Annotated in this window: 80 protein-coding genes, 1 tRNA gene and 1 pseudogene; 63 read left to right on the top strand and 19 right to left on the bottom strand. The window is 68.0% G+C overall.

Annotation, left to right across the window (positions count from 1 at the left end; all coding sequences use genetic code 11):
* Nucleotides 1–113: 113 nt before the first annotated feature.
* The 4 genes and pseudogenes from B4E96_RS03810 to B4E96_RS03795 form a co-directional block, all read right to left on the bottom strand.
* Nucleotides 114–434 (bottom strand): annotated as a pseudogene (locus B4E96_RS03810) (integrase core domain-containing protein); the annotation flags it as partial.
* 40 nt (nt 435–474) lie between these two features.
* A protein-coding gene (locus tag B4E96_RS03805; RefSeq protein WP_243743463.1) for an IS3 family transposase occupies nt 475–1,670 on the bottom strand; the annotation gives its coding sequence in 2 pieces (ribosomal slippage) (nt 475–1,383 and nt 1,386–1,670; 1,194 coding nt in all).
* A gap of 38 nt (nt 1,671–1,708) precedes the next feature.
* Nucleotides 1,709–2,320: an IS3 family transposase gene (locus tag B4E96_RS03800; protein ID WP_286956430.1), complete on the bottom strand. Its 612-nt coding sequence runs from the start codon at nt 2,318–2,320 to the stop codon at nt 1,709–1,711.
* A gap of 14 nt (nt 2,321–2,334) precedes the next feature.
* Nucleotides 2,335–2,652, bottom strand: coding sequence for a transposase (locus tag B4E96_RS03795; RefSeq protein ID WP_102163255.1), 318 nt, complete (start codon nt 2,650–2,652; stop codon nt 2,335–2,337).
* Between the two features lie 132 nt (nt 2,653–2,784).
* On the opposite strand from B4E96_RS03795, the gene B4E96_RS03790 reads away from it, so the two are divergent.
* Nucleotides 2,785–3,504, top strand: a complete 720-nt coding sequence (locus B4E96_RS03790; protein WP_259846832.1) for an SIR2 family NAD-dependent protein deacylase — start codon at nt 2,785–2,787, stop codon at nt 3,502–3,504.
* Nucleotides 3,505–3,513: 9 nt separating this feature from the next.
* Here the strand turns inward: B4E96_RS03790 and B4E96_RS03785 are convergent, their stop codons facing one another.
* The 3 genes from B4E96_RS03785 to B4E96_RS03775 all read right to left on the bottom strand — a co-directional run bounded on the left by B4E96_RS03785 (nt 3,514) and on the right by B4E96_RS03775 (nt 7,270).
* Nucleotides 3,514–4,203, bottom strand: coding sequence for a GNAT family N-acetyltransferase (locus B4E96_RS03785; protein WP_254220830.1), 690 nt, complete (start codon nt 4,201–4,203; stop codon nt 3,514–3,516).
* Nucleotides 4,204–4,279: 76 nt separating this feature from the next.
* On the bottom strand, nt 4,280–6,376 hold the full coding sequence (locus tag B4E96_RS03780) for a choice-of-anchor I family protein (protein ID WP_286956428.1): 2,097 nt from the start codon (nt 6,374–6,376) through the stop codon (nt 4,280–4,282).
* A 180-nt stretch (nt 6,377–6,556) separates the two neighbouring features.
* A complete protein-coding gene (locus B4E96_RS03775) occupies nt 6,557–7,270 on the bottom strand; it encodes a hypothetical protein (protein ID WP_102160662.1) in 714 nt (237 codons plus the stop codon).
* On the opposite strand from B4E96_RS03775, the gene B4E96_RS03770 reads away from it, so the two are divergent.
* The 25 genes from B4E96_RS03770 (at nt 7,259) to B4E96_RS03650 (ending at nt 32,405) form a co-directional block, all read left to right on the top strand.
* Complete coding sequence (locus B4E96_RS03770) at nt 7,259–8,140, top strand: hypothetical protein (protein WP_286956427.1); 882 nt, start codon at nt 7,259–7,261, stop codon at nt 8,138–8,140. The two genes, B4E96_RS03775 and B4E96_RS03770, sit on opposite strands and share 12 nt — an antisense overlap.
* A gap of 42 nt (nt 8,141–8,182) precedes the next feature.
* Nucleotides 8,183–9,046, top strand: a complete 864-nt coding sequence (locus tag B4E96_RS03765; RefSeq protein WP_286956426.1) for an HAD-IIA family hydrolase — start codon at nt 8,183–8,185, stop codon at nt 9,044–9,046.
* Nucleotides 9,043–9,219, top strand: a complete 177-nt coding sequence (locus tag B4E96_RS03760) for a hypothetical protein (RefSeq protein WP_180964684.1) — start codon at nt 9,043–9,045, stop codon at nt 9,217–9,219. Before B4E96_RS03765 ends, B4E96_RS03760 begins: the two co-directional genes overlap by 4 nt.
* On the top strand, nt 9,216–10,001 hold the full coding sequence (locus B4E96_RS03755) for a TlyA family RNA methyltransferase (RefSeq protein ID WP_102160655.1): 786 nt from the start codon (nt 9,216–9,218) through the stop codon (nt 9,999–10,001). The genes B4E96_RS03760 and B4E96_RS03755 overlap by 4 nt, the downstream gene beginning before the upstream one ends.
* Before the next feature lie 79 nt (nt 10,002–10,080).
* Nucleotides 10,081–11,058 (top strand): NAD kinase, encoded by a 978-nt coding sequence (locus B4E96_RS03750; RefSeq protein ID WP_180964683.1) that lies wholly within the window; start codon nt 10,081–10,083, stop codon nt 11,056–11,058.
* Nucleotides 11,055–12,764 carry a DNA repair protein RecN gene (gene recN / locus B4E96_RS03745; protein WP_286956424.1) on the top strand — a complete coding sequence of 570 codons (1,710 nt, stop codon included), beginning with the start codon at nt 11,055–11,057 and terminating at the stop codon, nt 12,762–12,764. The genes B4E96_RS03750 and recN overlap by 4 nt, the downstream gene beginning before the upstream one ends.
* 27 nt (nt 12,765–12,791) lie before the next feature.
* Nucleotides 12,792–14,063 (top strand): putative cytokinetic ring protein SteA, encoded by a 1,272-nt coding sequence (gene steA / locus B4E96_RS03740; RefSeq protein WP_286956423.1) that lies wholly within the window; start codon nt 12,792–12,794, stop codon nt 14,061–14,063.
* Nucleotides 14,060–15,067 carry a copper transporter gene (locus tag B4E96_RS03735; RefSeq protein ID WP_286956422.1) on the top strand — a complete coding sequence of 336 codons (1,008 nt, stop codon included), beginning with the start codon at nt 14,060–14,062 and terminating at the stop codon, nt 15,065–15,067. Before steA ends, B4E96_RS03735 begins: the two co-directional genes overlap by 4 nt.
* A complete protein-coding gene (locus B4E96_RS03730) occupies nt 15,064–15,909 on the top strand; it encodes a hypothetical protein (protein WP_259855261.1) in 846 nt (281 codons plus the stop codon). The genes B4E96_RS03735 and B4E96_RS03730 overlap by 4 nt, the downstream gene beginning before the upstream one ends.
* Nucleotides 15,909–17,537 (top strand): murein biosynthesis integral membrane protein MurJ, encoded by a 1,629-nt coding sequence (gene murJ / locus B4E96_RS03725; RefSeq protein WP_286956420.1) that lies wholly within the window; start codon nt 15,909–15,911, stop codon nt 17,535–17,537. Before B4E96_RS03730 ends, murJ begins: the two co-directional genes overlap by 1 nt.
* A gap of 140 nt (nt 17,538–17,677) precedes the next feature.
* Nucleotides 17,678–18,766 carry a glycosyltransferase family 4 protein gene (locus tag B4E96_RS03720; RefSeq protein ID WP_414632661.1) on the top strand — a complete coding sequence of 363 codons (1,089 nt, stop codon included), beginning with the start codon at nt 17,678–17,680 and terminating at the stop codon, nt 18,764–18,766.
* 60 nt (nt 18,767–18,826) lie between these two features.
* Nucleotides 18,827–20,008 (top strand): group 1 glycosyl transferase, encoded by a 1,182-nt coding sequence (locus B4E96_RS03715; protein ID WP_286956418.1) that lies wholly within the window; start codon nt 18,827–18,829, stop codon nt 20,006–20,008.
* Nucleotides 20,009–20,068: 60 nt separating this feature from the next.
* Complete coding sequence (locus tag B4E96_RS03710) at nt 20,069–21,733, top strand: CTP synthase (protein WP_375545098.1); 1,665 nt, start codon at nt 20,069–20,071, stop codon at nt 21,731–21,733.
* On the top strand, nt 21,733–22,470 hold the full coding sequence (locus B4E96_RS03705; protein ID WP_286956416.1) for an NUDIX domain-containing protein: 738 nt from the start codon (nt 21,733–21,735) through the stop codon (nt 22,468–22,470). Before B4E96_RS03710 ends, B4E96_RS03705 begins: the two co-directional genes overlap by 1 nt.
* The gene (gene xerD, locus B4E96_RS03700; protein ID WP_286956415.1) at nt 22,470–23,432 is read left to right on the top strand and encodes a site-specific tyrosine recombinase XerD; all 963 of its coding nucleotides are present in this window, start codon (nt 22,470–22,472) and stop codon (nt 23,430–23,432) included. Before B4E96_RS03705 ends, xerD begins: the two co-directional genes overlap by 1 nt.
* A gap of 147 nt (nt 23,433–23,579) precedes the next feature.
* Entirely contained in the window at nt 23,580–24,416 is an 837-nt protein-coding gene (locus B4E96_RS03695; protein WP_175295077.1) for a ParA family protein, read from the top strand.
* 8 nt (nt 24,417–24,424) lie between these two features.
* On the top strand, nt 24,425–25,318 hold the full coding sequence (locus tag B4E96_RS03690) for a segregation and condensation protein A (RefSeq protein WP_286956413.1): 894 nt from the start codon (nt 24,425–24,427) through the stop codon (nt 25,316–25,318).
* Nucleotides 25,315–26,025, top strand: a complete 711-nt coding sequence (scpB, locus tag B4E96_RS03685; protein ID WP_286956412.1) for an SMC-Scp complex subunit ScpB — start codon at nt 25,315–25,317, stop codon at nt 26,023–26,025. Before B4E96_RS03690 ends, scpB begins: the two co-directional genes overlap by 4 nt.
* A gap of 73 nt (nt 26,026–26,098) precedes the next feature.
* On the top strand, nt 26,099–26,944 hold the full coding sequence (locus B4E96_RS03680) for a pseudouridine synthase (protein ID WP_286956411.1): 846 nt from the start codon (nt 26,099–26,101) through the stop codon (nt 26,942–26,944).
* Between the two features lie 8 nt (nt 26,945–26,952).
* Nucleotides 26,953–28,041, top strand: a complete 1,089-nt coding sequence (locus tag B4E96_RS03675; RefSeq protein WP_286956444.1) for a prephenate dehydrogenase — start codon at nt 26,953–26,955, stop codon at nt 28,039–28,041.
* The gene (gene cmk / locus B4E96_RS03670) at nt 28,038–28,703 is read left to right on the top strand and encodes a (d)CMP kinase (protein WP_286956410.1); all 666 of its coding nucleotides are present in this window, start codon (nt 28,038–28,040) and stop codon (nt 28,701–28,703) included. The genes B4E96_RS03675 and cmk overlap by 4 nt, the downstream gene beginning before the upstream one ends.
* 5 nt (nt 28,704–28,708) lie before the next feature.
* Nucleotides 28,709–30,250: a ribosome biogenesis GTPase Der gene (gene der / locus B4E96_RS03665; RefSeq protein ID WP_286956409.1), complete on the top strand. Its 1,542-nt coding sequence runs from the start codon at nt 28,709–28,711 to the stop codon at nt 30,248–30,250.
* A complete protein-coding gene (locus B4E96_RS03660) occupies nt 30,247–31,482 on the top strand; it encodes an AI-2E family transporter (protein WP_286956407.1) in 1,236 nt (411 codons plus the stop codon). Before der ends, B4E96_RS03660 begins: the two co-directional genes overlap by 4 nt.
* 24 nt (nt 31,483–31,506) lie before the next feature.
* Complete coding sequence (locus tag B4E96_RS03655) at nt 31,507–31,728, top strand: hypothetical protein (protein ID WP_259795284.1); 222 nt, start codon at nt 31,507–31,509, stop codon at nt 31,726–31,728.
* A gap of 41 nt (nt 31,729–31,769) precedes the next feature.
* Nucleotides 31,770–32,405: an L-threonylcarbamoyladenylate synthase gene (locus tag B4E96_RS03650; protein WP_259855271.1), complete on the top strand. Its 636-nt coding sequence runs from the start codon at nt 31,770–31,772 to the stop codon at nt 32,403–32,405.
* Nucleotides 32,406–32,468: 63 nt separating this feature from the next.
* On the opposite strand, the gene B4E96_RS03645 is transcribed toward B4E96_RS03650, so the two are convergent.
* Both B4E96_RS03645 and B4E96_RS03640 read right to left on the bottom strand, forming a co-directional pair.
* On the bottom strand, nt 32,469–33,149 hold the full coding sequence (locus tag B4E96_RS03645) for a TetR/AcrR family transcriptional regulator (RefSeq protein ID WP_286956406.1): 681 nt from the start codon (nt 33,147–33,149) through the stop codon (nt 32,469–32,471).
* Between the two features lie 11 nt (nt 33,150–33,160).
* Complete coding sequence (locus B4E96_RS03640) at nt 33,161–34,663, bottom strand: class I adenylate-forming enzyme family protein (protein WP_286956405.1); 1,503 nt, start codon at nt 34,661–34,663, stop codon at nt 33,161–33,163.
* A gap of 126 nt (nt 34,664–34,789) precedes the next feature.
* Between B4E96_RS03640 and B4E96_RS03635 the strand changes: the two genes are divergently transcribed.
* The 9 genes from B4E96_RS03635 (at nt 34,790) to B4E96_RS03595 (ending at nt 44,988) form a co-directional block, all read left to right on the top strand.
* Entirely contained in the window at nt 34,790–35,605 is an 816-nt protein-coding gene (locus B4E96_RS03635) for an SDR family oxidoreductase (protein ID WP_286956404.1), read from the top strand.
* Between the two features lie 15 nt (nt 35,606–35,620).
* Nucleotides 35,621–36,826, top strand: coding sequence for an acyl-CoA dehydrogenase family protein (locus B4E96_RS03630; RefSeq protein WP_165882674.1), 1,206 nt, complete (start codon nt 35,621–35,623; stop codon nt 36,824–36,826).
* A 48-nt stretch (nt 36,827–36,874) separates the two neighbouring features.
* Nucleotides 36,875–37,627 (top strand): 3-oxoacyl-ACP reductase FabG, encoded by a 753-nt coding sequence (gene fabG / locus B4E96_RS03625; RefSeq protein ID WP_102160609.1) that lies wholly within the window; start codon nt 36,875–36,877, stop codon nt 37,625–37,627.
* Nucleotides 37,628–37,631: 4 nt separating this feature from the next.
* Nucleotides 37,632–38,819, top strand: a complete 1,188-nt coding sequence (locus B4E96_RS03620; protein WP_102160608.1) for an acyl-CoA dehydrogenase family protein — start codon at nt 37,632–37,634, stop codon at nt 38,817–38,819.
* Nucleotides 38,816–39,952, top strand: a complete 1,137-nt coding sequence (locus B4E96_RS03615) for an acyl-CoA dehydrogenase family protein (protein WP_286956403.1) — start codon at nt 38,816–38,818, stop codon at nt 39,950–39,952. The genes B4E96_RS03620 and B4E96_RS03615 overlap by 4 nt, the downstream gene beginning before the upstream one ends.
* A 58-nt stretch (nt 39,953–40,010) precedes the next feature.
* On the top strand, nt 40,011–41,210 hold the full coding sequence (locus B4E96_RS03610; RefSeq protein WP_102160604.1) for an acetyl-CoA C-acyltransferase: 1,200 nt from the start codon (nt 40,011–40,013) through the stop codon (nt 41,208–41,210).
* An 83-nt stretch (nt 41,211–41,293) separates the two neighbouring features.
* Nucleotides 41,294–42,967, top strand: coding sequence for a class I adenylate-forming enzyme family protein (locus B4E96_RS03605; protein WP_286956402.1), 1,674 nt, complete (start codon nt 41,294–41,296; stop codon nt 42,965–42,967).
* Between the two features lie 76 nt (nt 42,968–43,043).
* A complete protein-coding gene (locus B4E96_RS03600; protein WP_414632660.1) occupies nt 43,044–44,417 on the top strand; it encodes an MATE family efflux transporter in 1,374 nt (457 codons plus the stop codon).
* Nucleotides 44,418–44,493: 76 nt separating this feature from the next.
* On the top strand, nt 44,494–44,988 hold the full coding sequence (locus B4E96_RS03595; protein ID WP_165882679.1) for a GNAT family N-acetyltransferase: 495 nt from the start codon (nt 44,494–44,496) through the stop codon (nt 44,986–44,988).
* Nucleotides 44,989–45,020: 32 nt separating this feature from the next.
* Here the strand turns inward: B4E96_RS03595 and B4E96_RS03590 are convergent, their stop codons facing one another.
* Nucleotides 45,021–46,328, bottom strand: coding sequence for a M1 family metallopeptidase (locus B4E96_RS03590; RefSeq protein ID WP_286956400.1), 1,308 nt, complete (start codon nt 46,326–46,328; stop codon nt 45,021–45,023).
* A complete protein-coding gene (locus tag B4E96_RS03585) occupies nt 46,325–50,323 on the bottom strand; it encodes a Pls/PosA family non-ribosomal peptide synthetase (RefSeq protein WP_286956442.1) in 3,999 nt (1,332 codons plus the stop codon). The genes B4E96_RS03590 and B4E96_RS03585 overlap by 4 nt, the downstream gene beginning before the upstream one ends.
* A gap of 157 nt (nt 50,324–50,480) precedes the next feature.
* Here B4E96_RS03585 and B4E96_RS03580 point away from each other — a divergent pair, with 157 nt between their 5' ends.
* Complete coding sequence (locus B4E96_RS03580; protein WP_286956399.1) at nt 50,481–50,975, top strand: DedA family protein; 495 nt, start codon at nt 50,481–50,483, stop codon at nt 50,973–50,975.
* Nucleotides 50,976–51,057: 82 nt separating this feature from the next.
* Here the strand turns inward: B4E96_RS03580 and B4E96_RS03575 are convergent.
* A tRNA-Pro gene (locus B4E96_RS03575) sits at nt 51,058–51,134 on the bottom strand.
* A 238-nt stretch (nt 51,135–51,372) separates the two neighbouring features.
* On the opposite strand from B4E96_RS03575, the gene B4E96_RS03570 reads away from it, so the two are divergent.
* The 8 genes from B4E96_RS03570 to B4E96_RS03535 all read left to right on the top strand — a co-directional run bounded on the left by B4E96_RS03570 (nt 51,373) and on the right by B4E96_RS03535 (nt 58,184).
* On the top strand, nt 51,373–52,278 hold the full coding sequence (locus B4E96_RS03570) for a DUF881 domain-containing protein (protein ID WP_102160590.1): 906 nt from the start codon (nt 51,373–51,375) through the stop codon (nt 52,276–52,278).
* Complete coding sequence (locus B4E96_RS03565) at nt 52,275–52,607, top strand: small basic family protein (protein WP_102160588.1); 333 nt, start codon at nt 52,275–52,277, stop codon at nt 52,605–52,607. Before B4E96_RS03570 ends, B4E96_RS03565 begins: the two co-directional genes overlap by 4 nt.
* A 3-nt stretch (nt 52,608–52,610) precedes the next feature.
* Nucleotides 52,611–53,501, top strand: coding sequence for a DUF881 domain-containing protein (locus B4E96_RS03560; RefSeq protein ID WP_102160586.1), 891 nt, complete (start codon nt 52,611–52,613; stop codon nt 53,499–53,501).
* Between the two features lie 108 nt (nt 53,502–53,609).
* Entirely contained in the window at nt 53,610–54,014 is a 405-nt protein-coding gene (gene gcvH, locus B4E96_RS03555) for a glycine cleavage system protein GcvH (protein ID WP_102160585.1), read from the top strand.
* Nucleotides 54,014–55,111, top strand: a complete 1,098-nt coding sequence (locus B4E96_RS13355) for an FHA domain-containing protein (RefSeq protein ID WP_414632659.1) — start codon at nt 54,014–54,016, stop codon at nt 55,109–55,111. The genes gcvH and B4E96_RS13355 overlap by 1 nt, the downstream gene beginning before the upstream one ends.
* 5 nt (nt 55,112–55,116) lie before the next feature.
* The gene (locus tag B4E96_RS03545) at nt 55,117–55,593 is read left to right on the top strand and encodes a bifunctional nuclease family protein (protein ID WP_102160583.1); all 477 of its coding nucleotides are present in this window, start codon (nt 55,117–55,119) and stop codon (nt 55,591–55,593) included.
* A 106-nt stretch (nt 55,594–55,699) separates the two neighbouring features.
* A complete protein-coding gene (locus B4E96_RS03540; protein WP_257995004.1) occupies nt 55,700–57,100 on the top strand; it encodes a class II 3-deoxy-7-phosphoheptulonate synthase in 1,401 nt (466 codons plus the stop codon).
* Nucleotides 57,101–57,158: 58 nt separating this feature from the next.
* Nucleotides 57,159–58,184 carry a threonine aldolase family protein gene (locus tag B4E96_RS03535; RefSeq protein ID WP_286956396.1) on the top strand — a complete coding sequence of 342 codons (1,026 nt, stop codon included), beginning with the start codon at nt 57,159–57,161 and terminating at the stop codon, nt 58,182–58,184.
* Between the two features lie 30 nt (nt 58,185–58,214).
* On the opposite strand, the gene pknB is transcribed toward B4E96_RS03535, so the two are convergent.
* Nucleotides 58,215–60,098, bottom strand: coding sequence for a Stk1 family PASTA domain-containing Ser/Thr kinase (gene pknB / locus B4E96_RS03530; protein ID WP_286956395.1), 1,884 nt, complete (start codon nt 60,096–60,098; stop codon nt 58,215–58,217).
* Nucleotides 60,095–61,168, bottom strand: coding sequence for a LysM peptidoglycan-binding domain-containing protein (locus tag B4E96_RS03525; RefSeq protein WP_286956394.1), 1,074 nt, complete (start codon nt 61,166–61,168; stop codon nt 60,095–60,097). The genes pknB and B4E96_RS03525 overlap by 4 nt, the downstream gene beginning before the upstream one ends.
* A 273-nt stretch (nt 61,169–61,441) precedes the next feature.
* On the opposite strand from B4E96_RS03525, the gene B4E96_RS03520 reads away from it, so the two are divergent.
* Nucleotides 61,442–61,783, top strand: a complete 342-nt coding sequence (locus B4E96_RS03520; protein ID WP_259795375.1) for an Rv2175c family DNA-binding protein — start codon at nt 61,442–61,444, stop codon at nt 61,781–61,783.
* A 4-nt stretch (nt 61,784–61,787) separates the two neighbouring features.
* Here B4E96_RS03520 and B4E96_RS03515 read toward each other — a convergent pair whose 3' ends face one another.
* Both B4E96_RS03515 and B4E96_RS03510 read right to left on the bottom strand, forming a co-directional pair.
* Nucleotides 61,788–62,915, bottom strand: a complete 1,128-nt coding sequence (locus B4E96_RS03515) for a polyprenyl synthetase family protein (protein ID WP_286956393.1) — start codon at nt 62,913–62,915, stop codon at nt 61,788–61,790.
* Nucleotides 62,912–63,508 carry a hypothetical protein gene (locus B4E96_RS03510; RefSeq protein ID WP_102160570.1) on the bottom strand — a complete coding sequence of 199 codons (597 nt, stop codon included), beginning with the start codon at nt 63,506–63,508 and terminating at the stop codon, nt 62,912–62,914. The genes B4E96_RS03515 and B4E96_RS03510 overlap by 4 nt, the downstream gene beginning before the upstream one ends.
* A 27-nt stretch (nt 63,509–63,535) precedes the next feature.
* On the opposite strand from B4E96_RS03510, the gene dinB reads away from it, so the two are divergent.
* Nucleotides 63,536–64,786, top strand: a complete 1,251-nt coding sequence (gene dinB, locus B4E96_RS03505) for a DNA polymerase IV (protein ID WP_286956392.1) — start codon at nt 63,536–63,538, stop codon at nt 64,784–64,786.
* Between the two features lie 136 nt (nt 64,787–64,922).
* Nucleotides 64,923–65,333 (top strand): DUF3040 domain-containing protein, encoded by a 411-nt coding sequence (locus B4E96_RS03500; protein ID WP_259795306.1) that lies wholly within the window; start codon nt 64,923–64,925, stop codon nt 65,331–65,333.
* A 264-nt stretch (nt 65,334–65,597) separates the two neighbouring features.
* Here B4E96_RS03500 and B4E96_RS03495 read toward each other — a convergent pair whose 3' ends face one another.
* The 3 genes from B4E96_RS03495 to B4E96_RS03485 are packed head-to-tail and all read right to left on the bottom strand — an operon-like array spanning nt 65,598 to nt 70,074.
* Entirely contained in the window at nt 65,598–67,811 is a 2,214-nt protein-coding gene (locus B4E96_RS03495) for a DUF3488 and transglutaminase-like domain-containing protein (protein WP_286956390.1), read from the bottom strand.
* Nucleotides 67,808–68,956: a DUF58 domain-containing protein gene (locus B4E96_RS03490; RefSeq protein WP_102160564.1), complete on the bottom strand. Its 1,149-nt coding sequence runs from the start codon at nt 68,954–68,956 to the stop codon at nt 67,808–67,810. Before B4E96_RS03490 ends, B4E96_RS03495 begins: the two co-directional genes overlap by 4 nt.
* Nucleotides 68,953–70,074 carry an AAA family ATPase gene (locus B4E96_RS03485; protein ID WP_286956389.1) on the bottom strand — a complete coding sequence of 374 codons (1,122 nt, stop codon included), beginning with the start codon at nt 70,072–70,074 and terminating at the stop codon, nt 68,953–68,955. The genes B4E96_RS03490 and B4E96_RS03485 overlap by 4 nt, the downstream gene beginning before the upstream one ends.
* A gap of 347 nt (nt 70,075–70,421) precedes the next feature.
* Here B4E96_RS03485 and mraZ point away from each other — a divergent pair, with 347 nt between their 5' ends.
* The 16 genes from mraZ to B4E96_RS03405 all read left to right on the top strand — a co-directional run bounded on the left by mraZ (nt 70,422) and on the right by B4E96_RS03405 (nt 88,348).
* A complete protein-coding gene (gene mraZ / locus B4E96_RS03480; protein WP_102160769.1) occupies nt 70,422–70,853 on the top strand; it encodes a division/cell wall cluster transcriptional repressor MraZ in 432 nt (143 codons plus the stop codon).
* Between the two features lie 180 nt (nt 70,854–71,033).
* Nucleotides 71,034–72,068 (top strand): 16S rRNA (cytosine(1402)-N(4))-methyltransferase RsmH, encoded by a 1,035-nt coding sequence (gene rsmH / locus B4E96_RS03475; RefSeq protein WP_286956387.1) that lies wholly within the window; start codon nt 71,034–71,036, stop codon nt 72,066–72,068.
* Entirely contained in the window at nt 72,065–72,634 is a 570-nt protein-coding gene (locus B4E96_RS03470; RefSeq protein ID WP_225210598.1) for a cell division protein FtsL, read from the top strand. The genes rsmH and B4E96_RS03470 overlap by 4 nt, the downstream gene beginning before the upstream one ends.
* A gap of 79 nt (nt 72,635–72,713) precedes the next feature.
* A complete protein-coding gene (locus tag B4E96_RS03465) occupies nt 72,714–74,720 on the top strand; it encodes a peptidoglycan D,D-transpeptidase FtsI family protein (protein ID WP_286956385.1) in 2,007 nt (668 codons plus the stop codon).
* Nucleotides 74,720–76,255 (top strand): UDP-N-acetylmuramoyl-L-alanyl-D-glutamate--2,6-diaminopimelate ligase, encoded by a 1,536-nt coding sequence (locus B4E96_RS03460; RefSeq protein ID WP_286956384.1) that lies wholly within the window; start codon nt 74,720–74,722, stop codon nt 76,253–76,255. Before B4E96_RS03465 ends, B4E96_RS03460 begins: the two co-directional genes overlap by 1 nt.
* A gap of 1 nt (nt 76,256) precedes the next feature.
* Nucleotides 76,257–77,708 (top strand): UDP-N-acetylmuramoyl-tripeptide--D-alanyl-D-alanine ligase, encoded by a 1,452-nt coding sequence (locus B4E96_RS03455; protein WP_259855718.1) that lies wholly within the window; start codon nt 76,257–76,259, stop codon nt 77,706–77,708.
* Complete coding sequence (gene mraY / locus B4E96_RS03450) at nt 77,705–78,796, top strand: phospho-N-acetylmuramoyl-pentapeptide-transferase (RefSeq protein ID WP_102160556.1); 1,092 nt, start codon at nt 77,705–77,707, stop codon at nt 78,794–78,796. The genes B4E96_RS03455 and mraY overlap by 4 nt, the downstream gene beginning before the upstream one ends.
* Nucleotides 78,797–78,830: 34 nt before the next feature.
* Nucleotides 78,831–80,438, top strand: coding sequence for a UDP-N-acetylmuramoyl-L-alanine--D-glutamate ligase (gene murD, locus B4E96_RS03445; protein WP_259795325.1), 1,608 nt, complete (start codon nt 78,831–78,833; stop codon nt 80,436–80,438).
* Nucleotide 80,439: 1 nt separating this feature from the next.
* Nucleotides 80,440–81,738 carry a putative lipid II flippase FtsW gene (gene ftsW / locus B4E96_RS03440; RefSeq protein WP_102160551.1) on the top strand — a complete coding sequence of 433 codons (1,299 nt, stop codon included), beginning with the start codon at nt 80,440–80,442 and terminating at the stop codon, nt 81,736–81,738.
* On the top strand, nt 81,735–82,904 hold the full coding sequence (locus B4E96_RS03435) for a UDP-N-acetylglucosamine--N-acetylmuramyl-(pentapeptide) pyrophosphoryl-undecaprenol N-acetylglucosamine transferase (protein WP_286956382.1): 1,170 nt from the start codon (nt 81,735–81,737) through the stop codon (nt 82,902–82,904). Before ftsW ends, B4E96_RS03435 begins: the two co-directional genes overlap by 4 nt.
* Before the next feature lie 3 nt (nt 82,905–82,907).
* A complete protein-coding gene (gene murC / locus B4E96_RS03430) occupies nt 82,908–84,320 on the top strand; it encodes a UDP-N-acetylmuramate--L-alanine ligase (protein ID WP_286956381.1) in 1,413 nt (470 codons plus the stop codon).
* Between the two features lie 10 nt (nt 84,321–84,330).
* Nucleotides 84,331–85,086, top strand: a complete 756-nt coding sequence (locus B4E96_RS03425; RefSeq protein WP_286956380.1) for a cell division protein FtsQ/DivIB — start codon at nt 84,331–84,333, stop codon at nt 85,084–85,086.
* 159 nt (nt 85,087–85,245) lie between these two features.
* On the top strand, nt 85,246–86,532 hold the full coding sequence (gene ftsZ / locus B4E96_RS03420; RefSeq protein ID WP_286956379.1) for a cell division protein FtsZ: 1,287 nt from the start codon (nt 85,246–85,248) through the stop codon (nt 86,530–86,532).
* Between the two features lie 15 nt (nt 86,533–86,547).
* The gene (pgeF, locus tag B4E96_RS03415; protein WP_286956378.1) at nt 86,548–87,312 is read left to right on the top strand and encodes a peptidoglycan editing factor PgeF; all 765 of its coding nucleotides are present in this window, start codon (nt 86,548–86,550) and stop codon (nt 87,310–87,312) included.
* Nucleotides 87,313–87,440: 128 nt separating this feature from the next.
* The gene (locus B4E96_RS03410; protein WP_165882731.1) at nt 87,441–87,947 is read left to right on the top strand and encodes a cell division protein SepF; all 507 of its coding nucleotides are present in this window, start codon (nt 87,441–87,443) and stop codon (nt 87,945–87,947) included.
* A 101-nt stretch (nt 87,948–88,048) separates the two neighbouring features.
* Nucleotides 88,049–88,348 carry a YggT family protein gene (locus B4E96_RS03405; RefSeq protein WP_165882732.1) on the top strand — a complete coding sequence of 100 codons (300 nt, stop codon included), beginning with the start codon at nt 88,049–88,051 and terminating at the stop codon, nt 88,346–88,348.
* Nucleotides 88,349–88,415 lie beyond the last annotated feature (67 nt).

The raw sequence follows: 88,415 nt of genomic DNA, 5'->3' as shown, positions 1-88,415 counted from the left end.
AGGGTGTGGGAGAGTAAGTCACCGCCGCAATTATCTTTAACCGAAGAGCCCTGACCACGGCGGTCAGGGCTCTTCGTCATTCACAGCATGGTGAACCGTCCTGGGTTTCGTTCCTAGATGGTTGGTAAAGACAGTTCATCGTTGGTGAGGCTTTCGGCGTATTGGGCTTCGACTTCTGCTGGTGTCTTGTAGCCCAGTGCTTCGTGCAGCCGGGTGGTGTTCCACCAGTGGACCCAGTTCATGGTCGCGAACTCGACATCGGTCAGGCTGTTCCAGGCCGGCTGGGAGTAGATCAGCTCGGCCTTGTACAGGCCGTTGACGGTTTCGGCGAGGGCATTGTCGTAGCTATCCCCGACTGTTCCGACTGATGGGGTGATGCCTGCGGTGATGAGGCGTTCAGTGTAGGCAATGGCAACGTATTGCGATCCACGATCGGGGCTGATGCAGGAACGGGTGACAGATGCAGTTTCCTGTTCAGGCCGTTAGCGTCAGCGCCTGCGTGAGTAGTTTCTCCTCGTAGGCGACCGGGGTCAATTTCTCCAGCCCCTTCTGCTTCCTCCTTCGGTGATAGGTCCTCTCGATCCAGGAGACGATCCGCATCCGCAGCTCTTCCCTGGTCCGCCACGGCTGCGCGTCGAGCACGTTGTTCTGCAACAGGCTGTAGAAGGATTCCATGGCTGCGTTATCCCCGGCGGCACCGACTCGACCCATGGATCCGACTAGGCCGTGGTATTCCAATGCGCGGAGGAATTTCTTCGCTCGAAATTGCGATCCTCGATCGCTGTGGACGATGCATCCGGCCACCTCAGCCCCGGTGCGGGCCCGGTTGGCAATGGCGTTGTTCAGTGCCCGTACCGCCAGCGAGGCCTTCATCCTGCTATCGATGCTGTAGCCGATGATCCGCCGTGAGCAGGCGTCCTTGACCGCACAGAGATAGAGCTTTCCCTCACCGGTGTGGTGCTCGGTGATATCGGTCAGCCACACCTCGTTCAGAGCCTTCACGGCGCTGAACTGCCGGGCCACTAGATCATCGTGAACCGGTGGCCCGGGGCGAGTGCCCTTACCCTTGCGCCGACGGCTGATCACCGAGAACACCCCCTGAGAGCGGCAGAGCCGCCAGGCGGTGCGGTGGGCCATCGGGTAGCCGGCTGCTTCTGCTTCATCGGCTAGGTATCGATACCCGAACTCAGGATCCTCTCGGTGAGCATCGATCAGGGCATTGAGCCGGTGGGCCTCTTCCCACTCGGTATCGCTGATGGGGTTGGCCAGCCACCGGTAGTAGGGCTGGCGGGCGATCTTCAGCACCCGGCACGTCACCGCCACAGGGATTCCCGCAGCGGCGAGATCGCGTACGAGCGGGTACTTCATTTTGACCGAATCTGAGCTTGACCGAAGTAGGCCGCAGCCCGGCGCATCACCTCCAGCTCCTGCTCCAGGCGTCGGATCTTGCGGTTGGCAGCAGCCAGCTGGGACTTCTCATCGGTAGTCGGTCCAGGCTTACGGCGCTCAGTGTTGCCGGAGTCTAGATCGGCTTGGCGCATCCACTTGGTCAACGTGCCTTCATGGATGCCGAAGTCCTTAGCGACCTCAGCGATCGTGACATCATGATCGCGTTGCTGAGCAACACGCACCACATCGTCTTTGAACTCCTTCGGGTAAGGCTTGGGCATGATGACAATCCTTCCAGGCACGGGGTGACCGAGCCAGATCAGTTGTCACCTATCCCTGCATCAGCCCCATCGGAGTGATGGACTAGTTCAGCAATGCCTGTGGTCGCGGTGTTCAGCGCGTGCTCTAGCGCTTCTAAGGACAGCGCGTGCGTCGTCATCGATGATCTGGTCGCCCAGCCGGCGATGCGGCGGGAGTACGCATCGATGACGAACGCGGTGTACACGAAGCCATACGATGTGCGCACATACGTGATGTCAGCGACCCACAGCCGGTTCGGGGCCGGTGCTTTGAAGTCTCGCATCACCAGATCCGGGCGCTCATCCGGTGTGCGCCCGGGTACCGTGGTGCGCGGTTTCCGGCCGCGAACCACGCCGCTGATTCCGGCCTGACGCATCAGCCGTGCGACCTGGTCACGGCCGATCTTCCAGCCGCTTCGGCGCATCGCGTGCCACATTTTGCGAACGCCGTAGACCCCGTAGTTGCGGGCATGCAGGTCCTTGATCACCACGGTCAGTTCCCGATCCCGGATCTGACGTTCGCAGGCCGGTCTGGTCTTCGCGGCCCGATAGCCACGCGACGTCATGAATCCACCCTCGCGTGCTGCAAGTGTGCGGCAGATGAGCTCGACTCCGAACTGATCACGGTACATATCGATGTAAGCAATCATTTCGGCGAGGGGCGGTCGAGCTCGGCTGCAAAAAACGCTGAAGCAGTCTTCAGTATCTCGTTCGCCCGTCGCAGCTCACGATTCTCACGCCGCAACCGGCGCAGCTCTTCAAGCTCATCCGTTGTCGCGCCCGGCTCAGTGCCGGCATCACGTCTGGCCTGCTTCAGCCACCCGCGCATCGTATGCGGTGAGATCCCAAGTTTCGTTCCCACCGCCTGCGCGGCCGACCACTGCGAGCACTGCGTGTCCTGAAGATGATCCTCCATCAAACGCAACGCCCGCTGCTTGAACTCCTGGGTATAGACAGTTGGCATGATCCAATTCTCCTTCAATCAGTAGAACGGAACGAAACCCAGGACGGTTCATGGTCTGCTGACCATGCAACACATCGACTCGTCGACCGGAGCCCGGTTCTATCGATCACCGGGTGCGCATACTCTTAGGGCATGGATCGAATTACGTTTCTCACCGGCGCCGGGATCTCGACTGGCGCCGGCATCCCGGACTTCCGCGGACCGGAGGGGATCTGGACGAAGGATCCGGAAGCCGAGCTCACCTCGACCCTATCGCACTACCTCGGCAGCGCCTCCATCCGGCAGAAGGCATGGCAGTACCGTTCGCAATCGCGCTTCTGGGAAGCCGCACCGACGAAGGCCCACACCGCGATCGCCGACTTCGAAAAGCGCACCGGCCGAGTGCGCGGCATCATCACCCAGAACGTCGACGGACTGCACCAGATGGCCGGCAGCTCTCCTGAGCTCGTCCACGAAGTCCACGGCAATGTTCGCACCTGGCGGTGTGAGGACTGCCAGGTAACCGGGCCGATGCAGGAGATGATCGACCGGGTGCGTGCCGGAGAGATCGAACCGCGCTGCCCCGACTGCAGTGGGATCATCCGAGCCACGACGATCCTGTTCGGCGAAATGCTCGATGGAGACGTCCTCGATGCAGCCATCGACGCCGCCGAGGACTGCGAGGTCATCATCGCCGTCGGCACCAGCCTCAACGTCACCCCAGTGGCATCACTGTTCCCACTGGCCATCGAGAACGGCGCTGTCGGCTACATCGTCAATGCCGAGCCGACACCCTTCGACGCCTGGGCCGATGACGTCCTCGACGGAGACATCGAAGACGTCCTCCCGCCCCTGTTGTCCAAGCTCAGCTGAACCGACAGCTCAGTGCTCAGAAACTCCTGGAGCGGTGGGCAGCTGCAGGAATTCAGCGACCACCTCGGCGCCGGTCACTGTGACCTCCTCGTCGGGGCGGACGAGTCGATCCGGGGTCAGCAGCATGTTGTACTCACGCCCGACATGGGAGCCGCTGGCCGAGACGTCGATGACTGAGCCGTTATCGACATAGCCGACCTTTTCCGAGACCCGCCGGCTCGAGTTGTTCCCTTCGAAGTAGGACGTCGCAAGTTCGCAGGCGCCGAAATGATCGAAGCAGGTGACAGCAAGCGCCTGACGCATCCGGGTGCCGATGCCACGACCCTGATGCGTCTTACTCAGCCAGGATCCTGTGCCCACGGTGCGGCGCTTGGCGAAGGCACGAGCGCCAGCGCTTTGCACGCCGACAGCTTCGCCGTCGACGCGCACTGTGAGCTCAAGTGTCCATTCGTCGGGGTTCGTCGCAGCGCGGGTGCGCCAGTGGTAGGTCGCCAGGTTCCGGGCGACCTCGGCTGCAGTTCCCTGATCCCAATCAACAATGAATGCGCCGGGATGTGTCTGCACGCCTCCGGTGGCAAGGGCTGCCAATTCGGGCAGATCGGAATCGCGTACGGGGGAGAGGGTCATGTTCCCGCACGCGATCGTCAGTGCGTACGGCGGCCAGATCTCTTCAAGGGACATCACATCGGTGTGCTGCATGAGGTGAAGCCTAGCAACGGGACAGACGAATCGGGTCCGCATCGACGTGATGCGGACCCGATATCGGTGCCAGAGATCAGCTGCTGCGGCGGCGCGCCATCCACACAGCGGCACCACCGGCTGCTGCCAGCAGGGCTCCGAGGCCAGCCAGCGCGCCGATCTGGGCACCGGTGCGCGGCAGTCTGCCCTTGTCGTCATCACCGGGCTCATCGCTGGGCTTCGGCGAGGGTTCGGCCGACGGGCTGTCGGTCGGCTGCTGGGTCGACTCACCGGTCGGTTCCGTGGTGGGCTCGCCGGTCGGGTCGGTGGTCGGCGTGTCCGTCGGTTCACCCGTTGGATCATCCGTGGGCTCACCAGTCGGGTCGTCTGTCGGATCGGCCGTCGGCTCCTCGGTCGGGTCGTCTCCGACGAGGCTGGAGTCGACGGCGTAGAACGTCGTTGACCCGGTCACCTCATTGCCGACGATGAGCATGCCGGCATTGCCGGCCTCACCGGCGGTTGCAGCGCCATCGGCCTTGAGATCTGCCGAGGGGACGAAGACGATGCTCTCCGGACCGGAGTCCCCTGCCTCGGCGACTTTGTCCTCAGGCTGGACGGCGAAGTTGCGGTTGTTGACGTAGGTGACGTACTCGGACTTCGCCGGATCGGTGATGTCGTAGACGAAGATCCCGCCGATGCGCTCCATGCCGATGAACGCATAGGTCTTCTCACCGATTTGGCCGACCTCGATCGCCTCGGGCTCAGGGCCCTTGTCATCGGAGCGGTTGTCGAAGTTCGACTCGGAGTTGTTCGAGTTGAAGTTCTTCGGCAGCACCTCTGCGGTGATGCGCTCGAAATCATCAGCAGAGTCGAAGACCTGCTTGCCGTCGGTGTCGAAGATCGAGAACGAGCGACCGCCGACTCCGTAGATCGTCTCGTAGCAGCTGCCGTCTTCATTCAGCCCATCGGCCTTGGTGATCGTCAGGCGGCCGAGGTTCTCCTCCTTCTGCAGGTCCTCGATCGTCATCGGAGAGCCATCCGGGTTCGTCACGCCCTCGACGACCGATTCGCAGATCGGAGCCAGGCCCTTCTTCTCACTGCCGAGATCCTTGACCCGGATCTCCTCGGAGTAACCGTCCCAGTCGCGGGTGTCGCCCTCATTGGCCGTCAGCAGGTAGTCGCGTCCGCCGATCTCGATCGAGCGGATCGTATCCGGCTGCAAGAACGACTGCACCGGCCAGTTCGCCCGGTTGATCTTGTCATCCTTGTTCGACACATCGAAGGGCACCTCGGACACATCCTGGGTGCCCAGCGGCATGAGTTTCTCCGTCGTCGCCGAGGCGAGGTCGACCACTGCGATCGCATTGGCCTCCTGCAGGGTGACATACGCCTTGCCACCGATGACGGTGCTGTACTCGGGTTCGAGGTTCTCCGACACCGGGTGCTTCGGGGTGCCGGTGCCGGCATCCTCACGGCCGCCGAAGACGCGCACGCCCTCAGGCAGGGCGTCACCTTCGAAGGCCCGGAAGTCTGCAGTCTTGACATCCTCCTGGCCTGGAGCCTGGACCGCTTCGGGCAGGGCCACGACGCTGACGGTGCCCTCCGGATCGACCGAATAGTCCTCAGCCGGCTCACCCTCATTGGCGATGACCGCGTGCGTGCCCTCGTCATCGAAGACAACCGAATCCGGCAGTGCACCAGCGCGCACCGCACCCAGCGGCTTCGGCTCATCACCGGACAGATCGAAGAACCCGACCCAGCCGTCGTCGGTCTTCGTCGGCGCCTCGAGCGCAACGGCAGCCAGGCCGTCAGCACGCACCGCCACCGAGTTCGCCACCGCACCGGCTGGCACCGAGGCCCCGTCAGCAGAGCTCATGCCCGCTGTCTTCAGCTCGGTGACTGCGGTCGGCTTCTCCGGGTCGGAGGAGTCGAGGACCTGCACGGTGCCGGCTTCGGCGTTGACGACGAGCGTCTGCTGCTTGGCCGCGTAGTGGGCGACGATCTCCGCGGCCCCGGCGTCGAAGATGTCAGCGCGGTGCGATCCGAGCACCGAGAGCTCCACCTCGGCTCCGGGAGCCGAATGCGAGGTGAAGTAGTCGGGGTTGGCGGCCGTGGCAGGCATGAGGCCGACGGGAGCCAGGGCGGTGAGGCTGACGACGCTGAGCGCGGTCAGCCCCGAGATGAAGCGAGGCATGCAGGTTCTCCAGTTGAGAGCAGATGGGCAGATACCGACACTAGAAGCCCACGTGGGCGCTGAATTGAGAGGAAGATGACGCGGGCGTGAATTCTTTCCCGGCCGCACCGGGGCGATAGACTGGGCGGGCATCTCACCGACAGCCACATAGGGAGCACAGTGCCGAAGTCTGACGACGAATCACAGGACCGCCCGCGCCGCGACGACGGCGGGCATCAGCGTCCCCGCGGCGGCGGCAAGCACCATCAGAAGCCCCGCTCGCAACGTGATGATCGTGGCTTCGGCAACCGCGGCCGAGGTGGCAAGGACTTCCGGCGCGACGAGCGGCGTGATGATCGTCCTCGCGATGACCGCAGGCGCGATGGCCGCCGTGGTGGTGACGGCTTCCGCCGCGATGACCGGGGCCGAGGTGGCGAAGGGTTCCGCCGGGACGATCGGCGCCGCGATGATCGTCGTGGTGGCGAAGGGTTCCGCCGTGACGATCGCCGCCGTGACGATCGCCGCGGAGGCAACGACTTCCGGCGCGGTGATCGCCGTGGTGGCAAAGACTTCCGCAGGGACGACCGGCGTGGCGGCAAGGACTTCCGCAGGGATGACAAGCGCCGCGACGACCGCAAGCGCGATGATCGGGAGCGGGGCGGCACCCGCCGCGAACGCCGGCACGAGCCGGCCATCCCCGAGGGCATCACCGGCAAGGAGCTGCACTCCGAGGCCCGCCGGCAGCTGCGCCCGCTGGAGAAGACCAACGCCGAGGTCGTCGCCAAGCACCTCGTTGCCGCAGGCCAGCTCGTCGACGTCGCACCCGAGCTCGCCTACGAACACGCACAGGCTGCCCTCGGCCGTGCCGCCCGCATCGGCGCCGTCCGCGAAGCCGTCGGGATCGTGGCCTACCAAATGGAGAACTACGGTGAGGCGCTGCGCGAACTGCGCACCCACCGCCGCATCACCGGCTCGAACGACAACGCCGCACTCATGGCCGACTGCGAACGCGGCCGCGGCAACCCGGCGAAGGCCATCGAAGTCGCCGAGGAGTTCGAGGCAGCCGATCTCGACCCGTCGGTGCGCATCGAGCTGCTCATCGTCAAGGCCGGGGCCCACAGCGACCTCGGCGACAATGAGAAAGCCAAGACTGTGCTCAGCAGCGCCGGCTTCACCGGCCACCCGGCTGGAGCGACCGTGAGGCTGCTGTCGGCATACGCGGATCTGCTGCGCATCGACGGTGAGATCGAACTGGCTGACAAGTACGAGCAGCTGGCCCGCCGGACAGCGAAGATGAAGAACGTCATGTACGGCGACGAGGAGCCCGACCCCAACGCCGACGTCGAGATCATGACGATCGACGAGCTGCCCGACGAGGAAACCGACAGCGAAGACTCCGGCGACAGCGCAGACGAAACCGCTGCCGAGCCCGCAGCAGACGCTGAGACGGCAGACGACTCCGCTGGTGAAGAACCGGCCGCGGCGCCTGCCGCTGACGAAGCAGCCGACACGCCACCGGAAGAGCCCGCTGACACCGAGCAGCCGGACGAGCCGGCGGCTGACGATGCACGTGAGACATCTGCAGAGCCAGCCGACGCCTCGGGCGCGGACTCCGCTGCCGAGAAGGCCGACGAACCGGCCCCCGAGCCGGCTGCGCCGATGTCGTTCGAAGACGAGATCGAAGCCGAACTCGAGGAGATCCTCGTCGAGGCCGGCATCGAACCCGACGCCGGCACCCAGGCATCCGATGAAGAGGAGCCGCCGCAGGAGGAGACCCTTTTCTGAGGCCGTGAGCACCAGCCGTCTGCAACACCAGGAGGCACCCGAATGAACCCAGGCGCACCCACGACCACCGGTGAGCCGCTGCTGGCAGCCGCCGCCCACCTCGGCGACGTCGATGGCGTCCTGTTCGATCTCGACGGGGTCATCTACGCCGGTCCCGAGGTGGTGCCCGGGGCGCATGAGACGCTCACCCGGCTGGCCGAAGCGGGGATTGCATACGGGTTCGTGACGAACAACGGCTCGCGCAGCGCAGCCGACATCGCCGCCCAGATCCGCTCCTACGGCCTGCCGGCCGAAGCCGACCAGGTGACGACCTCGGCGCAGGTCGCTGCCCGGGCGCTGGCCGCCGAGTTCCCGGCTGCGGCCCCGATCCTGGCGATCGGCTCACCGGCACTGGCCGACTGCCTGCGCGACAGCGGCCTGAACCCGATCGCCGCTGACTCGGCTGAGACCCCGGTGGCCGTTGTGCAGGGCTTCCACCGCGAACTCAACTGGTACGACCTCGCCGCCGCTTGCGAGGCGATCCGCGCCGGTGCCGCCTACTGGGCGACCAACCGCGACATCAGCATGCCCACCGACCGCGGCCCGATGCCGGGCAACGGCTCCTTCGTGCGCATCGTCGAGACCATCACCGAGGTCACCCCGACCGTGACCGGCAAGCCCTCAGCCCTCATGATCTCCTCGGCCGCTGCCGCGATCGGGGTTCGCCGGCCGCTCATGATCGGCGACCGGCTCGACACCGACATCGCTGGCGGCAAGGCAGCCGGCTACCCGACAGCACTCGTGCTCACCGGCATCCACCAGGTCGACGACGTCGAGGCAGCCGAGTCCGGCTCCCGGCCCGACCTCATCCTGACCCGCCTGCCCGAGCTCTTCCTCCCGGCCGCCGACTCCCAGGAGAACCCATGAGTCAGCCCACCGCCTCGGGCCCGGCCGCCAGCCCCGCCGCAGCCGCCGGTGCCTTAGAGACCGCCAGCTGGCAGGAAGCCGTCGACGCCATCGACCAGGCGGATGACGCCACCGCCCTCGACCAGGCCGGACGCCTGCTCGAGGAGATGGAACGCGGCCTGTCCTCCCTATGAGCCAGCCGCTGCAGCGCATCGACGCGGCCCTTGTCACCCGCGGGCTGGCTGCCAGCCGCAACCGGGCGGCCCGGCAGATCGCGGCCGGCCATGTGCTCGTCAACGGCCAGCCGGCGCAGAAGCCCTCCCAGAAGGTCAGTGCTGCCGACGTCATCGAGGTCTCCGTTGAGGACCCGTGGGTTGCCCGCAGCGCCAACAAACTGCTCGGTGCACTGAGCGACTTCGGCCTCGAAGACTTGCCTGATGGTGCCGTGTGCCTCGATGCCGGTGCCTCGACCGGCGGATTCACTCAGGTGCTGCTCGCCGCCGGCGCCGCACACGTCTACGCCGTCGACGTCGGACACGACCAGCTGGCCGCACAGCTGCGCGCTCATGACCGCGTGACGAACATGGAGGGCACCAACCTCAGGCACCTGACCCGCGACCAGCTGTCCGGTCTGCCGGCAGACTCACGGGGTGTCGACCTCATCGTCGCCGATGTGTCGTTCATCTCCCTGACCCTGCTCATCGAACCGCTGTTGGCCGTCACCCGGCCCGGCGGAACCTTGCTGCTCATGGTCAAACCCCAGTTCGAACGCGGCCGCCACGCCGTGAACAAACATGGAGTCGTCACCGACCCAGCCGAACGCCAGGCCGCCATCGACACCGTCGCTGAGGCCGCCACAGCCGCCGGAGCCTGCGTCCACGGGTGGGTCGAGACCCAGCTGCCCGGCCCCAGCGGCAACCGCGAGTTCTTCATCCACATCACCCAAGCAGATTCCCAGGCTTGTACAGTTGACTGAGATCAGCGCGCCAGCCGGCAGCCGTCCAGGTCCCGGCGCACGTGCGGAGAAAGTCGAGACGACGAGGAAGGGGAGATACGTGGATCGCAGCATCGTCGTCGTACTTCACCCGCAGCGAGCCGACTCGCGCGAAGCAGCCCTGAGTGTGTGCCAGACGCTGCACTCCGATGGGATCCTGCCGGTCATGCTCGCCTCCGACTACGAGATGCTCCTCAGCCACATCGGCAGCCTCGTCACCCCCGTGAGGGTCTGCGACGACGACGCCATCGACACCGTCGAACGCGACTGCGAACTCGTCATGGTCTTAGGCGGTGACGGCACGATCCTGCGTGCGGCCGAGAAGTTCCGCCACCTCACCGTCCCGCTGCTCGGCGTCAATCTCGGACACGTCGGATTCCTGGCCGAAAGCGAACGCGAGAACCTCGACGTCGCCGTCCACCGGGCCGTCAGCCGCGATTACGACGTCGACGAGCGCATGGCCCTCGACGTGCGCGTCATCGCCGACGGCCGGGTCATCCACCGCACCTGGGCCTTGAACGAAGTGACGATCGAGAAGAGCGAAGACACCCGCATGATCGACGTGATCTTAGGCGTCGACTCCCGACCGGTGTCCTCCTTTGGCTGCGACGGCGTCATCCTCGCCACCCCGACCGGCTCGACCGCCTACGCCTTCTCCGCCGGCGGTCCGATCGTATGGCCGGATGTCGAAGCGCTGCTCATGCTGCCGATCTCCGCCCACGCCCTGTTCACCAAACCGCTCGTCGTCAGCCCCGACTCCCACCTCGGCGTCGAATTCCGGCCCTCCCAGCCGGGCATGCACGCCGGCCTGTGGTGCGACGGCCGCCACGAGATCGAACTGCCCGCAGGCGCCCGCATCGAAGCCCGCCGCTCGAAGACCCCGGTCGCGCTCGCCCGCCTGTCGGCCCGCCGGTTCGCCGACCGGCTGGTCGCGAAGTTCCAGCTGCCGGTCACCGGATGGCGCGGCCCCAGCCACACTGCTGACACGAACGCCGTGCCGGTCGTCAGCACCGAGGAGCAGCAGCGAGGAGATCGATGATCTCGAGTCTGCGCATCGAGAACCTCGGCGTCATCTCAGCAGCCGACATCGACCTCGGCGCCGGTCTGACTGTCGTGACCGGTGAGACCGGTGCCGGCAAGACGATGTTCGTCACCGCCCTCGACATGCTCACCGGCGCGCGTGCCGAACCCCGCGTCGTGCGGGCAGGGGCCGAGAAGGCGATCGTCGAAGGGATCTTCGACCTAAGCGACCAGCCGGCCGAGGCGCGCGAGCAGCTCACCGACCGCATCGACGAAGCCGGGGGAGAAGCCGACGAAGAGGCCATCCTCACCCGCAGCATCCCCGCCGATGGACGCGCCCGGGCGACAGCCGGCGGACGCACCGTGCCGCTGGCCGTGCTCAAGGACGTCGGCGACGCGCTCGTCTCCATGCACGGCCAGTCCGAGCAGATCACCCTGCGCTCTGCTGCCAAACAGCGCGCACTGCTCGACCGATACGGCGGCACCGCGATCGCCGATGCGCTCACCAGCTACCAGCAGGCCTTCAAACGCTGGCAGGAGCTTGAAGCCGAAGCTGCCCGCCTGCGTGAGACCGCCTCTGAACGCGCCGCCCGCATCGCCTATCTGACCGAGAGCCTCGAGACCATCGACGCGGTCCGCCCGGTCGAAGGCGAGGACGAGGAGCTCAAAGCCCTCGCCGCCCGGCTCGGCGCCGCCGAGGACCTCAAACGGGCCGTCGGCACCGCCCATGACGCACTCGCCGGCAGCGACTGGCAGGAGACCCACAACGCCCTCGACGCCGTCGAACAGGCGATCGCCGACGTCACCCGGGCTGCGCGCACCGACGCCAGCTTGGAGGCCCACGTCGAGGCGCTGACCGATGTGCGCATCCGGCTGACCGACACCGCCACCGAGCTCTCGGCCTACGTCGCCTCCTTCACCGACCTCGAAGGCCAGTCCCTGGAGGACACCGAGGCCCGCCGGGCGGCGCTCGGGTCGCTGTCGGCTTTCGGAGCCGACGTGAGCGAGGTGCTCGCCTTCGAGACCCAGGCCGGGGCTGAGCTGCTGGAGCTGCAGAACGCTGAGAGCTCCTCGGCCGGGATGGATGATGCGGTGGCAGCCGCCGCCGAGGCGGTCGCTGAGACCGGAGCCCGGCTGCGTGAGCTGCGCGAGCAGGCGGCAGAGGAGTTCGCGACCGCTGTCTCCGCTGAGCTGTCGGCCCTGTCGATGCCGCGGGCGAGGATCGTCTTCGACATCGACGAGGCTGCCCCGCACAGCCTCGGCACCGATGCGGTGGCGATGCTCTTCAGCGCCCACGACGCGGCCGCCCCCGGGGAGATCGGCAAGCTCGCCTCCGGCGGTGAGCTCTCGCGTGTCATGCTCGCCATCGAAGTCGTCAAAGCCGCCAAGGACACCTTCCCGACCTTCGTCTTCGACGAGGTCGACGCCGGCGTCGGCGGCAAGGCCGCCATCGAGATCGGCCGCCGGCTCGCCCGCCTGGCCGCCCACTCCCAGGTCATCGTCGTCACCCACCTCGCGCAGGTCGCCGCGTGGGCCGATACGCACATCACCGTCGTCAAAGACGACCAGTCCGGCGGGGCCGTCTCCGGGGTCACCGCCCTCGACCGTGCCGGACGCGAAGAGGAGTTGGCCCGGATGCTCGGCGGGATGGCCGACTCCGGTTCGGCACGCGCCCATGCCGTCGAACTCATGGACACCGCAGCTGAGGCGAAGGCGCAGTTCTGACATGCCGCATGCGACAATGGCGGCACCATGAAGATCCGCAAGAGCCGCGAGACCATCGAGACCGATCTGACAATCGGTCCTGCCGTGACGCGCGTCGACCGCCGCACAAAGGATCTCACCAAACGACTCCAGCCCGGTGAGATCGCCGTCATCTGCCACTCCGACATCGACCGCGTCTCCGCTGAGGCCCTCGTCGAATGCCGCCCGGCAGCCGTGGTCAACACCGTCAAGTCGATCTCGGGACGCTATCCCAACCTCGGGCCCGGGATCATCGTCGATGCCGGCATCCCGCTCATCGACGAAGCCGGCGAAGAGCTCATGGACTCCATCACCGAAGGTGAGGAACTGCAGCTGCGCGACGGTGTCCTCGAACGCGACGGCACACCGCTGGGCGACGGGCGGGTGCACACCCGTCTGAGCATCGAAGAGCAGATGAAGGACGCCGAGTCCGGGATGAACAAGGTGCTCGTCGACTTCGTCGAGAACACCATCGAGTACATCCGCAAGGACTCCGACCTGCTCTCGGAGGACTTCGTCGTCCCGCACGTGCGCACGAGCTTCGCCGGCCGGCACGCGCTCATCGTCGTGCGCGGCTACCACTACAAAGAAGACCTCGCGATGCTGGGGACCTACATCCGCGAATACCGCCCGATCCTCATCGGCGTCGACGGGGGAGCCGATGCGATCCTCGAAGCCGGCTACTCCCCGGACATGATCGTCGGCGACATGGACTCCGTCTCCGATGCCGCCCTGAGCTCCGGAGCCGAACTCGTCGTCCACGCCTACCGCGACGGCCGAGCGCCCGGTGTCGAGCGGCTGCACGACCTCGGCCTCGAATGCGTCATCTTCCCCGCCTCAGGCACGAGCGAGGACATCGCGATGCTGCTCGCCGATGACAAGGGCTCCCCGCTCATCGTCGCCGTCGGCACCCACGACACGCTCATCGAGTTCCTCGACAAGGGCCGCCGCGGCATGGCCTCGACATTCCTTACCCGCCTGCGTGTTGGCTCGAAGCTGCTCGACGCCAAGGGCGTGTCCCTGCTGTACCGGCAGCGGATCTCCTCCTGGCAGCTGACGATCCTCGCCCTGGCTGGACTGTTCGCGCTGTTCGTCGCGATGTCGGCCACCCCGGCCGGACAGACGCTGCTCGGGCTCATCGGCGCCCAGTTCGACGGGCTCATCCAATGGATCGAGAACCTGTTCTCACCGGCCCCGACCCCTGAGGCACTGGCCGTGCTGCCGCTAGAATCCCATCTGCCCGCCACTCATCTGCTCGACGAAGGGCCTCCTCTGACGTGATCGACTTCCGCTACCACCTCGTGTCCCTCATCTCGGTGTTCGTCGCCCTGGCGATCGGCATCGTGCTCGGCGCAGGACCGCTGAAGGAACCGATCGGCGAATCCCTGCAGAGCCAGGTCGACTCACTGCGCTCAGACCGCGACCAACTGCGCACCGAGCTCGACCAGTCGAAGACCGACGTCAGCGACCTCAACGAGTTCATCGCCGCCACCGCCCCGGACCTCCTCAAGGACCGGCTGCCCGAGGTGCCGGTGACCCTCGTGCGCGCCGCCGACACGAACGCCGACGCCGTCAACGCTGTGCGCGACCGCCTGTCCGAGGCCGGTGCTTCAGTCAACGACGGCGGTGAGCTCTCCGCCGACGCCTTCGACCCGAAGGGCGCTGAGGACCTGCTCGACACGTTGCGCTCGATCGACCCGAACCTGCCTGACGACGACGCGACCGCGCTGACCACCGCGCTGGCCGCAGCCGTGTCTGCCGGCGGCGTTGCCGACGAGGAAGCCGCCAGCGAGGCTCCGACCGGCGATGCGACCGAGGCCCCTGCCGCCCCCGAGGGCGGTGAGGGCACCCGGTATGACCAGAAGCAGTCCGAGGACGTGCTCCAGGCATTCGGTGCCGCCGGACGTCTCAACGGCGGCAGCTACGCCGTCGCTGAGGTCATCGTGCTCATCGCCCCGCCGGTGCCCGAGGCACAGGCAGGCCGAAGCGATGCCGGCGCCACCGAGGCGCCGCGTCCAGAGGCCAACGCCTACTCGGCCTTTGCCACCGACCTCGACAAAGCCACCCCGACCGTCGTCGCCGGCACCACCGCCGGTGCTGAGAGCGGCCTGGTCGGCTACGTGCGCGAGAACGACATCGGCGTCTCGAGCGTCGACAGCATCGAACTCGGTGCCGGACCGGTCATCAACGCACTCACCGTCGCTGCCCTGCACGACGACACGTCCGAAGGCCACTACGGCTTCGCAGCCAACGCCGACGCCATCATGCCAGGAGCAGAGAAATGATCCGCACGCTCGTCACCGCCTCCGTCGCCGCCGTTGCAGGCTACGCCGCCACCCGCGGAGTCATCGCCGCCCGTGACCGCCTCGGCTTCAGCGACCGCCTCGACCGCACCAACCACGCCGGAGAGACCGTCTCCCTCATCGAAGGCCCCGCCGCTGCCGCCGGCGCCACGACTGTGGCGATTTTCGCGGACCCGCTGCCGCACCGTCTGGCCGCCACCCTGGCGACCACCGCCGCCGGGGTGCTCGGCGCTGTTGACGACTTCGCCGAATCCGGCAGCGAGAAGGGACTGCGCGGACACCTGAGCGCCCTCGCCCGGGGCGAGGTCACCACCGGCGGTCTCAAAATCCTCGGCATCTCCGCCTCGTCGGTCGTCGCCGCACTCATCGGCCGGGACGCCGACGAGCTGTTCGGCTCCCAGATCGCCGGCAGCCTCGCCGATGCCGTGCTGGCCGGCGGCGTCATCGCCGGCACCGCCAACCTCATCAACCTCCTCGACCTGCGCCCGGCCCGCGCACTCAAAGCCAGCGCCACACTGGCCGGCATCGGCTTGCTCACCGGCCGCGGCGCCGCCCTCGTGCTCACCGGCGGCAGCCTCGGCGTCGTCGCCGCGGCCTTCGCCGATGACGCCGCCGGGCTCACGATGCTCGGCGACACCGGCGCCAACGCACTCGGCAGCCTGCTCGGCACCGCCGCCGCCCTCGACGCCTCCCGCACCGAACTCGCCCTCAGCCTCGCCCTGCTGGCCGGCCTGACCTTGACCAGCGAGAAGGTCTCCTTCACCGAGGTCATCGAAAGCACCCCGGGACTGCGCGAGCTCGACGCCTGGGCACGAGTGCACTGATGCCCCGCTGGCTGCGGGCCACAGCCGGGGCGGCACTGGCCGTCGCCGTCATCACCCTGCTGACACGGGTCATCGGGTTCGTCCGCTGGCTCGTCTTCTCTCCGACCGTCGGCGCCGGCGTCGTCGGCACCGCCTACCAGGCGGCCAACCAGGTGCCGAACATCCTCTACGAGGTCGTCGCCGGAGGTGCCCTGGCCGGAGCGGTCGTGCCGCTGCTGGCCGCCCCGATCGCACGCGCCGACCGCGAGCAGGTCAACCGGATCGCCTCGGCGCTGCTGACCTGGTCACTGGCCCTGACCGTGCCGCTGGCCGTGCTCGTGGCCGCGTTCCACCAGCCGCTGGCCGCAGCTCTCATCGCCGGCGGCGCCGGGGCTGACCCGGCCGCTGCCCACTACGCCGGGCAGTTCCTCCTCATCTTCGCCGCCCAGCTGCCGCTCTACGCCGTCGGAGCGGTGCTCACCGGAGTGCTGCAGGCACACCGGAAGTTCCTGTGGCCGGCATTCATGCCGCTGCTCTCCAGCCTCGTCGTCATCGGCACTTACCTGGCCTACGGCGCAGTTCCCACCGACGCGGACTCCGCAGCCGCCGGGCCTCTGGCCCTGCTCGCCTGGGGCACCACCGCCGGAGTCGTCGCTCTGGCCCTGCCGCTGTGGCTGCCGACCGCAGCCACCGGGGTGCGGCTGCGGCCGACCTTCACCTTCCCCGACGGTGTCGCCCGCCGTGCCGTGCGCCTGGGCACCGCCGGCATGACCGCGCTCATCGCCCAGCAGATCGCGATCCTCTCGGTGCTCACCGTCTCCAACCGCACCGGCGGCACCGGCGTGTTTGTGCTGTTCAACTACATCCAGGCCGTGTACATGCTGCCGTATGCGGTGCTCGCCGTGCCGATCGCCACCGTCGTGTTCCCGCGCCTGTCCCGGCAGGCCGCAGAAGCCGCCGCTGAGGTGCCGCGCACCGTGGCGACGACAACCGCAGCCATCCTCATCGCCGGCGGTCTGGGGGCTGCGATCCTAGTGGCCGCAGCCGTGCCGCTGCAGCAGTTCTTCACCGCCCTCGACGCCGCCTCCGGATCCGAAGCCGTGCCCTTCGCTGCGATGTCGACCGCAATCCTCGTGATGGCACTTGCGGTGCCGGGCTGGTGCATGATCGCCTGGGCGATGCGCATGTACGCCGCCCTCGAATCCGCCCGCTACGCTGCGATCGGCACGACCACCGGATGGATCTCCGTCATCGCCACCGTGCTCATCGGAGCCGCTGTCATCACCACCACCGAGCCCAGCCGCCGCGCTGCGACCACCCTCATCCTCGTCTGCCTCGGACACGCCGTCGGCATGAGTGTCGCCGCCGTGCTCCACCTGACCTTCATGCGCCGAGCCGTCGGCGCCGAGGCCCTCCACGGCATGACGCGCAACCTGCTCATCACCGTGCTCACCTCCCTTGCCGCAGCCGCCGCCGGCTACGGCGGCGCCCAGCTCATGCTCACCGTGACAGGAAGCTGGCCGCCAGCAGGCGGCGCCGTCGTCTCCGGCCTCGTCTCCGGCCTCATCGCCGTCGCCGTCATGGCCGGACTCACCCTCGTGCTCAACCGCCGGCTCGTGACCTCGCTGCGCCAGCTGGCCGGCCGCTGATCCGACCGGCCAGCAGAGCCCTCCGGATTCGTTAGACTGGCTGAAGCGGCGCCGAAGGCGCCGGTGAGCGATCGACTGAGAGGACATCGTCCATGCGCAGCCTGCGGATTCTGTTGGTCTTAGCCACCTCTACCGGAGGAGTGGGAACCCACGTCGCCTCCCTGGCCCGGGAGTTCGCGCAGGCAGGCCACACCGTCGGCGTCATCGGCCCATCGGCGACCAACGAGCAGTTCGGCTTCGACGCTCTCGGCCAGGTGGTCTTCGCACCCCTCGAGCTCGGCACCAGTCTCAGCGTCAGGGACACCGTCTCAATCAACCGGCTGCGCAAGCTCATCGCCACCTTCGACGCCGACATCGTCCACGCCCACGGCTTCCGCGCCGGCTTCACCACACTCACGGCCGCCAACCGGATCTCCAAGCGCAAACGCTCCCACACCGTCGTCTCCTGGCACAACCAGGCGATGGGCAGCGGCATCCGCGAACTTGCCGAGAAGGCCGTGCAGATGTACGTCGCCCGCGGCGCCGACCTGACGATCGGGGCCAGTTCCGACCTCGTCGTCCGCGCTCGCGACCACGGTGCCCGCAACGCCGTCTTCGCCCCAGCCGCAGCGCCTGACCCGCAGTTCGCCGAAGACGTCAACAACCGGCTGCTGCGCTCCAGACTGCTGCGCGAACTCGCACTGCCGCGCGAGACCGTCCTCATGCTCGCCGTCGGCCGGATCGCCCCGCAGAAGAACTACGGTCTGCTCTTCGACGCCCTGGCCCGCCTCGATGACGACCGGGTGCATCTGCTCATCGCCGGAGCCGCTGATGAGGAGGAGATGCGGGTGTTGCGCAAGCGCGTCATCGCCGAACAGCTGCCGGTGCATTTCCTCGGCCAGCGCGATGACGTCACCACCCTCAACCAAGCCGCTGACATCTTCGTCCTCTCCAGCCTGTGGGAGGCCCGCGCACTCGTGCTGCAGGAAGCGATGATGGCCGGCAAAGCGATCATCGCCACCGCGACCGGCGGCACCCCCGAACTGCTCGGTGACGCCGGCCTGCTCATCACCCCCGGGGACGCCGAGGCGATGGCCGAGGGCATCCGGATGCTCGCCGCCGAAGAGCAGATGCGCGCCGAACTCGGTCGCCGCGCGGCCCACAAGGCACTCGACCTGCCGCGCGAACCCGAAGTCGCCCGCACGATCCTCCGCCACTACACGTCCCTGATCGATGCCGGCAGCCGCTGAAACATCGCTAGTCTAGAGACAGACGTAACCCATCCGCGACCAGCAGAAAGAGCGACAGCCATGAGCGAACTCGCCAGCCAGACGCCCCTCGGACCGGATCCCAGCACCCGGATCATGCACGTTCTCGACACCGCCGATTCCGTTGTCGTCGAGATGGCCCGCGAGACCATCGCGCGCCACCTGCAGGCCGGCTACCCGACCGCCATCGCTGCCCGCCGGTCCGTGTTCGACACGCTCGGTCTCGACACCGCTGACCCGCTGCTCGTCCACATCGAGATCGGCGCGGTGCGCGGCATCCGCGTCTCCGACGCCTCGCACGCCTTCACACTGCACAAGTACTACCGGCACGTCGACCTCGTCCACGCCCACGGACTGCACGCCGGAGCGCTCGCCGGTCTCGCCCTGACCGGTCTGCCGCAGCGGATGCAGCCGGCGATCATCACCACTGTCGAGCGCTTCGACGAATCCAGCACCGTCGAATCGCTGCTGGCCCGCACCGTCGCCCGCACCTCGACTGCCGTGCTCGGCACCACCGACCCGGTCTGCGAGTACTTCGCCGACCTCGAAGTCCCGGTCACCGAACGCGCCCCGCTGCTGCGCCCCGACCTCGACCCGCGCGCCGATGTCGCCACGGCGCTGACCCGCGACCGCAAGCGGGTGCGCCGCGACCTCGACGTGCCTGCCGGCCACTGGCTCATCGCCAGCCCCATCGAGATGCGCGACGGCACCGACCTGACCACCGTGCTCGATGCCGCGATCAGGCTGCCGAGCCACCGTCCCGACCGCCGCTGGGTGGTCGCCTTCACCGGCGGGGGAGCAGCCCGCGACCAGGTCAGCCGCGAGATCGCCAACCGCTTCGACCACATCCTCGTGGCCAGCGAATACTCCGCCGCCGAGGTGGCCGCTGCCGCCGATCTTGTCATCGCCGCCGACCGGATGACCGGGCTGAGCACCGAAGGGCTCATGCAGATGCGCAGGCCGGTCGTCCACATCGGCCGGGAGCGCGGTGCCCGCATCTGGGGTGAGCGCGTCACCCACGTCGCCGCCGACGACACGCCCGGACTGCTGGCCGCCATCGCCGACTACGTCGACAACCCCGCCGCCCGTGCCACCGCAGCAGTCGCAGCCAAGGACCGGGTAGCCGCTTCCACCAGCGTCGACACCGCCGGGCTGATCCTGCTCGACATCTACGACACGGTCCTCGGCATGCATGCCGGCACCCGCCCGATCGAGCGCCGCTGATTCCCACCGCGTCCCTGGCGGGACGCGGTGCCCTCCTCCCTGATAGAATTCAATTCCGTGGTGAATCGATTGCGAACAAGCGGACAGAACACAACCCGGCACATCTTCGTCACCGGGGGTGTGGCATCCTCCCTCGGTAAGGGACTGACAGCATCATCGCTGGGACATCTGCTCGCACAGCGCGGGCTCACAGTCGCGATGCAGAAGCTCGACCCCTACCTCAACGTCGACCCGGGCACGATGAACCCCTTCCAGCACGGCGAGGTGTTCGTCACCAACGACGGTGCAGAGACCGACCTCGACATCGGCCACTACGAGCGCTTCCTCGGCACCGACCTCGACGCCAGTGCCAACGTCACCACCGGGCAGATCTACTCCTCGGTCATCGCCAAGGAGCGCCGCGGCGCCTACCTCGGTGACACCGTCCAGGTGATCCCGCACATCACCGATGAGATCAAGCTGCGGATGCGGTCCCAGGCCGAGCGCACCGACGGTGAGGCTCCGGACGTCATCATCACCGAGGTTGGCGGCACCGTCGGCGACATCGAATCGCTGCCGTTCCTCGAAGCCGCCCGCCAGGTCCGCCACGACGTCGGCCGCGAGAACTGCTTCTTCATCCACGTCTCCCTCGTGCCCTACCTCGGGCCCTCGGGTGAGCTCAAGACCAAGCCGACCCAGCACTCGGTGGCAGCCCTGCGCTCGATCGGCATCCAGCCTGATGCGATCGTGCTGCGCTCCGATCGGGAGCTGCCGGATTCGATCCGCGCGAAGATCGGCTCGGCCTGCGACGTCGACTTCGAAGCCGTCGTCTCCTGCGTCGACGCCCGGTCCATCTACGACATCCCGAAGGTCCTGCACGATGGAGGCCTCGACGTCTACGTCATCCGCCGCCTCAACCTGCCCTTCCGCGACGTCGACTGGGACCAGTGGGACTGGGTGCTCGAACGCGTGCACAACCCGCGTCACGAAGTCGAGATCGGCCTGGTCGGCAAGTACATCGACCTGCCTGATGCCTACCTGTCGGTGACGGAGGCGCTGCGCCACGGCGGATTCGCCGAAGACGCCAAGGTCAACATCCACTGGATTGCCTCCGACTCGTGTGAAACCCCTGAAGGCGCCGCCGAGCACCTCGCCGGCCTCGACGCGATCTGCGTGCCCGGCGGCTTCGGCATCCGCGGCATCGAAGGCAAGCTCGGCGCGCTGCGCTACGCCCGCGAGAACGGCATCCCGACGCTTGGCCTGTGCCTGGGCATGCAGTGCATGGTCGTCGAATACGCACGCAACGTCGCCGGCATCGACGAGGCGTCATCAACGGAATTCGATCCCGACACCTCGGCGCCGGTCATCGCCACGATGGCCGAACAGCTCGACATCGTCGACGGTGAAGGGGACCTCGGCGGCACCATGCGCCTGGGCCTGTACAGTGCCGACCTGCTGCCGGGCAGCATCGTCGCCGGTGTCTACGGCACTGACGAGATCTCCGAGCGCCACCGCCACCGCTATGAGGTCAACAACGCCTACCGCGAGCAGCTCACTGACGCCGGGCTCGTGATCTCGGGCACCTCGCCGAACCAGCAGCTCGTCGAGTTCGTCGAACTGCCCGCCGACGTCCACCCGTACTACGTCGCCACGCAGGCCCACCCGGAGCTGCGGTCCCGGCCGACAGAGGCCCACCCGCTGTTCTCCGGTCTCGTGCGCGCAGCACTCGACCGGCAAAGCGTCTGATGCACGCCCGACACGCCACCTCGGCTGCCGAAGCCCTGACAGCACAGCAGGGCCTGGCAGCCGAGCTGCGCGACGAGTTCACTCCCGCTGAGGTGACCTCGAGTGAAACCGCCTTCCGCGGCTACGTGTGGGACGTGCGGCGCGAGACCTTCTCGCTGCCCGAATCCGACGAGCCGCTGACCCGCGACTTCGTCCAGCACACCGGGGCCGTCGCGATCGCTGCGATCGACGCCGAGGACCGGATCCTGCTCATCCAGCAGTACCGGCACCCGGTGCTGTGCCGGGACTGGGAGATCCCAGCCGGCCTGCTCGATGTGCCCGGTGAGGAACCGCTGCACGCAGCCCAGCGCGAACTCGGTGAGGAAGCCGACCTGGAAGCCGGGCAGTGGCACCTGCTCGCCGACCAGCTCTCAACGCCCGGTGGGGTCAGCGAGACGCTGCGGATCTTCGCCGCCCGCGACCTCAGCGCCGTCCCGGAGGCCGAACGCCACCTGCGCGACGGGGAGGAGAACGGCATCGTGCCGGTCTGGATCCCGCTGACCGAGGCCGTCGAAGCGGTGCTGGCCGGACGCGTGACCAACGGCACCGCCGCGCTGGCGATCCTGCACGCCGACCACGCCCGCGCCCGCGGCTGGGAGAACATGCGCGCAGCCGACGAACCGTGGCCGGCCAGAGACGTGCAGCTGCGCGCCCGCGGCACCCGCACCCGAACCGGGCCTGCCGCCGACGGATCCTGATGGCCCGCCACGCAGCCGAACTGCTGCCCGAGGCGCCGGCTGGGCTGGCCGATCCGGTTCGCGACTACCTCGCCCACCTGCAGCTCGAACGCGGCCTGTCGCACAACACGCTCGACGCCTATGCTCGCGATCTGGCCCGCCTGCTCACGTGGCTTGAAGACCAGCAGATCCGCGACCTCACCGCCGTCACCGGATCTGACCTGGAGACCTTCCTCTCCCTCATCGCCGACACCGGCCTGGCGGTGCGCTCCCGGGCACGGCTGACCGTGGCGATCAGGCGGCTGTTCGGATTCCTCCACGCCGAAGGACGGGTGTCGGATGATCCGGCCGCTGAGATCTCCCCACCCCGCGACGTCGACTCCCTGCCGCATGCGCTCACCATCGCTGAGGTCGAACGGCTGCTCGCTGCCTGCGCTGGAGACGAACCGGTTCAGCTGCGGGCCCGGGCACTGCTGGAGTTCCTCTACGCCACCGGCGCGCGGATCAGCGAGGCGATCGGCGTCGACATCGACGACATCGACCTCGAATCGAGGATCGTGCGCCTCTACGGCAAGGGCAGCAAGGAACGCCTCGTGCCGCTGGGGTCACACGCCTCCGAAGCACTCGAAGCCTGGCTTGTGCGCGCCCGGCCGGACATGACCGCCCGCGCCGGTGCCGGCCAGCAGACCGGCCGGCAGCGCGCCGGCGCGGTGTTCGTCAACCAGCGCGGCGGCCGGCTCAGCCGCCAATCCGCCTGGCAGACCATCAAGACCGCCGCCCAGCACGCCGGCCTCGATGACGACATCAGCCCGCACTCGCTGCGCCACTCATTCGCCACCCACCTGCTCGAAGGCGGCGCTGACATCCGGGTCGTCCAAGAGCTGCTCGGGCATGCCGCCGTGACGACCACCCAGATCTACACGCGGGTGACGAGCCAGACCCTGCGCGAGGTCTACGCCACCACCCACCCGCGGGCCCGCTGAACCGGCACACAGCCCAGCCTGCGGCAGCAGGCGCGGTGGAACGACGAAAGTGCCGGTGCGCACGATAAGCTGAACACACCCGAGACGAAAGGTGAGACTGGCGTGGCTGATTCGCAGCAGAAGCTGGACATCCCAGATGCCGAGGTGATGGGCCCGACCGGGCGACCGCAGGTCGAGTACCCTGAACCGCCGCCGCTCGACGGGCACGGCCCGGCACGGATCATCGCAATGGTGAACCAGAAGGGCGGCGTCGGCAAGACGACCTCGTCGATCAACCTCGGAGCCGCGCTGGCCGACTACGGCCGCCGTGTGCTGCTTGTCGACTTCGATCCGCAGGGCGCGCTCTCCGTCGGGCTCGGTCTCAACCCGCACGACCTCGAGCGCAGCGTGTACAACGTGCTGATGAACTCCCGCCTCGACCCGCACGAGGTCATCGAGCCCTCCAACGTCGAGGGCATCGACATCCTGCCGGCCAACATCGACCTCTCGGCGGCCGAAGTGCAGCTCGTCGGCGAAGTCGCCCGCGAACAGGTTCTCGCCCGCGCCCTGGCCAAGGTCGCCGATGAGTACGACGTCATCCTCATCGACTGCCAGCCCTCGCTCGGCCTGCTGACCGTCAACGCGCTCACCGCCGCCCATGGCGTCATCATCCCGCTGGAGACCGAGTTCTTCGCGCTGCGCGGCGTCGCCCTGCTCGTCGAGACGATCGAGAAGGTCCAGGATCGCCTCAACCCCGGCCTGGAGATCGACGGCATCCTCGCCACGATGTTCGACGGGCGCACCCTGCACGCCAAGGAGGTCATCGCCCGGGTCGTCGAGGCCTTCGGTGACCGGGTCTTCGACACCGTCATCAGCCGCACCGTGAAGTTCCCCGACGCCTCGGTGGCAGCCGAGCCGATCATCTCGTTCGCCCCCACCCACACCGGAGCACAGGCCTACCGTCAGCTGGCATGCGAGCTCGTCGCCCGCGGGGGAGCACCCTGAGCCCAGCGATGACCACGGCACAGCAGGACGCCTCGGCCCCGGCCGCCGGCGATGCCGAGAGCAGCGGAGCCGCCGGGCAGCACGCGTCCGGCGGCTTCGTCGTCAGGCTGGAGAACTTCTCCGGCCCCTTCGACCTGCTGCTCGGGCTCATCTCCAAGCGCAAGCTCGACATCACCGATGTCGCCCTGGCCGAGGTGACCGACGAGTTCATCGCCTACGTCACCGCGCTGCGGGCAGAGCAGAGCCTCGAGGAGCTGTCGAACTTCCTGCTCGTGGCAGCGACCCTGCTCGACCTCAAGACCGCCCGGCTGCTGCCGCGCGGCGACGTCGACGACGAACTCGACTTGGAGCTGCTCGAAGCCCGCGACCTGCTCTTCGCCCGGCTGCTGCAGTACCGCGCCTACAAGGCCGTCTCCGCCGTCTTCGCCGAGCAGATGGCACACGCCGCCACCCGCACCGCCCGCTCAGTGCCGCTGGAAGACGGGCTGCGCGACATCCTGCCGCCCCTGGAGATCACCGCCACCCCGCAGGTCCTCGCCGCGATCTACGCCACCGTCCTGCAGCGCGACCACACCCCGCCGACGGTGAGCACCGACCACCTGCACCTGCCCCAGATCAGCGTCGCCGAACAGCGCACCGTGGTCCTCACCCGCCTCGGCCAGCACGGCCGGCTGACCTTCTCGGACCTCATCGCCGATGCCGAGAGCACGCTGGTCGTCGTCGCCCGGTTCCTCGCACTGCTCGAGCTGTTCAAGGCCGGCATGTGCGACTTCGACCAGCCCGCCCCGCTCGGCGAGCTCACCGTGGTGGCCGCAGAAGCTGCAGACCTGGCGACCATCGCACTGCCCGACACCGACGAATGGGACGCCCCGACCCCACCCGATGACGAGGAGCCGACATGAGCGAGCAGCACACCCTGCAGGGTGGGGAACCGGCCGCGACGCAGGGCGTTGAGCCGGCCGTGACTCAGGTCGAGGACACGCTGCTGGCCGGGATCGAAGCCGTGCTCATGATCGCCGATGCCCCCGTCACCGCCGAAGCGCTGGCGGAGAGCCTCGGCATCGAGGCCGGTACCGTCACCGCCGCCTGCCGGCAGCTGCAGGCCGACTACGACGGAGCGCAGCCGGGCAGCCGGCAGCGCGGCTTCGAGCTCCGGGAGGCTTCTGGCGGCTGGCGGATCTACTCGCGCAGCGACTACCACGACCTCGTCTCCGACTTCCTCACCGCCGGCCAGACCGCCACCCTGTCCCAGGCGGCCTTGGAGACCCTGGCTGTCATCGCCTACCGGCAGCCGGTCACCCGCGCACGGATCTCCGCGATCCGCGGCGTCAACGTCGACGGTGTGGTGCGCACCCTGCTCATGCGAGGCCTCATCGTCGAAGCCGGCACCGAAGAGCTCACCGGCGCACGCCAGTTCACCACCACCGGCCAGTTCCTCGAAAGCCTCGGCATCGACAGCCTCGACGAACTGCCCGACATCGCACCCTTCCTGCCGGCAGACGACGACGTGGCCACCGGCGACGACATCGCCTTCAACGTAGACGCCGACGAACCGGCAGCACCAGCCGAGGTGGGCCTGGAAGCCGGCGGGGAGCCTGCCGAGACCTGAGCGGCAGCACACACTCCACCCACACCTCGTGCCCGGTTCGGCAACCACGTGCGGGTTTGAGACAATGACCCCTATGACTCGCAGCAATCCACGCGGACCCGGCCACCGGTCCAACCGTCCGACCCGCCGACAGCGCAGCCAGGCGCAGCGTACCGCCCAGCAGAACACCTCGGCGGCCAACGCCGTCCACCAGCCTGACGGTGTGCGCCTGCAGAAGGTGCTCGCCGATGCCGGCCTTGGCTCCCGGCGCGCCTGCGAGCAGCTCATCGCCGATGCCCGCGTCGAAGTCGACGGGCAGATCGTGACCGAACTCGGCACCCGCATCGACCCGGAGACCCAGACCGTCCACGTCGACTCGATGCGCATCGTCACCGCTCCCGACCGCGTCTACCTCGCCTTCAACAAGCCCGCCGGCGTCGTCTCGACGATGGACGACCCCGAGGGCCGGCCGAGCCTGGCCGAGTACCTGCGCGACCGGCCCGAACGGCTCTTCCACGTCGGCCGCCTCGACGCCGAGACTGAGGGCCTGCTGCTCATCACCAACGACGGGGAGCTGTCCAACCGGCTGACCCACCCGTCCTATGAGATCCCCAAGACCTACCTCGCCCAGGTGCGCGGCCCGGTCGCCAAGGACGTCGGCGCCCGGCTGCGCGAGGGCATCGAACTCGACGACGGCATCGCCCGGGTCGACTCCTTCAAGCTCATCGACTCGACACCCGGGCGCGCGCTCGTCGAACTCGTCCTGCACGAAGGCCGCAACCGGATCGTGCGCCGCCTGCTCGATGCCGTCGGCAACCCCGTCGACCGGCTCGTGCGCACCCACTTCGGCCCGATCGCCCTGGCCGAACAGCGCCAGGGCAAGGTCCGCGACCTGCGCCCCGATGAGATCGGAGAGCTCATGCAGGCGGTCGGTCTGTGAGCCAGACGATGAGTGTGCACGTCATCGGCACCGGCCTGCTCGGCACCTCACTCGGACTCGCGCTCACCGGCGCCGGACACGAGGTGACTCTCGCCGACCTGTCACCGACCGCGCAGCGGCTGGCCGCCGACCTCGGCGCAGGCACCGTCGGCGAACCTGAGGCGACCGATGTCGTCATCGTCGCCACACCGCCCGACGTGGCCGGACAGACGATCCTCACCGCCCTCGACCGGTTCCCCGAGGCGACCGTGACCGATGTCGCCAGCGTCAAGACCGTGCTGCTGCACGAGGTGCGCGCAGCCTGCGCACCCGGTGACCTCGACCGCTACATCGGCTCCCATCCGATGGCCGGCCGCGAGAAGTCCGGGGCGATCGCCGCCCGCGACGACCTGTTCGTCGGCCGGCCCTGGGTGGTCTGCTCCGATGACGATACCCCGGCTGCCCGCCTCGCCCAGATCGTCGCGCTGGCCACCGACGTCGGTGCGGCCGTCGTCCACCTCGACCCGGAGTTCCACGACTCCTCGGTCGCCCGTGTCTCGCATGCCCCGCAGGTGATGGCCAGCCTCATGGCCGCCCAGCTTGTCGACATGCCCGCCGACGGCGTTGCCCTGGCCGGGCAGGGGCTGCGCGACGTCACCCGCATCGCCGCCTCCGATGCCAGCCTGTGGACCCAGATCCTGGCCGGCAATGCCGCCGAGGTCCGCGAGGTGCTCGAAAGCATCCGCACCGACCTCGACACCCTCATCAGCGCCCTCGAGCTGGCACCGGGATCGATTGCGACGATCGCGCAGACGATCACCGCCGGCAACGACGGCTACGACCGGATCCCCGGCAAGCACGGCCAGGCCTCGCAGAAGTACGCGGAGATCACCGTCCTCATCGACGACACCCCCGGCATGCTCGGCAAGCTCTTCGCCGATGTCGGCGAGCTCGGCATCAACATCGAGGACATCCGGATCGAGCACGCCACCGGCGTTAAGCTGGGCAGTGTCGAAGTCGCTGTCGTGCCGGCACGACAGCGCGAACTCGAAGAGGGCCTCACCTCCCGCGGCTGGTGGGTTCCCGAAGCCGTCATCGAACACGAAGGACAGGAATGACCGTTATCGCCATCGACGGCCCCAGCGGCGTCGGAAAATCCAGCGTCTCGAAGGCCGTGGCCGCCCACCTCGGCTACGCCTACCTCGACACCGGCGCGATGTACCGGGCGATGGGCTGGCTGTGCATGACTCGCGGCATCACCGACGTCGGCGATGTCGTCGAACTCGTGCGCGGCGCTGAGCTGGAGATCTCCACCGACCCGAGCGTCCCGACAGTCGCCGTCGACGGCATCGATGTGACCGAGGAGATCCGCTCAGCAGAGGTCTCGGCCAGCGTGCAGGTCGTCTCCGCCGTGCCCGAGGCGCGCAGCGAGCTCATCGAGATGCAGCGCCAGATCATCGCCGCAGCTGAGCCCGGCATCGTCGTCGAAGGCCGCGACATCACCACCGTCGTGGCCCCCGACGCCCCGGTCCGCATCCTCATGACCGCCGATAACGAAGTGCGTGTGGTCCGCCGCGCCAAGGAGACCCACGGCAGGGCCGACGCCGAGGCGGTGGCCGCCACCCGCGACGTCACCCTCGGCCGCGATGCCAAGGACGCGAAGACGACGAGCTTCCTCACCGCCGCAGACGGCGTGCACACACTCGACACCACCCACATCGATTTCGACCAGTCGGTCGGCGCAGTCCTCGCACTCGTCGCCGCCGCACAGAAAGCCTGATGACCATGTCACCCTCTGCACAGGAGCCCGGATCTCAGCCTGCCGACGGATTCGTCGAGCACCCCGACGATTCGCTGCCCGAGCGCGTGCAGGCGATCGACCACGATGACGCCGAACAACGCGCCGCCTCGCTGCGCGCCGGCCTCGACCAGTACGAACTGGAAGAGGAGGACCGGGAGCTGCTCGAGGCCTACGGCGTCATCGAAGCCGAAGACGGCGGACGCGGACCGGCCCCGGTGCTCGCCATCGTCGGCCGGCCCAACGTGGGCAAGTCGACGCTGGTCAACAGGGTCCTCGGGCGCCGCGAGGCCGTCGTCGAAGACGTCCCCGGCGTCACCCGTGACCGGGTGAGCTACCACGCCGAATGGAACGGCCGCCCGCTCACCCTCGTCGACACCGGCGGCTGGGATATCGATTCGCGCGGCATGGCCTCCCGCATCGCCGAACAGGCCGAGATCGCCGTGCGCATGGCCGACGGCGTCGTCTTCGTCGTCGACGCCACCACCGGCCCGACTGCCACCGACGAGCACGTCGTGCGGATGCTGCGCCGCTCCGGCAAGCCGGTGCTGCTGGCAGCGAACAAGGTCGATGACGAACGCGGCGAGCTCATGGCCGCCGAACTCTGGTCGCTCGGCCTGGGCGAACCGCACCCGATCTCCGCCATGCACGGCAGGGGAGTCGCCGACTTCCTCGACGCGATCATGGAGATGCTGCCGGAGGTCTCGGCAACCGGGCAGACCGAAGAGGTCGGCGGCCCGCGCCGCATCGCGCTCGTCGGCCGGCCGAATGTCGGCAAGTCCTCGCTGCTCAACCAGCTCGTCGGCACCGAACGCGTCATCGTCGACAACACCGCCGGCACCACCCGCGACCCGGTCGACGAACTCGTCGAACTCGGCGGCAAGCAGTGGCGCTTCATCGACACCGCCGGCATCCGCAAGCGCGCCCGCCAGTCCTCAGGTGCTGACTTCTACGCAGCGCTGCGCACCCAGACCGCGCTCGAGCGTGCCGAAGTCGCCGTCGTGCTGCTGGAGGCCAACGAGCCGCTGAGCGACCAGGACATGAAGATCATCCGCCTCGTCCTCGACGCTGGCCGTGCGCTCGTGCTCGCCTTCAACAAATGGGACCTGCTCGATGAGGAGCGCCGCCACTTCCTCGAACGCGAGATCGAGCGCGATCTCGGCCATGTCGCCTGGGCCCCGCGCGTGAACATCTCCGCCAAGACCGGCCGGCACGCTGAGAAGCTCGTACCCGCCATGGAATCGGCACTCGAAGGCTGGGACACCCGCATCCCGACCGGGCGCTTCAACGCCTTCCTCGGTGAGCTCTCGGCCGCCAACCCGCACCCGCTGCGCGGCGGCAAGCAGCCGCGCATCCTCTTCGGCACGCAGGCCTCGTCGCGGCCGCCGAAGTTCGTGCTCTTCACCACGGGGTTCCTCGATCCCAGCTACCGCCGGTTCATCATCCGGCGGCTGCGGGAGACCTTCGGCTTCACCGGCACCCCGATCGATGTGAGCATGCGGATCCGGGAGAAGAGGAAAGGCCGTTGACCAGCGCAGGCCGGCCGGCAACCGCTGAGGCGGTCCGGCCCCGGGAGTGGGCGCTGCCGCGGTTCACGATCATCGTCCTCGGCTTGGCCGGGCTGTTCTTCGCCGTCGGATTCATCAAGGACCTCCAGCTCATCATCGCCCCGGTGTTCCTGGCCTTCAACCTCGTGATCGTCGGCTATCCGGTGCAGGCCTGGCTCATCCGCCGACGCGTCCCGGCCGCCGCTGCCGCTGTTGTGACCGTGCTGCTGGTGCTCAGCGTCGTGGCGGCCTTCTTCGCACTCACCGGCTGGTCGATCGCCGAGCTCGTCCTCGTCATCCCCGAATACTCCGATGAGCTCGACAACCTCTACCGCGACCTGCTCGCCGGCAGCTCATCGCTGGGTCTGACTCCCGAGTTCGTCAAGGAGCAGATGGCCAACTTCGACGTCAACCAGCTCGCCGCCGCGCTGCGCGAAGTGCTGTCGAACGCAACCCTGGTCGTGACGCTCGTGACGACTGCGATCATGGCGACCTTCTTCATCGTCATGGACTCTCTGGCCTTCCCACGGCGCATGACCCTGGCCTCGGGCGTGCAGCCGCGCTTCGTGCAGGCCATGAGCACCTTCGCCGTCGGCGTGCGCCGCTACTGGGTCGTCGCCACCGTCTTCGGCCTCATCGTCGCCGCCCTCGACGTCGTCGCCCTTCTCATCATCGGCGTGCCGCTGGCGCTCGTGTGGGGTGTGCTGGCGTTCCTGACCAACTACATCCCCAACATCGGCTTCGTCATCGGCCTGGTGCCGCCGGCCATCATGGCGCTGATCGAAGGCGGATGGTGGGACGCCCTGTGGGTCGTCATCACCTACAGCCTGCTCAACTTCGTCATCCAGGCGATCATCCAGCCGAAGTTCACCGGCCAGTCCGTCGGCGTCACCCCCTTCATCTCGTTCCTGTCCCTGCTGTTCTGGGTGTGGGTCCTCGGCTGGTTCGGTGCGCTGCTGGCCCTGCCGGCGACCCTGCTGGTCAAGGCGCTGCTCGTCGACGCCGATCCGCGCGCCCGCTGGATCAACCTGCTTGTCGCCTCTGGTGTGCGCGCGGCAGAGTCGCCACTCCTTGCCAGCCCGAGCGAGTCGATGGACAATTCAGGTGAGGAGTCTCACATCGAGGCGGTGGAGGACTCCCAGCCGGGGCTGACGATGAGTGAAACGGCAGTCCCCGGTCGCTCACCGAAGCGCGCGGTCATCGACCTCGACTGACCGCCCCTGCAGGAAGGCGCAGTCGTGAAGACCCTCCTCAGCATCATTGTGAGTGCTCTGCTCTGGGTCGTCAGCGCCGCTGCCGTGTGCGCGCTCGCCGCCCTCGTGCTCCTGGCACTGGCCGGGCAGGCCGGTGAGGAGCTGCGCCCCGAGGGCACCCATCTGACCCTCACAGCACTGGCCGCTGTCGCCACCGCCACGGCCGTCACCCTCATGGCCAGACGGCGGGTTGCCGGACTGGACTGAGAACGGTGTGCACAGCCTGCGTGGCTCGATAGACTTGGGCAATGGCACAGATACTCGACATCCATCCTGAGAATCCGCAGCCGCGGCTCATCCGCCAGGCGGCCAAGGCCATCGCCGATGGCGGGCTGGTGGCCTACCCGACCGACTCCTGCTATGCGCTCGGCTGCGCGCTGGAGAACAAGGACGGCATCGAACGGATCATCCGCATCCGCCAGCTCGACTCCAAGCACCACTTCACGCTCATGTGCCACGACTTCGCACAGCTGGGCCAGTTCGTCATCGTCGACAACTACGCCTTCCGCACCATCAAGTCCCTGACGCCGGGGCCCTACACCTTCATCATGAAGGCGACGAAGGACGTGCCGCGGAAGATGATGCACCCCAAGAAGCACTCGGTCGGTGCCCGGATCCCGCAGAACGCCACCGCGCTCGCCCTCGTCGAAGAGGTCGGTGAGCCGATCCTGTCCTCAACGCTGCTGCTGCCCGATCACGAGGAGCCGCTGACGCATGCCGAGGACGTCGCCGAGGCGCTCGGCAAGCACGTCGACGTCATCATCGACTCCGGAGTGCCCGGCACCACCCCGACCTCGGTCATCGACTTCACGCCTGGCGCTCCGGTCGTGCGCCGGATCGGTGCCGGTGACATCTCCCGCTTCGACGACATCGACGAAGCGTAACCGGCAGACCCCGCGGTCCCGAGGTGCCGGGGCGCGGAGCCATGGGAGCTCATTGTTCAGTGTTCAGTTCTCAGTGCTGTCCGGGGCGAGTTCGAGGGCGGAGACCCACAGCTGTGAGAGCTTGTCGGCCAGCTCCTCGACGCCGGCATCGCTGAAATAGCGTTCCTGGGGCTCATCGACGTAGATCGACTTGCACGTGCGGCTCACCATCGCCGAAAGCGCCTTGGCCGTCAGATCCGGATCGAGATCGGCGCGGATGTGCCCGGCGGCCTGCATCTGCTCGATGCTGCGCATATTGCGCCGGTAGAACACCCGGTTGCGCGCCAGCCGGATGTCCCGGATCTCCGGATCGACCGCAGCGACCTGGTCCATGAGCGCCACCTCCCGGGCGTTGTCCCGGTACCGGCGCACGTACACTCCTGTCGCCTTCCGGATCTTGGCGATGAGCGCCTCGGGGCCGGGAACGCCCGTGCCTGCATCATGATCCGGGTCGCCCCACGCATGATCGGCAGCGACCACCGGAGCATAGGACTCCTCGATGATCGCGGCGAGGATCTCCTGCCGGTTGGCGAAGTACGTGTACAGCGTGCCGGTCGAGCACCCGACCCGTTCGGTGATCGCCGAGAGCCGGGTGGAGAAGTAGCCCTGCTCGTAGAACACGTCGATGGCCGCGTCGATGAGGGCCTGCCGGGTGCGGAGGCCGCGCTCGGTCAGCGGTGCACCGGGCTGACGCTGGATGGTCATCGCTCACTCCTTCACAGTTCGATCGAGCGTTTGCGGATCTTGCCCGTCGGGCCCTTCGGCAGGCCGTCGACGATGCGGATGATGCGCGGGATCTTGTACGCCGACAGCGACTGCCGGCACCACGCCTCAATCTCATCACCTGTCAGCTCGGTACCGGGCATCGGGGTGACGACAGCGGCGACCTGCTGGCCGTAGTGCTCATCGGCCGCCCCGATGACAGCGGCCTCGAAGACCTGCGGATGGGCGTAGAGAACCTCCTCGACCTCACGCGGGTAGACGTTGTAGCCGCCGTGGATGATGAGGTCCTTGAGCCGGTCGACGATGTAGAGATAACCGTCCTCATCGACATGCCCGAGATCACCGGTGCAGAAGAACCCGTCGGCGTCGAAGACCTCAGCGGTGGCCTCAGGCCGGTTCCAGTAGCCGAGCATGACGAGCGGGCCGCACAGCCGCACCTCCCCGGTCTGCCCGGGACCACACGCCTCACCGGTGGCAGGATCGACGATCCGCACGTCCATCGTCGGGGCCGGCAGACCGACTGAGCCGATCTTGTCCTCGCCCTCGGCGGCGTTGAAGGTGCCGAAAGCGCACGTCTCGGTCAGCCCGTAGCCCTCAGTGATCGAGGCGCCGAACCGAGCGTGGAAGGCGCGCATGAGCTCCAGCGAGATCGCCGCCCCGCCCGAAAGCGCCAAGCGCAGCTGCGGCGTCGTGACGCCCTCACCGGCGGTCGCGTGGGTGAGCGCATTCCACATCGTCGGCACGCCTGCCACGATCGTGAGCTCATCGGCGATGATCGTCTCCAGCAGCTCATCAGCATCGAAGCGCGGCAGCAGAGTGATGGTGGCACCGTTGGCCAGCACCGGGTAGGCCACCGAGCCGAGCCCGAAGACATGGAACAGCGGCAGCGCAGTGCCGGCCCGGTCAGCAGGGGACAGGCCGGCCACCGCCTCGGCTGCGGTGACGCCGGTGAGCAGGGTGCGTGCTGAGAGCATCGCGCCCTTCGGCCGGCCGGTGGTGCCCGAGGTGTAGAGCAGCAGCACGCAGTCCTCCGGGTCCCGGGTGACCGGGGCGAAGTCCGGGCTCGCCTGCGGCAGCGCGTGCATGTCGACGGGTGTGAGCAGTTCGGCGGTGATGCCGAGCGCCTCTGCGGCCGCAGAGCCTGCCTCGGGGCAGAGCGGGTGCATGATGAGGTGGCTGGCACCGGAATCGGAGAGCACGAAGTCCAGTTCGGGCGCCGTCGAGAGGGGATTGAAGCACACGGTGATCGCCCCGCAGGCCTCGACGGCGAGGAACTCGATGAGGAACTCCGGGCGGGTCGGGGCGATGAGCCCGACACGCTCACCTGGTCGGAGTCCGGAGGCCTGGAGCTCGCGTGTGCGAGCGGCGATCGCACCGACGAACTGCCGGTAGGTCAGGGATGTGCGCTGGTCAGCCCGCGGGCCGCGCACCGCGATGTGCTCCGGACGGGTGCGCGCATGCTCCAGCAGCGGGGCGAGAAGCGACACCTGCGACATGGAGATCTCCTTCCAGGAGGTAAACGTTCGTTCGTTAGTTCTTGAAATTGACGCTCACGTCAACTATAAGTTGAGATGTCACCTGCATCACATAGGCCGCAGGAGAATTCTCCAGAAGGGACACCCATGGACGTCTCAGGCGCAGTCGCCGTCGTCACCGGCGGAGCCGGTGGCATCGGCCGAGCCATCGCCGCACAGCTCATCGACCGCGGGGCCTACGTGATGCTCGCCGATGTCGCCGACACGGTCTCCGTGGTCGCCTCCGAACTCGGGTGCCGGGCCTGGCAGGGCGACTGCGCATCCGAAGACGGCATCACCGAACTGCTGGACCGCACCCGCGCCGAACTCGGTGAGATCGACCTCTACGTCGCCAACGCCGGCATCGCCGGCGCACGCGGACTCGGCGAGTCCGATGTCGACTGGGATGCGATCCTCGACATCAACCTGCGCGCCCACATCCGCGCCGCCCAGGCCCTCATCCCGACCTGGCAGGCCAGGGGAGCAGGCTGCTTCGTCTCCACCGCCTCGGCGGCGGGCCTGCTGACCCAGATCGGGCAGGCCGGCTACGCGGTGTCCAAGCACGCCGCGCTCGCCTTCGCCGAATGGCTGTCCATCACCTACGGCGATGACGGCATCCAGGTCGCCTGCCTGTGCCCGATGGGCGTGCGCACCGAACTGCTCATGGCTGGGCTCACCTCCGACATTCCAGCCGAGCGGGTCGCCAGCCGCTCGGTCGCCGAATCCGGCGAGGTGCTCAGTCCCGAATACGTCGCCACCTGCGTCATGGACGCGATCCACGACGGCACGTTCCTCATCCTGCCCCACCCGGAAGTCGCCGAGATGTTCCAGATGAAGGGCTCCGACTACGACCGATGGCTGCGCGGCATGCGTCGCTACCAGGGCTGGCTCAAAGCCGAGGCCCGCACACACGACAACACCTGAAAGAAAGGCCAGCCGATGTTTGACGAGACTGACCGCGCCAAGGAGCTGCGCGAGAAGCTGGAGTCCTTCATGGACTCCCACATCTATCCTGCCGAGCCCGTCTACCGGGAGCAGATGGAAGCCCAGGACGACCCGCACGCCGTCCCGCCGATCCTCCAGGAGCTCAAGGGCGAGGCCCGCTCCCGCGGACTGTGGAACCTCTTCCACCCGCACGAGGAATGGGGCCCGGGCCTGACGAACCTCGAGTACGCCCCGCTGGCCGAGATCATGGGCCGTTCACCGAACCTGGCACCGGAGGCGACGAACTGCAACGCCCCCGACACCGGCAACATGGAGGTCTTCACGCTCTTCGGCACCGATGAGCACAAGGAGAAGTACCTGCGCCCGCTGCTCGACGGTGAGATCGCCTCCGGTTTCGCGATGACCGAACCGGCCGTGGCCAGCTCGGATGCCACCAACATCGAGATGCGCATGGAGAAGGACGGCGACGGCTACATCCTCAACGGCCGCAAATGGTTCACCTCCAACGGCGCCCGCCCCGACTGCAAGGTCCTCATCGTCATGGGCAAGACCGACCCGAACGCCGAGAAGCACCGCCAGCAGTCGATGATGGTCGTGCCCACCGACGCCCCCGGTGTCGAGATCGTCCGCTCCCTGCCGGTCTTCGGCTACCTCGACCGCGAAAGCCACGCCGAGGTGACCTTCACCGATGTCCGCGTCGAGGCCAAGGACGTGCTCAAGGGCGAAGGAGAGGGATTCGCGATCTCTCAGGCCCGCCTCGGCCCCGGCCGCATCCACCACTGCATGCGCGCCATCGGCATGGCAGAGCGCGCCCTGGAGTTCATGTGCCGCCGCGCCCACGAGCGCGTCGTCTTCGGTGAGCCGCTGGCCGCCAAGGCCAATATCCAGGACTGGATCGCCGAAGCCCGCGTCGACATCGACCAGGCCCGCCTGCTGACTCTGCATGCCGCTGACATGATGGACAAGGTCGGCAACAAGGAGGCCCGCAACCTCATCTCCGAGATCAAGGTCGCAGCCCCGAAGGTCGCTCTGACTGTCATCGACCGGGCCATCCAGGTCCACGGCGGCGCCGGCGTGACTGATGACTTCCCGCTGGCCGAGATGTACTCCCACGCCCGCACCCTGCGCATCGTCGACGGCGCTGATGAGGTTCACAAGATGACCATCGCCCGCCGCGAGCTGCGCAAGTACGCATCCTGAGCTGCAGCACCACCTGACCGCACACACCCCGAACCTGAAGGAGAACCCATGACCCAGCGCACCGCCATCGTCACCGGAGGCGCCCGCGGCATCGGCGCAGCGATCGCCGAGCGACTGGCTGCTGACGGCATGAAGGTCGCCGTCGTCGACCTGAGCGAAGACGCCTGCAACGACGTCGTCGCCCGCATCGGCGCATCCGGCGGACAGGCCATCGGCATCGGCGCCGACATCACCGATGAGGACCAGGCCAATGCCGCCGTGCAGCGCACCGCCGATGAACTCGGCGCCCCGACGGTGCTCGTCAACAACGCCGGCATCATCAAGGACAACCTGCTGTTCAAGATGACCCCGGCCGACTTCACCAAGGTCCTCGACGTCCACCTGACCGGCAACTTCCTCATGACCAAGGCCTGCCAGCAGCACATGGTCGAACAGAAGTTCGGCCGCATCATCTCGATGTCCTCGACCTCGGCGCTGGGCAACCGCGGGCAGACGAACTACTCGGCTGCCAAAGCCGGCATCCAGGGCATGACGAAGACCTACGCGATCGAGCTCGGCAAGTTCGGTGTCACCGCCAACGCGATCGCCCCGGGCTTCATCGAGACCGATATGACGAAGGCGACCGCCGAGCGCGTCGGCGTCGAGTTCGACGACTTCGTCAAGATGGCCGTCAGCCAGATCCCGGTCGGCCGCTCCGGAAAGCCCGAGGACATCGCGCACACGGCATCCTTCCTCGCCAGCGAAGGAGCAGGCTTCGTCTCCGGTCAGGTCATCTACGTCGCCGGCGGACCCAAGGACTGATCCGGTGAGCGAACACGCACGCATCGACGAGGCGGTCGCGGCAGCCACAGCCGCGGCCGCCGGGCTCACCGGCGCCGACGCCGAGTCGAAGGCCGCGCACGCCGGACTGCTCTACGACCACGGCCTGGCCTGGGTGAACTTCCCGCCAGGCGCAGGCGGCCTCGGCGTCTCGGCGAGCCTGCAGGACTACGCCGATGCCGCCGTCGACGCCGCCGGACTGCACCGCCCAGACCGGCACGACAACGCGATCGGCTTCGGCATGGCCGCCCCGACGATCGCCGGCTACGGCACTGATGAGCAGAAGACGTGGCTCAAACGCATCTACACGCTCGAGACGATCGTCTGCCAGCTCTTCAGCGAACCCGGTGCCGGCTCCGACCTCGCCGCCGTCGCCACGAAGGCCGTCCTCGACGGGGACACCTACCGCGTGACCGGGCAGAAGGTGTGGACCTCCGGAGCGCACAACGCCGATCTCGCGATCCTCATCGCCCGCACCGACCCGAGTGTGCCCAAGCACCGTGGGCTGAGCTACTTCCTGCTCGACATGCACGCCCCCGGTGTCGAGACCCGTGGGCTGCGCCAGATCACCGGTGAGGCCGAGTTCAACGAAGTCTTCCTCACCGATGTGCCCGTGCCTGCCTCGATGCGGCTCGGTGAGCCCGGTGAGGGCTGGAAGATCGCGAACACGACGCTGAATAACGAACGGGTCGCCATCGGCGGGGGAGCACCCCGGGAAGGCGGCATGCTCGGGGTTGTGACGAAGGCCTGGCGCGAACAGCCCGAGGTCCGCGACCCGCTGTTGCACGATGAGCTCATGCGCCTGTGGGTCGAGTCCGAGACCGCCCGGATGCTCGCAGAGCGCACCGCCCAGCAGGTCGCCGCCGGCCAGCCCGGACCCGAAGGCTCGGGTGCGAAGCTGTCATTCGCCCGCAACGCTCAGCAGCTCTCGGCTCTCGATGTGCGCATGCGCGGTGTCGACGGGCTGCGCCACGACAGCTACGGGATGCGCCGGCCCGAGCACTACTCGATGACCGGCCGCACGCCGGTCTACCGGTACCTGCGCGCCAAAGGCAACTCGATCGAAGGCGGGACCAGCGAGATCATCCGCAACATCATCGCCGAACGCGTCCTCGGCCTGCCCGGCGAACACCGCACCGACAAAGACCTGCCGTTTAAGGACCTGCCCAAATGACCATCGAGATGCTCGAAACCGAGCTGGCCGCCGACCTCAGGCGCACCGTGCGCGCGTTCCTCACCGAACGCTGCGATCCCGGCACCGTCGCCGAGGTCTACGACGACCCAGCTGTCGCCTCCCGTGAGCTCAACGACGGGTGGGCACGCGAACTCGGCCTTGCCGGGCTGCTCGTGCCCGAAGCAGACGGCGGAGCCGGCGCCAGCCTCGCCGAGGCCGCTGTCGTCGCCCACGCGATCGGCCGGCATGCCGCACCGCTGCGCTTCCTCACCTCCGGCGTCATCGCCACCACGCTCGTCACCCACGCCGGGGACTTCGAACTGGCAGCCGCCCTGGCTGCCGGTGAGCGCTACGCCGCCGTCGCCTTCCCCGCCACCAGCTCCACCCTGACGAGCGGGCTTGAGGCGAGTGACGCCTCGGGCGCGGAGCATGCAGGGACGGTCCACGTCAGCGGCACCGTGGCAGGCGTCATGGAAGCCGACGGCGCTGATGACCTCATCGCCGTCATCGGCAGCGGGGAGGACACGACGATCGTCGTCATCGACCCGGCAGATGCTCGTATCGCGCCTTTCCTCAGCCTCGATGAGACCCGCAGGCTCGCCGACGTCACCGTCGAGGGTGCTGCCGCACGGGTCATCGCCACCGGGCCCGAGGCGGAGGCAGCGGCCACCTCCGCGACGCTGGCCGGGCAGGTGGCGCTCGCGGCCGAACTCGCCGGCACCGCAGCCCAGGCGTTCTCCACGACCCTGGACTATGTGCGCACCCGCGTGCAGTTCGGCCGCGCGATCGGCTCCTACCAGGCGATCAAGCACCGGCTGGCCGATCTCTGGCTGGCCGTCAGCCAGGCCGATGCCGCCGCCACCTACGCCGCCCAGACGGCAGCGAACTGGCAGCACGGCGGAGAGGACCTGCACGAAGCCCAGATCTGCGCACTCACCGCGCTCGCCTACACCGCCCCAGTCGCCGTGCAGGCTGCCGAGGAAGCCGTGCAGCTGCACGGCGGCAACGGCATGACCTGGGAATATCCGGTCCACCTGCTGCTCAAGCGGGCCAAGGCCGGCGAACTCATCCTCGGGCACCCGGCTGCCAACCGCGCAGCCCTGGCCGAACTCCTCGAACTTCCGACGTGCTGAGGATCACACAGACGAAATAGACTGGCGAGGCGCCCCTCGTCATCCAGAAAGGACACCCATGACAGACGCAGTCATCGTCTCCACCGCCCGCACCCCGATCGGCAAGGCCTATCGCGGAGCCTTCAACAACACCCAGCCGCAGGAACTCGCCGGCCACGCCATCCGCCATGCCGTCGAGCGCGCTGGCATTGAGGGCGCCGACGTCGACGACGTCATCCTCGGAGCGGCCCTCCAGCAGGGCTCCCAGAGCGGCAACATCGCCCGCCAGGCCGCCCTGCGCGCCGGCCTGCCCGTCACCGTGTCGGGCATGACGCTCGACCGGCAGTGCTCCTCGGGCCTCATGGCGATCGCGACGGCTGCCAAGCAGATCATCCACGACGGGATGAAGATCGCCGTCGGCGGCGGCGTCGAATCGGTCTCGCTCGTCCAGAACGACAAGATGAACACCTTCCGCGCCAAGGACCCGTGGCTGGTCGAGAACATCCCGGGCCTGTACCTGCCGATGCTCCACACCGCCGAGGTCGTCGCCGAACGCTACGAAGTCTCCCGCGAAGACCAGGACGCCTACGCCTACGAATCCCAGATGCGCACCGCCGCTGCCCAGGAGGCCGGGCGCCTCGATGAGGAGATCGTGCCGCTGGAGTCCGTGCAGCTGGTCCAGGACAAGGAGACCAAGGAGATCTCCGAGAAGACCGTCACCCTGACCAAGGACGAGGGCAACCGCCCGCAGACCACCCTGGAGGGCCTCGCCAGCCTCAACCCGGTGCTCGAACCCGGTGTCGCCTCCACCCACCCGTCGATCACCGCCGGCAACGCCTCGCAGCTCTCCGACGGCGCCTCGGCTGCTGTCCTCATGTCCGATGACGAGGCCTCCCGCCGCGGACTCGAACCGCTGGGCATCTACCGCGGCATGGCTGTCGCCGGCTGCGAGCCGGACGAGATGGGCATCGGCCCGGTCTTCGCCGTGCCGAAGCTGCTCGACCAGCACGGCCTGAGTGTCGACGACATCGACCTGTGGGAGCTCAACGAAGCCTTCGCCGTGCAGGCGCTGTACTGCCGCGACCGCCTCGGCATCGACCCCGAGCGCTACAACGTCGACGGCGGCGGCATCTCCGTCGGCCACCCCTACGGCATGACCGGTGCCCGGCTCACCGGCCACGCCCTCATCGAAGGCAAGCGACGTGGCGCCAAGTTCGTCGTCGTCACGATGTGCATCGGCGGCGGCATGGGCGCCGCCGGGCTCTTCGAGGTCTGCTGATCATCAGCCGGCCTGCGCCCGGCGGTCACCGCTGACCGCCGGGCACACCCCGAATTCCGAACATGACGATCCGAGGAGAGACGATGAGCATTTCGGAGACCCGCCCCTGGCTCAAGACCTACAGCCACCTGTCCCAGCTCAATGAGCCCGTCCCGCACACCACCGGTGACGCGCTGCTGCGCGAGACGGTCGAGAAGTTCCCCAACCGCCGCGCCATCACCTACTTCGGCTACGAACCGACATGGGCCGAGGTCGATCGGCAGACCGACGCCTACGCCGCCTGGCTGACCGACAAGGGCATCGGCAAGGGCGACCGGATCGGCGTGTACCTGCAGAACACCCCGCACTACCACATCGCCGTGTTCGGGGCGTGGAAGGTCGGTGCGATCCCGGTGCCGCTCAACCCGATGTACCGCGACGAGCTCAGCCACATCTTCGCCGACTCCGGCATCCGCGGCCTCGTCGTCTCCGCTGCAGCCTACCTCGACCGGGTCAAGAACTACAGCCAGGACCTCGAATGGGTGCTCACCTGTCAGGACACCGACTTCCAGACGACGCACGATGAGCGCATCTTCGGGATCTTCGCCGACCACTACGACACCGGCTGCGAAGAGCTCCTCGACGTCGTCAAGGCCAACGAGGGCCGCTCGGTGCCCGCCCCTGAGCTCAGCCCCGATGACACCGCCATCATCGGCTACACGTCCGGCACCTCCGGCCGGTCGAAGGGCGCGGCGGTGACCCACCGCGGTGTCAGCGTCAACTCCCTGTCCCTGGGCATCCACCAGGGTCTGGACGAAAACGACGTCATCTTCACCCTCGCACCGGTATTCCACATCACCGGCTTCGTCTGCCAGTTCATCGCCTCTGTCGCCATCGGCGCGGCCCTGGCGATGAACTACCGGTTCGAACCGGCCAGCACCCTGGAGATCTTCCGCCGCGAGAAGCCGCAGTACATGGCCGGCCCGGCCACCGCGTACATGGCGCTGCTGGCACACCCGACCTTCGACACCGATGCCTTCGACTCCTTCAAGTCGCTCATGTCCGGCGGCGCGCCGTTGCCCGATGCGATCGTGCGGAAGTTCGAGGAGCGCACCGGCCACTACATCGGCCAGGGCTACGGACTGACCGAGACGACCGCCCAGTGCGTCGTCGTCCCGCCGGGCATGCGCGCCCCAGTCGACCCCGACAGCGGCAACCTGTCCTGCGGACTGCCGGTGCCCGACACCGTCGTGCGCGTCCTCGACGACGAGGGCAACGAACTCGGCCCCCGCGAGGTCGGCGAGATCTGCGTGCGCGGCCCGATGGTCGTCAGCCAGTACATCAACAACCCCGGCGCCTCGGCCTCAGAGATCCCCGACGGGGAGCTCAAGACCGGCGACGTCGGATTCATGGACGAAGACGGCTGGGTGTTCATCGTCGACCGCAAGAAGGACATGATCAACGCCGCCGGCTTCAAGGTCTGGCCGCGCGAGGTCGAAGACGTCCTCTACACCCACCCGGCCGTGCTGGAAGCCGCCGTCGTCGGCGTGCCCGATGAGTACCGCGGCGAATCCGTCACCGCCTTCGTCAGCCTCCAGCCCGGCGCTGAGGCCACCGAGGACGAACTCGTCGCCTACTGCCGTGAGCACCTGGCCTCCTACAAGGCCCCGCGCCACGTCAACTTCATCGAAGCGCTGCCCAAGACCGCCTCGGGCAAGATCCTGCGCCGCGAGATGCGCCGCATCGGAGCCGAGCAGGCCTCCGGCGAGGCGAGCTGAGTCACAGTCTCGAACCGCTCCCGCACACACCTGCGGGACTATGATCAAGAGGCGGATGCCACCCGGCATCCGCCTCTTGGCATGTCCGAGCCCCACCGTCCGTCGAAAGGCCCCACCGATCACCACCCGCAACCGTTTCCTCGACAAGGAGATCCTCGCCCTCGCGCTGCCGGCACTCGGAGCGCTGGCCGCCGAGCCGGTCTTCCTGCTCGCCGACACCGCGATGGTCGGCCACCTGGGACCGGCATCGCTGGGTGCGCTGGCGATCGCCTCGACGATCATCCAGACGGTGCTCGGCCTCATGATCTTCCTCGCCTACGCCACCACTCCGCGGGTCGCCCGCAGACTCGGCGAAGGCAACACCCCGGCAGCGATCGGCGCCGGCTTCGACGGCATCTGGCTGGCGCTGCTGACTTCGCTCATCCTGCTGGCAGCAGGACTGCCGCTGCTTCAGCTGCCGATCAGCTGGTTCAACCCCACGCCCGAGGTGGCAGCCGGCGCCCATGCGTATCTTGCGATCTCCTGGTGGGGACTGCCGTTCATGCTCACCGTCATTGCCGCCACCGGGCTGCTGCGCGGACTGCAGGACACCAAGACCCCGCTCTACGTCGCCGTCGGCGGGTTCCTCGCCAACATCGGTCTCAATGCGCTGTTCATCTACGGCCTCGGCATGGGCGTGGCCGGCTCCGCACTCGGCTCAGTCATGGCGCATGTCGGGATGTGCTCGATCTACCTCGTCATCGCCGTGCGTGCCGCCCGCCGCCATCACGCACCGATCCGCCCGGACTGGTCCGGAGTGCTCGCCTCAGCCCGCACGTCGGGTTGGCTGCTCATGCGCAATATGTCCCTGCGCGGAGCGATGATCGTCCTCATCGTGCTCGCCACCAGTCTGGGCACCGTCCAGCTGGCCGCGATCCAGATCATCCAGACGCTGTTCAACTCCCTGGCCCTCGTCCTCGATGCGCTCGCCATCGCCGGGCAGGCGATGATCGGCCTGCAGCTGGGCTACCGCAACCGCGAACGGGTGGCTGCGATCAACCGGCGGCTCATCCAGTGGGGGATCGGCTTCGGCGCCCTCGTCGGCATCATCCTCGCCGCCGTCTCACCGCTCATCGGGTTCGTGTTCACCTCCGATCCGGAGGTGCGCGGCCTGCTGACCCCGCTCGTCATCGTGCTGGCCATCGGCATGCCGATCGCCGGGTACGTCTTCACCCTCGACGGCGTGCTCATGGGTGCTGAAGACGCCCGCTACCTCGCCTTCGCGCAGCTGGCCGCCTTCCTCGGCTACTGCGGCATCCTCGCGCTCATCTACACCCAGTGGCCGACGGCGACGGTGCTGTGGGCCTGCTTCGGCATCGGGTTCGTCGCCCTGCGCGCACTCGGCCTGGGCTTCCGGGTCCGCAACGACGCCTGGATCCGCCGCGCCGAGGCGGTTGCCGAACGCTCCTGATCAGCAGACGGAATCTGCACAGACTTCGCGCTGACTGCGATTACGCTGGTGGAGGCCGAAGACGGAGAGGACATCCATGCACATCACACCGCTGCCAGCAGACCGCACGCCGGAAGCAGCACGCGAGCTGCTGCTGCCCTTCCTGCTGCAGTGCATCAACTGGTCACCCGGCGCCCCTGAGCGAGATGCCTCAGTCATCGAAGCCGACGACCAGCTCACCGCCTACATCGACGGCTGGGGCCGCGACGGTGACATCGCCGTCATCGCCTGGGATGACGAGAACCAGCCGGTCGGTGCGGCCTGGTGCCGGCTGCTGAGCGATCCGCCCGGTTTCGGCTGGGTGGCCGATGACATTCCCGAGGTGTCCATCGCTGTGGCACCGGATTTCCAGGCCAAGGGTGCTGGCCGCCAGCTGCTGCACACGCTGTGCCGGCTCGCGGCCGTCTCGGGATATTCGGCGCTCAGCCTGTCGGTGTCCGACGGGAACATGTCCAAGCACCTCTACACTCAGCTCGGATTCTCGGACATCGGCCGCTCCGGCGACGGCGATGTCATGCTCAAACAGCTCTGAGCCCAGCGTCGGCGCGTGCGGCGGGGGACCGGTCAGCTCGGCAGCTGCGGCAGCTTCTCCTCGTACAGCCACGGGTCGACGATCGGTGCGACCGAGGAGCCGGTGACCTCGGCTGCAAGGGCGAGGAAGTCGGCAGTCGTGACGTAACCGTGTCGGTAGCGCTGCGTCCAGCCGCGCAGCAGCCGCCGGAACCACTCATCGCCGATGTGCAGCCTCAGGGCGTGAAGCGTCAGCGCCCCGCGCTTGTAGATCCGATCATCGAACATATCGGCTGGGCCTGGGTCGGCCAGCACCAGGTCCTGGCGCTGGCGCTCGAGCAGATCCCAGTGGATGCGGGCGAGCTCATCGGTGCGCCCGCGCCCGGCGGCCTGGGACCACAGCCATTCGGAGTAGCAGGCGAAGCCCTCATTGAGCCAGATGTCCGACCAGTGGGTGAGGGTGAGCGAATTGCCGAACCACTGATGGGCCATCTCGTGGGCGACGAGCCGTTCGGCCTCCCAGGTCGCGGCCAGGTGGTTCGGTCCCAGGATCGACAGCGGCTGGGACTCCAGCGGGATCTCGAGGACGTCATCGGTGATGACGACGCCGTAGTGCTCGAAGGGGTACGGGCCGAACCAGTCGCTGAAGATGCGCATCATGTCGTGCTGCTTGCCCAGTGCACGCTGGGTGCGCTCCCGGAGTCCGCGTGAGCAGGCGATGCTCATCGGCACCGGGCCCGGCCGCTGGGCCGGTGCCAGCTCGGTCGTCTCGTACTGCCCGATCTGCACGGTCGCCAGGTACGGGGCCAGCGGCGCCTGGGACTCCCACACCCAGCGGGTGCGCCCGGCCTTGCGGGAGGTGCTCACGAGCCGGCCGTTGGAGATGACCGTGTAGGGCGATTCGACGAGCACCGAGATGCGGAAGTCGGCCTTGTTCGAAGGATGGTCGTTGCACGGGAACCAGGTGGCCGCCCCGTTGGGCTGACCGGCGACGAGCACCCCGTCGGTCAGCTCCTCCCAGCCGACATCACCCCACATGCCCATCGCCGGCTGCGGATTGCCGGCATAGGAGATCTCGACGGTGGCCAGGCTGCCGCGCTGATAGGCCCGGCGGGGCTGGACGATGAGCTTGCGTCCGCGCTGCCGCCACCGGGCGCGGGTGCCGTCGACGATCGCCTTGGACACCTGCAGGCCGGCCAGGTCGAGTTCGAAGGCGCTGCTGTCCTCCAGCAGGCGGACCCGCAGCCGCGCATGGCCGGCGAGCCGGTTGGGGGCGATGCGGTAGTCGAGCGTGAGGTCGTAGTGCTCGACCCGCAGCATGGTGGTGCCGGAGTCAGGTGTGTAGGAGTCGACAGCGGTCAACGGGCGTCCTCGGAATCGGTCGGGGTCTCAGGTGGGCAGGTGGTGCGTTCTGTGCCGGCCGGTTCGGGCCGGTGCGGGGTCTCCGGCAGGGGCGGGGCGTCGATCCACGGGACGACGGGGTTGCCGGAGAAGTAGGCGTGCGGGGGCACGAACTCCCCGCGCATGACCAGCGAGGTCGGCCCGACGGTGGCGGCCTGGCCGATCGTGGCCGCTGGCAGGATGACGCTGTTGGGCCCGAGTGTGGCACCCGCATCGAGGGTGACGGTGTCCAGGGACATCACCCGGTCGTGGAACAGGTGGGTCTGTACGACACAGCCGCGGTTGACCGTGGAGTTGTCGGACAGGGTCACGAGATCGGCCTCAGGCAGCCAGTAGGTCTCACACCACACGCCGTGGCCGATCTTGGCGCCGAGGGCGCGCAGGAACCACACGAGTGCCGGGGTGCCGACGGCGGTGCGGGCGAACCACGGGGCGGCGATGAGCTCGACGAAGCAGTCGGCGACCTCGTTGCGCCAGATGAAGCTCGACCACAGCGGATGCTCACTCGGCCCGGTGCGGCCGACGAAGACCCACTTGGCGATGACCGCGACCCCGGCGGCCACAGCTCCTGCGGCCATCATGACGACACCGGAGCCGATGACGAGCGTCAGGGGTGCCAGCACCGCTGCCGAGGCGCCGGTCGCCTCGGCGAGTGCGGCACCGGCTGCGAGCAGTCCGTAGAGCGTGATGAGCAGCCCGGTGATGAGCAGCCCGGCGGTGATGACGGACAGGCCGCGCAGCACCTCCCAGCAGCCGCGGGCGACCTTGAGGCGGACAGGCGGGTTGTAGGTCAGTGCCTCATCGGCATCAACTTCGCTGCGGCGCAGCTCGACCGGCGGGGAGCCGATCCACGAGCTGCCCTTCTTCGCCTTGATCGGTGCGGCTGAGAGCACGGCGACAAGCGCGTTCTTCGGCACACGGCGTCCGGCTGCGGCGATGCCGGAGTTGCCGAGGAAGGCGCGTTTGCCGACCTTGGCCCGGCCGATGCGCATCCAGCCGTGGCCGAGCTCATAGGAGGCGACCATCGTGTCATCGGCTAGGAACGCCCCGGAGGCGATCTGCGTCATCGAGGGCACAAGCAGGACGGTGGAGACTTCGACGTTGCGGCCGACCTTCGCTCCCAGGATGCGCAGCCAGATCGGGGTGAACAGGCTGGCATACAGCGGGAAGAGCAGGTCGCGGGCCATATCGAGGATCCGCTCGGTGGCCCACAGCCTGAAGCCCATCATCGACCGGACCGGGAACAGGCCCTCGCGCATCCCGATCGCTAAGGTGCGCACCGAGACGACGACGAGCAGTGCGGTGGTGAGGAACCAGACGAGCGCCTGTACTGGTGCCCAGGCGAGCAGCGTCAGCGGCTGGGCGAACACCTCGGGCCCGGTGAGTGCCAGCATGAGCGCGATCCCGGGGATGAGTGCGATGTAGGGGATGAGGGCGTGCAGCTGGGAGCCGAGGGCGTAGAACAGGAATGGCGTGCGCGCACGCCGGTCGGGCGGGTCGGGCCAGGTGCGCTTCTTCTTGCCGATGCGCACGGCCGGTGAGCCGGAGAACACCTGGTTCTTGCGCACCTTCCCGGTCACTGCCGAGCCGGGTTCGACGTGGGCGTCTTGGCCGATGCGGGTGCCGGGCATGAGTGTTGAGCGTGCCCCGACGGTGGCGTCGCGGCCGATGTCGATGGTGCCGATGCGCAGCAGGTCGCCGTCGACCCACCAGCCCTTGAGGTCGACTTCGGGTTCGACGGCCGCACCGCGGGCGATCGTCAGCAGGCCGGTGACCGGCGGGATGGTGTGCATGTCGACGTCGCGGCCGATCTTGTTGCCCAGCAGCCGGGCATACCACGTCACCCAGGGGGCGTTGGCGACCGAGACGGCGGCGGCGAGGTCCTGGATGCTCTCGGCCAGCCAGAGCCTCAGGTGCACGCTGCCCGAACGCGGATACACCCCGGGTTTCACACCTGCCATGAGGGCGCGGGCGGCGAGAGCCGAGACGAGCATCCGGCCCCAGCCGGAGACGAACACGAGCCACAGGGCGATGATGAGCCACCACGGGGTGGTGATGAGCGGAGCGCCCTGCCAGGCGGCGAGGTTGGCACCGGCCATGACGAGGACGACCCAGCGCATGCCGGCCAGGATGTGCAGCAGCATGCCGAGCAGGGTCTGCAGCCACTGCATCGACCGGCGGGTGCGGGTGACGTCCCGGTGCCGGCCGGCGACGGGGCTGGCGGCGCCCTCTTCGCCCAGGCAGAGTTCGGCCAGTGCACCGAAGCGCGGCCGGGAGTAGACATCGCCGACGGTGATCGAGGTGTGGCGGGCGCGCAGCCGGGAGACGAGCTGGGCGGCAGCCAGCGAGCCGCCGCCGGCGGTGAAGAAGTCGGTGTCCATGCCGGGCCGGCCGCCGAGGACGGCCTGCCACTGCTCGGCGATCCAGGCGGCCTCCTCGGGCACGGCCTCCCCGGAGTCGTCATCGAGGATCTCCTCCAACGGCCACGGCAGAGCATTGCGGTCGACCTTGCCCGAGGTCTTCGTCGGCAGCGTGTCGACGACCGCCAGGCGGGGGACGAGCGCCGGTGGCAGCACCTCGCGCAGCTGTGCCTCCCAGCCGGTCAGGGGCGCCGGCGCCGAGGTGTCGGCTGGAGCGAGATAGCCGATGAGCAGCTGGGTGCCAGCCGGGGTGTCCTTGACTGCGGCAGCTCCGCCGGCGACACCGGGCAGCGCCTGGAGGGCGGCGTCGATCTCACCGAGTTCGATGCGGCGGCCGCCGAGCTTGATCTGCTCATCGGCGCGGCCGACGAACAGCAGCCCGGCCGGGTCGTTGACGACGAGGTCGCCGGAGCGGTAGGCGCGCTGCCAGCCGAGGGTGGGCATGGGTGCGTACTTCTCGGCATCCTTGGCCGGGTCGAGGTAGCGGGCCAGGCCGACGCCGCCGATGATGAGCTCACCGGTCTCGCCTTCGGCAACCGGGATGCCCTCGGAGTCGACGATGGCGAGGTCCCAGCCGTCGAGCGGCAGGCCGATGCGCACCGGACCGGGCCCGCCGAGCGGGGCGGCGCAGGCGACGACGGTCGCCTCGGTCGGCCCATAGGTGTTCCACACCTCGCGGGTGCCATCGGACAGCCGCTGGGCGAGCTCCGGTGGGCAGGCCTCGCCGCCGAAGATGAGCAGCCGGACGCTTTCAAGCGTCTCGGCCGGCCACAGGGCCGCCAGGGTGGGCACGGTCGAGACGATGCTGATGCGCCGGCCGGCCAGCCAGGGGCCGAGATCCATGCCGGACTTCACAAGTGCGCGCGGGGCGGGCACGAGACAGGCACCGTGCGCCCAGGCCAGCCACATCTCCTCGCAGCTGGCATCGAAGGCCACCGAGAGGCCTGCGAGCACCCGGTCGCCGGGGCCGATCGGCTCGTCTTGGCAGAAGATCCGCGCTTCGGCGTCGACGAAGGCGGCAGCTGAGCGGTGGGTGACGGCCACGCCCTTGGGTTTGCCGGTCGAACCGGAGGTGAAGATCACCCAGCAGTCATCATCAGGCTCCGGGGCACGCAGGGCGGGCACCGCCTCGGTCGCGGGGTCGCGGCGCGACTCGATCTGCAGCCCGGCGGTGACGATCGCAGTGACGGCGGCTTCGGAGAACACGGTGGCGGCCCGCTCATCCGGGTCGTCGACGTCGACGGGGACGTAGGCTGCGCCGATCATGAGGGTCGAGAGGATCGCAATGTAGAGGTCGAGGGTGCCTGAGGGGACGCGCACGCCGACCTTGTCGCCGGGGCCGACACCGGCGGCGTGGAGCTGGTGGCCGAAGTCGCGCATCGCCTCCAGCAGCTGGGTGTAGCTGATGGAGCGCACACCGTCGTCAAGGGCTGGTGCTTCGGGGTGCTGGGCTGCGACGTCGATGAGGATGTCGATGAGCGTGCGTTCACGGGCAGCGAGGTGCGCTCCCGGGAACTGCGGTGCATGCACGATGATGTGGTTCCTCCGGGCTCAGACGGGCTCTGAGTGAATCCTAGCCCGTGGCCGGGTGGCAGCGCGGGAGCACCGGGCCGGAGCCTGGGGTAGGCAAGCTCACACCGGATGCCGGGTTCTGCAGGTGAGGTGAACCGAAGTGAGGGTCTACGATGGAGCGGTGAATCCCGCTGACTGGCCGCTGCCGCTCTTCGTCGTGTGGCTCATCATGTACGCCGTCATCATCTTCCGTGCCGGCGGCACCTACCTGCTCGGCAGGCTCGCCCGGCGCGGTGTCAGCCGCATCCAGCGGGTCGAGCGGATCATGCAGTCGGGTCGCTATCAGCACGCCGAGCAGCTGCTGCGCCGCTATGGGGCGGCAGCAGTGGCGGTGAGCTTCCTGCTCATCGGCGTGCAGACGGTCGTCAACCTCGCTGCCGGATCGATCGGCATGAGCCTGCGCCGCTATCTGCCGGCCCTGGGAATAGGCGGGGCGGTGTGGGCGCTCATCTACTCGACTGTCGGGCTCGTCGGCCTCAGCGCGGTCGCCACTGCCTACCGGGAGAACCCAGCTGTCACTCTCGGGCTCAGTGCTGTGTTCGTCGCTGCGATCGTCGGGCTGACGATCGGCCTGCGCCGCGCCGAGGCTGAGCCGGAACCGGAACCTGAGACCTGAACCCGGCGCGAACCGTCGCAGCGTTCCCCGGCAATCCTGCAGATGCGAAAGGGCCCCGGTCGGTGACCGGGGCCCTCATCGCTGGTCGGGCTAGCGGGATTCGAACCCACGACCTCTGCACCCCCAGTGCAGCGCGCTACCAAGCTGCGCCATAGCCCGATGCCGATCATGCAGGCGGACCTGTCAATCGGCTCGTCTAACTGTATATCGGCACTTCGGCTGGAGCAAAAACTCCCGCCCGGCTGCGGCGCACCTCACAGCCGCCGCATCCGTGTCGAGGGGTCATGAGATGATCGGTCTCAGCATGCTGCTGCGCATCGGTCCCCCTGACGGGCCGCGATGTGCTGCGCGCAGTCATGTGCGCACCCGGATGCGATGAACGAGAGGAGGCCGCCGGATGCCCGAGACGAAGCGCTTCCGGCGCGCCCGCCGGTTCGCCGAACGCCGCGTGACCTCCCGCGGCACCGACGGCCAGCGCGAGTCGTATTCGTCCTCGCTGCTCGAATCGCTGTGGCTGCGCACCCCTGAACCGGACTACGAACTGGCAGCCAAGTCCGGGGCACCGAAACGGCCGAGTACCAAGCTCATCGCCGGCATCGTCGCCGTGTTCCTCGGGCTCACCGGCTCGATCGCCGTCGTCCAGCTGACCCGCGGCAGCGGGGGAGAGCGCACGACATCGGACTACCTCATCGAGCAGATCGAACAGCGCTCGCAGGAGAACGAGGACCTCGCCGCCTCCAACGAGCGGCGCGCCGCCCGGCTCAACGAAGCACAGACAACAGCGCTCGGTGAGGATCGCAGCAGCGAACTCGACGCACTCGCCGAACGGGCCGCGCTCACCCCAGTCACCGGGCCCGGCGTGACGCTGACACTCACCGACCAGGACACGAGCGCCCTGGACAACGATCCGCGGGCGGCCCCACCGGAAGCCAACAAGGTCCACGACGAGGACATCCAGGCCGTCATCAACGCGATGTTCGCCTCGGGCGCCTACGCCGTGGCCGTCAACGACCACCGGATCACCACCACCTCGGCGGTGCGCAGCGCAGGCGGGGCGATCCTCGTCAACTACGACCCCCTGCGCCCACCGTATGAGGTCGTCGCCGTCGGCCCGGAGGACCTCATCGACCGCCTCGACCAGACCCAGGCGGCCAGCTATCTGGCCACCATCAGCAAGGACTACGGGATCGGCTACTCCGCCTCGACCTCCGCCGAGGTCACGGTCCCGGCAGCCGAGCTCTCACAATCCCGGTACGCTCAGCCGAAGGGCCAAGAACCGGCAGACTCTGAGGAGAGACAGTGATCGCGATCATCGGGCTCATCATCGGCATCATCCTCGGGATCGTCCTCGATCCCGAAGTGCCCGTCGTCATCCAGCCGTATCTGCCGATCGCCGTGGTCGCCGCCCTCGACGCGCTCGCCGGCGGTCTGCGCGCGGTGCTCTCGGGCAACTTCGACGACCGCGTCTTCGTCATCTCGTTCTTCTCCAACTCGCTCGTCGCCGCCCTCATCGTCTTCCTCGGCGACAAGCTCGGCGTCGGCTCGCAGCTGTCGACCGGCGTCGTCGTCGTCCTCGGCATCCGCATCTTCACCAACGCTGCCGCGATCCGCCGGCAGCTGTTCAAGGCGTGACCGATGGCTGATCGAGACGAAGACATGAGCGCCCAGCAGCCGAGCCCGGAGGAGCGGCCGCTGACCCGGCGCGAGGCCCTGGCCCGCGAGCAGGGCAAGCCGGTGCCCGAACCCGGTCCCGAGGCGAAGGTCGCGGATGCAGATACCGCTCCTCGTGGGCCCGGTCCCAATCCCGAGCCCGAGGACGCCGGCTCCCGGCGCGACGTCGTCGGCCGGCTCGCCAGTGCGCTGAAATTCCGGGCCAACCGCTCCCAGCTGCTGGCCGGTGTGCTGTGTGCGCTGCTGGGCTTTGCGTTCGTTGCCCAGCTGCAGCAGGCCGAGGACGCCGGGTTCTCGCAGCTGTCCGAACCCGAGCTCATCCGCATCCTCGGCGACGTCGATTCCCGCAATCAGCGCCTCGAGCAGGAATCCGCGTCGCTGCGCCGCGATGAGGACGAGCTGCGGTCATCGACGAACCAGCAGGAGGCCGCGCAGAAGCAGGCTGAGGAGCGGGCCCGGTCGATGCAGATCATCACCGGCACCGTCCCGGTGACAGGGCCTGGCGTCGATGTGACGATCACCGCCCAGCCCGGCCAGCTCAGCGCCTCGAATCTCGTGACTTTGGTTCAGGAGCTGCGCGATGCCGGGGCCGAGGCGATCGAGATCGGCGGGCACCGCGTCGTCGTGTCCACCTACTTCACCGACACCCCGACCGGCGGTCTGGAGATCGACGGCGAACCGGTGGACCTGCCGATCCGGATCCAGGCGATCGGGCAGCCGGACACGATGGACACCGCCCTGCGCATCCCCGGCGGCATCTACGACACGGTTGAGAAGCGCGGCGGTGCGATGACCATCAATCAGGAGACGAGCCTCGATATCGACAGCATCGTCCCGCAGCTGGGCAGCGGATGACCTCGCACGCGTTTTCGCATGCACGGTTTCTGTGATGTTGCTCTAGTGTTATCTTCATTCTGTTGACCAGTTATGCTGGGTACACCACAACGATGAGCAGGAGACAAAATGCCCGACCTGACCTTCCCAGCCTCACTGCGGTATTCGCGTGACCACGAGTGGGTCACCGAGACTCGTGAGGGATCTGTCGTGCGTGTGGGCATCTCCGATTTCGCGCAGGATCAGCTCGGCGACGTCGTGTTCGTCGACCTCCCCGATGTGGGTGACAGTGTCACGGCCAACGAGAACTGCGGCGAGGTCGAGAGCACCAAGAGCGTCTCCGACATCGTCGCGCCGGTCAGCGGTGAGGTCATCGCCGTCAATGAGTCCCTCGAAGACGCCCCGGAAGTCATCAACTCCGATCCCTATGGTGAGGGATGGCTCTTCGACGTCGAGCTCAGCGATGCCTCTGAGCTTGATACGCTCATGGATGCAGATGCGTACGCCGCAGCAGTGGAAAGCGAGGGAGCCTGATGTCCCAGCAGAACTACCCGCAGGATGAGGCGGGACAGACTCCGTGGTACGGCGGCGACGAGTCCGCCCGCGAACCGCGCGCTTTCCCGTACCAGACCGGTGAGAACCAGACTGACCCGAATCAGAACCAGGGCGGCTCCCATGCCGCCGGTGAGCAGCCTGCCGCCGCCTCGCAGCAGCCCGGCTACGGCGCCCAGCAGTATGGCAGCGGACCTGCCGCTCAGCAGCCGTACGGCTCGCAGCCCGGCTACGGCTCGCAGCAGCCCTACGGCGACCAGCCGCAGTACGACTCCGGTGCTCAGCCGCAGCAGTTCGGCTCACAGCCCCAGCAGCAGTACGGCTCACAGCCGCAGCAGCCGTATGCCCAGCAGGCCTACGATCCGCAGCAGCCCGGCGGCCAGTACGGATATGACCCGCAGCAGCAGGGCGGACAGCCGGCCTACGGTTCGCAGCCCCAGCAGGGCTACCCCCAGCAGTACGACTCCGGTGCACAGCCGCAGCAGTTCGGCTCACAGCCCCAGCCTCAGTGCGGTTCGCAGCCGCAGCAGGGATACCCGCAGGACCAGCAGGGCTTCGGCTCCCAGCCTGGCTACGGGGCCCCGCCGGCGTCGGACCCGCAGCAGCAGGGCTACGGCTCGCAGCCGCAGGGCGGCCAGCCTGAAGCCGGCACGCAGGCCTCGCCGAATGCCTACGGCAACCAGCCGGTCGGCGGTCACGACCAGCCGGTGCCGAGCATCCTCGACCCGCGCACCGGTGAGATCCACCCGGTCTCCGACCTCAACCACCTGCAGGAGACCGATGCGCTCCTCGTCGTCGTCTCCGGGCCCGACGCCGGCGCGCAGATCCTGCTCGACACCGATGTGGTGACCGTCGGTCGCAGCCCGAATGCCGACATCTTCCTCGATGACGTGACCGTCTCGCGCAAGCACGCTGAGTTCGTCCGCACCCCGAGCGGATTCACCCTGCGCGATACCGGTTCGCTCAACGGCACCTACGTGGGCCGCCAGCTCATCGATTCGATCGAGCTGCAGAACGGCGCTGATGTGCAGATCGGGAAGTTCCGGATGATCTTCCAGCAGCGTCCGCGCAGCAGCTGAGCGAAATGGCCTACGTCAGCGTCGAAGTCGTCGGGGTGCGCATCGAGTTGCCCGCCAACCAGCCGATTCTGCTGCTCAAGGCCCTGTATCTGCCGCGCTATCTGCCGATCTGGATCGGCACGGCCGAAGCCAATGCCATCGGCATCGCCCAGCGCGGCCTGACACCGCCGCGGCCGCTGAGCCACCACCTCATGCTCGACATCCTCGAGTCCTACGGGGCCGAACTGACCGAGGTGGTCATCACCGGCAAGGAGAACCACACCTTCCTCGCCGAGCTGCACACCTCAGACGGAAAGACGATCTCCGCCCGCCCGTCCGACGCTGTCGCACTCGCCCTCATCGCCGAATGCCCAGTGCTGGCCGATGAGCAGCTCATCCAGGAGAACGGCATCGAAGCGCCCGAAGCAGACGAAGAGGAGGTCGCACAGTTCCGCGACTTCCTCGACCACGTCTCACCGGAGGACTTCGAAGGCGAAAGCTGAGCTTTCCCACCCCGCCGTTCGCACACCGGACACCACACCTGCGTGCCGATGCCGCCGTGAGACCATGGCCGCATCGGCATCACCATCGATCGAAGGAACACATACTGTGAACATCAGCCGCGTCTACCAGGCCGCCGGACAGGCAGAAGCCAGCGAAGAGACCATCAAAGGACTCGACGCCTGGCGCTCCATGTCGCCTCGCCAGCAGCCGACGTACGAGGATGCAGACGAACTCGCTGCCGTTCTCGAGCGGCTGCGCTCCGTTCCGCCCCTCATCTTCGCCGGTGAGGCCGACAAGCTCACCGAGCGCATCGCAGCCGCCAGCCGCGGCGAGGCCTTCGTGCTCGCCGGCGGTGACTGCGCTGAGTCCTTCGCCGACGCCGATGCCGACCGTATCCGCCGCCGGGTGCAGACCGTGCTGCAGATGGCTGCCGTGCTCACCTACGGCGGATCCCTGCCGGTGGTGAAGATCGGCCGGATGGCCGGCCAGTTCGCCAAGCCGCGCTCTTCGGACACCGAGGTGCGCGAGGGTGTTGAGCTGCCGAGCTACCGTGGTGACATCGTCAACAGCTACGAGTTCACGCCCGAAGCGCGGCGACACGATCCTAACCGGCTGCTCGAGGCCTACAACATCTCCTCGTCGACCCTCAACCTCATCCGTGCCTTCACCACCGGCGGTTTCGCCGACCTGCGACTGGTCCACGACTGGAACCGCGGCTTCCTCGGCTCGAATCCGAACTACCACCGCTACGAGCAGATGGCCCGCGAGATCGACCGGGCGCTGAAGTTCATGGCCGCATGCGGCGCTGACTTCGACAGCCTCAAATCGGTCGAGTTCTTCTCCGCCCACGAAGCCCTGCTGCTCGAATACGAGCGGGCACTCACCCGCATCGACTCGCGCACCGGCGACCCGTACGACGTGTCCGGTCACTTCCTGTGGATCGGGGAGCGGACCCGCCAGCTCGACTCCGCCCACGTCGACTTCCTCTCCCGTGTGCGCAACCCGATCGGCGTCAAGCTCGGCCCGAACGCCACCTACGATGACGCCATGGCCCTGGCAGAGAAGCTCGATCCCGAAGCAGAGCCGGGCCGACTGACGTTCATCACGCGCATGGGTGCGGAGAAGATCCGCGAAGGCCTGCCGCGCCTGCTCAGCCAGGTCGGCGACCAGCTGCCGCACGTCACGTGGGTCTGCGACCCGATGCACGGCAACACCATCACCTCGAACACCGGGTACAAGACCCGCCGGTTCGAAGATGTCATGGCAGAGGTCGCCGGGTTCTTCGACGCGCACTACGACGCCGGCACCATCCCCGGCGGCCTCCACATCGAACTCACCGGTGATGACGTCACCGAGGTGCTCGGCGGAGCCAGCGAGATCGACGACGAGGGTCTGCGCCGCCGCTACGAAACGCTCGTCGACCCCCGCCTGAACCATGACCAGTCGCTCGAAATGGCATTCCAGGTCGCCGAATACCTCACCAAACACCAGCAGGAACACGGATGACCCGCAGGCAGCCTGCCACGCTGCCTGCCACCCCACCACCAGCTCAGGAGACCGCACGATGATCGACCTGCGATCAGACACCGTCACCCGCCCGGATGCTGCGATGCGCCAGGCGATGATGGACGCCGAAGTCGGCGACGACGTCTACGGCGAAGACCCGACGATCAACGCACTCGAAGCCCGCGTTGCCGTGCTGCTCGGACACGAGGCCGGCATCTTCTGCCCCTCGGGTTCGATGACGAACATGCTCGGTGTCGCCGCACTGGTCGCACCCGGCTGGGAGCTCATCGCCGAATCCCAGGCACACGTCCTGCGCGCTGAAGCGGGCGGTCATGCCGCCCTGGCAGGAGTCACCTCCCGGACCTGGGTCTCACCCGATGGCACCTTCACCGCCGCCGACGCACTCGCACTTGTGAGCCGCCCGCGCGGCTACCACCAGGTCGGAACCGCGGCGATCTCGGTGGAGAACACCCACAACTTCGGCGGCGGACGCATCGCCGACATCGACGAGCTGCGCACACTCAGGCGAGAGACCGCAGCAGCCGGTGTCGCCGTCCACATGGACGGTGCACGCCTGCTCAACGCGTGTGCGGCCACAGGGATCTCGGCAGACGAATACGGCCGGCAGGCTGACACTGTCTCCCTGTGCCTGTCCAAGGGCCTGGGCGCACCGGTCGGCAGCGTGCTCGTCGGCAGCGCGGAGATCATCGAGAAGACCCGCCTGCTGCGCAAGCGCTACGGAGGCGCCATGCGGCAGGCCGGCATCCTCGCCGCCGCAGGCCTGTACGCCCTCGACAACCACGTCGATGGCCTTGCCGATGACAATGCCCACGCCCGGCAACTCGCCGACGCACTGGCAGCGACCCGCGAGGGCATCGTCGATCCGGAGACCGTGGATACGAACATCGTCTTCCTCGACCTCAGCGATCTGGCAGTGGATGCCGAGCAGTTCGCCGCTCAGGCAGCTGAGCGCAATGTGCGGGTCTCGGTGATGGGGGAGAACAGCGTCCGGCTCGTCACCCACCGAGATGTCTCACCCGAGCAGATCGACACGGCAGCCGAGGTGCTTACCAGCCTCGTCTGAAGCTGACGGTTTCTGCGGCGGCAGCTGGGCTCAGCTGCCGTCGTCGGACTTCTTCTCCTCGGATTTCTTGTCCTCGTCCTTCTTCTCATCATCCTTCGGCTTATCGGGCTCCTTGCCCTTCGAGACCTTCAGGATGACGAGATCACCGGGGTTCTTCTTCGCAGCAGCCTTCGGATAGTGCGCGACGACATCGCCCTTCGGAGTGTGATCGCTGTAGATCTCGTCCTTGGCGATCCGCAGGCCCATCCGGGCGAGACGGCCATAGGCGACCTCATATGAGACTCCCGTGACATCCGGGATGACGAGCGGTTCAGCACCCTTGGAGACGACCAGGTCGATCTCGGTTCCCTTGGCCACCTCTTCGCCGCGCTCCAGTGACTGGGACATGACCGAGCCCTCAGGCACGGAGCTGGAGTGCTCACGGTCGACCGCACCCACCTGCAGTGAGGCTCCCTCGATCGCCGAGCGGGCTTCGCTTTCGGTCATCTTGGACACATCGGGGGCAGCGAAGAGCTCCTCGCCCTTCGAGACCAGGACCGTGACGACGGCGTCCTTGTCGAGTTCGGTGCCGGCTGCCGGATCGGTGCCGATGACCTTCCCGGCCGGGACTGCCGTACTGAACTCCTCCCGCGTGGCAGTGGTGAAACCGGCGGTCTTGAGTGCGGAGAGGACATCGGCCTGCTCCTGGCCGGCAACAGCGGCCGGCACCTCGGCGGTCGTCTCGATTGAGGCGACGGCACCCCATCCCGCCAGTGCGATGACGGCAGCTGCTGCTGTCAGGCCGAGTGCTGTGCGGGTGCGCCCGCGGCTGCGGCCCCCGTGCTCCGGGCTCTTCGCCGGAGCGGCAGACCGAGCAGCTGCGGCAGCAGCCGGAGCCAGTGGGGCAGGAGCGCCACGCGAACTGGCGGCCTCGTCGTCTTCGTCATCGGCGAGGTAGGGGATCTCGTCAGTGCGGGCCTTCGGCTCCTTCTGCCGCGGCTCGGCCGGATCGCCGTCCTCGATGGTGATCGTGGCGGTGAGCACCGGCGCATCGACAACGGGTGCGCCGCTGCCTTCAGCGAGATCGAGCTCCTCCTCGCTCAGCTGCGTGCGCGCCTCGGCCAGCGCCAGGCGCAGCTCGCTCGCATCAGCGGGTCGGTCCTCCGGCTTGCGGGAAGTCGCCCACAGCACGATCGCATCGAGAGTCGGGCTGACCCCGGCAACCGCCTCAGAGGGCGCGGGAACTGTGTCGTGGACGTGACGGTAGGCGACCTGGATCGGCACATCGTCGGTGTAGGGCTGGCTGCCGGTGAGCATCTCGTAGAGCATGATCCCGACCGTGTAGAGATCAGTGCGCTCATCAGCGCCGGTGCGCGTGACGAGCTCGGGTGCGACATAGCCGACAGTGCCGATGAGCGTCTTCGTCGTCGTCGACGTGCTCACCGCGCGCGCCAGACCGAAATCCGCGAGCTTGATCTGCCCGTCGGTGCCGAGCAGCACATTGTCCGGCTTCAGGTCACGGTGGATGATGCCGGCACCATGGACCGCCTCGAGTGCGGCGAGGATCGCATCGGTCACGACAATCGCCTGACGCGGGGTGAGGCTGCCGCGGTGCTTGAGCTCCTTGCGCAGCGTCACCGACTCCAGGTAGTCCATCACGAGGTACACGGCCTGGCCGTCAGAGCCCTGGTCGTGGACGGCGATGAGGTTCGGGTGGCTGAGCCGGGCAGCGTGGATGGCCTCACGGCGGAACCGCTCGACGAACGTCTCGTCGTCGAGCAGGTGCTGGTGCATGACCTTGATCGCGACCTCGCGATCCAGGCGCAGGTCGGTGCCGCGGTAGACCATCGCCATGCCACCGCGGGCGATGACGGACTCGACTCGGTAGCGTTCGTTGAGAACGACACCGAGCAGCGGATCGTGCAGGGTCTTCATGATGTGCTCTCCTGGCTGCGGAATCGTTCGGCGGTCACCTGGACGTTGTGGACGAAGCGGCGCGTGTCGCGGTGCTGTCCGTGCGCCGCGACCGAGGCGAGGCCCTGGTAGTAGCCGGCCAGCGCCTCGGCTTCGGAGCCTGTGCGTTCGAGCAGCCAGCGCAGGATCGCCAGGCCGGCGCGGATGTTCTCGGCGGTGTCGAGGATGTCGACCGGTTCGCCGAGCAGCTCGGCGGCCCAGGCTCCGGCGCGCGGGGTCACCTGCATGACGCCGATCGCGTTGACCGGGGACACGACCTGCTGGCGCATCCCGGACTCCTGCTGGGCCAGGGCGGAGGCGAGGTGCTCATCGACTCCGAGGTAGTCGGCGATCCCGCGGACCATCGCGGCGATGTCGCGCTTCGGCAGTACGGGACGCTGCTGGAGGATCCACTTGTTGTGCCGGGCTGCAGCGAGCACTTCGGCCGGGTACGGGGTGCCGCGGTGGTCGGTGGGCAGCTGCGGCAGCTCGGCTGTCGGGACATGCTGCCGGGCACGGTTCGAGGTGGCCCCGGAACCGGAGAGTGCGAGCAGCTCGCCTTCGCGGATGACTGTCGAGTCGCCCATTGCGTTGGCGTCCTGCAGGGCCGGCACCGAGATCTGGTAGCGCTCGGCGATCGCTTCGAGGGTCTCGCCTGCGGCGACCCGGTGGCCGGCGGTGTGCTGCTGGTGGATGTTCTTCGCCGGCAGCGACAGGATCTGTCCAGGCCGCACCGCGCTGCGGCCGCGCAGGTCGTTGAGTTCGACGATCGCTGGGGCGGAGACTCCGTGGCGTTTGGCGATCGAGATGAGGGTGTCGCCGGTGCGGACCTTGTAGGTGCGTCCGCCGTGGGTGACCGGGATGGCCTCGCTGACCGTGCCCGAGGTGAATCCCGGCTGGGCATCGGAGGCGGGCGTGGCGCGCGGTGTGAAGGCGGGGCTGAAGCCCGGCTCAAGGTTCGGGTCGGTCGTCGTTTCGGGCGCTGCAGGGGCATGCTCGTCAGCAGCAGGGAGATGCTGTGCGGCCTGCTGGGATGCGAAATGCGATGCCACGGTCAACGGCGACGGGACGGCAGCCCGAGCCGTTGTCTGTCGCGCCCGTCCGTGCGGCGGGCGGTGCGATGCCCTGTTCATGTACGACCTGCAGTTCTGATGGGGGAAGACAAGCTGCGGTTACAGTTGATCCCAGCTTAACGACTGCGCTGCGCCACACGTGCGAGCATGCGCACTCGGCGTGTCGGTACTATCCTGAGATCTGTGACTGATTCAACCGCCGCTTCCGGCTCATCCCAGCAGGCAGGTTCGCCCGACCATTCTGCGCAGGCGCTGGCACTCGTCGACGAATGGCTGCCGCTGCCGGACATCGCCGAGCAGACAGGGCTGGGGATCTCGAAGGTCCGCCGTCTGGTCGAAGATCGGGCGCTTATCGGCTTCAAGCACGGTTCGCCGAAGGTCTTCAAGGTGCCCGCGCTCTTCATCGACGGCGACGCTCCGGTCAAGAACCTGCAGGGCACCCTCATGCTGCTGGCCGATGCCGGCTTCTCCGATGAAGAGGCCATCGCCTGGCTGTTCACCCCTGATGATTCGCTGCCGGGTCGGCCGATCGACCTGCTGCGCACGGGATCGAAGAAAGAGGTCCGGCGCCGCGCGCAGGCGCTGGCCGTCTGAGGACTCAGGCTGAGCGGCGCGTGAGCAGGAGCGCATACTGCGCCAGCTGCTCGCGGGCGGCATCGCTGATGCCGTGGGCGGCCAGAGCGTCGAGCCCCTGGTGGGCGGCAGTGAGCTGTGCGTCGATCTCGGCTTCGAACTTCTCCAGCGCCCCGCAGGACCCGATGAGATCCTTCATCTGCTGCAGCTCGTCGAGGCTGAGATCCGGCTGCCCGAGCCGGCGCATAAGCCAGTCGGCCTGATCGGCTGACGCATCGTCACCGTTGGACAGTGCCTGCAGAGTCAGTCCGATGAGGACGGTCTTCTTGCCCTGCCGCAGGTCATCACCGGCCGGCTTGCCGGTCACGTCTGGGTCGCCGAAGACGCCGAGTTCGTCATCGCGCAGCTGGAATGCCCGGCCCAGCGGCAGGCCGAAGTCCGAAAGCGCGCTCAGCAGCGCGGTGTCGGCACCGGCCAGGGCGGCGCCGAGCAGCAGCGGCTGCTCGACGGAGTACTTAGCTGACTTGTAGGTCAGCACTTCATCGGCGCGCGGCAACAGCTCATCACCGGCGACCGGTGCGGCCTGCAGGCGGATGTCGAGATACTGGCCGACCATGACATCGCGACGGAAGTCGTTGTGGCGGCGCACCGCCTCGGCGGTGGCCGAGGCCGCCAGCGCTGAGGCGCTGAAGAGCTCTTCGCTCAGGCTCAGGCACAGGTCCCCGGCGATGATCGCAGCGCCATCGCCGAACAGCACCGCGTCACCGGTCCAGTCACGGTCGCGGTGCATCGCCCGAAAGTACGTGTGCACGGCCGGCTGGCCGCGGCGCGTCTCGGAATCGTCGATGATGTCGTCGTGGATGAGAGCTGCGGCATGCAGCAGCTCGACCCCGGCAGCGGTGTGGGCGATGCCGGATTTCGCGGCGTCGGTGCCGCCAGCCAGCTCGTAGCCCCACCAGGTGATGAGTGCCCGGATCCGCTTGCCCTTGGCGCTGAACGCGCGGATCGGGTCGATGAGCTCATCGGTGACCGGTGAGATCTCGGCCATGCGCGCGGCGGTGGTCTGCAGGTGCTCGTCGATGACGGCGTCGACTGCGGCGATGACCTCGTCTGCGGGTGTGAGTGCGGTGACGGTGGTGGCGGCTGCGCTCATCGCAGCACGACCCCGCCGACGGTGACCTGTCGATTGTCGGTGTCATCGTCAGGTCCGGGCCCGACGGTCAGGGACAGGGTCTGGTCGTTCTTGGTGTCGTGGAAGGTCTGCGTGGTGACGTCGCCTTCCTTGGCGGCGTCGCCGACTGTCTCGAAGCCCTTGTCTTTGAGGGAGTCGGTGTAGAACTTGATGATCTCCTCTTCGGACTTCTCGCTCAGCTGGACGAGGGACACGCCGATCCGCTCGCTGTCAGCCTGCGGATTCTCGGCTTCAGCGCCGTCCTCACCTTCGGGTGCCTCAGTAGCCTCAGCCTCTTCGCCCTCAGCAGCCTGCTCGTCGGCAGGGCTGAGGGTGGAGGAGACGATCTCGGCTTCAGGCAGCGGCTCGATCGTGTCCGGGAAGCCGTCGATGAGCTCGCCGTATGCGGTCTGCTCGTCACCGTCTGCGGCTTCGGTCTCCTCATTCTCAGCGGCAGCGGTTTCCGTGGCTGTCTGCTCCTCGGACTCAGGGGTATCGTCTCCGGTGCAGCCGGAGAGGATGAGCGCGGCGGAGACTGCGAGGGCCGAAGTCGTCAGAGCAGTGCGTTGTATCATGCTTCCAGACTAGCGCCCAGGAGAGACATGAGTCGAAAGCAGCTCGCCCGCTCGGGCGGAGATCTCGCGGCGCTCGGCACCGACGACACCGGATGCACCATGTTGCACCTGGACATGGACGCCTTCTTCGTCTCCGTCGAACTGCTCACCCGGCCCGAGCTGCGCGGCACACCGGTCATCGTCGGCGGCCGCGCCGGCCGCGGTGTCTGCGTGTCAGCCAGCTACGAGGCCCGCGAGTACGGGATCCACGCCGCGATGCCGATGTCACGTGCGGTGCAGCTGTGCCCGCAGGCCACCGTCATCCCGCCCTCTCGTGGTGCCTACTCGCACTACTCACGGCAGGTCTTCGACATCATCGCCGAAGTGACCGACGAGTTCACCAAGGTCAGCGTTGACGAGGGATATGTCGACGTCACTTCCGCGCTGCGCCAGCTCGGCCGGCCAGCCGACATCGCCGCCGGCCTGCGCGCAGAGATCACCAAGCGCACCGGGCTGACCGCCTCGATCGGGGTAGCCGCGACGATGGTGGTCGCCAAACTCGCCTCCGCCCGGGCCAAGCCCGACGGGCTGCTCGTCGTCCCGGTCGCGCGCACCCAGCAGTTCCTAGCCCCGATGCCGATCGAAGCGCTGCCTGGGGTGGGAGCGAAGCTGCAGGAGACCCTGCGCAGGTACGGCATCACGACGATCGGCCAGCTGGCCGACGCCGATGCCGGCTGGGCGGCGCAGACTCTCGGGTCCTTCGGTGCGACGGTTCACGGTTTTGCCCGCGGTATCGACTCGCGCACCATTCACGACTCCGCCAAGGCGCACACGGTCAGCGCCGAACACACCTTCCCTGCCGACATCGCCGACCTGCCCAGCCTCGAGCGCGAACTGCTGCGGCTGGCCAACGGGGTGGCAGGGCGTCTGCGTCGCGAGGAGATCGTGACAGGAACGGTGGGCCTGAAGTTCCGGCTGCACGACTTCCGCACCTTCAGCCGGCAGGTCACACTCCCGGCGCCGACCGATGTCGCAGCTGAGATCCATGCCGCGCTGCTGCCGCTGCTCAGACGCCTCTATGCCGAGCACCGCGAACCGGTCCGCCTGCTGGGTCTGCGCGCAGCCGATGTCATCGATCGCGATGCTGCCGGACGACAGGCCACCCTCGATGAGCCAGACCGCTCTCCGCGCGATGCTGAAGTCGCCCTCGACGAGGTGCGCAGGAAGTTCGGCAACGCCGTCATCGGGCAGGCGTCCTTGCTGGAACCGCGGCGCGGAGAGACGACCGACGGGCAGTGATCTCCCATCCATCGGCGTCTGGGCTGTGAACCTGGTCAGAGTATGCTCGCCAGGTCAATTCCGAGATGCCGAAACAGGGTCGAAAGGACTATCATTGAGGTACGACTTTTCGAGCGCGCAGGTGAAGGGGGCTACCATGCCACTCTCAGAACATGAACAGCAGCTACTGGACCAGCTTGAGCAGCAGCTGCGCAGTGAGGACCCCCGCTTTGCCCAGAACATCTCGCAGCCGCGTCCGTCCGGCGGGGGATCGGTTTCAGCCAAGCGGTTCGTCATCGGCGTGCTCGGCCTGCTGGCGGGCATCGCCATCACGATTGCCTCCATCTACTTCTTCGGCATGCCGTTCGGCGCTGTCGGCGGTGTCATCGGATTCGCGGTGATGGTCGCCGGTGGTTACTGGGCTGTCAACGGCGGGTCCGGCAGCGCACCCGAGGGCAACGTCCAGAACGCCACGACCGCCAAGGCCTCAGCCGGCAGCGCTGCAGGATCCAGCAGCTTCATGGATCGTCTCGAAGACCGCTGGGAGAAGCGCCGCCGCGGAGAATGATCCGCCTGCCCCATATCACCTGACAACAGATCCCGCTCGGCACCACCGGCGGGATCTTCTCTTTGCCTCAACCCCCAGGCCGATGCGCGCCGCAGAAGCTTCCGTCAGGAGTTCCTGCCGAGGACATCCGCGGCTAATGAGCGGATTTCGCAGGCGGTATCAGAGCATAAGCCGGTGCCGGAATGAGCACCAGCCGGATCCTGCGCTCTGCAGGACCCGGCTGGACGCCGTGCCCATGGTGCAGGCGATGCCTGCGGACAGTGGCTAGCGGCGGTGGAACACGCTGGCTGGCCACAGGCGGGCAAGCAGCGAGGTGCTGCGCGGGGCCACGCGATCGTAGTGCGCGCGAACCGACTCGACGGCCTCATCGATACCGGCCTTGTCGATGTGCGGCGCCGCATGCTTGAGGTCGCTGCGCGAGCGGTCGAGATAGCGCGCCTGGTCGACAGCCTCTCCGAGATCCTCGAACACAGCCGGCAGGTAGTCGGCATCGCCGTCGGCCGACTGCTCGGCAACTGCATTGCGCAGCTCGTTGAGGTGCTCGCGCACCGGCAGCGAAGAGGCCGGCGCCAACTTGTAGTCGACGCCGAGGGCATGGATCTCCTCCCACACCGACTCGGGGTCAAGCGGCTCAACCAGACGCTTGCGGCGCTGCAGGATGCGCACCAGCGCCGGCAGTACGGCCAGCAGGAGGACGGCCAGGATCGCCAGCGGGATCCACCACAGGGACATACCCTGGGAATCGGCGTGGGATCCAGCGGTCTCGTCCTCGGCTGCCGGAGTGGTCTCTGCAGCTGTCGGCTCCTCGGTGTCCTCTTCTGTGGCCTTCTCGGTCGGCTCTTCCGTCGGCTCGTCCTCAGCACCTGCGCTGCCGTCGGTCTGCGACCAGGGCGGGGGAGTGCCGGCCGGGCCGCCGGGGGTGGGCTCGAAGCGCACCCAGCCGATGCCGTCGAAGTACAGCTCGGGCCAGGCGTGCGCATCCGACATCGCCACCTCATAGGCGTTCTCCCCGGTCTCCTCACCGGGAGCGAACCCGACGGCGATGCGGGCAGGGATGCCGAGCGAGCGTGCCATCGCCGTCATCGCCCCGGAGAACTGCACACAGTAGCCGGCCTTCTCCGACAGGAAGTCAGCGATCGCATCGCTGGAGGCCTCCTCAGGTGCGTCGAGGGAGTACTCGAACTGATCCGAACGGAAGTACTCCTGCAGCATGACGGCCTGCTCCCACTGATTGCGGGCACCGGCGGTGACTTCGTCAGCGGTGTCGCCGACGACGGCGGGCATATCATCGGGCAGCGCGAGGGTGTCAGCGAACTGGCCTGCCGAGACCGGCTGGGAGGATTCGAGCTCCTCAGCCGTCGGCTCGACCGAGGTGTAGGTGACGCTGTACTCCTGATCGGCGGCGATCTCTCCGTTTCCGACGATCGTGAGCGTGTCCTTGTTGAAGATCCAGCGCCGGGACACCCCGTCGATCTGCGACGGCGCATACGGCGCAGGCAGATAGGACTGGTCGAAGCCGCCGACGTTGACATTCATCGTCTGCTCAGTCGTCGTCGTATCCGTGCTGACACCCTGCGGGTTCGGCAGCCCGTCCACCGCGATGGCGAAGGGGTCGATGTCGAACTCGGCTGGCTTCCATGTCTGCCCGTCGAACTCCGAGACCGAGGTCAGCCGGATCGGCGGCTGCAGCGGGTCGCTGCTGGAATAGGCGAAGACCGGTTTGTCGCTCTGATCGGCGAGGTTGCTGCGCAGATCGAGAAACGGGTTGACGACGGTGATGTCGGCCTGCTGCGACTGCCGGGGCGGGCGCACCGAAACATCGGGCAGTAGCACCGGGATGCCGACGCCGAGCAGCAGCGCCAGACCGCCGGCAAGCAACGGGGGCAGCGGGCCGAACGACTCCGCCTGCTCGAAGTACGGGGCGAGCATGAGCACGATGAACGCAGCACCGACGGCAGCGAAGTGCCACCACCGCAGCTCATTGGGTGCCAGGAACACCGGGATGCAGTAGACGAGCAGCAGCAGCACACCGGCGACCTTGGGCACATGCAGATCGGAGACGAGCCCGTCGATGAGCATGGTGATGAGCCCGAAGCCGACGATGAGGATCGTCGTGAAGCCAGGAGTCGAATCGGCAGGCGCGATGACCTTGTACATGTCGTCGATGCCGCTGCCGAGCTGAGCGAACAGCTCGAGCATCGACCCCGGCGTCGGCAGGATCCCGAACGCCAGAGTGTGCGGCACACACAGGATGAGCACGGTGATGAGGCCGATGACCAGCTGCAGCAGCACCGTCAGGCCAGAAGCCTGGATGCGGGAGCTCATGCGCAGCAGCGCACCGGAGAGTGCGACGACGAGCACGATGATGAGCACCGGCGGCAACCAGTTGAAGTCGATGAACACACTCGACATCGCCACCGCCAGCAGGGACATCGAGGCGATGACGGCCAGAGTGCCGATCCACTGACGCGAGTTCACCTGCGCCTCCTTCCCAGTCGTTTCCATTCCTGCGGGATCGCATGCCCGGTGGCGAACACACCGTCGACACCGCCGGCGTCGAGGTCGAGGTCGGCGGCGATGAGCCGGCGGCTGCGGGTGCCCCGCGGCAGGGCCGACTCCAGTGCGCTCGCCCGCTGTGGGGTCATCGCGCACACCGCGACATCGGCAGCACCGGAGGCCCCGCGCAGGGTGCCCGGAAGTTCGGTGCCGCCGGTCTCGTAGCTGGCCAGGGCCAGGCGCAGGCGCTCGGCCCCGCGGGTCTCGCGCACCGGATGCAGCGTGCCGTCGATGCAGCACAGCACCTCGTAGCCGGCGGAGAAGTACACCGAGGCCAGCGACTGGACGGCTGAGATGAGCACCTCGGCGGCCGGATCGGGATGCTCCCCGGCACCGGCGGTGTCGAGCAGGATGACCGCGAACGGATGTTCCTCTTCGGCTTCGTGGCGGACCATGAGCTCGTCATGGCGGGCAGTCGACGTCCAGTGGATATGGCGCAGGTCGTCACCGGGGACGTACTCGCGGGTGTCGAAGTCCCGGCTCGTGCCCCCGCGCAGTGCGCGGGAGGTGTCGGCCATCGGCTGGGCGAGCCCGGCCTTGGGCGGCCTGGGCATCTGCTCCAGGCGCGGGGCGACGGCGATGTCGTAACCGCGCAGCAGCGTGTGCGAGACCGCCGAGAGCCCGAAGGGGCCCTCAAAGGACACGGCAACCCCGTCGACGCCGCTGACCCCGCGCTGGGTGGGGGTGCATTCGGCCTCGACGGTCACTGAGGACGAGGCGCCGATGCCCGGCACCCGGACGCCCTGGTCCTCACCGAGACCCGGCCGGAAGGCCAGGTCGACGCCGAAGGGGCCGATCGGCAGCGGGGTCCGGTTGCGCAGGGCCGCGCGCAGCAGCAGCGGGCGGCCCACCTCGGCGACGGGGGTGCCGTCGACGCTGCGGACAGCCGCTGAGAGTGTGACCTCCATCCGGCGGCTCGTGATGATCGCCAGCAGCAGGCTGAGGGCGACGAGCCCGATGAGCAGGATCCCGGCCGGCAGCATGCCCGGCAGTGAGAACCGGTACGCGGAGATGATGAGCGCGATGCCGGCGATGAGGAAGACGAACCCCGAGGTGGTGAGCCTCATGAGCGCACGGGCGTGCGGCTCAGCGTCGCCCGGATGATCTCCGCTGCGTGGTCGTGGTCCTCCCCTTCATGGGTGATGATCCGGTGGGCGAGCACGTCCACGGCCAGCGCCTGGACATCGGCCGGGGTGGCGTAGCCGCGGCCGTGCAGCACTGCATGGGCCTTCGCTGCGCGCAGCAGCTGCACGCCGCCGCGCGGGGAGGAGCCCAGTGCCACGGCCGGGTCGTTGCGGGTGGCTTCGAGCAGGGCGACGACGTAGGCGCGCAGCTCGTGGGTCGCGCCGATGTGGCGGACGATCTCGCGGGCCTGCATGATCTCATCGAGCGAGGTCACCGCCGGCAGCTTGGCCAGCGGGTCGTGGTCGACGTGGTGGTCGAGCAGCTCGATCTCCGAGGCCTGATCGGGGTAGCCGATCGACACACGGGCGGTGAAGCGGTCGCGCTGGGCTTCGGGCAGCGAATAGGTGCCCTCCATGTCGATGGGGTTCTGGGTGGCCACGACCATGAACGGCGCCGGCAGGGGATAGGTGGTGCCGTCGATGCTGGCCTGGGATTCGGCCATGCACTCCAGCATCGCCGACTGGGTCTTGGGCGAGGCGCGGTTGATCTCATCGGCGATGACGATGTTGGCGAACACCGGGCCGGGCCGGAACTCGAAGTGGCGGGACTCCTGGTTGAACAGGTTGACGCCGATGACATCGCTGGGCAGCAGGTCCGGGGTGAACTGGATGCGCTTGACCGAACCGTCGACGACCCGGCCGAGCGACTTGGCCAGCAGCGTCTTGCCGACACCGGGCACATCCTCAAGCAGCAGGTGGCCGCCGGCCAGCAGCGTGATGAGCGCGATCTGCACGACCCGGTCCTTGCCGTCGAGCACTGAGTTCATCGCCTGGCGGGCGTTCTCGGCGATCCGCTGGACATGCTGGATGCGCGGATCAACGCCCTGCTGGCCTGCCGGGGCCGCCGGCTGGCTGCTGATGAACGGAGCCTGGGCTCCGCTCGGCTGCGACCCGACCGCCGATGAACCGTGGGCGGGCTGCTGCGACTGTGGGACGGGATAGCCGGACTCGCGGGCCTGGCGGCGCGAAAGCGGCTGCTGCGGATCGCTCGGAATGCTCATAGGCTCCATTGTCCCCGACGAGGCGGTTCGACTCCACCTCACCCGCCTCTTCCAGCCCTCACCCCACTTCCCACCACCGGCCACCCCACATCCCTCCACACAGGCCCCAGAACCCGCCAAATCAGGCCCGCGACCGCCTCGGCGACGGCCGCAAGCGCCCTGCAGCCCGCCCAGCCACCGCCTTGGGCACGGGTTCTCTGCCCAAAAACCCCACTTTCCACCACCTATCTGACCAGCGAAAACAGCGAGAAATCCGCCACACATAAGCAAATGTATAGAAAAGGTGGGGAGAAGTGGAGTACAGTGGTTGCTATCGGAACCGGATGGTTTCGAAAGGGGTGAGCGACATGTTCTTGGGGACGCATCTCCTGCGCCTTGATGACAAAGGTCGGCTCATCCTGCCTGCGAAGTTTCGCAACGAGCTTGAGAACGGTCTCGTTCTCACCCGCGGCCAGGAGCGCTGCCTCACCCTGTTCTCCACGCGGGAGTTCGAGACCGTCCACGAGCAGATGCGATCGGCGCCGATGACGAGCAAGGAAGCGCGGGACTACCTGCGCGTCTTCCTCTCCGGAGCCTCCGCAGAACAACCGGATAAGCAGGGGCGCATCACCGTTCCGCAGATCCTGCGCCGCTACGCCGGCCTGGATCGCGACGTCGCAGTCATCGGCATGGGCAACCGTGCAGAGATCTGGGATGCACCGACATGGGAGACCTACCTGGCAGAGACCGAGCAGGGCTTCGCCGATCGGTCCGACGAGGTGATTCCCGGTGTGATCTAGTCGCTGGGCTGAGATCCTCGCCCGCCTGGTGGTTTTGGGATACTTCCCCGGTTCCAAAGCCCTCCGGTCCTGACGCACTTCCCCGGTGGCAGGGCACAGGCGGACGAGGTTCTGGTCCCAGCGGCACCGCGCACCACCGCGACCAGCACCATCACCGCTCGACGATGCAGAGGAGGAGACATGGCACAGGCACCGCACACCCCCGTCCTGCTTGAGCGCTGCGTCCAGCTCCTCGGCCATGGGGTCGCCGCCGCCGAGGCGGAGGGCATCACCCCGGTCATCGTCGACGCGACGCTCGGGGCAGGTGGGCACAGCGAGGGCATCCTCGACGCCTTCCCGCAGGCCGCGCTCATCGGCATCGACCGCGACCCGCATGCCCTTGAGATCGCAGGCGCGCGGCTGGCCGGCTACGGAGAGCGCTTCGAAGCCTTCCACGCCACCGACGATGAGATGGCAGCGGTCATCGCCCGCGCCGGGCACAGCGCCGTCAGCGGAGTGCTGTTCGACCTCGGGGTCTCCTCGATGCACCTCGATGAGGACGCCCGCGGCTTCAGCTACGCCCGCTCAGCTCCGCTGGACATGCGGATGGATCCCGGTGATGAGCTCACCGCCGCGCAGGTGCTCAACACCTACCCGGAGGCCGAGCTGGCCCGCATCCTGCGCGACTACGGCGAGGAGCGCTACGCCCGCAAGATCGCCCGCGTCATCGTGGCCGACCGGGACGAGACGCCCTGGGAGACCTCCGACCAGCTTGTGGCGATGCTCCAGCGCGTCATCCCGCAGCCAGCCGGGCAGCGCAACCGCTCGCATCCGGCCAAGCGCACGTTCCAGGCGCTGCGCATCGAGGTCAACGCCGAACTCGACATCCTCCGCTCAGCCCTGACCCAGGCGCTCGACGCTGTGCATGTCGGCGGGGTCGTCGTTGTCGAGTCCTACCAGTCCCTGGAGGACACGATCGTCAAGCGCGCCTTCCGGGCAGGACTCGAAAGCCAGGCACCAGCCGACCTGCCGGTCATCCCACCGGACCTGCAGCCTTGGCTGACCGCACTGACCCGCGGGGCCGAGAAGGCTGCGGCCGAGGAGATCGAGAGCAACCCGCGAGCCGCCTCCGTGCGCCTGCGGGCCGTGCAGAAGACCCGCCGCACGGACCGCACGAAGACAACGGACCGCACGAAGACAGCAGCATCGCAGATGAAAGGTGACCGTTCCTCATGAGCCCCGTCGCCCGCGCCGTCACGACCTCCGCCGCCCCGTCCCGTACGGCCCGCTCACGCACCGCGCCGCTGACCCGCAGCGAGGCATCCCGCCTCAAGCTCATCGTCCCGGGCCTGGCCAAGCGCCGCACACCGGCCGGCCTCATGTTCGTCGGTCTGCTGCTCATGGGGCTCGTCGCCGTGCTGCTGCTCAACATCTTCATCTCCCACAGCTCCTTCCAGGTCGAGAAGCTCACCGCCGAGCAGCGTCAGCTGCACAGCGAACGCGACCGGCTCACCGAGGACATCTCCTACCGCGAAAGCCCGCAGTCGATCACTAAAGCGGCCGAGGAGATGGGCATGCACCAGCCGACGCACGTGAAGTATCTGCGCCTGTCCGACGGGTCCGTCATCGACCCCGGCGAGGTGCCGGCTCTCAGCGAAGGCTCAGCAGAAAAGGTGCCGGGCCCGCGTGCCGATACCCGTGAAGCCGTCCGCCCGAACCTACGATCAGATGAGAAGCTCCCGGCCGTCGGCGACTCCGGCGCAGAGGAGCTCAGCCCGCCGCAGCTCACCGTCCCGCGCTGACACCGGAACCGGTGCTCGGGGGCCGCAGACCACACAGGCCGAACAGCAGACAGCCGGACAGCAAGGGGGAGCAGACGTCATGGGCAAGCCGCAGAAGCGGAAGACCGCCGCACGCACCGGCGCTTCCCCGCGGCAACGACCCGCCAGCCGGTCAGCGAAGCGACCAGCCCGCACCGGCAGCGGTGGCGCGCGGGCAGCTGGCAGCACTCGCGCCTCCGGCAGCACCTCTCGGTCCCCGCGCAGCACGACAGCCACCGCCCAGAAGAAGCCTGTTCGCCGCGCCACCGGACCCAAGCGCACACCGGTGACAGCGAAGCCGAAAACCCGTACGCCCAAACCGGCCCGGGTGGCCGACCCGCAGAAGCGGATGAAGTTCCTCGCCATCTGCGCCGTGCTTCTCATCATCGCGATCACCGGCAAGCTGTTCTACATCCAGGGGATGGACACCCGCCGGCTGGCTGAGCGGGCACTCGACTCCCGGCTCGTGACCCTGTCCCTGCCGGCCTCCCGCGGCGTCATCCTCGCCGCCGACGGCACCGTGCTGGCCGACAACGCGATGCGCTACCGGCTGGTCGCCGACCAGCAGAACGTCGGCAAGTACAAGAACAAGGACGGCGTCATCATCGGTGCCTGGGGTGCCGCCGAACAGCTGGCAGAAGACCTCGACACCGATCCCGGCCTGCTGTATCCGATGCTGCACGGCGACCGGCAGTGGTCCGTCGTCGCCGATGGCATCACCGCCGAGGTGTGGCAGGCGATCAAGGCCCGCGACATCCCCGGCATCACCGCCGACGAGTACGCCATCCGCTCATATCCAGCCGGTGCGGTCGGCGGCAACCTGCTCGGCTTCGTCGGCTCCGACGGGCAGGCACTGGCCGGCCTCGAACTCCAGCATGACGGCACCCTGCGCGGCCGCGACGGCGAACAGCAGTACGAGCGCGGCCTGTCCGGCGACATCATCCCGCTCGGCGACTCGAACATCACCCCAGCCCAGAACGGCCAGGGCCTGCAGCTGAGCCTCGACTCCGATGTGCAGTACTACGCCCAGCAGGCGATCGCCGACCAGGTCAAGAAGCACGAAGCCGAATGGGGCACCGTGACGATCTTCGAAGTCGGCACCGGACGGATCATCGCCGCCGCCGAAGCCCCGAGCGTCGACCCGAACAACCCCGGCAAGGCTGATGCCGAAGACCGCGGATCACGGATCTTCTCCGGCTCCTTCGAACCCGGCTCGACTGCCAAGATGGTCACCGCCGCAGCGCTGCTCGACACCGGCAAAGCCACCCCGACCGACAAGTTCGTCGTGCCCGAAAAGTGGAAGGCACCCAACGGCGAGGAGTTCCGCGACTCCAGCAGCCACCCGGACCAGAAGCTCACCGTCGCCGGGATCTTAGAAGAGTCTTCGAACACCGGCACGATCCTCTCCGGCGACAAGCTCTCCCTTGAGGAGCGCTACGAGTATCTGACGAAGTTCGGCTTCGGCCAGCCCAGCGGCATCGACTTCCCCGGCACCACCCGCGGCCTGCTCTACCCGCCGGATGAATGGGACGGCCGCACCAAGTACACCGTCATGTTCGGCCAGGGCGTGGCAGCCACCTCACTGCAGACGACCGCGGCGATGGCCACCATCGCCAACGGCGGGAAGAAGGTCGCCCCGCAGCTCGTGACCGGCACCGTCGACGATTCCGGCCGCGTGACCGATATCGCACCAGCCGATCCCGAACAGGTCATCAGCGAAAAAGCGGCAGGCGAACTCATGCGCATGCTCGAAGGCGTCGTCGCCGAGGGCACCGGCCAGTCCGCGCAGATCCCCGGCTACCGGGTGGCAGGCAAGACCGGCACTGCGCAGGCGCCGAATGAGAACGGACCCGGCTATGACGGCTACACTGCTTCCTTTGTCGGTGCGGCACCGGCCGAGGACCCGAAGATCGCTGTGTCAGTGACCCTGCAGCGGCCCCGCAAGGGCTACTACGGCGGCACCGCAGCGGCCCCGGTGTTCTCCGACGTCGCAGGATTCACCCTGCGTCATATGGGTGTGCCACCATCGACCGAGGAACCCGATCTCTACCCAGGGGAATGGAAGTAATGCGGATCACCGAACTGCAGCTGCCGGACGACGTCGCGGTCACCGGCCCGGCCGACACCGAGGTGCACGGCGTCAGCCACGACTCGCGGCAGACCCAGCCCGGCTGGCTGTACGCGGCCCTGCCCGGCGCCAACGTCCACGGCGCCCAGTTCGCCCCATCCCTCATCACCGCAGGCGTCCGCGCAATCCTCACCGACCCCGCCGGCAAACAGATGATCGAAACCGCCCTCGCCGCCGACTCGGCAGCCCCGGCCCTCGATGAGCTGTGCCTGCTCATCACCGAGAGCCCGCGCGCACGCCTGGGCAGCATAGCCGCCCAGATCTACGGCACCGACCCGGATGTTCCACAGCTGCTGGGCATCACCGGCACCAACGGCAAGACCACGACGAGCTACATCCTCGACGGCCTGCTCACCGCCCTGGGACGGACCACCGGGCTCATCGGCACCGTCGCCACGACAATCGCCGGGCAGACGCAGCCAGCCGTGCGCACCACACCTGAGGCCCCTGAGCTGCACGCCCTGTTCGCCCGCATGCGCTCAGCCGGCGTCGACACGTGTGCGATGGAGGTCTCCTCCCACGCCCTGGCCCAGCACCGCGTCGACGGCGCGCACTTCCCTGTTGCCGGGTTCACCAACCTCAGCCAGGACCACCTCGACTTCCACGCCAGCATGGAGGAGTACTTCCAGGCCAAGGCCACCCTGTTCACCCCGGCGTTCTCCGACCGCGGGGTCATCATGCTCGCCGATGACTACAGCCGCCGCCTGGCGGCCATCGCCGAGGTGCCGGTCGCCACGATCTCCCGCGAGACCGCCGAGAACCCCACCTACCTCATCGCCGACGAGTCCGGCCCGCACTTCACCCTGCACACACCAGCCGGAACACTTCCCGCCCGCGCCCCGCTGCCGGGCAGCTTCAACGTCGCCAACACCGCCCTGGCCCTGGCCCTGCTGCTCGAATCCGGCACCGACCTCGACGCGCTGGCAGCCGTCGCCGGCTCCTTCGAGGTCACCGTGCCCGGACGCATGGAACAGGTCAACGGCGCAGCCCCGCTGGCCGTCGTCGACTACTCTCACACCCCTGACGCCATCACCCAGGTGCTCGGCGGCCTGGCCGAATCCGGCCGCCCGCTCGTCATCGTCTGCGGCGCCGGCGGCGACCGCGACCCCTCCAAGCGCGCCGATATGGGTGCTGCCGCTGCCCGCGGTGCCGACGTCGTCATCGTCACCGACGACAACCCCCGCGCCGAAGACCCCGCCGCCATCCGCGCTGCGGTGCGCTCCGGTGCCGAGGCGGCCCGCGCCTCGGGAACGGCCCGCGCCACCCGCATCGAGGAGATCCCCGCCCGGTCTGAGGCGATCATCGCCGGCGTCGCAGCAGCAGGGGAGACCGGCACCCTTCTCGTGGCCGGCAAGGGGCACGAGACCGGCCAGGAGATCGCCGGGGTCGTCCACCCCTTCGATGACCGAGAACACACTCGCCGGGCCTGCGCTTCACGGCCTTCGGGCGTTGCAGCAGGTAGAGTTCAGGATTGATATGAAGAGTTTTTCTGCAGGAGAAGTTGCCGCTGCCCTCAAGGGCAGCCTGTACGGCGTATCTGAAGACACGATGCTCACCGGCGGGGTCGTCACCGACTCCCGCGAGGTCAGCCCCGGGGACATCTACGTCGCTCGGCGTGGTGAGCAGACCGACGGGATCACCTTCGCCCCGGCCGCCGTCGAAGCCGGAGCCGCCCTCGTCATCGCAGAGGCGGTGCCCGCTGTCGACGGCGAGCACCTGCCGACACTGCACGTCTCCGACGCCACTGCAGCCCTCGGCCAGCTCGCCTCCCTCAACGTCGCCGCGCTGCGCGAATCCGGCGAGCTCACCGTCATCGCGATCACCGGCTCGGCCGGCAAGACCACCGTCAAGGACCTGACGTCTGACCTGCTGCTCTCGGTCGGGGAGACTGTGTGGCCGCCGAACTCCTACAACAACGAAGTCGGTGTGCCGCTGACGGCCCTGCGGGCCGACGAGTCGACGCGCTTCCTCGTCCTCGAGATGGGTGCGCGCACGATCGGCAACCTCGCCTACCTCACCTCCCTCATCCGCCCCGACATCGCCGTCGAACTCAACGTCGGCAGCGCCCACTCCGGTGTGTTCGGCTCAGTCGAGAATACTGCACGGGCGAAGTCCGAGCTCGTCGAATCGCTCACCAGCGGCGGCTGGGCGGTCCTCAACGCCGATGACGCCAGGGTGCGTGCGATGCACGATGTGCTCGCCCCCGGTGTCAACACGCTGTGGTTCTCCTCGAACCCCGGTTCCGAGGGTGAACCGGTTGTGCGCGCCGGCGACATCGAATCCCACGCCTCGGGCCGGACGTCGTTCCAGCTGCAGCTGCCCGATGAGGAGCCCCAGCCGGTCGAACTCGCCCTGCTCGGTGAGCACCACGTCGACAATGCCCTCGCCGCAGCCGCCGTCGCCCACCTGTGCGGCGTCGAATCACGCACCATCGCCACCACCCTGGGCACCTCGGGCGCTGCCAGCCGGTGGCGGATGGAGCTCATCGACTCGCCCAGCGGTGTGACCGTGCTCAACGACGCCTACAACGCCAACCCCGACTCGATGGCCGCAGCCCTCAAGACGCTGGCCGCGATGGGCCGCGGCGATGAGGAAACCCCGCCGCGGCGGACCGTCGCCGTGCTCGGTGAGATGCTCGAGCTCGGTGAGGACTCCGTCACCGCCCACGACACCGTCGGCCGGCAGGCCGTCCGCCTCAACATCAACCGCACGATCGCCGTCGGCGAAGGCGCCCGCCCGATCTACCAGGCAGCCCACCTCGAAGGCTCCTGGGGCAACGAGGCCGCCTGGGTGGCCACCGTCGCTGAGGCCCGCGATCTGCTCAACGCCGAGCTGCAGCCTGGTGACATCGTGCTGTTCAAGTCCTCACGCGATGCCGGACTGCGCTACCTCGGTGACGAGATCGCTGGAATCTCGGGGGCCCAATGATCGCAGTTGTGCTCGCCGCGTGCCTGAGCCTGCTGTTCACGCTCGTTGGCACCCCGGTCTACATCCGCCAGCTCGTCCGCCGCGGCTACGGCCAGTTCATCCGCGATGACGGGCCTGAATCGCATGCCACCAAGCGCGGCACCCCGACGATGGGCGGTGTCGTCATCGTCTCGGCGACGATCGCCTCCTATCTCATCGCCCACCTCGTCACCGGCTCCTGGCCGACGGTCTCCGGGCTGCTCGTGCTGTGGCTGGCCGCAGGCCTCGGCGCGATCGGCTTCCTCGACGACTACATCAAGGTCTCCAAGCAGCGGTCCCTGGGCCTGCGCCCGCGCGGCAAGATCATCGGGCAGGGCTTCGTCGGCATCACGTTCGCGATTCTGGCGCTCAACTTCCCCAACCGCTACGGCGTGACTCCGGCATCCTCGGCGATTTCCTTCATCCGCGACACCAACATCGACCTCGCGTTCGCCGGCGTCATCTTCGGCACCGTGCTCTTCATCGTGTGGGCCAACCTCATCATCACCGCTGTGTCGAACGCCGTGAACCTCACCGACGGCCTCGACGGCCTGGCCGCCGGCGCCTCAGCAGTCGTGTTCCTCGGCTACGTCATGATCAACACGTGGCAGTCGACGCAGAACTGCTCGCTCATGTCCGAGGCCCGCGCCGGCTGCTACGAGGTCCGCGACCCCCGCGACCTCACGATCGTCGCCGCCGCCCTGGCAGCAGCCTGCATCGGATTCCTGTGGTGGAACACCTCGCCGGCGAAGATCTTCATGGGCGACACCGGCTCGCTGGCGATCGGCGGGGCGATCGGCGGCCTGGCGATCATGTCGCGCACCGAACTGCTGCTCGTCGTCATGGGCGGCTTGTTCGTCATCATCACCCTCAGCGTCATCATCCAGGTCGCCTCCTACAAGCTCACCGGCAAACGCGTCTTCCGCATGGCACCGCTGCAGCACCACTTCGAACTCAAGGGGTGGGGCGAGGTCACGATCGTCGTGCGCTTCTGGATCATCGCCGTGCTCTTCGTCGTCGGCGCGATCGCGCTCTTCTACGCCGAATGGGTGTCCAACCTTGCCCGCTGACAGCAACGGCACTCCAGATAACCCGCTGGCCGGGATGACCTTCTCACCCCCGCCGGCAGCCGACTTGCCCCTGCACCCCGAAGGCTGGGAGCCAGTCGACTACCCGCACGCCGAGAACATCCCGGACGTGCTGCACGGACCGACCCAGAGCCTGCACGGTCTCACCATCGTCGTCACCGGCCTGGGAGTCTCCGGCTTCCCGATGGCCGTCCACCTAGCCGAACGCCACGCAGAGGTCATCGTCGTCGACGGCGACACCGAGCGGGACTTGAGCGAATGGGAGACGATCCTCGGCGTCTTCGACGTCGACATCCGGCGCGGGCCCGAACACGTCACCGACCTGCCGACCAGCGCGGCCGGCAAGATCCCCGACCTCGTCGTCACCTCACCGGGCTGGCGACCCGACCACCCGATCTTCACGACCGCCCACGAACGCGGCATCCCCGTCATCGGCGAAGTCGAACTCGCCTGGCGGGTCCGCGGCCACAACACCGCACCCTGGCTCGTCGTCACCGGCACCAACGGCAAGACCACGACGACCTCGATGCTCGCCTCGATGCTCACCGCCGCCGGCCTTCACGCCAAAGCCTGCGGCAACATCGGCCAGCCGCTCATCGAAGCCGTCCTCGACCCGGCCGCCGACGTGCTCGCTATCGAGCTCTCAAGCTTCCAGCTGCACTGGCAGTACTCGATGAGCGCGCATGCCGCCGCCGTGCTCAACCTGGCAGAAGACCACGTCGACTGGCACGGCAGCTATGAGGACTACTGCGCTGACAAGGCCCGCGCCTACACGAACGTCGCGGCCTCCTGCGTCTACAACGTCGACGACCCGGCCACCCGCCGGCTCGTCGAGGACGCCGAGGTCATCGGTGGCGCTCGCGCGATCGGCTTCACCACCGGAATGCCGGCCCCCGGCGAGTTCGGCGTCGTCGACGGAGTCCTCGTCGACCGTGCATACCTGCACAACCGGCAGTCCACGGCAGCCGAACTCGGCTCACTCGACGACGTCGCCACCGCCGTCGGCAGCGCCGGTGCACCGGTCGCACCCCACCAGATCGCCAACGCCCTGGCCGCAGCCGCCCTCGCCCGCAGCCTCGACATCCCACCAGCTGCCGTGCGCGAAGGACTGCGCACCCACCAGCCGGCCGATCACCGGATGGCCGTCGTCGCCGAATCCGGGGGAGTGCGCTGGATCAACGACTCCAAAGCCACCAACCCGCATGCCGCCGACGCCGCATTGGCCTCGGCCGAACGGATCGTGTGGATCGCCGGCGGGCTGACGAAGGGCGCTGACCTCACCGAGCTCATCAGCACCCACGCCCACCGGCTGACCGGCGTCGTGCTCATCGGCACCGACCCGGACCCCTACACGAGCGTGCTCACCGCACACGCACCCGCGGTGCCGCTCGTGCGCATCGACCCGGCCACCGGCGAGGATGAGGCGACCGAGACCTCGGGCCCGGCCGATGAGACCCGGCGAGGCGAGGCGCTCATGCGCGCCGCCGTCACCGCTGCCCGCGAGCTGGCCTCCGATGGTGACACCGTGCTCCTCGCCCCGGCGGCTGCGAGCATGGACCAGTTCCTCAACTACGGCACACGCGGGGCGCTGTTCGCCGCAGCCGTGCAGGACCAGGTGAGCTGAGATGGCCTCGCTGCGGCACGACGCCGAGACCCGGCGGACGCGCGCAGCTGACTTCACGCGCGGGACCGGCGTGATGGCCAGCCTGCGCCGGCTGCTCGACCTGCCGGTCACCAGCTACTACCTCGTCTTCATCTGCGTGCTCGCACTCATCGGCTTCGGCCTCATCATGGTGCTCTCGGCCTCCTCCATCACCGCCTACCGGGCAGGGGAGGGCTCCTCGTTCTCCGTGTTCAACCGGCAAGGCATCTACGCGATCATCGGCGTGACCGTCATGATCGCCCTGTCCTACGCGCCGGTGAACTGGTTCAGGAAGGCCGCCCCGATCATCTTCATCGGCGCTCTCGCACTGCAGACGCTGCCGCTCATCCCCGGCCTCGGCCACGAGGTGCAGGGCAACGCCGGCTGGATCAGAATCGGCGGCTTCCAGGGCCAGCCAGCCGAATTCACCAAGGTGGCGCTGGCGATCTGGCTGGCGACGTTCTTCGCCCACAAAGCCACCAAACTCACCAGCCTCAAAGAGGTCATGCCCGCCATCATCGGACTCGCCGCCGTACTCGGGCTCGTACTGGCCGGACGCGACCTCGGCACCGCCCTCATCGTCATGGCCACCGCACTGGGCACCGTGTTCGTCGCCGGACTGCCATGGCGCTACCTCATCACCGCCTTCCTCGGCATCGCCGCCGTCGTCACCCTCCTCGTGATCACGAGTGCCAACCGCATGGCCCGCATCCGCGCGATGTTCGTCGGCCACGAGAACGAGGCGATGGACCCACTCGGCCAGCACTGGCAGTCCAACCACGGACTATTCGCCCTGGCCTCCGGCGGCTGGTTCGGCGTGGGACTCGGCGCCTCCAGGGAGAAGTGGCTGTGGCTGCCCGAGGCGCACAACGACTTCATCTTCGCGATCATCGGCGAAGAGCTCGGCCTGCTCGGTTCCGTGGCAGTGCTGCTGCTGTTCTCCGTGCTCGGCTACGGCCTCATCCGCATCGTGCTGCGCACCGACGACCGGATGATCCAGGCCGCCACCGCCGGGATCTTCATGTGGCTCATCGGCCAGGCACTCGTCAACATCGGCGTCGTCTCCGGGGTGCTGCCGGTCATCGGCGTGCCGCTGCCCTTCGTCTCCTACGGCGGCTCCGCACTGCTGGCCACCTGCATCGCCGCCGGGGTCGTGCTCGCCTTCGCGCGCGCCGAATCCGGGGCGCAGGAGGCGATGCGCGCCCAGAACGCCCGGGTGCGCGAATCCCTGGCCGTGCTCGCCTCCTCACCGCTGCGCCTACGGAAGAAGAAGAGGACATGACCCGACCCCTGACAGCCCTGTTCGCCGGCGGCGGCACCACCGGCCACGTCGCCCCGATGCTCGCCATCGCCGAGGACCTGAGATTCCAGGACCCGGAAGCTGAGATCATCATGCTCGGCACGCCCGCCGGCCTGGAGACCCGCCTCGTACCCGAAGCCGGCTTCGAACTCGTCACCATCGACAAGGTGCCCGCCCCGCGCAGCATCGACACCGACCTGCTGCGCTTCCCCGGGCGGCTGGCCGGCACCGTGCGCAAGGTCCGCCGGCTCATCCGCGACCGCCACGTCGACATCGTCGTCGGAGTCGGCGGCTACGTCTGCCCGCCGGCCTACCTGGCTGCCAAACTCGCGAAGATCCCGGTCATCATCCACGAAGCCAACGCCCGGCCGGGACTGGCCAACCGCCTCGGCGCCGGCTTCACGCCTGCGGCCAACATCGGCTACACCTTCTCCGGCACCCCGCTCAAGGGCAGCCAGGTCGGCATGCCGATCCGCTCTCAGATCGAACTCGTCGACTACACCGACCCCGCCCAGCGGGCCGCTGCCCGCCAGCATCTCGGTCTGCGCGAAGACCTGCCGACCCTCGTGGTGACCGGCGGATCGTCCGGCGCCCAGCGGCTCAACGAAGCCTTCGCCGGAGCGATCGAGAACATCGCGGCAGCAGGCGTGCAGATCCTCCACATCACCGGCGCCGGCAAGGCCGCAGACGTCGCCGCCGCAGCCGCCTCGGTCCCGGACTACCACGTCGTCGAATACGTCGACGGGATGCACAACGCCTATCTGGCCGCCGACCTGCTCATCGCCCGCTCCGGTGCCGGGACCGTCGCCGAGGTGTCGATCACCGGAGTTCCGACGGTGTTCGTGCCGCTGGCGATCGGCAACGGCGAGCAGCGCCTCAACGCTGCAGGCCTCGTCGAATCCGGCGCGGCACTCATGATCGACAACGCCGACTTCGACACGGGCGCGGTCACCGGCACGATCCTGCCGCTGCTGACCGACCCGGCGCGCCTGCAGGCGATGAGCGAAACCGCCCTGGCCGCCGACTTCCCTATGGCAGCTGCGCGCACGATGGTGCATAAGATGTATGCGGCCCTCGGCCGGGAGCATCCGCACCGGCCGTACCCGCCGGAACTGCTCAACCGCAAAGAACGCACAAAGGACGACTGACAGATGGCAGCAGCCCCTGACACGCCGATCATCCCGGCCGCTGAACTCGGCCGCGTCCACTTCATCGGCATCGGCGGCGCCGGCATGTCCGGCATCGCCCGGATCATGCTCATGCGCGGCATGACCGTCACCGGCTCCGATGCGAAGGACTCCTCGGTCGTTGCAGCCCTGCGCGCCCTCGGCGCGGAGATCGCGATCGGCCAGCGGGCAGAGAACATCGCCGACGTCGACACCGTCGTCGTCTCCTCAGCCATCCGCCAGGACAACCCCGAACTGGCCGCCGCCCGCGACAAGGGCCTGCGCATCATCCACCGCTCAGCGGCACTCGCAAGCCTCATGCACGGCCGCACGACTGTCGCCATCGCCGGCACTCACGGCAAGACGACGACAACATCGATGACGACGGTCGCCCTGCAGGCCGGCGGCGGGGACCCGTCGTTCGTCATCGGGGGAGTGCTCACCGCCTCGGGCACCAACGCCCACGACGGCACCGGCGAGGCGTTCATCGCCGAAGCCGACGAATCCGACGGCTCCTTCCTGCTCTACGAACCGGCCGTCGCCGTCATCACAAACGCCGAGGCCGACCACCTCGACCACTACGGCGACTGGGCTGGTGTGCGCCAGGCCTTCGTCGACTTCGCCAGCCACGTGCGCAGCCGCGGCGGTGTGCTCATCGCCTGCGCCGACGACGCCGGATCCCGCGAGATCGCAGCCCAAGCCGCCGCTGAGGGCACCACCGTCGTCACCTATGGATTCGCCGAGACCGCCGATGTGCCGATCACCGACCTGCGCCCCGGCGAGGTCGGCACCGCCTTCACCGTCACCCTCGACGGCCGTGACCTCGACGTCGAACTCCAGCAGCCTGGCGCCTACAACGCCGCCAACGCCACCGCCGCACTCTGCGTCGTCCACCACCTCGGCGGCGACCTCGATGCCGCTGTTGCGGGCCTCGCCGGCTTCGGCGGCACCCGCCGGCGCTTCGAGCTGCGCGGCACCGCCCACGGCGTGCGCGTCTACGACGACTACGCCCACCACCCGACCGAGGTCAGCGCCGTGCTCACCGCCGCCCGCTCGGTCGTGGCCCCCGGCGGGCGGGTGCACGCGATCTTCCAGCCGCACCTGTTCAGCCGCACCCAGAACTTCAAGCAGGAGTTCGGCCAGGCGCTCGGCATCGCCGATGAGGCGATCGTCCTCGACGTGTTCCCCGCCCGCGAGGACCCGATCCCTGGGGTGACCGGCGCGATCGTCGCCGAGGAGGTCCCGCACGACAACGCCACCTTCCTGCCGGCCTTCTCCGATGCCGTGCCGACCGTCGTCTCCCGCGTCCAGCCCGGCGACATCGTCATCACCATCGGCGCCGGCGACGTCACGATCCTCGGCCCCGAGATCGTCGCCGCACTCGAAACGGCCTGGTGACCGGCAGGCGATGACGCAGACGCACACCGGCAGCACCGAGGCGACCGCGAGCCTGTCCGACCGGCTCGCCGCCCGCCGCCGCGCCCGGCTCACACGCATCCTCGTCATCGCCGGCAGCGCCGCGGTCATCATCGGGCTGCTGGCCGCCGCCTGGTTCTCCCCGGTGCTGGCGATCACCAGCGTCAAAGCCAAGGCGACGGAGTTCTACACCGCCGAGCAGATCGAAGAAGCGGTGCTGGCCGACTGGTCCGGCACCCCGCTGCCGCAGGCGATGCCCGGTGCAGTCGAGAAGGCCGCCCTCAAGCGCCTGCCGAAGGCCGCCTCGGCGAAGGCCCGCTGGGCCGGCCCGCGCGCTCTGTCCATCACGGTCACCGACCGCACCCCGCTCATCGCCGTGCGCGCAGGCTCCGGCTGGGACCGCGTCGATGCCACCGGCACGACGATCGACACCGTCACCGGCGAACCCGACGGACTGGCGTGCCTCGAACTCACCGCCGGAGCCGACCGCAAGGAGACGATCAGCGCCGCATTGGCACTGCTCGACGAACTGCCTGACGGGGTGCCCGAGCAGATCAGCGTCGTGCGCGCCAGTGATCCGGAGAAGATCGAAATCGACTACAGCCCCGGCGAAGACGCCTCCCCGGTGACGATCCGATTCGGCAGCGCCGAGGACGCCGCCCGCAAATTCGACATCGCCTCCAAGCTCATCGATACCGATGCGCAGACGATCGACGTCTCCGTGCCCGAGGTGCCGGTCACCTCATAAGCTCCCGCCCGGCGCACCGATCGGGCCTGCCGGGGCAGAAGCTTTCGACACACCGCGTGCGAGAGTTGCGCTGAGGGGGAGCGGGCCATAGCGTCGACATGAAGGCAAAATAGGCCCACACGCCCGCATGGGCCCGATGCGTCGAAAGAGGAAACCGACTTGGCTGAATTCCCACAATCCGGAGCGGACATCAAGGTTGCCGGTACCGGCGGCGGCGGTGTCAACGCTGTCCAACGGATGATCGACGTCGGCCTCAAAGGCGTCGAATTCATCGCAATCAACACCGACGCACAAGCGCTGCTCCTCTCCGAAGCTGACCTGAAGCTCGAGATCGGCCGCGACCTCACTCGCGGGCTCGGCGCCGGAGCCGACCCGGAGATCGGGCGCAAGGCCGCAGAGGACTCCGAAGAGGCCATCACCGAAGCGCTCGAAGGCGCCGACATGGTCTTCGTCACCGCTGGCGAAGGCGGCGGCACCGGCACCGGTGCAGCACCTGTCGTCGCCCGCATCGCCCGCGGCCTCGGCGCCCTGACCATCGGTGTCGTCACCCGCCCGTTCACCTTCGAAGGCCGGCGCCGCTCGGCCCAGGCGGAGAAGGGCATCGCCGACCTCCGCGAGGAAGTCGACACCCTCATCGTCATCCCGAACGACCGGCTGCTGTCGATCTCGGACCGCAACGTCTCGGTCATCGAGGCCTTCCAGTCCGCTGACGAGGTGCTGCGCTCGGGCGTGCAGGGCATCACCGACCTCATCTCGACGCCGGGCATGATCAACCTCGACTTCGCCGACGTCAAGTCCGTCATGCAGGACGCCGGCACAGCGCTCATGGGCATCGGCTCCGCCGTCGGCGACGACCGTGCCGTGCAGGCAGCCGAGGCCGCAATCGCCTCGCCGCTGCTCGAAGCCAGCATCGAAGGCGCCCACGGCGTGCTGCTGAGCATCCAGGGCGGATCCGACCTCGGCCTGTTCGAGATCAACGAGGCCGCCCGCCTCGTGCAGGAAGCCGCGCACCCGGAAGCCAACATCATCTTCGGCACCGTCATCGACGACAACCTCGGCGACGAATGCCGCATCACCGTCATCGCCGCCGGCTTCGACACGCCGGTCGGCGCTGTGGAGGGCTCGCCGTCGCTGGCAGCCAGCAAGTCGTCGGAGGACCGCCGTTCGGCAGACGCCGGCCGCAGCGAATCCGGCAACCAGCCCGCCGCCGTCGGTGCGGCAGCCGCCGGCGCCGGTGCGGCCGCAGGTGCTGCCGCCAGCGATACGGGCACCCAGGCTGGCCCATACAGCCTGCGCTCGGAAGACTCTTCGTCGAGCGGATCGGACGATGCCTCGGCTTCGGCCGGTTCCAGCGAGGAATCTGCACCCCCGGTTCCCCGCGAGCTGCCGGATGAGAAGGTCGACAGCTTCGATGACGACCTCGACATCCCCGACTTCCTCAAATAAGACAGGGACGGCCTCGTGCTGCACAGCCGCTTCGTCGTTTCGGGAACTCACCGCGTGGCCCACGCGGCGTTCTCGGACCGATGGGGCGGCTATTCCGTTCCTCCCTACAACTCGCTCAACCTCGGGCGCGGAGTCGGCGACGACGACTCGGCGGTGACAGCCAACCGCAATATGCTCGCCCAGGTGCTGGGCCTGCAGGCCGACCGGCTGAGCTTCACCTCCCAGGTCCACGGCACCGCCGTGCACACCGTCGATCTCGATGACCTCAATTCGTCCGTCTCGCTCGACACCGTCGAAGCGGATGCCCAGGTGACCTCATCGACCCTCCTCGGTCTCGCCGTCCTCGTCGCCGACTGCACTCCGGTGCTGCTGGCCGACCCGGATACCGGGGTCATCGCCAGCGTCCACGCCGGGCGCAAGGGCATGGCCGCAGGCGTCGTCGGCGCTGCTGTCAAGGCGATGCGTGAGCGTGGGGCGGACAACATCGCTGCGATCATCGGCCCCTCGATCTCCCCGCGACGCTACGAGGTGCCGGTCGAACTGCGCGAGGAGATCGCCGAGATCGAACCGGTCGCCGCCTCGGTCTCGGCCGAGGGCACCCCAGCCATCGACGTCGCCGCCGGAGTGGCCGAGCAGCTGCGCCGGGAAGGCGTGCGGCTTGAGCGCTGGGTCTCGGCCGGCACCTACGACAGCCCCGACCTGTTCTCCTACCGACGCGACGCCGTGACCGGCCGATTCGCAGGTGTCATCTGGATGGAGCCCACCGCACAGCCGCGGTGAGAACTTCACCCGAACTTTCGACACGCCCGCAGCGCTTTCCCGGCCATCACCTGCCAGTGGGGTACGTTCTCACTAAGACCTTTGCATGTCGAACCGCGAAGGACGCCCGCAATCACGAGGAGTCGCCCATGTCCGCTCTCAAGAAGATCGGCAGCTACCTGGGATTCGTCGAGGACTACGACGAGCAGGACCTGCGTCATCAGCCCACCGAACAGCGCCGTACCTATGAGGACGAGTACGACGACTACGCTGACGACGGCCTCGAGGCCGAACCTGAGCCGTTCGAGCCGCCGGCTGCTGCTGTCACCCCGATCCGCCCGTCCGTTCGTCCCGTGGAAAGTGCACCGGCCACCGCCATGCAGCGCATTCAGACGATCCATCCCCGCAGCTACAACGACGCCAAGGCCATCGGCACCGCCTTCCGCGACGGCGTGCCGGTCATCATGAACCTCTCGGCAATGGACGAGGCGAACTCCAAGCGCCTCGTCGACTTCTCCGCCGGCCTCATCTTCGGCTTGCGCGGATCCATCGAGAAGGTCACCAACAATGTGTTCCTCCTCACCCCCGAGTCGATCGAAGTATCGACCGAGGAAGCCGCAGGAGACCATCAGGCCAGCTTCTTCAACCAGAGCTGAGGCGTCTGGCCGCAGCTGCGGCTCCCGGTTCGGCATTAACAGCAACGGCGGACTACGCTTGAATGTAGTCCGCCGTCTGCGTTCCCTCAGGAGAAGCCTTCGTGTCATTGCTGTTTTGGATCATCGGCCAGGCTTTGAGCCTGTACGTCTTCGTGCTCCTGGCGCGGGTCGTCATTGACCTCATCCAGGTGTTCGCACGTGACTGGCGGCCCACCGGCTTCATCCTGGTACTCGCCGAGATCATCTACACGCTCACCGACCCGCCGGTGAAGCTCGTGCGCCGGATCATCCCGCCGCTGCGCCTCGGCCAGATCTCCCTGGACCTGGGCTTCATCCTCGTGTTCATCGCAGTGCAGATCCTCGCCGGTGTGTTCTTCAGCCTCGCAGCCCAGGGAATGTGACATTCCCTTTCACAGTCGTGAAAGCAGCCGCCGGTTTGTGAATGCAGGTATTCGCCTCGGGTGAATA

Source organism: Brevibacterium sp. UBA7493, from assembly GCF_002479565.1.
Lineage (GTDB): Bacteria > Actinomycetota > Actinomycetes > Actinomycetales > Brevibacteriaceae > Brevibacterium > Brevibacterium luteolum.
This window is presented reverse-complemented; position numbering and strand designations above follow the sequence as displayed.

Bases quoted from the DNA above. Each gene is read 5' to 3' on its own strand.
- B4E96_RS03800 (WP_286956430.1), bottom strand. From the start codon at position 2,320: ATGTACCGTGATCAGTTCGGAGTCGAGCTCATCTGCCGCACACTTGCA.
- B4E96_RS03795 (WP_102163255.1), bottom strand. From the start codon at position 2,652: ATGCCAACTGTCTATACCCAGGAGTTCAAGCAGCGGGCGTTGCGTTTG.
- B4E96_RS03790 (WP_259846832.1), top strand. From the start codon at position 2,785: ATGGATCGAATTACGTTTCTCACCGGCGCCGGGATCTCGACTGGCGCC.
- B4E96_RS03785 (WP_254220830.1), bottom strand. From the start codon at position 4,203: ATGCAGCACACCGATGTGATGTCCCTTGAAGAGATCTGGCCGCCGTAC.
- B4E96_RS03780 (WP_286956428.1), bottom strand. From the start codon at position 6,376: ATGCCTCGCTTCATCTCGGGGCTGACCGCGCTCAGCGTCGTCAGCCTC.
- B4E96_RS03765 (WP_286956426.1), top strand. From the start codon at position 8,183: ATGAACCCAGGCGCACCCACGACCACCGGTGAGCCGCTGCTGGCAGCC.
- B4E96_RS03760 (WP_180964684.1), top strand. From the start codon at position 9,043: ATGAGTCAGCCCACCGCCTCGGGCCCGGCCGCCAGCCCCGCCGCAGCC.
- B4E96_RS03755 (WP_102160655.1), top strand. From the start codon at position 9,216: ATGAGCCAGCCGCTGCAGCGCATCGACGCGGCCCTTGTCACCCGCGGG.
- recN (WP_286956424.1), top strand. From the start codon at position 11,055: ATGATCTCGAGTCTGCGCATCGAGAACCTCGGCGTCATCTCAGCAGCC.
- steA (WP_286956423.1), top strand. From the start codon at position 12,792: ATGAAGATCCGCAAGAGCCGCGAGACCATCGAGACCGATCTGACAATC.
- B4E96_RS03730 (WP_259855261.1), top strand. From the start codon at position 15,064: ATGATCCGCACGCTCGTCACCGCCTCCGTCGCCGCCGTTGCAGGCTAC.
- murJ (WP_286956420.1), top strand. From the start codon at position 15,909: ATGCCCCGCTGGCTGCGGGCCACAGCCGGGGCGGCACTGGCCGTCGCC.
- B4E96_RS03715 (WP_286956418.1), top strand. From the start codon at position 18,827: ATGAGCGAACTCGCCAGCCAGACGCCCCTCGGACCGGATCCCAGCACC.
- B4E96_RS03705 (WP_286956416.1), top strand. From the start codon at position 21,733: ATGCACGCCCGACACGCCACCTCGGCTGCCGAAGCCCTGACAGCACAG.
- xerD (WP_286956415.1), top strand. From the start codon at position 22,470: ATGGCCCGCCACGCAGCCGAACTGCTGCCCGAGGCGCCGGCTGGGCTG.
- B4E96_RS03695 (WP_175295077.1), top strand. From the start codon at position 23,580: ATGGGCCCGACCGGGCGACCGCAGGTCGAGTACCCTGAACCGCCGCCG.
- B4E96_RS03690 (WP_286956413.1), top strand. From the start codon at position 24,425: ATGACCACGGCACAGCAGGACGCCTCGGCCCCGGCCGCCGGCGATGCC.
- scpB (WP_286956412.1), top strand. From the start codon at position 25,315: ATGAGCGAGCAGCACACCCTGCAGGGTGGGGAACCGGCCGCGACGCAG.
- B4E96_RS03680 (WP_286956411.1), top strand. From the start codon at position 26,099: ATGACTCGCAGCAATCCACGCGGACCCGGCCACCGGTCCAACCGTCCG.
- B4E96_RS03675 (WP_286956444.1), top strand. From the start codon at position 26,953: ATGAGTGTGCACGTCATCGGCACCGGCCTGCTCGGCACCTCACTCGGA.
- cmk (WP_286956410.1), top strand. From the start codon at position 28,038: ATGACCGTTATCGCCATCGACGGCCCCAGCGGCGTCGGAAAATCCAGC.
- der (WP_286956409.1), top strand. From the start codon at position 28,709: ATGTCACCCTCTGCACAGGAGCCCGGATCTCAGCCTGCCGACGGATTC.
- B4E96_RS03650 (WP_259855271.1), top strand. From the start codon at position 31,770: ATGGCACAGATACTCGACATCCATCCTGAGAATCCGCAGCCGCGGCTC.
- B4E96_RS03645 (WP_286956406.1), bottom strand. From the start codon at position 33,149: ATGACCATCCAGCGTCAGCCCGGTGCACCGCTGACCGAGCGCGGCCTC.
- B4E96_RS03640 (WP_286956405.1), bottom strand. From the start codon at position 34,663: ATGTCGCAGGTGTCGCTTCTCGCCCCGCTGCTGGAGCATGCGCGCACC.
- B4E96_RS03635 (WP_286956404.1), top strand. From the start codon at position 34,790: ATGGACGTCTCAGGCGCAGTCGCCGTCGTCACCGGCGGAGCCGGTGGC.
- B4E96_RS03630 (WP_165882674.1), top strand. From the start codon at position 35,621: ATGTTTGACGAGACTGACCGCGCCAAGGAGCTGCGCGAGAAGCTGGAG.
- fabG (WP_102160609.1), top strand. From the start codon at position 36,875: ATGACCCAGCGCACCGCCATCGTCACCGGAGGCGCCCGCGGCATCGGC.
- B4E96_RS03615 (WP_286956403.1), top strand. From the start codon at position 38,816: ATGACCATCGAGATGCTCGAAACCGAGCTGGCCGCCGACCTCAGGCGC.
- B4E96_RS03610 (WP_102160604.1), top strand. From the start codon at position 40,011: ATGACAGACGCAGTCATCGTCTCCACCGCCCGCACCCCGATCGGCAAG.
- B4E96_RS03605 (WP_286956402.1), top strand. From the start codon at position 41,294: ATGAGCATTTCGGAGACCCGCCCCTGGCTCAAGACCTACAGCCACCTG.
- B4E96_RS03595 (WP_165882679.1), top strand. From the start codon at position 44,494: ATGCACATCACACCGCTGCCAGCAGACCGCACGCCGGAAGCAGCACGC.
- B4E96_RS03570 (WP_102160590.1), top strand. From the start codon at position 51,373: ATGCCCGAGACGAAGCGCTTCCGGCGCGCCCGCCGGTTCGCCGAACGC.
- B4E96_RS03560 (WP_102160586.1), top strand. From the start codon at position 52,611: ATGGCTGATCGAGACGAAGACATGAGCGCCCAGCAGCCGAGCCCGGAG.
- gcvH (WP_102160585.1), top strand. From the start codon at position 53,610: ATGCCCGACCTGACCTTCCCAGCCTCACTGCGGTATTCGCGTGACCAC.
- B4E96_RS13355 (WP_414632659.1), top strand. From the start codon at position 54,014: ATGTCCCAGCAGAACTACCCGCAGGATGAGGCGGGACAGACTCCGTGG.
- B4E96_RS03545 (WP_102160583.1), top strand. From the start codon at position 55,117: ATGGCCTACGTCAGCGTCGAAGTCGTCGGGGTGCGCATCGAGTTGCCC.
- B4E96_RS03535 (WP_286956396.1), top strand. From the start codon at position 57,159: ATGATCGACCTGCGATCAGACACCGTCACCCGCCCGGATGCTGCGATG.
- pknB (WP_286956395.1), bottom strand. From the start codon at position 60,098: ATGAAGACCCTGCACGATCCGCTGCTCGGTGTCGTTCTCAACGAACGC.
- B4E96_RS03515 (WP_286956393.1), bottom strand. From the start codon at position 62,915: ATGAGCGCAGCCGCCACCACCGTCACCGCACTCACACCCGCAGACGAG.
- B4E96_RS03510 (WP_102160570.1), bottom strand. From the start codon at position 63,508: ATGATACAACGCACTGCTCTGACGACTTCGGCCCTCGCAGTCTCCGCC.
- dinB (WP_286956392.1), top strand. From the start codon at position 63,536: ATGAGTCGAAAGCAGCTCGCCCGCTCGGGCGGAGATCTCGCGGCGCTC.
- B4E96_RS03500 (WP_259795306.1), top strand. From the start codon at position 64,923: ATGCCACTCTCAGAACATGAACAGCAGCTACTGGACCAGCTTGAGCAG.
- B4E96_RS03490 (WP_102160564.1), bottom strand. From the start codon at position 68,956: ATGAGGCTCACCACCTCGGGGTTCGTCTTCCTCATCGCCGGCATCGCG.
- B4E96_RS03485 (WP_286956389.1), bottom strand. From the start codon at position 70,074: ATGAGCATTCCGAGCGATCCGCAGCAGCCGCTTTCGCGCCGCCAGGCC.
- mraZ (WP_102160769.1), top strand. From the start codon at position 70,422: ATGTTCTTGGGGACGCATCTCCTGCGCCTTGATGACAAAGGTCGGCTC.
- rsmH (WP_286956387.1), top strand. From the start codon at position 71,034: ATGGCACAGGCACCGCACACCCCCGTCCTGCTTGAGCGCTGCGTCCAG.
- B4E96_RS03470 (WP_225210598.1), top strand. From the start codon at position 72,065: ATGAGCCCCGTCGCCCGCGCCGTCACGACCTCCGCCGCCCCGTCCCGT.
- B4E96_RS03465 (WP_286956385.1), top strand. From the start codon at position 72,714: ATGGGCAAGCCGCAGAAGCGGAAGACCGCCGCACGCACCGGCGCTTCC.
- B4E96_RS03460 (WP_286956384.1), top strand. From the start codon at position 74,720: ATGCGGATCACCGAACTGCAGCTGCCGGACGACGTCGCGGTCACCGGC.
- B4E96_RS03455 (WP_259855718.1), top strand. From the start codon at position 76,257: ATGAAGAGTTTTTCTGCAGGAGAAGTTGCCGCTGCCCTCAAGGGCAGC.
- mraY (WP_102160556.1), top strand. From the start codon at position 77,705: ATGATCGCAGTTGTGCTCGCCGCGTGCCTGAGCCTGCTGTTCACGCTC.
- murD (WP_259795325.1), top strand. From the start codon at position 78,831: ATGACCTTCTCACCCCCGCCGGCAGCCGACTTGCCCCTGCACCCCGAA.
- ftsW (WP_102160551.1), top strand. From the start codon at position 80,440: ATGGCCTCGCTGCGGCACGACGCCGAGACCCGGCGGACGCGCGCAGCT.
- B4E96_RS03435 (WP_286956382.1), top strand. From the start codon at position 81,735: ATGACCCGACCCCTGACAGCCCTGTTCGCCGGCGGCGGCACCACCGGC.
- murC (WP_286956381.1), top strand. From the start codon at position 82,908: ATGGCAGCAGCCCCTGACACGCCGATCATCCCGGCCGCTGAACTCGGC.
- B4E96_RS03425 (WP_286956380.1), top strand. From the start codon at position 84,331: ATGACGCAGACGCACACCGGCAGCACCGAGGCGACCGCGAGCCTGTCC.
- B4E96_RS03410 (WP_165882731.1), top strand. From the start codon at position 87,441: ATGTCCGCTCTCAAGAAGATCGGCAGCTACCTGGGATTCGTCGAGGAC.